At 69.5% G+C, this 109,912-nt stretch carries 115 protein-coding genes, 3 pseudogenes and 5 riboswitches (1 of these 123 cut by a window edge); of the genes and pseudogenes, 71 read left to right on the top strand and 47 right to left on the bottom strand.

What is annotated here, in order from left to right; genetic code table 11:
- From ABD086_RS03855 to ABD086_RS03830, 6 genes are all read left to right on the top strand, one after another.
- Positions 1-422, top strand: the 3' portion of a protein-coding gene (locus ABD086_RS03855; protein WP_343905804.1) for a hypothetical protein. The gene continues 34 nt to the left of window position 1, outside the view; the window shows 422 of its 456 coding nt (coding positions 35-456); its start codon lies beyond the left edge, outside the window; its stop codon occupies positions 420-422.
- 232 nt (positions 423-654) lie between these two features.
- Positions 655-1,044 (top strand): single-stranded DNA-binding protein, encoded by a 390-nt coding sequence (locus ABD086_RS03850; protein WP_343905803.1) that lies wholly within the window; start codon positions 655-657, stop codon positions 1,042-1,044.
- A gap of 16 nt (positions 1,045-1,060) precedes the next feature.
- On the top strand, positions 1,061-2,086 hold the full coding sequence (locus ABD086_RS03845; protein ID WP_343905801.1) for a DUF4192 domain-containing protein: 1,026 nt from the start codon (positions 1,061-1,063) through the stop codon (positions 2,084-2,086).
- Between the two features lie 13 nt (positions 2,087-2,099).
- Positions 2,100-2,261: a hypothetical protein gene (locus ABD086_RS03840; RefSeq protein ID WP_343905799.1), complete on the top strand. Its 162-nt coding sequence runs from the start codon at positions 2,100-2,102 to the stop codon at positions 2,259-2,261.
- On the top strand, positions 2,258-2,707 hold the full coding sequence (locus ABD086_RS03835) for a hypothetical protein (RefSeq protein ID WP_343905796.1): 450 nt from the start codon (positions 2,258-2,260) through the stop codon (positions 2,705-2,707). Before ABD086_RS03840 ends, ABD086_RS03835 begins: the two co-directional genes overlap by 4 nt.
- On the top strand, positions 2,647-3,297 hold the full coding sequence (locus ABD086_RS03830) for a DNA-processing protein DprA (RefSeq protein ID WP_343905795.1): 651 nt from the start codon (positions 2,647-2,649) through the stop codon (positions 3,295-3,297). The genes ABD086_RS03835 and ABD086_RS03830 overlap by 61 nt, the downstream gene beginning before the upstream one ends.
- Positions 3,298-3,538: 241 nt before the next feature.
- On the opposite strand, the gene ABD086_RS03825 is transcribed toward ABD086_RS03830, so the two are convergent.
- From ABD086_RS03825 to ABD086_RS03815, 3 genes are all read right to left on the bottom strand, one after another.
- Positions 3,539-3,811, bottom strand: a complete 273-nt coding sequence (locus ABD086_RS03825) for a hypothetical protein (protein ID WP_343905793.1) — start codon at positions 3,809-3,811, stop codon at positions 3,539-3,541.
- Between the two features lie 69 nt (positions 3,812-3,880).
- Positions 3,881-4,495 carry a hypothetical protein gene (locus ABD086_RS03820; protein WP_343905791.1) on the bottom strand — a complete coding sequence of 205 codons (615 nt, stop codon included), beginning with the start codon at positions 4,493-4,495 and terminating at the stop codon, positions 3,881-3,883.
- 339 nt (positions 4,496-4,834) lie between these two features.
- On the bottom strand, positions 4,835-5,296 hold the full coding sequence (locus tag ABD086_RS03815) for a DUF2752 domain-containing protein (RefSeq protein WP_343905790.1): 462 nt from the start codon (positions 5,294-5,296) through the stop codon (positions 4,835-4,837).
- 181 nt (positions 5,297-5,477) lie between these two features.
- On the opposite strand from ABD086_RS03815, the gene ABD086_RS03810 reads away from it, so the two are divergent.
- The 3 genes from ABD086_RS03810 to ABD086_RS03800 all read left to right on the top strand — a co-directional run bounded on the left by ABD086_RS03810 (position 5,478) and on the right by ABD086_RS03800 (position 7,479).
- Positions 5,478-6,308, top strand: a complete 831-nt coding sequence (locus tag ABD086_RS03810) for a M23 family metallopeptidase (protein WP_343905788.1) — start codon at positions 5,478-5,480, stop codon at positions 6,306-6,308.
- A gap of 28 nt (positions 6,309-6,336) precedes the next feature.
- Positions 6,337-6,508: riboswitch (cobalamin riboswitch) on the top strand.
- Positions 6,509-6,533: 25 nt separating this feature from the next.
- A complete protein-coding gene (locus ABD086_RS03805) occupies positions 6,534-6,719 on the top strand; it encodes a CbtB domain-containing protein (RefSeq protein ID WP_343905787.1) in 186 nt (61 codons plus the stop codon).
- A gap of 1 nt (position 6,720) precedes the next feature.
- Positions 6,721-7,479 carry a CbtA family protein gene (locus tag ABD086_RS03800; protein WP_343905785.1) on the top strand — a complete coding sequence of 253 codons (759 nt, stop codon included), beginning with the start codon at positions 6,721-6,723 and terminating at the stop codon, positions 7,477-7,479.
- A gap of 399 nt (positions 7,480-7,878) precedes the next feature.
- Here ABD086_RS03800 and ccsB read toward each other — a convergent pair whose 3' ends face one another.
- The 4 genes from ccsB to ABD086_RS03780 are packed head-to-tail and all read right to left on the bottom strand — an operon-like array spanning position 7,879 to position 11,509.
- Positions 7,879-8,823: a c-type cytochrome biogenesis protein CcsB gene (ccsB, locus tag ABD086_RS03795; RefSeq protein WP_343905783.1), complete on the bottom strand. Its 945-nt coding sequence runs from the start codon at positions 8,821-8,823 to the stop codon at positions 7,879-7,881.
- A complete protein-coding gene (gene resB, locus ABD086_RS03790) occupies positions 8,820-10,409 on the bottom strand; it encodes a cytochrome c biogenesis protein ResB (protein WP_343905781.1) in 1,590 nt (529 codons plus the stop codon). Before resB ends, ccsB begins: the two co-directional genes overlap by 4 nt.
- Positions 10,402-11,247, bottom strand: a complete 846-nt coding sequence (gene lgt / locus ABD086_RS03785; RefSeq protein WP_343905780.1) for a prolipoprotein diacylglyceryl transferase — start codon at positions 11,245-11,247, stop codon at positions 10,402-10,404. Before lgt ends, resB begins: the two co-directional genes overlap by 8 nt.
- A gap of 7 nt (positions 11,248-11,254) precedes the next feature.
- On the bottom strand, positions 11,255-11,509 hold the full coding sequence (locus ABD086_RS03780) for a hypothetical protein (RefSeq protein WP_343905778.1): 255 nt from the start codon (positions 11,507-11,509) through the stop codon (positions 11,255-11,257).
- Between the two features lie 303 nt (positions 11,510-11,812).
- Here ABD086_RS03780 and ABD086_RS03775 point away from each other — a divergent pair, with 303 nt between their 5' ends.
- The gene (locus ABD086_RS03775; protein ID WP_343905776.1) at positions 11,813-13,393 is read left to right on the top strand and encodes an N-acetylmuramoyl-L-alanine amidase; all 1,581 of its coding nucleotides are present in this window, start codon (positions 11,813-11,815) and stop codon (positions 13,391-13,393) included.
- 50 nt (positions 13,394-13,443) lie between these two features.
- On the opposite strand, the gene ABD086_RS03770 is transcribed toward ABD086_RS03775, so the two are convergent.
- The 3 genes from ABD086_RS03770 to ABD086_RS03760 are packed head-to-tail and all read right to left on the bottom strand — an operon-like array spanning position 13,444 to position 15,659.
- Positions 13,444-14,394, bottom strand: coding sequence for a M56 family metallopeptidase (locus ABD086_RS03770; RefSeq protein WP_343905774.1), 951 nt, complete (start codon positions 14,392-14,394; stop codon positions 13,444-13,446).
- Entirely contained in the window at positions 14,387-14,734 is a 348-nt protein-coding gene (locus ABD086_RS03765; protein WP_343905772.1) for a BlaI/MecI/CopY family transcriptional regulator, read from the bottom strand. Before ABD086_RS03765 ends, ABD086_RS03770 begins: the two co-directional genes overlap by 8 nt.
- A 49-nt stretch (positions 14,735-14,783) precedes the next feature.
- The gene (locus tag ABD086_RS03760) at positions 14,784-15,659 is read right to left on the bottom strand and encodes a WD40/YVTN/BNR-like repeat-containing protein (protein ID WP_343905770.1); all 876 of its coding nucleotides are present in this window, start codon (positions 15,657-15,659) and stop codon (positions 14,784-14,786) included.
- Between the two features lie 95 nt (positions 15,660-15,754).
- Between ABD086_RS03760 and ABD086_RS03755 the strand changes: the two genes are divergently transcribed.
- From ABD086_RS03755 to ABD086_RS03745, 3 genes are read left to right on the top strand one after another with little or no spacing between them, the layout of a single operon-like run.
- Positions 15,755-16,330, top strand: coding sequence for a TlpA family protein disulfide reductase (locus tag ABD086_RS03755; protein ID WP_343905768.1), 576 nt, complete (start codon positions 15,755-15,757; stop codon positions 16,328-16,330).
- A complete protein-coding gene (locus ABD086_RS03750) occupies positions 16,327-17,100 on the top strand; it encodes a cytochrome c biogenesis CcdA family protein (RefSeq protein WP_343905766.1) in 774 nt (257 codons plus the stop codon). Before ABD086_RS03755 ends, ABD086_RS03750 begins: the two co-directional genes overlap by 4 nt.
- Positions 17,100-17,570 (top strand): hypothetical protein, encoded by a 471-nt coding sequence (locus ABD086_RS03745; protein ID WP_343905764.1) that lies wholly within the window; start codon positions 17,100-17,102, stop codon positions 17,568-17,570. Before ABD086_RS03750 ends, ABD086_RS03745 begins: the two co-directional genes overlap by 1 nt.
- 80 nt (positions 17,571-17,650) lie before the next feature.
- Here ABD086_RS03745 and ABD086_RS03740 read toward each other — a convergent pair whose 3' ends face one another.
- Positions 17,651-18,058 (bottom strand): four-helix bundle copper-binding protein, encoded by a 408-nt coding sequence (locus ABD086_RS03740; RefSeq protein ID WP_343905762.1) that lies wholly within the window; start codon positions 18,056-18,058, stop codon positions 17,651-17,653.
- A gap of 544 nt (positions 18,059-18,602) precedes the next feature.
- Here ABD086_RS03740 and lnt point away from each other — a divergent pair.
- Positions 18,603-20,153, top strand: coding sequence for an apolipoprotein N-acyltransferase (gene lnt, locus ABD086_RS03735; RefSeq protein ID WP_343905760.1), 1,551 nt, complete (start codon positions 18,603-18,605; stop codon positions 20,151-20,153).
- Between the two features lie 268 nt (positions 20,154-20,421).
- Here lnt and ABD086_RS03730 read toward each other — a convergent pair whose 3' ends face one another.
- Entirely contained in the window at positions 20,422-21,111 is a 690-nt protein-coding gene (locus ABD086_RS03730) for a C40 family peptidase (protein WP_343905758.1), read from the bottom strand.
- An 88-nt stretch (positions 21,112-21,199) separates the two neighbouring features.
- Positions 21,200-21,354, bottom strand: a riboswitch (cyclic di-AMP (ydaO/yuaA leader).
- Positions 21,355-21,778: 424 nt separating this feature from the next.
- On the opposite strand from ABD086_RS03730, the gene ABD086_RS03725 reads away from it, so the two are divergent.
- The 7 genes from ABD086_RS03725 to ABD086_RS03695 all read left to right on the top strand — a co-directional run bounded on the left by ABD086_RS03725 (position 21,779) and on the right by ABD086_RS03695 (position 26,019).
- On the top strand, positions 21,779-22,081 hold the full coding sequence (locus tag ABD086_RS03725) for a hypothetical protein (protein WP_343905756.1): 303 nt from the start codon (positions 21,779-21,781) through the stop codon (positions 22,079-22,081).
- A gap of 3 nt (positions 22,082-22,084) precedes the next feature.
- On the top strand, positions 22,085-22,780 hold the full coding sequence (locus tag ABD086_RS03720; protein ID WP_343905754.1) for a DUF305 domain-containing protein: 696 nt from the start codon (positions 22,085-22,087) through the stop codon (positions 22,778-22,780).
- A gap of 84 nt (positions 22,781-22,864) precedes the next feature.
- A complete protein-coding gene (locus ABD086_RS03715; protein ID WP_343905752.1) occupies positions 22,865-23,065 on the top strand; it encodes a hypothetical protein in 201 nt (66 codons plus the stop codon).
- 219 nt (positions 23,066-23,284) lie between these two features.
- Entirely contained in the window at positions 23,285-23,872 is a 588-nt protein-coding gene (locus ABD086_RS03710) for a class I SAM-dependent methyltransferase (protein WP_343906447.1), read from the top strand.
- A gap of 325 nt (positions 23,873-24,197) precedes the next feature.
- Positions 24,198-24,728 (top strand): DUF3152 domain-containing protein, encoded by a 531-nt coding sequence (locus tag ABD086_RS03705; protein WP_343905750.1) that lies wholly within the window; start codon positions 24,198-24,200, stop codon positions 24,726-24,728.
- 546 nt (positions 24,729-25,274) lie between these two features.
- Positions 25,275-25,502, top strand: a complete 228-nt coding sequence (locus ABD086_RS03700; protein WP_343905748.1) for a hypothetical protein — start codon at positions 25,275-25,277, stop codon at positions 25,500-25,502.
- A 52-nt stretch (positions 25,503-25,554) separates the two neighbouring features.
- A complete protein-coding gene (locus ABD086_RS03695; protein ID WP_343905746.1) occupies positions 25,555-26,019 on the top strand; it encodes a hypothetical protein in 465 nt (154 codons plus the stop codon).
- Between the two features lie 357 nt (positions 26,020-26,376).
- Here the strand turns inward: ABD086_RS03695 and murJ are convergent, their stop codons facing one another.
- Genes murJ through ABD086_RS03680 form a run of 3 tightly spaced genes read right to left on the bottom strand, consistent with a single transcriptional unit; the run spans position 26,377 to position 29,494 of the window.
- On the bottom strand, positions 26,377-28,098 hold the full coding sequence (gene murJ, locus ABD086_RS03690; RefSeq protein ID WP_343905745.1) for a murein biosynthesis integral membrane protein MurJ: 1,722 nt from the start codon (positions 28,096-28,098) through the stop codon (positions 26,377-26,379).
- Positions 28,076-29,071, bottom strand: coding sequence for a M56 family metallopeptidase (locus ABD086_RS03685; protein WP_343905743.1), 996 nt, complete (start codon positions 29,069-29,071; stop codon positions 28,076-28,078). Before ABD086_RS03685 ends, murJ begins: the two co-directional genes overlap by 23 nt.
- A gap of 42 nt (positions 29,072-29,113) precedes the next feature.
- Complete coding sequence (locus ABD086_RS03680; protein ID WP_343905741.1) at positions 29,114-29,494, bottom strand: BlaI/MecI/CopY family transcriptional regulator; 381 nt, start codon at positions 29,492-29,494, stop codon at positions 29,114-29,116.
- Positions 29,495-29,589: 95 nt separating this feature from the next.
- Here ABD086_RS03680 and ABD086_RS03675 point away from each other — a divergent pair, with 95 nt between their 5' ends.
- Both ABD086_RS03675 and ABD086_RS03670 read left to right on the top strand, forming a co-directional pair.
- On the top strand, positions 29,590-30,324 hold the full coding sequence (locus ABD086_RS03675; protein WP_343905739.1) for a GNAT family N-acetyltransferase: 735 nt from the start codon (positions 29,590-29,592) through the stop codon (positions 30,322-30,324).
- Complete coding sequence (locus tag ABD086_RS03670) at positions 30,321-31,115, top strand: M15 family metallopeptidase (protein WP_343905737.1); 795 nt, start codon at positions 30,321-30,323, stop codon at positions 31,113-31,115. Before ABD086_RS03675 ends, ABD086_RS03670 begins: the two co-directional genes overlap by 4 nt.
- 263 nt (positions 31,116-31,378) lie before the next feature.
- On the opposite strand, the gene ABD086_RS03665 is transcribed toward ABD086_RS03670, so the two are convergent.
- Positions 31,379-31,963, bottom strand: coding sequence for a TetR/AcrR family transcriptional regulator (locus ABD086_RS03665; protein WP_343905735.1), 585 nt, complete (start codon positions 31,961-31,963; stop codon positions 31,379-31,381).
- Between the two features lie 86 nt (positions 31,964-32,049).
- On the opposite strand from ABD086_RS03665, the gene ABD086_RS03660 reads away from it, so the two are divergent.
- Positions 32,050-33,486: a hypothetical protein gene (locus tag ABD086_RS03660; RefSeq protein WP_343905733.1), complete on the top strand. Its 1,437-nt coding sequence runs from the start codon at positions 32,050-32,052 to the stop codon at positions 33,484-33,486.
- Positions 33,483-33,674: a hypothetical protein gene (locus tag ABD086_RS03655; RefSeq protein WP_343905731.1), complete on the top strand. Its 192-nt coding sequence runs from the start codon at positions 33,483-33,485 to the stop codon at positions 33,672-33,674. Before ABD086_RS03660 ends, ABD086_RS03655 begins: the two co-directional genes overlap by 4 nt.
- A gap of 77 nt (positions 33,675-33,751) precedes the next feature.
- On the opposite strand, the gene ABD086_RS25290 is transcribed toward ABD086_RS03655, so the two are convergent.
- Entirely contained in the window at positions 33,752-34,144 is a 393-nt protein-coding gene (locus ABD086_RS25290; protein ID WP_425571522.1) for a helix-turn-helix domain-containing protein, read from the bottom strand.
- A gap of 371 nt (positions 34,145-34,515) precedes the next feature.
- Here ABD086_RS25290 and ABD086_RS03650 point away from each other — a divergent pair, with 371 nt between their 5' ends.
- Entirely contained in the window at positions 34,516-34,875 is a 360-nt protein-coding gene (locus tag ABD086_RS03650) for a class I SAM-dependent methyltransferase (RefSeq protein WP_343905730.1), read from the top strand.
- Between the two features lie 30 nt (positions 34,876-34,905).
- Here ABD086_RS03650 and ABD086_RS03645 read toward each other — a convergent pair whose 3' ends face one another.
- The 10 genes from ABD086_RS03645 to ABD086_RS03600 form a co-directional block, all read right to left on the bottom strand.
- Complete coding sequence (locus ABD086_RS03645; protein WP_343905729.1) at positions 34,906-35,685, bottom strand: ATP-binding cassette domain-containing protein; 780 nt, start codon at positions 35,683-35,685, stop codon at positions 34,906-34,908.
- A gap of 161 nt (positions 35,686-35,846) precedes the next feature.
- Complete coding sequence (locus ABD086_RS03640) at positions 35,847-36,944, bottom strand: ABC transporter permease (RefSeq protein WP_343905728.1); 1,098 nt, start codon at positions 36,942-36,944, stop codon at positions 35,847-35,849.
- A gap of 71 nt (positions 36,945-37,015) precedes the next feature.
- The gene (locus ABD086_RS03635; RefSeq protein ID WP_343905727.1) at positions 37,016-38,137 is read right to left on the bottom strand and encodes an ABC transporter permease; all 1,122 of its coding nucleotides are present in this window, start codon (positions 38,135-38,137) and stop codon (positions 37,016-37,018) included.
- 42 nt (positions 38,138-38,179) lie between these two features.
- Positions 38,180-38,494, bottom strand: a complete 315-nt coding sequence (locus ABD086_RS03630; RefSeq protein WP_343905725.1) for a hypothetical protein — start codon at positions 38,492-38,494, stop codon at positions 38,180-38,182.
- On the bottom strand, positions 38,491-38,736 hold the full coding sequence (locus ABD086_RS03625; protein ID WP_030485949.1) for a YgaP-like transmembrane domain: 246 nt from the start codon (positions 38,734-38,736) through the stop codon (positions 38,491-38,493). The genes ABD086_RS03630 and ABD086_RS03625 overlap by 4 nt, the downstream gene beginning before the upstream one ends.
- 167 nt (positions 38,737-38,903) lie before the next feature.
- The gene (locus ABD086_RS03620; protein WP_343905724.1) at positions 38,904-39,548 is read right to left on the bottom strand and encodes an ATP/GTP-binding protein; all 645 of its coding nucleotides are present in this window, start codon (positions 39,546-39,548) and stop codon (positions 38,904-38,906) included.
- Positions 39,549-39,559: 11 nt separating this feature from the next.
- On the bottom strand, positions 39,560-40,204 hold the full coding sequence (locus ABD086_RS03615) for a hypothetical protein (protein WP_343905723.1): 645 nt from the start codon (positions 40,202-40,204) through the stop codon (positions 39,560-39,562).
- 43 nt (positions 40,205-40,247) lie between these two features.
- The gene (locus ABD086_RS03610; RefSeq protein WP_343905722.1) at positions 40,248-40,706 is read right to left on the bottom strand and encodes a hypothetical protein; all 459 of its coding nucleotides are present in this window, start codon (positions 40,704-40,706) and stop codon (positions 40,248-40,250) included.
- A 2-nt stretch (positions 40,707-40,708) separates the two neighbouring features.
- On the bottom strand, positions 40,709-42,247 hold the full coding sequence (locus tag ABD086_RS03605; RefSeq protein WP_343905721.1) for a multicopper oxidase family protein: 1,539 nt from the start codon (positions 42,245-42,247) through the stop codon (positions 40,709-40,711).
- Between the two features lie 63 nt (positions 42,248-42,310).
- Positions 42,311-42,556: an SHOCT domain-containing protein gene (locus ABD086_RS03600; RefSeq protein ID WP_343905720.1), complete on the bottom strand. Its 246-nt coding sequence runs from the start codon at positions 42,554-42,556 to the stop codon at positions 42,311-42,313.
- Positions 42,557-42,709: 153 nt separating this feature from the next.
- On the opposite strand from ABD086_RS03600, the gene ABD086_RS03595 reads away from it, so the two are divergent.
- From ABD086_RS03595 to ABD086_RS03555, 9 genes are all read left to right on the top strand, one after another.
- Entirely contained in the window at positions 42,710-43,477 is a 768-nt protein-coding gene (locus tag ABD086_RS03595; RefSeq protein WP_425571521.1) for a response regulator, read from the top strand.
- Positions 43,474-44,598, top strand: coding sequence for a sensor histidine kinase (locus ABD086_RS03590; RefSeq protein WP_343905719.1), 1,125 nt, complete (start codon positions 43,474-43,476; stop codon positions 44,596-44,598). Before ABD086_RS03595 ends, ABD086_RS03590 begins: the two co-directional genes overlap by 4 nt.
- 131 nt (positions 44,599-44,729) lie before the next feature.
- Entirely contained in the window at positions 44,730-45,056 is a 327-nt protein-coding gene (locus ABD086_RS03585) for a glutaredoxin (protein ID WP_343905717.1), read from the top strand.
- On the top strand, positions 45,049-45,993 hold the full coding sequence (locus ABD086_RS03580; RefSeq protein ID WP_343905716.1) for a cytochrome c biogenesis CcdA family protein: 945 nt from the start codon (positions 45,049-45,051) through the stop codon (positions 45,991-45,993). Before ABD086_RS03585 ends, ABD086_RS03580 begins: the two co-directional genes overlap by 8 nt.
- 22 nt (positions 45,994-46,015) lie before the next feature.
- On the top strand, positions 46,016-46,639 hold the full coding sequence (locus ABD086_RS03575) for a peroxiredoxin family protein (RefSeq protein WP_343905714.1): 624 nt from the start codon (positions 46,016-46,018) through the stop codon (positions 46,637-46,639).
- 135 nt (positions 46,640-46,774) lie between these two features.
- Complete coding sequence (locus ABD086_RS03570) at positions 46,775-47,059, top strand: metal-sensitive transcriptional regulator (RefSeq protein WP_135268761.1); 285 nt, start codon at positions 46,775-46,777, stop codon at positions 47,057-47,059.
- 191 nt (positions 47,060-47,250) lie between these two features.
- Positions 47,251-47,466, top strand: a complete 216-nt coding sequence (locus tag ABD086_RS03565) for a heavy-metal-associated domain-containing protein (protein ID WP_030485937.1) — start codon at positions 47,251-47,253, stop codon at positions 47,464-47,466.
- A gap of 53 nt (positions 47,467-47,519) precedes the next feature.
- Positions 47,520-49,865, top strand: coding sequence for a heavy metal translocating P-type ATPase (locus tag ABD086_RS03560; protein ID WP_343905711.1), 2,346 nt, complete (start codon positions 47,520-47,522; stop codon positions 49,863-49,865).
- Positions 49,862-52,339, top strand: coding sequence for a heavy metal translocating P-type ATPase (locus ABD086_RS03555; protein ID WP_343905710.1), 2,478 nt, complete (start codon positions 49,862-49,864; stop codon positions 52,337-52,339). The genes ABD086_RS03560 and ABD086_RS03555 overlap by 4 nt, the downstream gene beginning before the upstream one ends.
- A gap of 56 nt (positions 52,340-52,395) precedes the next feature.
- Here ABD086_RS03555 and ABD086_RS03550 read toward each other — a convergent pair whose 3' ends face one another.
- The 6 genes from ABD086_RS03550 to ABD086_RS03525 all read right to left on the bottom strand — a co-directional run bounded on the left by ABD086_RS03550 (position 52,396) and on the right by ABD086_RS03525 (position 57,115).
- Positions 52,396-53,118 carry a DUF305 domain-containing protein gene (locus ABD086_RS03550; protein WP_343905709.1) on the bottom strand — a complete coding sequence of 241 codons (723 nt, stop codon included), beginning with the start codon at positions 53,116-53,118 and terminating at the stop codon, positions 52,396-52,398.
- Between the two features lie 87 nt (positions 53,119-53,205).
- Complete coding sequence (locus tag ABD086_RS03545; RefSeq protein WP_343905707.1) at positions 53,206-53,613, bottom strand: four-helix bundle copper-binding protein; 408 nt, start codon at positions 53,611-53,613, stop codon at positions 53,206-53,208.
- Positions 53,614-54,238: 625 nt separating this feature from the next.
- On the bottom strand, positions 54,239-54,997 hold the full coding sequence (locus ABD086_RS03540) for a DUF3152 domain-containing protein (protein ID WP_343905705.1): 759 nt from the start codon (positions 54,995-54,997) through the stop codon (positions 54,239-54,241).
- Positions 54,998-55,082: 85 nt separating this feature from the next.
- Positions 55,083-55,922, bottom strand: a complete 840-nt coding sequence (locus ABD086_RS03535) for a F510_1955 family glycosylhydrolase (RefSeq protein ID WP_343905703.1) — start codon at positions 55,920-55,922, stop codon at positions 55,083-55,085.
- A 73-nt stretch (positions 55,923-55,995) separates the two neighbouring features.
- Positions 55,996-56,562 (bottom strand): DUF305 domain-containing protein, encoded by a 567-nt coding sequence (locus ABD086_RS03530; protein ID WP_343905701.1) that lies wholly within the window; start codon positions 56,560-56,562, stop codon positions 55,996-55,998.
- Positions 56,563-56,647: 85 nt separating this feature from the next.
- Complete coding sequence (locus ABD086_RS03525) at positions 56,648-57,115, bottom strand: hypothetical protein (protein WP_343905699.1); 468 nt, start codon at positions 57,113-57,115, stop codon at positions 56,648-56,650.
- Between the two features lie 263 nt (positions 57,116-57,378).
- Between ABD086_RS03525 and ABD086_RS03520 the strand changes: the two genes are divergently transcribed.
- A complete protein-coding gene (locus tag ABD086_RS03520; RefSeq protein WP_343905697.1) occupies positions 57,379-58,404 on the top strand; it encodes a tyrosine-type recombinase/integrase in 1,026 nt (341 codons plus the stop codon).
- Between the two features lie 111 nt (positions 58,405-58,515).
- Here the strand turns inward: ABD086_RS03520 and ABD086_RS03515 are convergent, their stop codons facing one another.
- Together ABD086_RS03515 and ABD086_RS03510 are read right to left on the bottom strand one after the other, a co-directional pair.
- On the bottom strand, positions 58,516-59,136 hold the full coding sequence (locus tag ABD086_RS03515; RefSeq protein WP_343905695.1) for an Nmad2 family putative nucleotide modification protein: 621 nt from the start codon (positions 59,134-59,136) through the stop codon (positions 58,516-58,518).
- 2 nt (positions 59,137-59,138) lie between these two features.
- The gene (locus tag ABD086_RS03510; protein ID WP_343905693.1) at positions 59,139-59,606 is read right to left on the bottom strand and encodes a TIR domain-containing protein; all 468 of its coding nucleotides are present in this window, start codon (positions 59,604-59,606) and stop codon (positions 59,139-59,141) included.
- A 97-nt stretch (positions 59,607-59,703) separates the two neighbouring features.
- Here ABD086_RS03510 and ABD086_RS03505 point away from each other — a divergent pair, with 97 nt between their 5' ends.
- The 10 genes and pseudogenes from ABD086_RS03505 to ABD086_RS03460 all read left to right on the top strand — a co-directional run bounded on the left by ABD086_RS03505 (position 59,704) and on the right by ABD086_RS03460 (position 69,553).
- The gene (locus ABD086_RS03505; protein WP_343905691.1) at positions 59,704-60,915 is read left to right on the top strand and encodes a toll/interleukin-1 receptor domain-containing protein; all 1,212 of its coding nucleotides are present in this window, start codon (positions 59,704-59,706) and stop codon (positions 60,913-60,915) included.
- The gene (locus tag ABD086_RS03500) at positions 60,905-61,750 is read left to right on the top strand and encodes a hypothetical protein (RefSeq protein WP_343905689.1); all 846 of its coding nucleotides are present in this window, start codon (positions 60,905-60,907) and stop codon (positions 61,748-61,750) included. Before ABD086_RS03505 ends, ABD086_RS03500 begins: the two co-directional genes overlap by 11 nt.
- 43 nt (positions 61,751-61,793) lie before the next feature.
- The gene (locus tag ABD086_RS03495; protein WP_343905688.1) at positions 61,794-62,795 is read left to right on the top strand and encodes a nucleotide kinase domain-containing protein; all 1,002 of its coding nucleotides are present in this window, start codon (positions 61,794-61,796) and stop codon (positions 62,793-62,795) included.
- A 52-nt stretch (positions 62,796-62,847) separates the two neighbouring features.
- On the top strand, positions 62,848-64,149 hold the full coding sequence (locus ABD086_RS03490) for a hypothetical protein (protein WP_343905687.1): 1,302 nt from the start codon (positions 62,848-62,850) through the stop codon (positions 64,147-64,149).
- A 213-nt stretch (positions 64,150-64,362) separates the two neighbouring features.
- Positions 64,363-64,938 (top strand): toll/interleukin-1 receptor domain-containing protein, encoded by a 576-nt coding sequence (locus ABD086_RS03485; RefSeq protein WP_343905685.1) that lies wholly within the window; start codon positions 64,363-64,365, stop codon positions 64,936-64,938.
- A gap of 668 nt (positions 64,939-65,606) precedes the next feature.
- Positions 65,607-66,563: pseudogene (locus ABD086_RS03480) on the top strand (AAA family ATPase); the annotation flags it as partial.
- Positions 66,560-67,009 carry a thioredoxin gene (trxA, locus tag ABD086_RS03475; RefSeq protein ID WP_343905682.1) on the top strand — a complete coding sequence of 150 codons (450 nt, stop codon included), beginning with the start codon at positions 66,560-66,562 and terminating at the stop codon, positions 67,007-67,009. The pseudogene ABD086_RS03480 and the gene trxA (ABD086_RS03475), both read left to right, overlap by 4 nt.
- Positions 67,009-67,287, top strand: a complete 279-nt coding sequence (locus ABD086_RS03470) for a UBP-type zinc finger domain-containing protein (protein ID WP_343905680.1) — start codon at positions 67,009-67,011, stop codon at positions 67,285-67,287. Before trxA (ABD086_RS03475) ends, ABD086_RS03470 begins: the two co-directional genes overlap by 1 nt.
- On the top strand, positions 67,265-68,938 hold the full coding sequence (locus ABD086_RS03465) for an FAD-dependent oxidoreductase (protein ID WP_343905677.1): 1,674 nt from the start codon (positions 67,265-67,267) through the stop codon (positions 68,936-68,938). Before ABD086_RS03470 ends, ABD086_RS03465 begins: the two co-directional genes overlap by 23 nt.
- Positions 68,939-69,172: 234 nt before the next feature.
- Positions 69,173-69,553: an NADPH-dependent FMN reductase gene (locus tag ABD086_RS03460; protein ID WP_343906444.1), complete on the top strand. Its 381-nt coding sequence runs from the start codon at positions 69,173-69,175 to the stop codon at positions 69,551-69,553.
- Between the two features lie 25 nt (positions 69,554-69,578).
- Here ABD086_RS03460 and ABD086_RS03455 read toward each other — a convergent pair whose 3' ends face one another.
- Positions 69,579-70,346, bottom strand: coding sequence for a hypothetical protein (locus ABD086_RS03455; protein ID WP_343905675.1), 768 nt, complete (start codon positions 70,344-70,346; stop codon positions 69,579-69,581).
- Between the two features lie 531 nt (positions 70,347-70,877).
- Here ABD086_RS03455 and ABD086_RS03450 point away from each other — a divergent pair.
- From ABD086_RS03450 to ABD086_RS25285, 3 genes and pseudogenes are all read left to right on the top strand, one after another.
- Entirely contained in the window at positions 70,878-71,153 is a 276-nt protein-coding gene (locus ABD086_RS03450) for a hypothetical protein (RefSeq protein WP_343905673.1), read from the top strand.
- A gap of 336 nt (positions 71,154-71,489) precedes the next feature.
- Positions 71,490-71,651 (top strand): hypothetical protein, encoded by a 162-nt coding sequence (locus ABD086_RS03445; RefSeq protein ID WP_343905671.1) that lies wholly within the window; start codon positions 71,490-71,492, stop codon positions 71,649-71,651.
- 101 nt (positions 71,652-71,752) lie between these two features.
- Positions 71,753-71,848, top strand: a pseudogene (locus tag ABD086_RS25285) (hypothetical protein); the annotation flags it as partial.
- Between the two features lie 89 nt (positions 71,849-71,937).
- Here ABD086_RS25285 and ABD086_RS03440 read toward each other — a convergent pair.
- Entirely contained in the window at positions 71,938-72,822 is an 885-nt protein-coding gene (locus ABD086_RS03440; protein WP_343905669.1) for a hypothetical protein, read from the bottom strand.
- Between the two features lie 257 nt (positions 72,823-73,079).
- Between ABD086_RS03440 and dnaK the strand changes: the two genes are divergently transcribed.
- The 7 genes from dnaK to trxA (ABD086_RS03405) all read left to right on the top strand — a co-directional run bounded on the left by dnaK (position 73,080) and on the right by trxA (ABD086_RS03405) (position 81,910).
- Positions 73,080-74,966 carry a molecular chaperone DnaK gene (gene dnaK, locus ABD086_RS03435; RefSeq protein WP_343905667.1) on the top strand — a complete coding sequence of 629 codons (1,887 nt, stop codon included), beginning with the start codon at positions 73,080-73,082 and terminating at the stop codon, positions 74,964-74,966.
- A 5-nt stretch (positions 74,967-74,971) separates the two neighbouring features.
- Positions 74,972-75,598: a nucleotide exchange factor GrpE gene (locus tag ABD086_RS03430; RefSeq protein WP_343905665.1), complete on the top strand. Its 627-nt coding sequence runs from the start codon at positions 74,972-74,974 to the stop codon at positions 75,596-75,598.
- On the top strand, positions 75,585-76,613 hold the full coding sequence (locus ABD086_RS03425; protein ID WP_343905663.1) for a DnaJ C-terminal domain-containing protein: 1,029 nt from the start codon (positions 75,585-75,587) through the stop codon (positions 76,611-76,613). The genes ABD086_RS03430 and ABD086_RS03425 overlap by 14 nt, the downstream gene beginning before the upstream one ends.
- 188 nt (positions 76,614-76,801) lie before the next feature.
- On the top strand, positions 76,802-77,101 hold the full coding sequence (locus ABD086_RS03420) for a chaperone modulator CbpM (RefSeq protein ID WP_343905661.1): 300 nt from the start codon (positions 76,802-76,804) through the stop codon (positions 77,099-77,101).
- 34 nt (positions 77,102-77,135) lie between these two features.
- Complete coding sequence (gene clpB / locus ABD086_RS03415; protein WP_343905659.1) at positions 77,136-79,784, top strand: ATP-dependent chaperone ClpB; 2,649 nt, start codon at positions 77,136-77,138, stop codon at positions 79,782-79,784.
- A 109-nt stretch (positions 79,785-79,893) separates the two neighbouring features.
- Entirely contained in the window at positions 79,894-81,288 is a 1,395-nt protein-coding gene (locus ABD086_RS03410) for a DEAD/DEAH box helicase (RefSeq protein ID WP_343905657.1), read from the top strand.
- 286 nt (positions 81,289-81,574) lie between these two features.
- Positions 81,575-81,910 carry a thioredoxin gene (trxA, locus tag ABD086_RS03405; protein WP_343905655.1) on the top strand — a complete coding sequence of 112 codons (336 nt, stop codon included), beginning with the start codon at positions 81,575-81,577 and terminating at the stop codon, positions 81,908-81,910.
- A 762-nt stretch (positions 81,911-82,672) separates the two neighbouring features.
- On the opposite strand, the pseudogene ABD086_RS03400 reads toward trxA (ABD086_RS03405), so the two are convergent.
- Positions 82,673-83,843: pseudogene (locus ABD086_RS03400) on the bottom strand (IS30 family transposase).
- Positions 83,844-84,563: 720 nt separating this feature from the next.
- Between ABD086_RS03400 and ABD086_RS03390 the strand changes: the two are divergent.
- The gene (locus tag ABD086_RS03390; protein ID WP_343905654.1) at positions 84,564-85,433 is read left to right on the top strand and encodes a hypothetical protein; all 870 of its coding nucleotides are present in this window, start codon (positions 84,564-84,566) and stop codon (positions 85,431-85,433) included.
- Positions 85,430-87,244, top strand: a complete 1,815-nt coding sequence (locus ABD086_RS03385; protein ID WP_343905653.1) for a protein NO VEIN domain-containing protein — start codon at positions 85,430-85,432, stop codon at positions 87,242-87,244. The genes ABD086_RS03390 and ABD086_RS03385 overlap by 4 nt, the downstream gene beginning before the upstream one ends.
- 416 nt (positions 87,245-87,660) lie before the next feature.
- On the opposite strand, the gene ABD086_RS03380 is transcribed toward ABD086_RS03385, so the two are convergent.
- Positions 87,661-88,626, bottom strand: a complete 966-nt coding sequence (locus tag ABD086_RS03380) for a LysR family transcriptional regulator (protein WP_343905651.1) — start codon at positions 88,624-88,626, stop codon at positions 87,661-87,663.
- Between the two features lie 178 nt (positions 88,627-88,804).
- Between ABD086_RS03380 and ABD086_RS03375 the strand changes: the two genes are divergently transcribed.
- Genes ABD086_RS03375 through ABD086_RS03365 form a run of 3 tightly spaced genes read left to right on the top strand, consistent with a single transcriptional unit; the run spans position 88,805 to position 91,644 of the window.
- Positions 88,805-89,215 carry a hypothetical protein gene (locus tag ABD086_RS03375; protein WP_343905649.1) on the top strand — a complete coding sequence of 137 codons (411 nt, stop codon included), beginning with the start codon at positions 88,805-88,807 and terminating at the stop codon, positions 89,213-89,215.
- An 18-nt stretch (positions 89,216-89,233) separates the two neighbouring features.
- A complete protein-coding gene (locus tag ABD086_RS03370; RefSeq protein WP_343905647.1) occupies positions 89,234-90,091 on the top strand; it encodes an alpha/beta fold hydrolase in 858 nt (285 codons plus the stop codon).
- A gap of 20 nt (positions 90,092-90,111) precedes the next feature.
- Positions 90,112-91,644, top strand: coding sequence for an aldehyde dehydrogenase family protein (locus ABD086_RS03365; RefSeq protein ID WP_343905645.1), 1,533 nt, complete (start codon positions 90,112-90,114; stop codon positions 91,642-91,644).
- Here ABD086_RS03365 and thiC read toward each other — a convergent pair.
- The 7 genes from thiC to thiE all read right to left on the bottom strand — a co-directional run bounded on the left by thiC (position 91,605) and on the right by thiE (position 97,252).
- Positions 91,605-93,344, bottom strand: a complete 1,740-nt coding sequence (gene thiC, locus ABD086_RS03360) for a phosphomethylpyrimidine synthase ThiC (protein WP_343905643.1) — start codon at positions 93,342-93,344, stop codon at positions 91,605-91,607. The genes ABD086_RS03365 and thiC overlap by 40 nt on opposite strands.
- Complete coding sequence (gene thiD, locus ABD086_RS03355) at positions 93,341-94,072, bottom strand: bifunctional hydroxymethylpyrimidine kinase/phosphomethylpyrimidine kinase (protein ID WP_343905641.1); 732 nt, start codon at positions 94,070-94,072, stop codon at positions 93,341-93,343. Before thiD ends, thiC begins: the two co-directional genes overlap by 4 nt.
- A complete protein-coding gene (locus ABD086_RS03350) occupies positions 94,069-94,635 on the bottom strand; it encodes a thiamine phosphate synthase (RefSeq protein WP_343905640.1) in 567 nt (188 codons plus the stop codon). The genes thiD and ABD086_RS03350 overlap by 4 nt, the downstream gene beginning before the upstream one ends.
- On the bottom strand, positions 94,632-95,411 hold the full coding sequence (locus ABD086_RS03345) for a thiazole synthase (RefSeq protein ID WP_343905639.1): 780 nt from the start codon (positions 95,409-95,411) through the stop codon (positions 94,632-94,634). The genes ABD086_RS03350 and ABD086_RS03345 overlap by 4 nt, the downstream gene beginning before the upstream one ends.
- Positions 95,412-95,427: 16 nt before the next feature.
- Complete coding sequence (thiS, locus tag ABD086_RS03340) at positions 95,428-95,634, bottom strand: sulfur carrier protein ThiS (RefSeq protein WP_343905637.1); 207 nt, start codon at positions 95,632-95,634, stop codon at positions 95,428-95,430.
- Positions 95,631-96,662, bottom strand: a complete 1,032-nt coding sequence (locus tag ABD086_RS03335) for an FAD-dependent oxidoreductase (protein WP_343905635.1) — start codon at positions 96,660-96,662, stop codon at positions 95,631-95,633. The genes thiS and ABD086_RS03335 overlap by 4 nt, the downstream gene beginning before the upstream one ends.
- Entirely contained in the window at positions 96,662-97,252 is a 591-nt protein-coding gene (gene thiE / locus ABD086_RS03330) for a thiamine phosphate synthase (RefSeq protein WP_343905633.1), read from the bottom strand. The genes ABD086_RS03335 and thiE overlap by 1 nt, the downstream gene beginning before the upstream one ends.
- A riboswitch (TPP riboswitch) is annotated at positions 97,251-97,360 on the bottom strand. It overlaps the preceding gene by 2 nt.
- Positions 97,361-97,424: 64 nt before the next feature.
- A riboswitch (cobalamin riboswitch) is annotated at positions 97,425-97,605 on the top strand.
- Between the two features lie 56 nt (positions 97,606-97,661).
- Between thiE and ABD086_RS03325 the strand changes: the two genes are divergently transcribed.
- Genes ABD086_RS03325 through bluB form a run of 5 tightly spaced genes read left to right on the top strand, consistent with a single transcriptional unit; the run spans position 97,662 to position 102,115 of the window.
- Positions 97,662-98,507, top strand: coding sequence for a nitrite reductase (locus tag ABD086_RS03325; RefSeq protein ID WP_343905631.1), 846 nt, complete (start codon positions 97,662-97,664; stop codon positions 98,505-98,507).
- On the top strand, positions 98,504-99,178 hold the full coding sequence (locus ABD086_RS03320; RefSeq protein WP_343905629.1) for a precorrin-8X methylmutase: 675 nt from the start codon (positions 98,504-98,506) through the stop codon (positions 99,176-99,178). The genes ABD086_RS03325 and ABD086_RS03320 overlap by 4 nt, the downstream gene beginning before the upstream one ends.
- Complete coding sequence (gene cobJ, locus ABD086_RS03315; RefSeq protein ID WP_343905627.1) at positions 99,175-100,704, top strand: precorrin-3B C(17)-methyltransferase; 1,530 nt, start codon at positions 99,175-99,177, stop codon at positions 100,702-100,704. The genes ABD086_RS03320 and cobJ overlap by 4 nt, the downstream gene beginning before the upstream one ends.
- Complete coding sequence (locus ABD086_RS03310) at positions 100,701-101,453, top strand: cobalt-precorrin-4/precorrin-4 C(11)-methyltransferase (protein WP_343905625.1); 753 nt, start codon at positions 100,701-100,703, stop codon at positions 101,451-101,453. The genes cobJ and ABD086_RS03310 overlap by 4 nt, the downstream gene beginning before the upstream one ends.
- Positions 101,450-102,115: a 5,6-dimethylbenzimidazole synthase gene (gene bluB, locus ABD086_RS03305; protein ID WP_343905623.1), complete on the top strand. Its 666-nt coding sequence runs from the start codon at positions 101,450-101,452 to the stop codon at positions 102,113-102,115. The genes ABD086_RS03310 and bluB overlap by 4 nt, the downstream gene beginning before the upstream one ends.
- On the opposite strand, the gene cbiE is transcribed toward bluB, so the two are convergent.
- The gene (cbiE, locus tag ABD086_RS03300) at positions 102,090-103,328 is read right to left on the bottom strand and encodes a precorrin-6y C5,15-methyltransferase (decarboxylating) subunit CbiE (protein WP_343905621.1); all 1,239 of its coding nucleotides are present in this window, start codon (positions 103,326-103,328) and stop codon (positions 102,090-102,092) included. The two genes, bluB and cbiE, sit on opposite strands and share 26 nt — an antisense overlap.
- 53 nt (positions 103,329-103,381) lie before the next feature.
- Positions 103,382-103,525, top strand: a riboswitch (cobalamin riboswitch).
- 30 nt (positions 103,526-103,555) lie between these two features.
- On the opposite strand from cbiE, the gene ABD086_RS03295 reads away from it, so the two are divergent.
- The 5 genes from ABD086_RS03295 to ABD086_RS03275 form a co-directional block, all read left to right on the top strand.
- Positions 103,556-105,589 (top strand): VWA domain-containing protein, encoded by a 2,034-nt coding sequence (locus tag ABD086_RS03295; protein ID WP_343905619.1) that lies wholly within the window; start codon positions 103,556-103,558, stop codon positions 105,587-105,589.
- A complete protein-coding gene (gene cobO / locus ABD086_RS03290; RefSeq protein WP_343905617.1) occupies positions 105,589-106,203 on the top strand; it encodes a cob(I)yrinic acid a,c-diamide adenosyltransferase in 615 nt (204 codons plus the stop codon). The genes ABD086_RS03295 and cobO overlap by 1 nt, the downstream gene beginning before the upstream one ends.
- Positions 106,200-108,662 carry a bifunctional hydrogenobyrinic acid a,c-diamide synthase/histidinol phosphate aminotransferase CobBC gene (cobBC, locus tag ABD086_RS03285; protein ID WP_343905615.1) on the top strand — a complete coding sequence of 821 codons (2,463 nt, stop codon included), beginning with the start codon at positions 106,200-106,202 and terminating at the stop codon, positions 108,660-108,662. The genes cobO and cobBC overlap by 4 nt, the downstream gene beginning before the upstream one ends.
- Positions 108,663-108,675: 13 nt before the next feature.
- Positions 108,676-109,716, top strand: a complete 1,041-nt coding sequence (gene cobT / locus ABD086_RS03280; protein WP_343905613.1) for a nicotinate-nucleotide--dimethylbenzimidazole phosphoribosyltransferase — start codon at positions 108,676-108,678, stop codon at positions 109,714-109,716.
- Positions 109,716-109,912 (top strand): cobalamin biosynthesis protein (locus tag ABD086_RS03275; protein WP_343905611.1); only part of this gene is annotated, 197 nt, incomplete at its 3' end. The genes cobT and ABD086_RS03275, both read left to right, overlap by 1 nt.

Below are 109,912 nucleotides of genomic sequence, written 5' to 3'. Positions count from 1 at the left end.
ACTGGAAGCCCGGCGTGTGGGACCTCGCCCGATCGGCCTACATCGCCGACCTGGACACCGACGCCGACTCGCCCGGCTCGTTCGTCGGATGGCTCGCCCAGGCGCTCGAGGTGCACGCCAAGCGCTCACCGCAGAAGCGGGCCGAGCTCGCGGCCGCCGGCGAGAACCATCCCGCCCTGGTCAGCGTGACCCGCAAGAGCTTCAACAAGAAGCACGACCTGCCCGCCTCGACCATCGAGGCGGTCGAAGACGCACTCGTGGCCGATCGCCAGGAGCTCGGCCGGATGGTGGCCCGCTCGGCGTTCGCCCAGGAGGCGGTGATCGCCGCGGTCGAGGACGCCCGCCGGCGGCTGGGACGCGAGCTCCCGCCTCCGCCGCAGAAGCTCAGCAACCGCCCGCCGCGTCGCCGGCCAGCACGGTAGGCCAGCGGGCCGCCGGCACCGTGTTGGTGTCGGTGGCTGCGTCTAGCGTCCTTCCCAGCGCCCCGACCCGGTACCCCGAGAGCCGGTCGGGGCGCTTCTGTGCGCTGTGGGGATGACCGGCTGCACGCGAGCTCGAGCAACTAGTTCGGCGGATGTGATCGCTGCCGGACCCCGACGGGACCTAGGTGACTGCGGGACCGATCAACGTCTCGCAGTCACCTAGGAGGAAGTCATGTCGACCACCGTCACCTTCGCCGGCAACCTGGCCGAGGCACCCGAGCTGCTCTACGCCCACGACAACAAGCCGTTCGTCAGCTGCCGGGTCCTGGTCAACCGGCGCGTGCAGAACGACCAGGGGGAGTGGGTCAACGACGAGCCCACCGCCCATAACGTCAAGATCTTCGGCTCCGCCGCCACCCACGTACAGGACAGCTGCGGATCCGGCGCCCCGATCTTCGTCCACGGCCTCGAGCGAACCGAGAGCTGGACCGACAAGGAGACCGGCGCGAAGCGCACCAAGGACGTCGTAGTCGTCGACAACCGGTTCGGCGAGGTCGGCGTCTCGCTCAAGTACGTCTCCGCGCGCATCGAGCGCGCCGTCCGCCCGGCCCAGGCCAGCTGACCGCGCGGAGGTTCCGATGGATCTCGTCGTACAGTCCCCGGACGAGCTGCTGGCCGCCGTACCTCATGTACTTGGCTTCAAGCCCGAGGAGTCGATCGTCTTGGTGCCGTTCCGGCCCGGGCTCCCGATCACCCGCGTCGACCTGCCCAGGACCGCCGCCGATCGCCAGGAGGTATGGGACGCCCTGAGCGGCCCGTACGGCCGCCACGCACGCCCCGGTGCCCGGCTGGCCATCCTCTGCTTCACCGAGGATCGGCGCAGCGCCGAGCTGGCCAGCCAGCACCTGTCCAACCGCCTGGAGACCGTCGGCATCACCACCCACATCCGGCTGTGGGCCGACGGCGAGCGATGGCGCGAGTTCAACACCGGGCAGACCGGGCTGCAGACCCAGGCGACCGCCGAGCGGATCGCGGCCGCGACCGTGCTCACCGGCGCCGCACAGCCCGCCGCCAGCCGGGCCTCGCTGGCAGCCTCCATGGTCGGCGATCGCGAGCCGATCGCCCAGCTGCTGCCTGCGGCCCGGACCGCGGCCGCGGCCAGCACTCCCGCCCTCGAGCGTGACTGGGCGCTGGACCGTCTCGAGCAGTTCCACGCCGACGGCAACCGGCTCTCCGACGTCGACGGCGCACGGATGCTCGTCGCCCTGGAGACGATCGGGACCCGCGACGCGCTGTGGGAGGACATGAGCCGCGAGAACCACACCTCCCACATGGCGCTGTGGAACGACCTCACCCGCCGCGCCCCTGACGAGGTCCGCGCGGCGCCGGCCTCGATGCTCGGCTTCGCCAGCTGGCTGCACGGTGACGGCGCCAAGGCCTGGTGCGCACTGGACCAGGTGCCCGTCGACCGGCCCTACTCCATGGCCGCCATCGTCGCCTCGGCGCTGCAGAACGGCATCCACCCGCGCGAGTGGGACCGGTACCAGACACAGATGCGCGATCTCGCCGCCGAGCTGGACGAGTCCTTCTTGCCCAAGCCGCCTGCCCAGCAGCGCGACCTCCCGCACACGCCCGCCCCCGCCCGCCCAGCCCCGGGCCGCTGAGGAGAACACCGCGATGAACCACGACAACGACGACACCCCGGCGGCCCAGCCCAGCGCCACCGAGCGGCAGCTACGCCGCCTGATGGTGCCCGAGCCCGCGGCCTACGCCCCCGAGAAGCGCCTGGACGTCATCCACGAACCCGACCTCGATCTGCTGTGGGGAGGTCAGGAATGACCACGCACGACGACGTCGACGCCGCGGCGGCCGACCGGGCCGCGCGCGTCAAGCTCAGCAGCGTCATCGAACCCGGAGACCTCCGTGTCACCGGCCTCGTCAGCGAGCTCGGCGCCACCAAGGTGCTGGACTACCTCGAGGCCGCCGGCGACGTCGAGCGCCACTGGGCCTTCCCCCTCGGGCAGGAGCTCGGCCGCGTCGATCCCGACCAGGTGCGCGAGCAGGCCGCCGCCCGCGGCATCCGCTTCATCCTCCCCGGCGACGCCGAATGGCCTACCCAGCTCGGCGCACTCCAGAACGCCGGCGCCCTCCACGAGCGCGGCGGCGAACCAGTCGGCCTGTGGTCCGCGGATCACACGACCTGTGCCAGCTCGCCGGCAACGCCGTGGCTGTCGTCGGATCCCGTGCCGCCACCAGCTACGGCACCCAACAGGCAACCGAGCTGAGCCGCGACCTCGCCGCCATGGGCCACACCGTCATTAGCGGTCTCGCCTACGGCGTCGACCAGGCCGCACACCGCGGCGCCCTCCTCGCCGGCGGCCCGACCATCGCGGTCATGCCGGGCGGCGCGGACCGCCCCTACCCGACCGCACACGCTCCGCTGCTCGAGGCGATCGCCGAACGCGGCCTCGTCGTCTCCGAAGCACCCCCAGGCGCCGCGCCGACCCGGACCCGCTTCCTGGCACGGAACAGGATCACAGCCGCCCTCGCCGAGGGAACCGTGGTCGTCGAGGGAGCCGTACGCAGCGGAGCGCTCAACACCGCCCACTGGACCGCCACCCTGCACCGGCCCGTCATGGGCGTCCCCGGCCCCGTCACCAGCGCGGCATCCGCCGGGGTCAACCAGCCGATCCGTCGCGGCTCGGCCACCGCGGTAGCCAACGCCCAGGACGTCATCACCGACGTCATGATCCACGCGGCCCGGGTAGCCGGCGGAGCCGAGCGGCTCGACGAGTCCTTCGTGCCAGAGCCCCGTGGGCTCCCGCAGGACCACGTGCAGGGCGTGGTGGCTCCGGCCGTCGCGGCTCGGCGCTGAAGACGCCCTTGTGGATAACTCACTCACGGCCATGGCGCTTGCCTACGCTGCTGGATGCCCCCTGGCCCAGCGGCATCGCCCCGGCCGCTCTCGGAGGAAGGAGCAAGGACGATGGATGTTGTGATCGGGCCGCCCGATGCTCGGGTTCGCGTCGACTGGATCTGGAACGTTGGCGTCGAGCGAGTCCTGGTCGGCCCGCCGGACCTACTCGGATGGGCGGCCAGCTGACGCGCGGGCAGCGTCAGCGGGGCCGCCCCTGGTTGCTTGGCCCGGTCCAGTTCGGATCGACCGGGACAGGGATCAGATCCTCGATCCGCAGCCAGTCCATCTTGACGACCGGCTTGAGGGCGGCGTCGTCGTGCCAGACGACCAGGGCCTCCCAGCGACGGCCCTCGCGCTTCCAGTCGAGGATGAGTCCTCGGGACGGCTTGAGGCGGCCGGTGTTCCGGATCAGGACGAACCGCACGTCGCCGTACGGCCGCCACGCGTCGTTCTTCGGCGGGTTGGCAGACACGACCGTACTCACTCGGTAGTCAGGGCGAGCCAGGCCAGTCCGGGCTGTCCGCGGGGGCAACACCACCCGCTACGACGGTGGCCCCCCGACGGTCGTCGCGGGCAGAACGCTCAGCAGCCGCCGCCGCAGGGGGAGCGCCTCGGCGTCGACCGGTACGTCCTCGGACGGATGCCGCCCGATGTCGTCAAGCACGGGCGCCATCGACCGCTCGAAGAGGAGGAATACGAGGCCGTTGCCGTAGGCGATGAGTAGGAGTGCCACCGCGTAGAGAACCGGCGCGCCCCACCACGGCTGGCCCAGGTAACAAATCGCGGCGAGTGCCCAAGCCAGGCTGATGAGGAACGGGTAGCCGCCCTTCCAGGAGAGGCTGAGAAGTTGGTAGGGCGCGGAGGCAGCGTCCCGCCACGCCACCATCGAGAGCTCGTGGTCGCGGCTGCCGCCGATCCATGCGTCGACCGACTCCAGTCCGCTCCGCAGTCGACGCAGGGTCAGCAGGGCATAGACCTCCTGGTAGACCGCAGTCGCTGCAATCGCGACCAGGAGCTGCGCGATGGACATCGGCACGAAGAGAAGCAGGGCGGGCACGAAACCCGCGAACACCAGATGCTCCAGGTGCAACACGGTCGCGAGAGCAGCGAGGGGGTTACGGCGTCCCGTGCGTCGGTAGAGCCGTTCGAACAGCATGGTGTGTTCTTCTTCAGGTTCGCGGCCCCGATGAAACTCTAGGCGGGACGGTCGGTGGCCGGGGTGCAGAACGCGTATTCGGTGAAGTTGCTCATGACGTCCTCGAGGTCTCCTCGCGCCTCTGCAGATTTCGACTGCCCAAGCCGTTGGCGAGGGCGTTGATCACGACAGAGATCTGTGTGGGAGGCATCGCCGAACCGGTGCGCGAGGCAGTCGGCGTGCTCGTGAGCGACTTCGGTGAGGGCGTCTCGCGAGACCTGCCGGCGTTGTGCAAGCTCCGTCAGGAGGTAGGGCGTTTGTGGGAGGCGTGCGCGCGGGCTCGGGCAGGGGCCGCGGAACTCAGTAGGGCTTGAGCAGCAGGTCGGCCCGTCCTTGCTGACGGATCTCGAGGAGGATGGTTGCGACCGCCACCACTGCGAGCGCGATCCGGATGCGGCGCGGGGTCCAGGCGATGTGGACGTTGAGCCAACGGCGGCCGAGTACGCCGATGAGGAGCCGGGCCAGCGCCGCCGCGGCCGCGAGTGTTGCGAGGATCCCGAGGGGGTTGTACCTCCAGGCTTCGGTCAGGTTCCCTTGGGCGGTCAATCGGGCGGCTCGGGTCCCTCCGCAGAGCGGGTCCATGATCCCCATCCGGTGGAGGGGTCCATGCAGGTCGACCGGCGGCAACCCGAACACGGCCATCGTGGCCGCGGCCGCGAGACCAAGTAGGCCGATGACTGTCACGATGCGCAGTTCGTCGACCCCGGACCATGCGATGCTGATCGCCGCACGCTCCTGCACGGGCGCCTTCTGTGCCTCCACGCCTCTGCTCCCTCGGGTCGACACGCCGGATTTGGTCGATATTCCGGATCTTACTATGGTGAATAGTAGAGCCCGGTGGTCCTCCACCTGATGGTGGGTGCCCGGCTCTTCCCCGTTACGGGCACCCACCATTCCACTCGCCTGGGCAGGGTCATGCGTTCGGCGACTGGAAGGGGAAAGCGTGGGCCGACATCGCGCGGGCGGTTCCGGCAAGGACACCGCCCCCTATGTCGGCGCGGGCAAACGCAAACGGGTTGCTGACCCGCCCCCGCGCCGGACCTCCGGCCGGCACAAGCACCCTGGTCGACGCGTCGCCGCGCCGAGAACGGCTCCGGCGATACGGCTCGCCGGGGTGGCCACCGTCGCGGGCGCCGTCGGGCTGACAATCGCTGCCAGTGGCGTGGGTTCGGAAACTCCGGTTCACGAGACCGCAATGACGGCCGGCGTTCGCCCGGAGTCGCCTCCGCGGCGTGACCCAGCAGTGAGCCGGTCCGCCCAGCGTGCCGATCTGCCCGACACCGATGCTGAGATCTCTCGGCTCGTTGCGCAGCGGGCGCAAGCATTGCGAGGCGTCGAGCGGCAGGCGCGGCAGTATGCGCGAGAACTGGCGTCCAACCGCTGGGTGCTGCCGATGGCGTCGTACCGGTTGACCGGCACCTTCGGCGAGACGAGCTACCTGTGGAGCACGGTCCACACGGGCCTCGACTTCGCAGCCCCTGATGGAACCGACATCCGCGCCGTGGCGGCTGGCGAGGTGACGGATGCGGGCTGGGCCGGCTCGTACGGCTACCGCACCATCGTCGAGCTCGACGACGGCACCGAAATCTGGTACTGCCACCAGTCGAGCATCGGGGTGGCCGTCGGTGACCAGGTGGCGCGCGGCCAGGTGATCGGCGATGTAGGCAGCACCGGCAACGTCACCGGACCCCACCTGCACCTGGAGGTGCGGCCCGGTGGCGGTGACCCGGTGGATCCGGCCGTTGCTCTTGCCGAGCACGACGCTGCTCCGTGAACCGTTGCGCCCCTACCTTCGACTATGTGCGATGTAGGCGCGCCGCAGTGCACGGGAAGTCGGTGAAAGTCCGACGTGGTCCTCGCCACTGTGACCGGGAAGTCCCTCCTCACCCAAGCCACTGGCCCTGTCGGGCTGGGAAGGCGAGGAGCCGGCGTTGATCCGGAAGCCAGGAGACCGGCTGCGGCATTTGTCCACGAGGTTCATGGAAGAGAAGGGGTCACGATGACCAACCTCACCACTGCCGCCACGACCGTGCCGGCCTGGGCTTGGCTGCTTGCCGCAGCCGCCCTGTTCACCCTGTTCATGCTCACGCAGGAGAACGGCGCCCTTCTCGGCGCCGCTCAGGGCCAGTACCTGCACGAGCTCACCCACGACGCGCGCCACGCTCTTGGCGTCCCCTGCCACTGACATGGGGTTCCTGGATCTGCTCCGCCGCGGCGCCGCGGCCGGAGCCGCAGCCGGCTGCGCCGCTGCTCTGATGATGTGGCTCGTCGTCGAGCCTCTGCTCCGCAAGGCCCTGGTCATCGAGGATGCCCGCAACGCACGCACGATGTCGGGCCATCGGATGAGCGAGATGGAGGAGCCGTTGGTCTCCCGCACCGGTCAGGTGCTCGGCGGCATGACCACCGGACTCATCGTCCGCCTGATCTTCGGCGTTGTGTTCGCGATCGTGTTCGGCAAGGTCCGGCACCGGCTCCCCGCGACGACCGACTACGGCCGCTCACTGATGCTGGCCCTGCTCGGCTTCGGTGTCTTCACGCTCGCGCCCGCGCTGAAGATCCCAGGCAATCCGCCCGCAGTGGGCGACCCGGCGACCGTGGGGCGACGGACGCTGATCTACGTCCTGACGATCCTGATCGCCCTGGCGTTGGTCCTGGCGGCGTTCGAGCTGGACAGGTTCCTCGCCTCGCGTCACCTGAGCTCGCCGGTGCGCACCACGCTCGTGGTGATCGCGTTCGTCGCGGTGGCCGGGACCGTCTTCGCGCTCACGCCGGGCACGCCGGACAAGATCGCGAGTGACATGCCTGCGAAGCTGATCTGGGACTTCCGGATCGCCTACCTCGCGCAGCTGGGCCTGATGTGGGCCACGCTGGGCATGGTGTTCGGCCTGCTCGTCACGCCACGCCGGCAAGGGGCGGCGGCGGCCGGTGAGGTCTCCATCGCGTGAGCCCACGGTCACGGTCTGCCGTGACTGTTGCTGCGGGAGCACCCGCAAGCATCCGGGCGTCGACCACGACGCCCATCTGGAGGCGCTGCGAGGCGGCATCGCCGGCTACGGCCGGATCGTCGTCTCGCAGTGCCTCCTGGCGTGCGATCGCTCCAATGTCATGGTGGTCACTCCTGCGCCCGCGCTGCGTCGCGCCGGCGCAGGGTCGGTCTGGTTAGCGGAAGTTCTCACCACAGCACACATTCACGCGGTCGTCGCCTGGATCCGTGCCGGCGGACCGGGTGCGGCCCCCATCCCTGCAGAGCTCGCCGCGCTCCGGTCGGACCGACCGGCGCTGCTGCCCGCAGGCAGCTGCGGGATCGACTGAGCCCGGGGGCCTCGAGGGCCGCCTGGTTCCTTCTACTTGCCGGCGTAGGAGTGCAGGCCTCCGCCCCAGAGGTTGATGCCGACGAAGTTGAACAGCAGGGCTGCGAACCCGATGAGGGCGAGGAGCGCGGCCTTGCGGCCGCGCCAGCCGGCCGTGGCCCGGGCGTGGAGGTACGCGGCGTAGGCGACCCAGGTGATGAACGCCCAGACCTCCTTCGGGTCCCAGCCCCAGTATCGGCCCCACGCGTACCTAGCCCAGATCGGTCCCGCGATCAGCGCGGCGAAGGTCCACACTGGGAACCCGAATGCGTGCACCCGATAGGAGAGCCGGTCGATGGTTTCCGGCTCCGGGAGCCGGGCGGCGAGGCCGCTGCGGCTTCTTCCGCGGGCCTCGGCGCGGGACTGGAAGAGGTACAGGCAGGAGGCCAGCGCGCCTACGGTGAACGCTCCCGTCGCCAGCAGCGCTGCGGTGACGTGGATGTAGAGCCAGTAGGAGTGGAGTGCGGGCACGAGCGGACCGGCAGGGATGTCCAGCAGCAGAACCGCGATCATCAGCAGTACGACCACGAGGCCGGTGACCGGAAGGCCCAGCCAGCGGATCGGCTGGAACCGGAGTAGCACCAGGTAGGTGGCGACGGTGGCGACGCAGCCGGTGATCGTGAACTCGTACATGTTGCCCCACGGCACCCGGTCCGCGGCCAGGCCGCGGGCGACCATGCCGGCGGCGTTGAGCGCGAAGCCGATCACCGTGAGTGCCACTCCGAAGCGGCCCGCGAAGTCCTCGCGGTAGGAGATCCCTGTCGACGCCGCGGCGTCCTGACCAGCGTCTGCGCCTCCGACGGCGATGAGGTCGCGGTCAGGTGCCGGCGCTCGGTGCAGTGCCCATTCGGCGATGTGGGCCAGCAGGGCGAGGCTGTAGACGAGCGCCGCGAACATGATGGCGGTGTTGCTGAACTGGGCGTACTGGATGCTGCTCATGTGGTTGCCTTCTGAATGTCGGCGAAGAGATCGGTGAGTGCCTGGTCGAGGCCGTGGCCCTCGAGGCGGTCGAGCCCGCCGAGCTCGATCTCGGAGCCGTTCTCGCTGCGGCGAGCCCGGAGCCAGATGCGTCGTGGTCGGATGAAGAGGGATCCGAGCAGGCCCAGGAGTCCGAGTACCACGCCGCCGAGAGCGAACTTCTCGGCGGGGGTGGAGCTGATCTGGAGTCGCGACCAGCGGCGTAGGCCGTCGAAGGAGACCGTTCCCAGGCCGTTGGGAAGCTTGCGGGTCTGCCCCAGGGGGATGGTGAGGCTGAGCGGCTTTCCCGCATTGTCTGTGACGGCGGTCAGCTTGGACTTGTCGAGGACGAACACGTTCTGGGGGACACCAGATCCCAGCCCGAGATCGCCCTGGTAGACGGTCATGGACAACGTGGGGTTTAGCGCGTCCGGGAACTGTGAGACCGGCCCGGTCTGCTTGCTGTATGCGTAGGTCGGGAAGAACTGGGCGTCGAACCCGAGCTGCGCCGGCTTGGCATCGGGAACCTTCAGTACCCCCCACGACTCATAGGACGCGTCCTGCGGCATGAAGACCGTCGGCCCCGAGTACACCTTCTCGCCGTCGCCGTCGCGAACGGTGATGACGGGCGCGTACCCGTTGCCGATGAGGAACACGCTGGTGTCGCCGATCGTGAGCGGACGATTGACCTCAAGGGTCTGCTTCGCGGTGTCGGCGCCCGGCGACGACCGGTAGGACACGTCTGCTCGGAACGACGAGGGCTGCCCGAGCATCGGGCCGGAGGTCGTGAAATCGACCTTGAAGTCGTCGAGCGTGAAGCTGAACGGTTCCAGCGAATCCTCCCGGAAGAGCGGTCCGGGGGCGAAGTCGTCGTAGGACTGGCGGGCATTGGTGAACGTCTGTCCCGCCACCACGTTGACCGAGCCGCGGAATCCGAAGAAGTTGCCGACCGCGAAGGCGACCAGGATGACGACCAGGGAGAGGTGGAAGACCAGGTTGCCGGCCTCGCGGAGGTAGCCGCGCTGGGCAGCGACAGTGACGGTGCCGTCCTCGCCCGCTTGGGTGAGGACGCGGTAGCGCCGCCGGCGGAGCAGGGTGCGAGAGGCCTCGGCAACGTTGTCGGGAGAGGCGGTAGACGCCCCCGTGGTCGAGTGGGGCAGCCGGGTCAGGTTGCGCGGCGCGCGCGGCGGCGGGGCGGTCGCGGCTCGCCAGTAGACCTTGAGCCGCGGCAGGATGCAGCCGACCAGGGACACCATGAGCAGCAGGTAGATCGCGCTGAACCACGGCGAGCTGTAGACGTGGAACAGGTCCAGCCGCTCGTAGACCGGCGTCAGCTTGGGGTGCATCTGCTGCCATTGGCGCACCGCGTTCGGATCGACTCGGTCCTGCGGGACGAGGGACCCCGGGATCGAGGCCAGGGCGAGCAGCATGAGGAGGATCAGGGCGGTCCGCATCGAGGTCAGCTGGCGCCATGCCCATCGGGCCAGCTCGACGGCGGTCAGCGTCCCAGGGGCAGGGGGAGGCTCGGTCGGCTGCGTCGTCAGCGGCGTGTCGAGGGTGTCAGTCATGGACCGGATCCGTGACCTCAGCCTCGAGTTCCGCACCCGACGCCTTGGCGCGGCGGGTCGCCAGCACGAAGTACGCCGCAGCGGCGGTGAACACGATGATGCTGGTCCACACGTTCAGGCGCAGTCCGAGGACATGATTCACGGTGTCGATCCGCAGGTACTCGATCCATCCGCGACCAGCGGTGTAGCCCATGACATAGACGGCGAACAACCGGCCGCCGGTGATCTTGAACCGGGCCTCGATCCAGAGCACGAGCCCCACGACGCCGACGTCCCACAGCGACTCGTAGAGGAAGGTGGGGTGGAACGTCGCGACGTTCTCGTAGCCGTCCGGACGCTCATCGGGGCTGATCTGCAGTCCCCACGGCAGCTGCGTGGGCCTTCCGAAGAGCTCCTGGTTCCACCAGTTCCCCCAGCGGCCGATCGCCTGCGCCAGCGGAATGGCGGGTGCGAGCACTGCGGCGATCTCGCCGAACGGCGCGCCAACTCGGCGGGCGCCGATCCAGGCCCCCAAGGCGCCCAGGGCGATCGCGCCCCAGATGCCTAGCCCGCCATTCCAGATGTAGAGCGCCTCGATGGGTCGGCGTCCCGCGCCGAAGTAGAGCTCGGGGTCCGTGATCACGTGGTAGAGCCGACCTCCGACGATGCCGAACGGCACCGCCCACAAGGCGATGTCCTGGATCGCTCCCGGCTTACCGCCTCGTCGTACCCACCGCCTCTCCGCCAGCCAGACCGCCGCGACGATGCCGGCGATGATGCACAGCGCATAGGCGCGCACCGGGAAGGGCCCGAGATGCCAGACGCCCTCGCTCGGGCTCGGGATGGACAGCGCAGTCATGTCGTCGTCAGACCCGCGGGTTGGGGTCCATGACGATGCCCCCGATGATCGCGATCACGATGGCCGCCGGGTAGCCGATCAGCAGGTCCTGCCAGCCCATCGAGATCGGGATCGGCCGCCAGCCCGCGTGCGCGACCAGGTGCTGGACGGCGACAAGGGCCGCCAGGGCGAACAACGACCAGGACGCGATGCGGCGCTTGCTCCAGTTCGACAACTGTTTGTCGACGTCGCTCTTCCTGGCACGGCGACGGATGCTCGCCATGACGCACTTCCTCTCCTCAGGCACAAACTCCTAAGCAGAATAGTAGGCGCGCGCGAGCGTTCGTCCACGGGCGTGTGTTGCGGTCGACTCCACTCAACTATCAGGCATAGTAGCCTGGTGACTGGTGATACGCATGGGACCGATGTGACTGGCACTGCGCTGGGCCGACGACCGGTGGTGAAGGGTTTGGCTGGGATCGCCTTGGCCGGAGCAGGCGCTGCGGCGGTCAGGCTGACCTCCGCTGGCAGCGGTCGGGTTCGTCCTGATGGCGCGCTTGAGCTCTCGACCCACGTCCAGCAGGGAATGGACACTCTCGAGGTGCCGGTGTCGACGGCGGGCGTGCGGAGCGTCGGCCCGTCCACGTGGCGCTCGGGGCAGCTGCCGGCGACGCCCTTCACCATGGTCGGCTTCGTCTGGTCCGCCGCGGCCACGCGGACGCCCAAGGTGCAGGTGCGCACCCGCAAGGACGGCCAGTGGAGCCGGTGGTGGCCACTGCCGACCGCTCACGCACTGCCCGGTGCCGCGACGAGCGACCACACCGGAACCGAGCTGGTGTGGGTGGGCCGCTCCGACGGCATCCAGTTCGAGATCGCCGGGGTCCTCGCCCCGGCGATGAAGCTGGTCCTGCTCTATCCGAAGCCGCTGGCCAGCGACGGGTCGATCCCGGAGGTGGGTCCCGCCGGAGCCGAGCTCCCCTCCACGCTGATGTCCGGGCCGGCCACCCCAACAGCACGGCTGCGGCCGCAGATCTTGTCGCGTGCCGAGTGGGGCGCAGACGAGAGCTGGCGCGACGGGGAGCCGAGGTACAACCACGCCTTCCAACAGGTTCATGTCCATCACACGGCCAGCAGCAACAACTACGAGCGAGCGGACGTCCCGGCGATGATCCGCGGCATGTACCGCTACCACACCTACAACCTGGGCTGGTCGGACCTGGCGTACAACTTCCTGGTCGACCGCTTCGGCCGGGTGTGGGAGGGGCGAGCCGGGGGAGTCAGGCGTCGCGTGCGGGGTGCTCACACCCTCGGCTTCAACGCCACCTCCGCCGGCGTGGCGGTGATCGGCAACTTCGAGATCGGTCAGGCCGGGCAGAGAATCACCGACGCCGTCGCCAGCGTCGCCGCCTGGAAGCTGAGCCGCTGGGACGGCGATCCGCTCGGCACGGTCCGAGTGACCTCGAAGGGAAGCGATCGCTTCGCGCCGGGGAGAACCGTCTCGCTGCCCGTGATCGACGGCCACCGCGACACCAACCAGACCGCCTGCCCCGGCAGCCACCTGTACGCGCAGCTCCCCACCATCAGGCGCCGAGCGCGAGTGCTCATGGACGATGCAGCCAATACGATGCTCAAGGTCCTCGAGCCCGGCACCGTCAGCGGCACGCCCGAGGTCGGCCAGACCCTCACGGCGTCGCCCGGCCGGTTCGACGCATCGGGTGCGACGGTCACCTACACGTGGCTGCGAGACGGCCAGGTCATTCCGGACGCCGCGGGTCGCACCTATGTCGTCTCCGGCTCGGACTTCCGAGCACAACTGGCGGTTCAGATCACCGCTGTTGCTGACGGCCGCTTTCCGGTCAACCAGGTCATCCCTGTCAGCGGCGCGATCGTTGCGCAGCCGCGTCTCCGGGTCACTGCCACGACGATCGAGCGCCGGGCACGCGTTGTCGTCACGGTCCTCCCACCGGCGGGCGTTACTGCCATCCCTGCCGGAGACGTGGTGGTTCGGCTCGGGAAGCGAGAGAAGATTCGGACTCTGGTCGACGGCGCCGCGAGCGTGCGCTTCCTGCGGCTCCGGCCCGGCCTCAAGGCCATCACCGCTTCCTACGGCGGTGGGGGCGGGTTCAAGCCCGCATCGGGGAGCACGAGCGTCACCGTGGGGAGTTAGGACGGCCACGCGTTCTTGTACCTTCCGCGCCGACCCCTGGGGGAGTCGGCTCACGCCATTCGGCAGATGCCTTCCCACGCGATGGCCACGGCGGGAGCGGCAGCCAGCGCCAGCGGGACGATCACCGCTGCGGCGATGCCGAAGCCAGCGACCGCCGCCGCGCCCAGGGGCAAGCGCCGCGGCCGGCCGCTCAGTCGGGACAGCCGGGCTTCGACGTCCTGGGCACTGGCAGCCAATGTGCCCGCCGGCGCGGGGAGGCACGCGAGCCGTGCCAGCGCATCGTGAAGCGGGCCAGGGCCGACACGGCGACGGGCGCCATCGTCGGCGCACAGCTCCGCGTAGAGCCGTACGAGCGGCATGGCCGCGCGGAAGGCGGGGAAGAGCGGCGCGAGCGTCCCGAACAGCGCACGACAGGCGACCAGCGCCGTGTGGTGCCGCTGACGAAGATGGGCGTGCTCGTGCGCCAGGACGGCGTCGAGCTCGCCTGGCCCGAGCGTGGCGAGCAGGCCGCTGGTGAGCACGATCCGGTGCCGTCGCCCGCCGATGCAGAAGGCGTAGGGCGTCTCGTGCTCGACAACCAACGCCCCCGCTACGACGTCGCGTCGGCCGACCAGGTCGAAGGCGGCGATGCGTGCGGTGCGCTCCCGGCGATCCGACACCGACGCCTGGACTGCGCACCACGCGGTCCGTGAGATCAGCATCAGGAACAGCGTCAGGCCGAACAGCGCGGTGAGTGTGCCGCCGGGGGAGGCGTAGCTGTGACGCAGATTCTCGGCGCACAGGCTGAAGAGCTTGGCCAGGTCGGCGCTGACGTGGGGGAAGGAGATGGCGAGCGCGAGGCCGGCCGCTGCGAGGGACAGCAGTACCGACACGGCTAAGGCCTGCCACGCGGCGATCGCCAGGCGGGGGGCCAGGGACGGCCAACGGGCGTCGCGCAGCCACCCGGCGCCGAGCGTTCCGGCGACTGCGGCGTACGTCGCCAGCAGGAGCGCGCTAATCACCGAGTGCCCGCTTCAACTTCTTGACCTCGGCCGCGGACATGGTGTCGAGGAATCGCAGCAGCGTGACCGAGGTGTCGCCACTCCCGCTGAGCAGCTCGTGCATCAGCTCGGCGGTGTGCGCGGCGCGGTCCTTGGTCGGCCAGTACCGGAACGCCCGTCCCTCACGCTGTCGGCTCACGACTCCCTTGCGGTGCAGGTTGTCCATGACCGTCATCACCGTGGTGTAGGCCAGCGGCGGGTCCCGGTCGATCCGCTCGAGGACGTCGCGAACTGTCAGCGGCTCGTCTGCCGTCCACAGGTGGTCCATGACCACGGCCTCGAGGTCCCCGAATGGGCGCATTTTCGTCTGACTCCTCTTCCTCATTCCCGCCGACGGGCAGGCGACCCTGCTAGGGCAACGGGTTCCACTTGGATCCGACCTGCTCGTACACGGTGGCACGATCGCCGTCGAGTGCTGCGACGACGAGCTTGCCGTCAGCAGTGTAGAAGGCCGCGCTGGTGTCGTCGGGAATCGTGGCTTGGGTCCAGGTCGCGCCTGCGTCGGTGCTGGCCTGTGCGTCGCCCATGCCGACAACGAACAGACTCTGTCCGCCCTCGTCGACGGCCACGGACATCGACCCCATGCCGCTGCCCATCGCGGCCCAGGTGCGCCCGCCATCGGTGGTCTTGACGGCGCCGTCCTGCATCGACGGTGCGATCGCGACGTCCGGGTTGGACGGATCGACCCACATCGTGCCCATGAAGTCAATGCCCTGCGAGCTGCCCTGCTCGAAGGTCGTCCCGCCGTTGGTGGACACTAGGACGCCCGCCTGGGGCGAGGCCACGTAGACCACGCTGTCCGAAGCGCCGAGGCCGTGAACGTCGGAGACAGGCAGGCCGGGGACCGTGTCGAATGTCAAGCCGTCGTCGGTAGAGGCGTACAGGCCCTCGTGCCCGCCAGCCAGCACCTTGTCGCCGGACTGTGCCCAGCCCATGACGTCCTTGTCGTCGAGCGACTTGATCTGCGTCCAGCCTCCGGCGGGGTCGCGGTACCCGGCTCCGCCGTGGCCACCGACAAACAGGCGGCCGCCAGCCTCCCCGACCGCATGCAGGTCGCCGCCGACCACGGGCCCCGAGTTGCTGGCACCGCTGGAGCCGCTGCTGGAGCGCTGGTTCAGGTACGTGCCCACCGCGATCACGAGAATGGCGACGATGAGAAGCGGCACCACGACCTTTCGGGCGCGAGGCGAAAGGCCGAAGATGCGATCGCTGCTGGGGCGGGTCATGCGAGTCCTGTCCTGTAGGTGCCCCGGTTTCTCGGCGCCGGGCTTCCGCCGTACTATCCACTACGCAAGATAGTAGATTCTCGAAGGGTGAGGGAATGCGGCGCAAGGCGCGCACGATCGTGGTGGTCCTCGTCATCGCGGCGACCGTTGGCGTCGGCTTGTGGCAGCTCCGCGAGCTCCGGTCGGAGGCTCGCAACACGGACGCCGGGGGAGGCGGGCTGACGCTCTACTCGGGAGACGACGGCATTCCCCTCCCGGACATCGAGGGCAAGACCATCACCGGCGAGACCCTGTCGCTCGAAGATCTCAGAGGTCATGTGCTCGTCCTCAACGTGTGGGGCTCCTGGTGCGCGCCCTGCCGTGCCGAGGCGCCGGACCTTGCCAAGATCTCGAAGGAATCCGCTCCGCGGGGCGTCCGGTTCGTCGGCATCGACGTGCGCGACAACCCTGCGGCCGGTCGGGCCTTCGAGCGCGAGTTCGGGATCACCTATCCCAGCTTCGACGACCAGAACGGACTCGTGCTGGCGTCGTTCACCGGCATCGTGCCGGTCAGCGCTGTCCCCTCGACCCTGGTCATCGACCGCGACGGCATCATTCGCGCCCGCAACATCGGCCGCATCGACGCCAGCACGCTGCGCGGCCTGATCGAGGACACGGAGAAGCTCGGATGACCCACGCGCTGTCCATCGGGACGACGGTCGCCTACGGGCCGCTCCTGATCGCCCTCCTCGTCGCGATGGTCGCAGGCACGGTCTCCTTCCTCAGCCCGTGCTGCCTTCCCTTGGTCCCTGGCTACCTCGCCTACGTCACCGGCGCCGCGGGCGCCGACGCCGCGGGCGATGTCCGCGTCCAGACCCGGTCGACCGCAGTGGTGGGGACAGCGCTCTTCGTCCTCGGGTTCGCCGCGGTGTTCACCAGCTATGGCGCCCTCTTCGGCACGCTCGGCGGCACCCTGATCCGACATCAGGATCTGCTCATCCGAATCCTCGGGGTCCTGACGATCTTCCTGGGCCTGATGTTCGCGGGCGCGCTGGGAGCCGTGCCCGGCTTGTCACGCACCTTCCGGCTCGGCTACCAACCCAAGGTCGGTCTCGCCGGTGCTCCGGTACTCGGAGTGATGTTCGGCATCGGCTGGACCCCCTGCATCGGACCGACGCTGGCAGCGGTGCTCTCCCTGGCGACCACAAGTGGCACGGCCGGCCGCGGGGCCCTTCTGTCGTTCGCCTACAGCCTCGGGCTCGGGATCCCGTTCCTCCTTGCGGCCTTGGGCATCAGCCGCGCCTTCCGTGCCTTCGCCTTCGCCCGGAAGCACGCGCGCGCCGTGATGCGGATCGGTGGGGCCATGCTGGTGACCCTTGGCGTCCTGGAAGTTACCGGCATCTGGAGTGCCTGGCTGGCGAGTCTGCGGACGTTGATCGGCACCTGGCAAGTGCCCCTGTGATGCGCGCCCGAGCCGCTCTGTTCCTGCTGCGGCACCCCATGGTTGCCGTCACGGTGGTGCTCGCCTTGTTCGCTGCGGCCGCGTTCGGTGCGTCGATGGCCTTCTCGCGGAATTCACCGCCCGCGGCTCCTCCTCCAGGCGGTAGCGATGCGCTGGTAGCGCCCTACACGCTGCCGCCGCCCACGGAGTCCCTCAGCAGCACCGAGGTCGAGCCCGCGCATCGGGCACTGCATGCTCTCGGCCGCGCGTGCAAACGCACGCCTGCGCGACGGGACCGCGGCCGCGTGCTGCAGCCGCTTAGGGTCATCGAGAACTTCGCGTCAAAACACCCCCACGCTGGCTTCACCATCGATGACGAGTCCGGCACGACACTGGCGCTGCTCATCGTTGTCCGGAGCGAACTGGAGGCCTGCGACCCCGCCCTGCTTCCGCGGATTGACGCACTAATCCCGTCGAAGTACCGGTCGTGATAGCTGCATTTGCAGTTGCCGCGGCGGCGGGTGATGTGCCGCGCGACAGTAGAGGGTTCCTTGCTGAGCCCCGGCTCGATTCAGTCGAGGTCGGCCAGCAGGTCTCGGCAGGCTTGCTCACATGCGCGGCACGCTTCGGCGCAGACACGGCAGTGCTCGTGCATCTCGGCGTGGCGGGTGCACTCGTCGCCGCAGCTCTTGCAGGCGGTGGCGCACGCCTCCAGGAAGGTCCGGGTGATGTTGGCGTCGTAGCCGGTGTGCCGCGACAAGATGTTGGCGGTCGCGGAGCATGCGTCGGCGCAGTCGAGGTTGCTGCGCACACACTTGGTCAGGTCGGCGACGTTGTCCTCGCTCAAGCAGGCGTCCGCGCAGGCCGTGCAGGCCTGAGCGCATTCGATCAGACTCTGGATCGTCTGGGTGAGCTTGGCGGTGTCGATGCCGCCGAGGTCCTTGGGATAGGTCTTCAGCATCTGCTCGACGGTGTGCACGGAACTTCCCCTCGTCGAATGGCGCTGGCGAACACGGACCGGGTGGCCCGCTCCCGCAGCGGTACCCGTAAGGGTGCGGCGTATTACGGCAGCACGCCTGTCGGTCCCGGCTCCGGGGATCAGTGGCCGGCCAGATCGACCCGGACCCCCGGGCCTGCTGGACATCATCGGCGCGGACATCACCGGCGCGGGGGACGCTCGGAGCTGTCCCGGGTCGGTCGCACACGTTCCGCCTCGGCGAGGGCAGCCTCGCTCGCGACCCCGATTGGCACGGTCGACTGCGGGGAGCTGCTGTGGTTCGCCTGTAGCGTCGGTCTCGGGACCGCTATCGAGGCGGCGCCACCATCGACGACGGGCCTGACAACAGGCTCGTCGTCGCTCATCGTGCTGCGGTCTGAGCGTCAAGAGCGCGAGGCTTTCCCTTCAGCCCAGTGTCAGAGCACTGATCGTGGGGAGTAGGGGTGCTGCTAAGAACGCTGTCACCAGCCGCAGACGAGGGGCGTTCGGGGAGCGGTCCGTTGTCCCGGCTGTCGTACGAACCCGGATGACTGCCGAGGTCGTCGCTGACAGCGGCGTAAACGTCTCCGAACTTCCAGCCCGCGGCTGGCGTGCTGCCCGCGCCCTGGCTCCCGTCGGTCTGGGGGCGCTGCTCGGGGCGGCGTTCGAGCCCTTGGCCGTGCCCTACGTGATTCCGGTCTGCATCGCGGGACTCGCGCTCACCCTGAGGGACATCACCGCGTGGCGCGCTGCCCGCCGCGCGACCGTCTTCGGCATCGCCTTCATGCTCACCACGCTCGCGTGGTTGTGGCCCTCGATCGGCATGGGCGCATGGCTCGCGCTGAGCCTCGTCCAGGGGCTGTGGTTCCTTCCCCTCGGCTGCGGGCTGGTTCTCGTCCGCCGGCTGCGTGCGTGGCCCGTGTGGAGTGCCGCGCTCTGGTCGGCCGTCGAGGTGCTCCGTGGGGAGTGGCCGTTCGGCGGCTTCCCGTGGAGTCGTCTCGGGATGGCCGTGGTGGACACGCCTTGGGCGCAGCTGCTGCCACTCGTTGGCATCGGCGGCACCAGTCTGCTGCTCGCTCTCCTCGGGTTTCTCCTCGCCGCGGTGCTCGAGTCTGCGACTTTGCGCGTCCCGTCGCGCAGGTGGGCGGTCGTCCTCGCCGCGGTGTTCGCGCTGACGGTCTTGCCGGCCGTACTGGCCGAGCTGGTCGACAGGTCTCGAACCGTGACCGTCGCGATCATCCAGGGCGGTGTCCCGGGCGACGGGAAGGATCTGGTCGCCCATCACCGTCAGGTCACCCGCAGCCAGCAGGTGGCCACCCAGCTGCTGGCATCCCGCGTGCGGGCGGGGGAGGAACCGGCGCCGGACCTGGTGATCTGGCCCGAGAACTCGACCGCCGTGGACCCGTTCGGCGACCCAGAAGCACGAAACGCGATCGAAGCCTCCGTCGAGGCGATCGGGCGACCGATCCTCGTCGGGGCGATGGTGGATGATGCGGACCCACGGCGCGTCCTCAACCAGGGGATCGTCTGGGATCCCGCTACGGGGCCGGGGGAGCGGTATACCAAACGTCACCCGGTCCCGTTCGGGGAATACATCCCCTTCCGGAGTGTCCTCGGGCGCATCAGTCCGCGGCTCGCCGAGATCCCGCGCGACATGATCGCAGGCGGGCCGCAACCGCCTGTTGAGGTTGCCGGGACATCGGTGGCGATGGCGATCTGCTTCGACGTGGCCTTCGATGACGTGCTGCCCGAGCAGGTTCGTGAAGGCGCCGACCTGGTCGTCGTTCAGACCAGCAACGCGATGTTCACCGGCACGGCTCAGCGCGCCCAGCAGTTCGGCATCTCGCGGGCCCGGGCCCTCGAGACCGGACGCAGCGTGGTCGTCGCCTCCACGAATGGGATCAGTGGCGCGATCGGTCCCGACGGCTCGGTGGTGACCCAGAGCCGCACGCGGGGCACCGAGGTGCTGGTGGCCGACGTCCCCCTCGCCTCCGGTGAGACCGTCGCGGTGCGGATGGGACCGATGGTCAGCGGCGGGTCGCTCCTGGTTGCGCTGGGTGCCGTTCTCGTCGGTGTGCGCCGGTGTCGGGCCCGCTGACTCTGGGGTGCGCGCTCTTACTTGTTCAGCGTGCGCTTGAGCTGTACGGCGCGGCCACAGGCGACGCGATCGTACGGGTCTGGTGGGGCACCGACGTTGTGGGTCCGTCTTCCCTTCGGTGACTGGCTGCAACGGAGAGGCGCGTCGCTGCCCGTGCCTCCCAGCCCTCTCTCGGACTGGGAGGCAGCGACAGCAGCGTCGGGTGGCCTGCGATGACCAGGCCGGTTCAGACCTGCGTTTCTGCGCCGCCCAAGTGCCGGGCGCGGCCTCAGAAGCGACCGTAGGAGCGGGCGACGTCCCAGATGGGCGCGTAGCGCACCTGGCCGCCCGAGGCAGGCGCCTCCCAGACCATGCCGTCGCCGGCGTAGATCGCCACGTGCGATACCGACCCGCCGGGCGAGTAGAAGATCAGGTCACCCGGGCGCAGGTCGTCGCCCGAGACCGGCGTCGCCGCTGCGGCCTGCTCCGACGAGGTTCGCGGGATCGACTTTCCTGCCTGCGCGAAGACGTATTGGGTGAAGCCCGAGCAGTCGAAGCCCGACGGGGTCGAGCCGCCGTAGACGTACGGGACACCTTCGAGTTGGCTCGCCTCGGCCAGGAGCTTCTGTGTGAAGCCAGTCGCATGAGCGGCCGATCCTCCGCCATCGCTCGAGGTGGGAGCTGCCTGGCGGGCGGATCCACCGCTGGTCCGCAGGGTTTGGCCGGGGTAGATCAGGGCGGGGCTGGAGATGACGTCGCGGTTGGCCGTGTAGAGGTCTCGCCATGTGCTGCCGACGTTCTGCGCGATCGAGCTGAGGGTGTCGCCGGACTGCACCGTGTAGGTGGAGTGCGCACTGGCGGGGCTCGTCAGGGCGGGGGCGGCAACCAGGCCGGCGGCGATGGTGCCGGTCGCCAGGGCACGTAGCCCGCCGCTGCGCTGGCACTCGGCACGGTGCCTGCCGGTAATGGCGCGGGGCACCAGGGTGGTGTCGCTACCCGCTCCGCGGGGGGCACGGTGCCGTCCCGGCCGGGGCTGTTCGGTACGAATGGGCGTGGGTACGAAAGACATGGATCCTCCGGACGCCTACGAAGTTAGCTGTCGGGTTCGGGCCTGGAGGTGCCCGGCCGCTCTGGGCGGCTTCACCCCGGAGGCGCCCGTCCTGCAGGCGCCAAAGTTGGGTTCTCCGCACCCGCCGTCGTCAACTGAAGGCAACGCACATCCAGCGCGGCGGGTCTCGGCGACGCCAGAGGTGCACCCGCCGGTTGGCGAGTCCTACGCACGGTAGTAGATGCGTCCTTGCCGCACAAATGTCACACCGCGAGGCAGCCAGGCATGGGCCAGATCGTGGAGTTGCTCGCAGCCGTCGCTCGCAGCCGTCCAAGGTCCGGCTCTCGACCGGGTACCGGCCCGCCGCACCCACCGCTCTCTGTCTCAGTTTGAGCTTCAGGGATGGTGGGTGAAGCATCGCTACCTGTGTGGACGGCCGGGGAATCGTCTTCAGGCCAGTGGGTCGACCCGACCAGTGCACGCGAGGTGACGGCCTTGCTCGGCCAATGACGCCGGCCTCACCGGCGGCCGCCTGCTATTGGGTGTAGCCCTCGGGAGCGGCGGCGAACTGCTGCGCGCAGGTCAGTGAGCAGAACCAGTGCTCGCGGTCATCGTGTCGGAGGAAGTCAGCGGCTGTGGCGTGGGCGACCCACATGCGGCACACGGGATCGACGCTGCCGGCCTGCCGGGCGGGGGAGAGCGAGATCGCGAAGAGCTCTTGGGGTTCGGCAACGTTGCGGAGTTCGAAGGTTCCGAGGGATGCGACGCCACGGCCGGCGGTGCGTGCCGCGTCCGCGACCACACGAGTCGCGAGGGTCTGTCCACCTCCTGCCTGACCCGCGACTCGCGCGGCAAGGTTGATCGCGGCTCCGAACATGTCTCCTGCGCGCTCGACCGCTGATCCATGGTGAAGGCCGGCACGCGCCAGCGGGCAGCCGTCGAGTTCGGCTGTGGCCTCCAGTACGCGTTCCACCAGGTCCAGGCCGGCGGTGGGATCGGGAGAATCAAGCGGAAGCTCGCCGCCGCAACACTGGTCGTCGCCGGAACGCTGACTCTCGCCGCGTGCGGAGGCGGGATGGACGGCATGAACATGGGCGACGACTCGTCGTCGAGTCCGTCCGCCACCGCGGACGCGTCGGCTGAGTTCAACGACGCCGACGTCACCTTCGCCAGCCACATGATCCCGCACCACCAGCAGGCCGTTGAGATGGCTGAGTTGGCCGATACCCGCGCGCAGAGTCAGGAGGTCAAGGACCTGGCCGCCCAGATCAAGCGCGCCCAGGGCCCCGAGATCGAGCAGATGACCGCGTGGCTCGATGCCTGGGGCCAGCCTGCGCCGTCGGACATGGGCGGGATGGACATGGGCGGATCGATGCCAGGGATGATGAGTGAGGACGAGATGGGCCAGCTCGAGGGAGCCTCGGGCGCGGAGTTCGACCAGATGTTCCTCACGATGATGATCAGCCACCACCAAGGTGCCATCGAGATGGCGAAGACCGAGCAGGCCGACGGGAAGAACGAAGACGCCATCGACCTCGCCGCCCAGATCGAGCGTGCGCAGACCGAGGAGATCGCGACGATGCGTGAACTCCTCAAGTAGTCGACCGCCGGCCCAGAAGATGGAATCTCATCGCTCGACTACTATGCGAAGTAGTAATCTCTTCTGAATGGTGGAGGACCCCCGATGCCGGACCTGATCTACCTGCTGGCCGTGCTCGTCTGCCCGATCACGATGGGCGCCATGATGCTGATGATGATGCGCGGCAGCCAGCGTCGCCCCTCCCAGGCGAGCCCGGATGAGGTCGCGCGCCTGCGGGCCGAGGTCGATGAACTGCGCGCTCACGCCGGCGCGGAGCAACCCCAGGCAGGACCCGTGCAGCGGTGAGCGAGCTCATCGTCCCGCTTGCCGTCCTCGCCGCGTCGGGAACGATGACCTGGTTCTGCTGCGTGCGTCCGGTGTTCAGGGCGCGCTCCGCTGCCGCCAGCGGCGAGCGGTTCGAACTCTCCAACTGCTGTGCACCCGGTTCCCACGTTCCGGGTCCGCCCCAAGCGCCCGGCGACATCGCCGGGAGAGGCTGAGGCAGGGGCCTGGGTCGTGCCGGTGATGTCGGGGCTGGAGAGCGCCTTCTGCCGCAGCGCGCCGTGGCGGTGGTTCGCCCGGCGCGCGGTGTTGCCATGGGCTCTGTGTGGCCGGTCGCTGAGCGGTGAGGTTCTCGAGATCGGTGGGGGGAGTGGCGCGATGGCCGCCGGCGTCGCCAGCTCGTTCCCGCACATCCAGTTGACGACGATCGATCTCGACGCGGACATGGTCAGGGCAGCGCGGTCCGCCCTCGGCGGCCATTCCAACGTGACCGTCGGTGCCGCGGACGTGACCGCGCTGCCGTTCGACGACGGCTCCTTCGACACCGTCACGTCCTACCTGATGCTGCACCATGTCATCGCCTGGAAGGACGCCCTGCGCGAGGTTGCACGCGTACTGCGACCGGGTGGCGCCTTCGTCGGATATGACCTGACCAAGAGGCGCCTCGCTCGCGCACTCCACACCGCAGACCGCTCGCCGCACCACATCATTGCGCCGGAAGAGCTCACCCTGGGCCTCCGGAATGCGGGTTTCCTCGAGGTCGACGTCCGTCCGACCCTCGCCGGGCATGTGATGCGGTTCCGGGCGGTCACGACCGACGACCCCGCATGAACAGGCAACACCGCGTGGGTGATCCAACGAGCGGCAGGCACCGTGCGGCAGCAGCCGGGAAGCGGCGAGCGAAGCGATCGGCACTCAGGCGCTGGACCCCTCCCATCGTCGCCGGGCTGGCGGCCGGGGTGCTGACCGGCACGGTGGTCGTCGCCGGGATGAGGGGCACTTCCGGGACCGAGGTCGCGCTGGACAGTGCCGACCAGCCTCCTCCGACGACGACAACTACGACCGCAGCCCGACAAGGCAGGCATCCGTTCCGCCGCCGAGGGTAGAGGTCCAAGGAGATGCCGGGAACTCCGTCCGAACCAACGTTCCGGTGCGGGTGCCCGAGGTGGGCAGCGGAAACTTCGACATCGCAAAGGGGGCCTCGAACCCGACGGGATCCGGCGCAACCGTCACCTACAGCGTTGGAGTTGAGGGCGGTCTTCCCATGCCCACGGCCGTCGTAGCGCGCATCGTCGACCGCGTCCTTGCCGACCCACGCGGATGGACGGCGGTCGACGGGCGAGCGGTGCAGAGAGTCGACAGCGGTGCGACGATCCAGGTCCGGCTCGCCACCCCGGAGACGGTGGACTCGCTGTGCGCACCGCTGGACACCGGCGGGCGACTCTCCTGCCGGGTGGGGGAGTCCGTCGTTCTCAACGCGTGGCGATGGGTCCACGGCGCCGACTCCTACGGCGACGACCTGAAGGCCTATCGGAGCTACATGGTGAACCACGAGTTCGGCCACGCGCTCGGCTACGCCCATGAGGACTGCGGCTCGCCAGGCGAGCTGGCGCCCGTCGTGGTGCAGCAGACCAAAGGCCTCGACGGCTGCCGGGCCAACCCCTGGCCTGCGGTCACGCATGCGTGATCAGGCCTGTACCAGCGGGAGAAACGGAAAGCGGTCAACCAGTGCTACTCGTACGTCGCCTCCTCGCAGTGCTCTTGGGTGTTCTTACCCCTTCCGTGGGCCGCCCTCGTCAAGGCGAGTCAGCGGGGAAGGATTTGGAATGAAGAGCCGCCCCAACGTCTCAACCGAGGCCCTTCGGCCCACCGACTGAAGCTGTTCGTGTTGATCGCGGCGGGAGTCCTGGTCGTGAGCCTGGTCGTCGCTGGGCTGATGAGTTCCGGGACTGCGGTTCTCGGCCTCGTTTCCATCGGCGTGATGGTGGGTGTGATGTACGTCCTCACCAAAATTGAAAGCCACTGACCGGCGGAAATGAGGTGGCCAGGACGGAGGAGTCTAACGGCTCCAACGACGCCGCGATCCAACTCGCTCGGCAGATCGATACCGCCCAGGTGGCGGAGATCGCCATCATGGAGGACCTGCTCGGCCGAGCGGCCGGCAGCGCGGCGAGGTGTGCACCTGGCGCGCGGGCTACTATCAGGCTTAGTTGAGTGGATGGGAGGCTGGGGCGTGACGTGGTGGCAGATTGTGCTGGTCTTCGTCGGCATTCCCGCTGCGATGTTCGTCACCGTCGCCGCGTTGGTGTTCCGCTTCGCAACCGCGCGCGTGCCGGACGGGCTTGCGCGCGCGGCCCAGGACACCGGGCCGGGGGCCGACCACCGTGAAGTCAGTGAGGAAGCCGCTTCCGCGGCCGAGCCGGCCTCGGGAGAGCCCGAGCAACAGCCGGCCGCCGAGTGAATCCGCGGGACCCATATCCCGTGCTTGTGATCGATGAGATGAGGAGAGAAACGTGCTCCGACGTACCCTGATCGGGACCCTCGCCGCGATCGCGGTAGCGCTTGTGATCGGTATCCCCACTGGCATTATCGAAACGCCCTGGTACACCCGGATGACCCCGGTCCTGTGGTGGAACTACCCGGTCTGGGCATTGTCTTCGATCATGACCGGGGCCCTCGCCGCGACGTACGTCCGCGACCCCGCAGTGCGTGTCCCGCCGACCCAGGGTGGCAAGACCTTCGTAGGCAGTATGCTCTCGCTGTTCGCGGTCGGCTGCCCGATCTGCAACAAGCTGGTCGTGATGGCGCTGGGCGTCACCGGCGCCCTGACCTGGTTCGCCCCGGTGCAGCCGCTCCTCGCCATCGGCTCTCTGGGACTTCTCGGCTATGCGCTGTGGGCCCGACGCCGCGCGACCATCGCCTGCCGCATGCCCGCATCGGCGATTACCCCAGAAGGAAGCCCAACCCGCCGCTCCTGATCGAAAGAAGAGTTCGAGCCAGACCGGGGGACCGAGGTGCTCGTGGCCGAAGTGTCGCTGCCAGCCAGGTCACTTTGGCGATGAGGTCCGGACCGGCCCTGAGCTTCCTCCTGGTCACGAATCGCCGCCGGTGCGACCGCCGTTGGCATCTCACGTGGCTGACCGCGTGAACCTGCGCGCCACCGTGCAGGCGAGGGAGCGGCCCAGGCCCACTGGGTCAGGTCAGGACCGGTGCACTGAGTTCGCGTTCGAGGATCGTGACGCCCATCCCTGGTGGCCCGACACATTCGATCCAGGGGCCGGCACTGTCCGTGCGGGTGAGGAGCCCATCGGCACCGTCTGCGCCACGGCGAGCGTTCACCGCCGTCCCACGAGGCGATGCAATCGGGTGCCCGCCGACGCGGCTCCGGTGATCTCACCAATACCGAGCAGGCGGCCGGCCATGACCGCGACCGTTGAACCAATCAGGAGTACCAACAGAAGCTCAACCCCGGCGCTGATCTTGTCGGCGACGAGCCCCGACTCAAGCGGTCCAGCCACGTTGACGAGTGCCCGGACACCGAACGCGGCCAACGCAACCGCGGCGCTCAACGGCAGGATCCGCATCACAAAGGCGCCGAGCTCCCGGTATTCCGGCCCTCCGACGAGGAGGTCGAGGACGCGCACGGAGGCCGCGGCGCCGATCAGGTAGGCGCCGCTGTACGCGGCGGCTAGGAGCGGCGCAACCGCGGCGTTGCTGATGGCGGTGGTGAGGGTGGCAGCCAGGGCGACATTCGATGCGGCGATGAGGCACTGGACCAAGAAGACGGTCTTGTGTCGTTCGAGGGCGAATAGTCCACGCAGCACCAGATAGTGGACCGTGAACAGCGCGAGTCCGGGCGAGAAGAGGGCCACGGTGTGCGCGAGCGGCCGCAGGCTATCCCGTGCGCCTGCGTAACCCCACAGAATGTCGGCGAGCACCGGCGCGATCACGGGGAGCACAGCACAGATCGGGATGATCACCGACAGCACGCGTTTGATCGCCTGGGTCAGGTGGCTGGCGAGACTGCGCACATCTCCATCCACGCCGAACGCGGCGAGGGTCGGGTTGATCGTCGTAGCCAGGGACACCGTCACGATGGCGTGCGGCACCATGATCAGCAAGAACGCGTTGGAGTAGACGGTGTACCCCGCTCCTCCGCCGGCGCCTTGTGCGGCCTGCATGGCGGCGCCGGCGGAAGCCAGCCGGACGATCAGCACGTAGGCAAGCTGGTTGACGAGCACGAACAGGACCGTCCAGCCGGCCAGTCGGAGGGTGGCGCCAAGACCGCTCCCACGCAGGTCGAAGCGCGGCCGATATCGGATGTCCGTCCTCCGCAGATAGATGAGGAGGATGAGGAATTGCGCCGCGATTCCCAGCGTCGAACCAATGCCGAGCAGAAGCTCCTGCCCGGTCGTGTATGCCCCCCACAACTGCCTGCCTCGGGCGGGGCCATACACGAACAGGTAGGCGCCCAGGACTCCGATCGCGATGGCGTTGTTGGCTATCGGCGCCCACATCATGGGACCGAAGACCCCTCGTGCGTTCAGGATCTGTCCCACCACGACGAACATGCCGTAGAAGAACACCTGGGGGAGGCAGTATCGGGCAAGATCGACGATCGACTCGCGCTGCTCGGTCAGGGCCGAACCGAAGTAGCTGTCATCGACGACGACCCGCAGCAGCACCGGGACGGCCAGGGTCAGCATGAGGGTCACGCAGGCAAGGAACACCGCGGCCAGGGTCAGCACCCGGCTGGCGTAGGCCTGGCCACCATCGTGGTCGTTCTTCATCGACCGCACTAGGTGCGGAACCAAGACGGTGTTGAACACGCCACCCGCTACCAAGATGTAGAGCATGTTCGGGAGCGTGTTGGCGATGGTGAACAGGTCGGCGTGCAGCTGCGCCCCCAGCGCCGCCACGAGCAGGGACGTGCGAGCGAAACCCGTGAGGCGCGACAGCGTGGTTCCCAGCGCGAGCCCAGCCACCTTCCCCAGAACTCCGCCGCTCCCGACCGCCGCTGCGGCGGGCGGAGACTCAGGGATGGTGGGTGAAGTCATCGCTACCCGTGTGGACTACGGGTGATTCGTCATCAGGCCAATGGGCCGACCCGACCAGGCTGATGACGGGCATGGCCGCAGCGATGGCGGGCGCTGCGGCGAAGACGATCGCCGCCGGTAGAAGCATCGCCGCGACTGCCCGGCGCGGCGCCCGGTGTCGGTGATCCAAGAGACGGCGGATGCGGAGTGTTGTGCCTGTCCCGGCCATCGCGAGCCCGACCCGCAAATCGGAGGAGGCCGCGGAGCTGATGTCGAGCAGTGCGGATGCGACCGTGTGCGCGCCGTGCAGGCGCGCGGCCCTGTCGTCCGCGTCGAGTTCGACCAGGAGGCGAACGGCTTGCGGATAGTGTTGGAGCATCCGGGGCAAGCGCAGAGCTGCTGCTACGACCTCGGCGATGAGCACCGTGCGGTGATGGCTTCGGGTCAAGTGTGCGCGCTCATGTTCCAGAGCGGCCTCAAGCTGGTCGTCCGAGAGCAGATCGCGCGCCCCGGTGGTAACCACGATCCGCCTGGCTGAGCCCTTGCCGGGCACGCAGTAAATCATGGGCGTCGGTTCGGGAACGACCGCGACAGGGGCTGCGTCCGGGGCAGCGGTCATATCGGTGCGGTTCGGCACCTTGAATGTGTCGACGGACAGCAGGCGATGTGCCGCGCGGGCCCGCCTCATCCGCCGCAGGTTGGTGAACGCCGAACCCGCCCCGGTGGCGCCGAGTACAAGGAGAACGATCAGGGCCAGGTTCCAAGCCGTGTGCACCTCCTGGGGCCCGGCGTAGGCGGCATGCACCCGGGACTTGTCCGCATGCAGAAGCCAGGAAAGGCTGTGCTCCCATACGTCGTGGGCCGTCAAAGCCAGCCCGACTCCGATCGCCGTCAGCACGGTGAGCGCAAGGCCGTGCCAAACCCACAAAGCAACCGTCGGCGAGCCGATTCGCGACGTGACACGGGCGAGTAGCCGGTCACCGAGCCAGCCCATGCATGCCGCGTACGCCAGGAGCGCTCCCGCCATCAGCACCGGCTACTCCAGTTCCTCAGCCGTGTCGTTCCGCTGCGACTCGGCCAGTGCGGCGCGCAAGGAGTCGGCCTCCGCGATACTGAGCTGCCCGGCGAACCTGAGCAGGGTCGCCGACCGGCTCTCCGCGGAGTTGAGCGCCTGTCGCATCAGTTCGGCGGAATAGTCATCCGCCGAGAGGCAGGCTTGATAGAGGAACGCCCGCCCGCGGCGCACCCGGGTCAGCAGGCCCTTCTCTCGGAGCCTCTCGGCCACCGTGATCACCGTGGTGTAGGCGACTTCCCGCTCCTCGTTCAGGCGATCGACGATGACACGGACCGAGATCGGCTCGCCGTGTTCCCAGACCACACGCATAATCGCGGCTTCCAGATCGCCGAAAGGGCGCATGCCTGCCCTCATGTCACCTCCCGATAGCCCCAACGATTCTACGACACGTAGAACCTGGGCCACCGGCGAACTTCTACACGTCGTAGAATCAACGCATGAACGCCACTCGCCGGCTGTCGCACTCGGAGTCTCGACCACAGTCTGACGATCCCCAGACCCCAGACGACGCACCACCCCACGGGACCACGGCGTTCGAGTTGCGGCGGATGGGCCTGCAGGACCTAACGGTCGTCACGGACATGCACCGGGCCGAGTTCCGCGAGGGCTTCTTCGTCCGGCTGGGTGCTCGGTTTCTCCGCCGGTACTATCGAACCTTCCTGGACGGCCCCCTGGCCACAGCCTTGGTCTGCGAGAAGGACGGAGCGGTCTGCGGATACCTCGTCGGAGTGCTCGACCCAGCACAACACCGGCGGCTCCTGATCCGCCACCACGGCGCCTCCTTAGCCATCAGCGCCTTCGCCAGTTTGATCTGGCGACCAAGACTGGCACTGCACTTCCTTGGCACCCGCGCCGGCCGCTATCTCCGAGCGCTCATCAAGCAAACGCGCGGCGCCGCGGTTACCGCGGAGCCTGCAAAACTCGCTGTGCTCACCTACGTCGCCGTCGATCCATCCGTGCGGGGCCAGGGCGTCGGCTCAGCCCTCGTCGAGCGGTTCCTCGGCGAAGCTGCCGCGGCCGGCCGCACCGCGGTATGCCTAGTGACCGTCGCAGGAGCTGGCGGAGCAGGTGACTTCTACGCATCCCGGGGATGGCTGAATGTCGGCGACGGTCGGCGATCCGACGGTCAGTCGCTAGCGCACTACCAGTTCCTGCTGAAGCGAGAGGCGTGAACGTCATCGCCCGCAACGTCTGGAATCGCTCCGGCTCTCCCTCGTTGCACCCCATTCGCGGGGCGCGACTGTTCGCCATGGTGCTGGCCGTGGCGCTGGTCCTCGCCGCCTGCGCCCGCGCAAGCTCTCCGGAGGAATCGCAGAAGGACAACGGAACCCGCAGCGCCGCGTCGGCAGACGTGGGCGCCGACGCCCAGATTCGGAAGGTGACCCGTCGTCAGTGGGATGCCATGGTCGACGCAGGGATGGTGCGGCCCGAGTGCCCTATCCAGCGGCCAGCGGCTCTGCGGGTCGTCGAGGTCAACCACCTCGACTTCAATGGCGACATCAAGCGCGGCCGTCTCGTCGTCAACGCCGACGTCGCCGAGAGCGTCGCCAGGATATTCAGCGAGCTCTACGATGAGCAGTTCCCCATCCGACGCATGGAGCCGGTCGAGGCGTTCAACGGCGACACGAACCTCAGCCTCGCCGCAGACAACACCTCCGCGTTCAACTGCAGACGAGCCGACCAGATCAACGCTCCATTCGCGGCTTCGCCGCATGCCAACGGCAGGGCGGTCGACATCAACCCTCGCGAGAATCCGTGGCGTGACCTGCGCTGCAAGTGCTGGTTCCCGAGTCCGAAGAACAGGCTGCGGGACGCCGAGCCGGGGAAGATCACGAAGGGAGGAGTCGTGTGGCGAGCATTCCGGGCCGAGGGGTGGATCTGGCAGAACATCGACGTTCCCGACTACATGCACTTCGACACCGGCTATCCCTCGCGGCCATTTCGTGGGGACCAGGGTCGCTGACCAGCGAGGCACGATCTGGCGTTCCGGAGCGAAGCATGCCCCGCGCATTCGGTTCCGCAGTCGAGAGCTGAGTCGATGACGCTCGCAACCAATCCAGCGCGCCCCAACCCGTGTGGCGCCGCCGGGCGTCGACTTCCTGGCGGGCCGAACCGCACATCGCGAGCCCCGGACTCGGAGAGCAAGGAATCAAGGTGGCTTGGCGCAGTCCTCGAATGCCGACGACCAAGTGCGACGCCGGATTCCGGCGTGGAATTGGCGCCTAGCTACCGCGTCTGGTCCTCGCCCTCCGCCGGGTGCTGAAGGCCCGCCATCACCAGGTCGATGATGGCGTCCCGGGTGGGTCCGGGCTTCCACTCGTGTGCCGCTCGCAGATGGATGTAGCCCCAACCAACCAGGTTGAAGAGCACCGTTGCGGTGATCTCAGGCGAGACGGACCGCAGGCTGCCATCGGCCGCTCCGTCACGCAGCAGGCGCTCGAAGGGCTCGGCAAAGACGTCGACGACGAGCGCATCGGCCCCGGGCTGGTGAAAGACCTCCCCGTGCGCGAGGAACAGGCCGGCCAGCAAATGAAGATGGTCGTCGGCCGTGTCGCACAGTGCCTCGAGCGCGGCACGGAGTCGCTCTCGGGCGGTGCCGGCGCCAGCGATCGCGGGCAGGATCGCGCGCCGGTAGGTGTCGGCCGCGTCAAGGGTGAGGGCACCGACCAGTTCGTCGCGCGTAACGCCGCGGCGGTAGATGGTGGCACGCGACATCCCGGCTTCGGCCGCGATCCTGTCGAGGGTCACCTCGTTGAGGCCCCAGCGGCCGATCGCGGCGGCCGTCGCCTCGATCAACGTCCGGTCGATCACACCTTCTTGACTGCGTGACATGCCCTCAGCATAGTTGAGACATGTCCGTCTCATCTATGAGTCTCGATAGTCGCACCGCCGTCCCCGTGAAGCTGGGGTGGATTGTCGCACCGGCTGGCCTCCTGGCCGTGTTCGCAACCTGCTGGGACGAGGCATGGCACACCGACGTCGGTCGCGACACCGCGTGGGCGGCACCCCACCTCCTGCTCTACGGGTCGGTGGGTCTGGTCGGAATCGGCGTCGCGGTCTGGGGACTGCGCGTCCTGGTCGCGTTGCGATCGATCCGCAGCACGCTCACCGAGGTCCCGCTGCTGGCAGCCAGTCTGGGTGCCCTGGGCGCGCTGATTGCCTCGCCCATCGACGCCACGTGGCACGAGGCGTACGGGCGGGACTCGGTGCTGTTCAGTCCGCCGCACATGCTCGTCGTACTGGCCTCGACCGCGCTCGTCCTCGGCGTGCTCGCGGGCCTGCCCACCCAGGCTCGGGCTCTCCGGGCGACCGCTGGCGTGTTGCTGTTCGCGAACGCGGTCGCGGTCGTCTTCGAGTACGAAGCCGACGTCCCGCAGTTCACCGAGATCCTGTACCTGCCGCTGCTGTTGCTCACCGGCCTCGCCGCCGCGTGGGTCGTTGCCAGGGCGGTGCCCCTGCGATTCCCGGTCACCACCGTTGTGATCGGGTACGCCGCGCTCCGGCTGGTGATCGCGGCCGGACTCACGGCGCTGGGCCGAAGCACGCCCGACCTCCCCATCGCGGTGCTCGGCTTTGCCGCCTTCGATCTGCCGTTCCGACACACCGCCCAGCGCGTCACCGCCGCCGCCACGGCAACCTCGACTCTCGCACTCGGGGCCTCCGCCAGCGGCGCAGCCAGCCCGGTCACTGCCGATGTCGCCGTAGCTGCCGTGCCGCTGATCGCGGTGGGCGTCCTGACACTCCTGGCACTTGAACGCCGCAGCCGCACGGCCGTCCTGCCGCTGCTGTTCCTCGCCGGCACCGCCATCTCGGTCCTGCCAGTCGATCGAGCCAGCGCCCACGATCCGGGGCAGGGCGAGCCCGTGGCCAGCAGTCGCATGACGGCAGAGACGGACGCCGCCGGACGGGTCACCGTCACCGTCAACCTCCGCGAGCACTGCAACGACCTCGATCCGCATTCGGTCACGGGTCGCCGCGCGGGCCAGACCATCACGGCCCCACTCGACCCCGCGGGCCAATGCACGTTCCGCGGAGCCTTGACGCTTCCCGAAGACGGCAGGTGGTTCGTCTACTCCGAGTTCACGCACGACGGGAAGGCCGTCGAAGGATGGCTCCCCGTCGAGGTCGGCGAGCCAAGCCGAGTTCAGGCCACCCGCGGGCTCTACCTCCCGGCGGGGGAGGGGGCGGGGACCAACGCCACCCAGATCATCCTCGGAGGCCTCATCTACGCGCTGGGGATCGGGCTCGTCACCGTCGGCCTGCGCGCCACGAGCTCCGGCCGAAGGCTCCCCGCGCGGCAGGCACGAGATGCCACGCTAGGGTTCAGGACGTGAGTGCGAAGCGCATCGTGGGCGGTCTGATCGCGCTGGCAATGCTTCTCGGCGGCGGCTTCCTCGCTCTGGCCGGGATGGGATACGTCGGGAAGTCGAGCGGCGCCAGCACTTCCTGGTCCGTGATCGGCGGGCTACTGGCCGGTCTCGGTGTCGCGCTCGCGATCACGGTGTTCCAACGCCGCCACTGAGGCGACACTCCGTCCCACGACGCGTTCACGATCGACGCAGAGCGGCCTCACCTGGTGCGTGCTGCACGGCCGAAGCGTTATTGGATCAGGGGTGCCCCACGGCCGCAGGTCCAGAGACCACTCCGCGTGGCAACCTGTCGTGGGCCTGTGACAATGACTGTGGCGGGGGCCCGTCGCGGTCCCCTCGTCGGCAAGGTTCGGGTCAACGCCCGTAGCCGCGGCTCGGTGGGCCGGGTTCCTTCGCTCCTTACCAGCAGCTCATCGGGCGTGCAGTTGACGGCTGCGGACTGAGCGGCGACGACGCGGAGGCTCAGCCGATTGGGCGTGTCCGCCATCAGCAGATAGACCTTCGGGATGGGAAGCTTCATGCCGTAGTCGTTGAGTGCGCGCCAAAGGTCCGTGGTCTTGATGATGCCCCGCTCGAGTGCGACCTCCCGGAGCGCCCATCGCAGGTCACAAAAAGTCCGCACGAGTCTGCCCCGAGCCCGGTTGACACCTCTCTCCGAGGTCTCGGCCTCAGATGGAAGGATTCTCCCTTAGCAAAGCCCTATCCCAACGAGTTCCGCGACGACGTCGTGGCCGTGGGCCGCCAGGGCCAGTCCTCGTTGATGCAGATCTCGAAGGACTTCGGCATTTCTGAAGGTTCGTTGGCGAACTGAATGAAGCAGGCCCGACATCGAGGACGGTCGCCGTCCCGGCCTGCCTGATTCCGATCGTGAAGAGCTTCGGGAGCTGAAGAAGAAGCCCAACCGGCTGCTGGAGCAGGAGAACGAGGTCCTGCGCCGCTCGATCGGGGCACACGGTCCTCGCTCGGACGGTCCCAGCGCGGTCGGGAAGCGCGGTGCTGTGGATGCCGCAGTCGCGGTTGGCGCTGCCGCGGTTGGCGCTGTGCGCGACCTGCATCGCAACAGCGCTCGGGGGTCAACGCCCTGGGGTCTGCTTCACGATGTTGCATCATCTGCCCTCGGCCGCGGCGCAGGATCGCCTGTACGCCGAGGCCGGCCGGGTCTTGCGCCCGAACGGCAGGTTGGCGGGCTCGGACAGCCGGTGGGGTCCGCTGTTCGCGCTGGCGCATATCGGCGACACCTGCACCTTGGTCGACCCGGAGGCACTGCCGGCACGGCTGGAAGTTGCCGGGTTCGATCACGTTGAGATCGACACTCGAAGGGACGCGTTCCGGTTCCGGGCGCATGTCGACTGATGACGACTGCCGACCCTGCGGCAGCACGGCCTAGTTGGAGGCCGGCCGTGGGGTGAATCGCTCGGGCTGGGTGAGAACTTCCCGTCGGCAGGCGTCAGAGCAGAACCACCACTGCTCGCCGCGCCAGCTGGCGTGGGGTCCGTTCGGCTCGACCTGCATGCGGCAGACGGGATCGACGGCAAGCGCGGCGACGTGGCGGAATTGCCCGTCTTCCATCCAGAGCACGCGGTCGGCGATCTCTCGGAGTCGATCGTCGTGGCTCACGATGACGATCGAGCGGCCGTCCTCGTCGGCGAGCTGGCGCAGGAGCCGGGCGAGGTCTCGGCCGCGGGAGGCGTCGAGATTGGCGGTGGGTTCGTCCGCGAGCAGAACGGGTGGGTCGTTGGCGAGCGCGCGTGCGACTGCGACGCGCTGTTGTTCGCCGCCGGACATCTGGGAGGGCCGCGCCGCTGCCCGGTGGGCAAGGCCGACGCGCTCGAGTAGCTCGCGGGCGCGCTCGTGTGCAGCTGGACCAGTGGTGCCGGCGAGATTGGCGGCAACTGCGATGTTCTCGGTGGCGGTGAGTGCGTCGAGCAGGGCGTAGTCCTGGAAGATGAACCCGAAGGTGCGCGACCGCAGCACAGGGAGCTCCTTCTCACGCGCCGCGGCGATGTCCACGTCGACGCCGTCACGGCCGGTGATGGTGATGGAGCCTGCGCTCGGACGCAGCAGTGCGCCGAGCATGAGCAGCAAGGTGGTCTTGCCCGATCCGGACGGTCCCATCACGAGGAGCAGTTCGCCGGCGGCGAGGTCGAGGTCGACTGCTCGCACGGCATCCACGGTTGTGTCGCCTGCCCCGTACGTCTTCGTGAGCCCTCGAACGGTCAGCACCCCGGGCCTGGTCGATTCACCGTGGGGCGTGTTGTCGCCCGGTGACCGGGGCACTGGGTCGGGGACCGGGGCGGTACCGGCGGTGGTGGGGGCGTTGGTATTCATCGTGTCTCCCGGAAGGCGGTGGCCGCGTCGAGCGCGGCAATGCGGCGCAGCGGCCACAGGGCGGCGATGAGGCCGACAAGGAGCGCTGTGGTGGTGGTCTGTGCGACGGCGGCGGTGGTGATGGAGATCTGGACCGCTGGGGCGGCGAGTGGCAGCAACCACGCCACTGTCAGCGCGGCTGTGGTGGCGACGGTGGAGGCGAGTACGACGCTGAGCAGCACCTGCATCGCCACCGCTGCCGCGAGCCGAGGTGTGCGGGCGCCGAGGGCCTTGAGGACGGCGAAGTCTCGCAGCCTGTTCAAGGTGGCGGTCATCAGTCCCAGGGCGATGACGGCGAGCGCGATGACGAGGCCGATGGAGGACATCAGCCGGAGCAGGTCGGCGCTCATGTCGGTGACGATGCGGGCTTCGGAGTCGGCGAACTGCTCGCGGGTCTGGGCCGTGACGCCACCGATTTCGGCCTCGATCCGGTCCGTGACCGCTTCTGGGTCGGCGCCTGGGTCCAGCCCGGTGAGCACGTACGAAACGCGGTCGTCGTGGATCCGGCCGAACTCGCTGAGCTCGACGAAGACGGTGGTGTTGGTGATGCTGCTGCCGCCGGTGGAGAAGCCGACAGCGCGCAGGGACGTGCCCATGACCGTGAACTGGTCGCCGACCTGGACTCCAAGCTGTTTGGCTGCCTGCTCGTCCAGGACGGCTTCGCCGGCGGCCGGTGTGCGGCCGGCCACGAGGCGTGTGGGGCCTCCCCGGCCGGTGCGGGTGTCGTAGCCGATGAGGTAGGACAGCTGCCGACCCTGTGGTCCGGCCACCGAGCCGGAGGCGAACGCGATCGGAGAGGCCCAGGCAACTCCCGGTATGTCGGCTATGCGCTCGGGGGTGTCCCCTGGTAGCGACGAGGCAGACATGTGCATGGTGCGCACCCCGTCCTGGGAAACGAACACGTCGGCCGGGGAGGTGCGGATGTAGTAGGTGACGCGGTCGACGGCTCCGGCGAAGATGCCGCCGAGGACGAGGACCAGTAGCAGGGAGGCGGCCACGCCGAGGACGGTCAGCGTGGCGCGGCGGCGGTCGGCGAACAGGAAGCGGCGCCCCACGGGCACGGCTCCTGTCGCGAGGGCGCGTCGTGGGTGATCGGATCGCGGCGGAGTTGGTTGCGTGGTGGTGGTCATCGTCCGCTCCGGAATGCGGAAGCTGCGTCGAGCCGGTTGAGTCGGCGTGCCGGTAGCCATGCGGCGAGTAGTGCCATCGTGGCCGCTGCGGCGGCGGTCTGGGCGATGGTGCCGGGGGTGAGCAGCACCGGGAATGCGGGTCGCCACCAGGCGAGGACTTCCCGGGTGATGATCAGCAGGACGATCGCGGCCAGTGTGCCGAGCACCGTCAGGGCCACGGTCTCGGTCACCGCGATTCGGCGAAGCCGGCCGGGCGTGGCGCCGAGGGCCTTGAGGACGCCCAGGTCCCGCTGTTGTTCGGTGACCCGGGTGTAGGCCACGAGCGCGACGATCAGGGTGCCGGCTGCGAAGGCCACGCCCACCATGAGCCGTACCGGCGAGCCGTAGATGTCGGTCGCCAGTCGCAGGGACGCCTCCCGCAGTTCGGCAGGAGTGCGCACGGTGTACCCCTCGTCACGCAGCTGCGCTGCTACGGCATCGGGGTCCGCGGTCGTGACCAGCACCGCTCCGGTGGTGCCGGTAGCCCGCAGCATCTGGTCCATCCCGGCCGTGGTGGTGAACAGCAGCGGGGTCATGAACAGTGCGGTGTCGTCGGTGAGGCCGACCACCCGCATCGGGTGTCCGAGAATGGGCAGCCGATCGCCGATGGCGAAGTCGTGTTGTTCGGCCCACAAGGCATCGATGGCCACCTCGTCGGGGGCTTCGGGGGCACGGCCATCGGTGAAGGCCCAGGGGCCACCGAGCCCGGTGCCGGGTTCGTAGGCGACCGCGGCCACGGCAGCCTTGCCGTGCGGCAGCTCGAGGATCTGATACCTGGTGCGCAGCGGTGCGGCTCGTGTCACGCCCGGGGCCTGGGCGATGGCGTCCACGGCCGGCGCCGGCAGAGCGCCGGGGTCGGCGAAGAGGTTGCGCGTTCCGGTGGGCACTACGACGAGGTCGGCACCGAGGTGGTCGTCGTAGGTGGTGACGCGGTCCTGGACGCCGACCCAGAGTCCGGCCAGCAGCAGCATGAGCATCAGGGCGAGCCCGATCCCGGCGGCTCCGGCGGCGGTGCGGACCGGACGCGTCGTGAGAAACCGGCGGGTGACCGGGACCGCGGCTTCAACCCGGGCCTTCATGTCGGCTCACTTCCGTTTGCCGAGCGTGGCTCGACGTTCGTGCTACTTGTGGCCGTGACCGCCGTGCCCGCCGGGCATGGCGAACATCATGGCCGCCATCATCGCGGTGCACAGCAGGGCGGTGACGATGATGCCGGAACCTGCTACGCCAGTGAGGAAGAGCAGGCCGGCGATGGCGAGCATGGGGATGCAGCAGACGATCATCATCAGCCCGTGACCACCGTGCGCTCCGTGGGCGCCGCCGTCTGGCTCCTGTCCGGCGTGGTGGATCTCGGTGGGTGTCGAGGACTCTGGCTGGTAGGGCCATTGCTGAGAGTCGCGGAGGGATTCGCGGTCCCTGCCGTTCGGGGTGCTCATGACGTCCTACCCTTCAGGGATGCGGGCACGTGTCCGAGCTTGGCGTAGAGCGGGCAGTGTCCGAGCGCTCCGGTGACGACCAGGTCGAGGCCTGCCAGTACGAGTAGCAGCTCGAGGACGACCGCCAAGGTGGAGGCGGCGCCGCCCAGCAGGAACGCGCCGGCGATCGCGGCGAGGCCGCCGATGGCGACGCGAGCGACGCGTTCGGCGGGGGTGATGTTGATGCTCCAACGGTTACTCATGACTTCCTCCAACTTCGGTGGACCGCTGGTCTCCTCGGTCCACTTCGAGGGTCTCGCCGCGTGGTGAAGGTGACCGGCGCCGTCTTGTGAAGGTTCGCTGAAGAACCACGTGGCATCGAAGTGCTGGGAGGGGCTGAAGGGCGGCGAGTCACCGCTGCGGCCACAGGTCAGATGGGAGGGAGGGTGGGTGCCGCGTTGAGGTCCAGGTGGCTGGCGCAGCAGGCAGGGAGCTCTTCTCGCAGCAGATCCAGGGTTCGGGTCGCCTTCTCGAGGAAGTCGCCGGTGGATTCGATGACGTGGCGATGGGGGTGCCGCTGCCAGGCCTCAAGGATGCGGGCGTCGACATCGGCCGCACGGAGCGCCGTCTCGATCCGCAGCGGGTTCTGGTGGTTGTAGCCGTGGTCCGCCGTGGGCGTTCGCAGATGCAGCACCGCGTCGTACCGATGCAGCTCGGTGTCCATCGTGGTGGCCGTCGAGGCCCAGAAGTCATCCGGTGGCCCCGGCCAGTACGCGATCCCGTCGACTGTGCCGCGGTCGCACAGCACGATTGCCGGATTGTGGGCGTCCCCGGTCGCCTCGAGTTCCTTCTGAACGTGGAAGATCGCCCGTTGCGCCGAGCGGCGACATTCCGCGTCGTCGTCGCGCGGGAACCCGCCACCGAAGACGATCCCTGCCGACTCCGGCAGGATCCTGACGTGTCGGCACAGGGAGCGGCGCACGAGCTCCAGAACGGCCGTCTTGCCCGCACCCGGCCCGCCGGTGAGCACAACCCGGCGGGATACATGTGGCTGGTCGCACTCGCATTCGGCCATGACGCGCCTCCTCACGGGACAGGGAGGCGATCCGCAGCGTCGTGGCCGAGCCCCCACTTCTCCATCAGCGCGAGGACAGCGAGTCCCTCGTCGTGGATCTGCGCGTGGCGCAGCACGTGCCAGTGTGCGTGGAGATAGGCCTGGAGGTACCTCACGACGTGGTTCATGGGCACGGTCGTCCACGGATTGTGAGGTTCCACCTGGCCAGGTGTGCCGCCGAAGGCCACCACCCGGATCTCATGCCCGCCCCTCGTGGCTGCGTGGCCGTGGTCGAGCAACCGACGCGAGACGTCTCGGGCCTCCTCGGCGGGGCAGCACCCGAAGCGCGCGAGCGCGACCTCTAGTGTCGCCGGGTCGCGCAGAGCTGGGTTCAGTCGCGCACGACCTTCCTTGACCTCGCACACGATCATGTCGGCTCGACCAGTCGGCGCGCCGAGGGCCGGGTCGACATCGGAGCTCAGGCGCTGGGGACCAGCTCCTGAGCGCCGGTGGATCAGGTCGTGGCCGGTGCCGGGTAGGCGATAGGCCAGGACGTCGAGATCGGTGACGGTGCGCACCTGGCCGGCACGCAGACTCTCCAGGACCGGGTGCTCGACGACGGTGAAATAGCCATTGACGTGCAGATAGGCCTGCACCAGGGAGACTGCGGTGTCCATGGGGACCTCCTCGGTCACCTCGTGCCGTTGTCGTGCGGGCTCGTCAGTCGTGGTGGCCCACGTGCTCGTCAGGGTCTGGGGTCTGCACGGGGGTGCGGTCCCGGTCCGGACTCGGATCGTCGTTGCTGATGGCCGGGCCGATGACGAACGCCGAGAGCGAGAACATCAGCGCGAACACGCCCAGAGCGAGGGCGGGCGCCTTCCAGGAGCCGAAGCGCCGGTAGAGGCGCCGAAGCAGGGGCAGGGAGAACACCAATCCCAGTACGGCGAACAGGACGTTGCCGGTGGCGCCGGTCACCAGTACCGCTCCGCCGAGGATCCCGACGTGGTGCAGCAGGTGGGGAAGCAGGCCCATGATGCCGCCCACCACAGCGGTCACCGCACTCCAGGCGGTGGCCAGGACGCCCCGCCTCTGCGAAGTCTGGTTGGGGGTGCCTTCGGCGCGGGACTCGTCGAGGCGGTCGTCCGCTACCTCCCCGGCGGCAGCGTGGTGGTCGGACATCGTCACTCCTGTGCCTGGTAGGAAAGCGTGGTCATCATGCCGGTCTCGGCGTGGTAGATGTTGTGGCAGTGGGTCGCCCACTGTCCTGGGTTGTCGGCTTCGAGGTCGACGTCGAGGGTCGCCATGGGGCGCACGATGACCGTGTCCTTGCGGGCTCCGCCGCCCCTCAGCGCGAAGGTGTGGCCGTGCACGTGCATGGGGTGGAACATCATCGACTGGTTGACGAAGCGCAGCCGGACCCGCTCACCCTGGATCAACCGCAACGGGTCGGTGTCGGGGAAGGTCTTGCCGTTGATGGTCCAGCGGTAGGGCGCCATGGTGCCGCCCAGGACCAGGTCGTGGGTTCGGTCGGCCGACCGTCGGTCCAGGCGGGCCGACTCGACCGCCGACAGCGCCGTGCCGAGCAGTACCTTGCCCGACAGCTCGCGGACCTTGACGTCAGCCGTGGGCGGGCGACCGGCGCCGGTGCGGATCACGGCCAGCGCCTGGCCCTGTTTGCCCTCGGCCGAGGCAACCAACGCGAACACGCCGTCGCCGAAGGTGACGGTGGCGTCGAAGCGCTCGCCCATCCCGATCAGTAGCGCGTCGGTGGGCACCGGCACGACGGGGAAGCCGTCGCTGTGCGTGACGGTCATGCGGTGCCCACCGACGGCGACCCGGAACGCCGTGTCCGAGCCGGCGTTGACGAAGCGGATCCGAACGCGTTGACCCGGCTTCGCCGACAGCGTGGCAGGATCGGCGGCTGTCCGGCCGTTGAGCAGGTAGTACGGGTAGGTGATATCCCCGGCACCACCGAGCAGGGGCGACCGCATGGCCTCCATCCCACCCATAGAGCCCATCGAGCCGTGGTCCATCCCCTCCATGCCCATGCCGCCCATGTCATGCATGCCCCCCATGGAGTCGTCGCCGCCGGCTCGCTGCAGGTCGGAAAGGACCTGGTCCGGGGTGCGGCCCGTCCCGTCGACCCAGTCGTCCAGGACGACGATCCACTCGGCGTCGTACTCACCGGGCTCCTGAGGGTCGTCGACGACCAAGACGCCGTACAGGCCGCGGTCCAGCTGAACTCCGGAGTGCGGGTGGTAGAAGTACGTGCCCGGGTGAGGTGCGGTGAACTCGTATTGGAACGTCTCTCCCGCGGCGATCGGATCTTGGGTGAGTCCGGGCACGCCGTCCATGTCGTTGCGCAGTGCGAGGCCGTGCCAGTGCACGCTCGTGGCGTCCGGGAGCTGGTTGGCGACGTCGACGCGCAGCACGTCTCCGGCGTCGACGCGCAGCAGCGGTCCCGGCGCGGTGTCGCCGTACGCCCACGTCTTCACGGTCTGGCCACCCAGGTCGAGGGTCACCGGCTGGGCCGCGAGGCGCGCGGTGACCACCCCAGCTCCGGGCTTCCGGCGCGCCGCCTCCGCCGTAGCGACCGCGTCGGCGGCGGGCCCGACCGCTGTGCCAGTGGACCGACTGCAAGCGGCGAGGCCGCCCAGGGCGGCCACGCCTGCGAGCCCGGCGGCCCCGCGAAGGACGGCGCGACGAGTGATCTCGGACAAGTGGGGGCTCCTGACTCAGGTTCGGCGATCGGCGAGATGCGCGAGGCGGGAAGGGGCGAGCGGCTAGTGCACCGAGGCACGCAGCACACTGCTGCGGGCGTGGTACTCGTCCTCGTCGATCTCGCCTCGGGCGAACCGCTCGTCGAGGATCTGCATCGGGTCGCGGCGGTCCGGGGTGGACCCACCGGGGCGCTGCGTGCGGAACAGGGCGAGAACGGCAAAGACCACCAGCGCCCAGAACGCGACCATGGCCACGGTCATGACGATCCAACCGCCCCAACCCATGCCGTCGTGGTACCAGCCCATCATCGTCCTCAGCTCCTTCGCTTGGCTTGGTGACTCCCACGATTGCCCGGGCACCACAGTGTCCCGGTCGCGTTCATGTGAAGGTTCGCTGAAGAACCTGCCCTCACCGCGACTGACCTACGGCTGGCCGGGCAGCGGACTGCCACCATGGCGGGTATGGGCGAGGACGTCATGGACGAGAAGGCCGGCTCACCGGCAGGGGGTGCCGCGGGTGGCCGCCCCCGAACCGGTCTCCGGGCGATGGTGGTCGAAGACGAGACGCAGCTGGCCGGACTCATCGGAAGCTACCTCGAGCGCGACGGCTTCGAGGTGGCGGTGGTCCATGACGGGCTCGAGGCGGTGGAGGCCGCCCGCGCCGTCGACCCGGACGTCGTGGTGCTGGACCTGGGTCTGCCCAGCCTGGACGGGGTGGAGGTCTGTCGGCAGCTGCGCACCTTCTCCGATGCCTACGTGGTGATGCTGACCGCACGCAGCGAAGAGGTCGACACGCTCATCGGGCTCTCGGTGGGGGCTGATGACTACCTGACCAAACCCTTCAGCCCCCGGATCCTGATGGCCCGGATCCAGGCCATGCTTCGCAGGCCCCGTCCATTGGGAGCCTCGTCCGATGCCTTGGAAGGTGCTCGCACTTTCGGTGCCCTGGTCATCGATCCGTTGGGACGCGACGTATGGCTCGAGGACGAACCAGTGGCGCTGACGCGCACCGAGTTCGACCTCCTCGCCGCCCTGTCCGAGCGGCCCAGGATGGCGTTCAGTCGGCGCCAGCTCATCGACGCCGTCTGGGGACCCTCGTGGGTTGGTGACGAGCACCTGGTCGACGTGCACGTCGGCCACCTGCGCCGCAAGCTGGACGACGACGCCACTCAGGCGCGGTTCATCCGGACCGTCCGTGGCGTCGGCTACCGGATGGGCACAGGGCAGTGACCAGCCCCGCACTCCTGGCGGACACCGTCCGTGCCCGGCCGCGGTTCGCCGCTCGGCTCCTGGTCGCCCAGGCCCTGGTGCTGGTGGCCGGCGCCCTGACCACCTGGTTGGTCGCCTCCGTCGTCGGACCCAGCATCTTCAGCGACCACCTCCAGCAGGCCGGCGACACCCACACCGCCGAGGAGACTCGTCACGTGGAGGAGGCCTTCGCCTCGGCGCTGGTCCTGTCGGTCTCTCTGGCGCTGCTTGCCTCGGTCCTCGCGGCGCTGGCGGTCTCGTGGTACTTCAGCCGCCGGGTGCAGCGCTCGATCGGCGACGTGGCCGCCGCCGCAGCGGGCATCGCCGCCGGACGGTACGACACCCGGGTGCCCGACCCGGGCCTGGGCGGCGAGTTCGCCTCCCTCGCACGGACCTACAACCGCCTCGCGGAGAGGCTCGAAGCGACCGAGTCGACTCGACGCAGCATGCTGGCCGACCTGGCCCACGAGATGCGCACGCCCCTGGCCACGATCGACGCGCACCTCGAGGCCGTCGAGGACGGCGTCCGAGCCATGGACGACGACACGCTCGGGGTGATCCGCGGCTCGACGGGCCGCCTGCGGCGCCTCGCCGAGGACATGTCCGCCGTCTCCCAGGCAGAGGAGGGGATCGACGTGACGCTGCGACCGGTGGCCGCCGCTGACGTGGCTGCTGCGGCCGCCGACGTCGCCCGCGACCGGTACGCCGCCAAGGGGGTCGACCTGCGCACCGAGCTCGACGATGCCGGCCAGGTCCGCGTCGACGCCGACCGGTTCGGACAGGTGCTCGGCAACCTGCTCGACAACGCCCTGCGCCACACTCCGGCGGGCGGGAGCGTGACCCTGGGCTGCCGCCGGATCGACCAGTGGGTGGAGTATCGCGTCGCCGACAACGGCCAGGGGGTGGCGGCCGAGCACCTGCCGCACCTGTTCGACCGGTTCTACCGTGCCGACTCCGCCCGCGACCGTGGCCATGGCGGCTCGGGCATCGGGCTGGCCATCGCCCGCGCCCTCGTCGAGGCACATGGCGGGGGGATCTCGGTGACCAGCGCCGGGCCCGGACTCGGGGCCACGTTCACGGTGCGGCTGCCCGGCCTCCGGTAGGGCCTTCGGGCCCGGACGTCCGGGACCAACCGCCGGGCATCTTCAGCGAACCTTCACACAACCTCGCCGCTTTTCCCCGAGCACCCCGTCGACGCTGGACCGTGTCGAACCAGCGCGCATGAGGGGAAGCCATGTCATCATCCACGCCGGCATTCGAGCCGGTCCGGATCACCGTCGTGGACAGCGAGGCCTGCCACTTCTGCGAGGACGCGCACCGGGCGCTTGCGACGCTGGCAGCCAGCTACCCGCTCGCGGTCGACACGGTAGCTGTGCGCAGCGAGGCCGGGCAGGCGCTGATGGCACGCCACCGCGCGCCGATGAGCCCCCTGGTTCTCCTCGACGGCACCTTCTTCAGCAGCGGACGACTGCCACGACGCAAGCTGGAGAAGCTCCTCAAGAGCAGGTACGGCGACGCACCGAGCACCGCCTCCGCGGCGAGGGGGGCCAACCATGGGTGACCTGCTGACAACCGGCTCGGTCCTCGCCGCGTTCTTCGCCGGAGGCGTCGCCCTGTTCGCACCGTGCTGCATCGTCTTCCTCGCCCCGTCCTATCTGGCGGTGGCGGTGAAGAACCGGCGGTGGCGACTGCTGCCGCTGACCTTCGTGTTCGCCGCCGGCCTCGCGCTCGTGCTCGTGCCGATCACGCTGGGCATGAGCCTGGTGGCCTCGACCATCGCGAACTACCACGCACCGCTGTACTACGCCGGCGGAGCATTGATGCTCGCGTTGGCGGGGCTCAGCCTGTCCGGTCGGATGGTCAGCCTGCCGTCCTCCCTGCGAGCCCCCGACACCACTCGCGGGGACTCGGCCAGCTTCTTCGCCCTCGGCGTCTTCTCCGGAATCGCCAGCTCCTGCTGCGCCCCGGTGCTCGCCGGTGTGATGACCCTGTCCGCCCTGTCCGGTTCCGCTGTCGGCGGAGTGACGCTGGGACTGGCCTACACCTTCGGCATGGTGTTCCCGCTGTTCGTGATGGCCCTGCTCTGGGACCGCTTCCGGCTCGGCGAGCGGCGCTTCCTGCAGGCCAGGCCGGTCCGGCTTCGGCTGGCCGGCAAGGTGCTGGCCACCAACACCATCAACCTCGCGGTCGCCGTCGCGTTCGCTGCGATGGGTGGCTTCGTCATCTACCTGGCCAACACCGGCCAGATGACCGGCGGCCCCGGATTCCAGGTCTCCATCGGCAAGGGGCTGTCCGAGGTCTTCGCCCGCATCGAGACCTGGACCGACCCGGTACCCGAGCCCCTGCTCGGACTCGCCGTGCTGGCCCTCGCCGCAGTCTTCGTCATCGCCACCCTGCGTGACCGGCACCGGCCGGACGCATCGACCGACGCGGATCCCGACGAGCATCCCGCCTGCCACGGCCCGGGCGTCGGCGCCCACCCCGACAACCACAGCTGACCCGGACCCTGGAGGAAACATCATGTCGCACAAGGCCGCCGAGCAATCCCGTCACCAACGCCGTCAGCGCGCGGAACAGGCCGCGCGGGCATCCGGTCGTCGCCGCCGCCTGCGCATCATGATCGGCACGGCCAGTGCACTGGCTCTGGTCGCCGCGGTGACAGCCATGATGCTCACCTCGCGCCCCGAGTCCTCCGACGCGATCCGCACCGCCCCCGAATTCACCCTCACCGACACCGGCGGCTCCAAACACACCCTGGCCCAACACCGCGGCGAGAACGTGCTCCTGTACTTCTCCGAGGGCGCCGGGTGCCAGTCCTGCATCGTCCAGATGGGCGAGATCGAGAAGCAAGCGGCAGCCTTCGAGAAGATCGACGTCACCGTGCTGCCGATCGTGATGAACACCCGCGAGCAGATCACCGCCGACATGACCGCCAACGGAGTCACCACACCGTTCCTGCTCGACGACGGCACGGTCTCCGAGGCCTACGGAACCCTCGGCAAAGGCATGCATGCCGGACTGCCCGGGCACAGCTTCGTGCTCATCGACAGGCAGGGCCGACAGCGCTGGTACGGCGAATACCCCTCCATGTGGCTGGCACCCCAGGACCTGCTCGACGAGATCCGCAGCAACCTCAGCGCCTGACCACCGAGGCAGAGCACCGACCTCGATGAAGGTTCGATGAAGGTCTCTCCGACCACCTTGTGGTGGTACCCCATGGGGGTATAGTCAAGTGCGAAGGCAGACACCCCGTCCGGGTACAGGCAGAGGAGGGTCGCGATGGCAGTCGAACCGGGATACATCACCGAGAAGCAGGCAGTGCTGACCCGGCTGCGCCGCATCGAGGGTCAGATTCGCGGTCTGCAGCGCCTGGTGGACGAAGAGCAGTACTGCATCGACATCCTCACCCAGGTCTCGGCGGCGACGAAGGCCCTCGAAGGCGTGGCGCTGGTTCTCCTCGACCAGCACCTCGAGCACTGCCTGACGCACGCCACCGACCCCGCCGAGGCCCAACAGAAGCTCAACGAGGCCTCCGCAGCGATCCGACGACTCGTCCGCTCATGACCGACCCGACCAACGAAGGAGCACCCATGCCCGCCCCACACACCAGCCACGAACTCCAGTTGGCCGACACCTTCCCGAAGGGCGGTGGCTGCGGCTGCGGAGGCTGCGGCTGCGGCTCCAACACCGAGACCGGTAGTTCCACCGGCAGCACCATCGAATCGACCGCCACCGCCGCAACGAAGGGAAACGAAATGACCACGACCAGCTACGACGTGACGGGGATGACCTGCGGCCACTGCGCCAGCGCCGTCACCAGCGAGCTCAAGAGCCTGGACGGCGTCAGCGACGTCTCCGTCGACCTCGTCGCCGGCGGGACCTCGTCGGTCACCGTGACCAGCGCCCAGCCCCTCGATCGGGCGCAGGTCGCCGCAGCCCTCGACGAGGCCGGCGACTACCACCTCGCCTGACGGGCCAGGTCCCTCACGTCCGAAGCGCGATCCATCCCCCAGGAGGCACAGTCATGACCCAGCAGACCACCGCGTCCGACACCGTCAACGACGTCGAGCTCGCCATCGGTGGGATGACGTGCGCCTCCTGTGCCGCGCGGATCGAGAAGAAGCTGAACAAGCTCGACGGCGTCACCGCCACGGTCAACTACGCCACCGAGAAGGCCAAGGTCAGCTACCCGACAAACCTCAGCCCCGACGACCTCGTCACGGTGGTGGAGGCCACCGGCTACACCGCGACTGTGCCGGCCCGGGCGCCCAGCGGTGACGAGGGCGTGGCCACCACCGAGCCGGACGATCGGGACCGCGAGGCCGCGGGGTGGTGGCAGCGCCTGGTGGTATCGGCCGTGCTGACGGTGCCGGTGCTGGCCATGTCGATGATCCCGGCGCTGCAGTTCGACAACTGGCAGTGGATCTCGCTGACCCTGGCCTCACCCGTCGTTGTCTGGGGTGCCTGGCCGTTCCACCGAGCCGCGGTGACCAACGCCCGCCACGGCGCCGCCACCATGGACACCCTGATCTCCGTCGGGGTCACCGCCGCGTGGTTGTGGTCGCTGTGGGCACTGCTGTTCACCCACGCCGGGATGACCGGGATGCGGATGCCGTTCGACCTCTTCCCCGACGGCGAGGCGGACGTCCACATCTACCTCGAAGTGGCGGCCGCGGTCACCACCTTCATCATCGCGGGCCGCTACTTCGAGGCCCGCGCCAAGCGCCAGTCCGGTGCGGCGTTGCGCGCCCTGCTCGACATGGGCGCCAAGGACGTCGCCGTCCTCCGTGACGGCGCAGAGGTGCGCGTGCCCGTGAGCCAGCTGGCGGTCGGGGACCGGTTCATCGTGCGTCCGGGGGAGAAAGTCGCCACCGACGGTGTCGTCGAGGACGGCACGTCGGCCGTCGACGCCTCCATGCTCACCGGAGAGCCGGTGCCCGTCGAGGTCGGGCCCGGCGACGCCGTCGTCGGTGCCACCGTCAACGCCGGCGGTCGCCTGGTCGTCCGGGCCACTCGCGTCGGAGCCGACACCCAGCTGGCCCAGATGGCCCGCCTGGTCGAGGACGCCCAGAACGGGAAGGCTCAGGTCCAGCGCCTCGCCGACCGAGTCTCGGCAGTCTTCGTCCCCATCGTCATCGCCCTCTCCCTGGCCACGCTCGCCGGTTGGCTGCTGAGCGGCCACAGTGTCACCGCGGCGTTCACCGCCGCAGTGGCGGTCCTGATCATCGCCTGCCCCTGCGCCCTCGGGCTGGCCACGCCCACCGCCCTGCTCGTCGGCACCGGCCGCGGCGCCCAGCTCGGCGTGCTCATCAAGGGCCCCGAGGTGCTCGAGTCCACCCGGGTGGTCGACACCATCGTCCTGGACAAGACCGGCACCGTGACCACCGGACGGATGGAGCTCGTCGAGGTCGTCCCCGCCGACGGCGTCGACCCTGCTGACCTGCTCCGACTGGTCGGGGCCCTCGAGAACGCCTCGGAACATCCGATCGGGCAGGCCATCGCCACCGGTGCCACCCAACGACTCGACAGGCAGCTGCCCGACGTCGAGGGGTTCACCTCGACGCAAGGCCTCGGGGTCGCCGGCGTGGTCGACGGCCACGCGGTCGTGGCGGGTCGACCCTCCTGGCTCGCCGGAGAGTGGAGCCAACTCCTCAGTAGCCGCCTGGCGCAGGTGGTCGATACCGCCGAGCAGCAAGGCCGGACCGTGATCGCCGCCGGCTGGGACGGAGCGGCGCGCGGTGTGGTCGTGGTCTCGGATGCGATCAAGCCCACCAGTGCCCAGGCTGTGGCCGAGCTGAAGGAGCTGGGGCTGGAGCCGGTGCTGCTCACCGGAGACAACGAACGCGCCGCCCGGGCCGTCGCCGCAGAGGTCGGCATCGCGGAAGTCATCGCCGAGGTCCTCCCAGCCGACAAGGTGGCCGTCGTCGAGCGCCTGCAACGCGAGGGCCGCACCGTCGCCATGGTGGGAGACGGCGTGAACGACGCCGCCGCCCTGGCCACCTCGCACCTGGGGATCGCTATGGGCACCGGCACCGACGTGGCCATCGAGGCGTCCGACCTCACCTTGGTCCGCGGCGATCTCCGCGCGGCCGTCGACGCGATCCGGCTGTCTCGCCGCACCTTGCGCACCATCAAGGGCAACCTGTTCTGGGCCTTCGCCTACAACGTCGCGGCACTGCCCCTGGCCGCGCTCGGGTTGCTCAACCCGCTGATCGCCGGTGCCGCGATGGCGTTCTCCTCGGTGTTCGTGGTGTCCAACAGCCTGCGGCTGCGCCGGTTCCAGGCGGTCTCCACGCAATCAACCGAGACACCGCACCTTGATCACGACTCGACCAGGACCAACCCTTCCAAGGTGGAGGCACGACGATGACCACGCACCAGCACCCCGCCGGCCGCCACGACGCCGACGCGCACCGTGACGGCGCCGCCACCGCTGTCCTCGAGGTCTCCGGCGTTCAATGGGCGACCAGCAAGAACGTCGCCGAGGCCGTGCTGTCCCGTCAGCCGGGCGTGCTCTCCGTGGACGCCAACCCGGTCGCGCAGACCGCCACTGTCACCTACGACCCGAAGCGCACCAGCATCAGTGAGCTGCGGGACTGGGTTCGGGAGTGCGGCTTCCGCTGCGCGGGCCAGTCCGTTCCCAGTCACGTGTGCGACCCGATGCTCGAACCAGGTCATGACCACCCCGTCGACCACGCTCGGCAGGTCACGCACGACGCACACGACTCGCACGCCGGACATCACGATCACGCCGGAGCTACCGGTCCGGCGTCGCCCGTCTCGTCACCGCACGACGCGATGGGTCACGGCGGTCACGGCTCGATGTCGATGGCCGACATGGTCCGCGACATGCGCAACCGGTTCCTGGTCGCCGTGCTGCTCGCCGTACCCGTCTCTCTGTACTCGCCGATGGGGCGCGACATGCTCGGCTTCGACGCGGCCGCCCCGTTCGGGATGCGCGATGACATTTTCGCCCTGATCCTGTCGCTGCCGGTCATCTTCTACTCCGCGTGGATCTTCTTCGACGGTGCTTGGCGGGCACTGCGGGCCCGGACCCTGGACATGATGGTGCTGGTGGCCGTGGCCGTCGGCGCCGGTTGGCTCTACTCCCTCGGGGTCACTATCACCGGTGGCGGCGAGGTCTTCTACGAGGCCGCGGTCATGCTCACCGCATTCGTGCTGCTCGGCCACTGGTTCGAGATGCGGGCCCGAGGCGGCGCCAACGACGCCATCCGCACCTTGTTGGACCTGGCCCCTCCGATGGCGACCGTGCTCCGCGCGGGTGAACCCGTCGAGGTCCCGACCTCCGAGGTCCAGGTCGACGACCTGCTCCTGGTTCGCCCCGGCGCGAAGATCGCCACCGACGGCACCGTGGAAGAAGGCGAGTCCGAAGTCGACGAGTCCATGGTCACCGGCGAGAGCCTCCCGGTGCACAAGGCGCCGGGCGACCAGGTCATCGGCGCCACAGTAAACGCCAGCGGCACGCTTCGAGTGCGCGCCACCAAGGTGGGTGCCGACACCGCACTGGCCCAGATCGTCGCCCTCGTGCAGCAGGCCCAGAACTCCAAGGCCCCCGGACAGCGGCTCGCCGACAAGGCCGCGTTCTGGCTGGTCCTGGTCGCCCTGGTCGGAGGAGTCGGCACCTTCCTGGTCTGGCTCGCGGCCGGCGCGAGCGTGCAGACCGCGCTGCTGTTCGCCATCACCGTCGTCGTCATCACCTGCCCCGACGCCCTCGGCCTGGCCACGCCGACAGCGATCATGGTCGGCTCCGGTCTCGGGGCGAAGCGCGGAATCCTGTTCAAGAACGCGACGGCGATCGAGTCCTCCGCCCGCATCGACACCGTCGTGTTCGACAAGACCGGCACCCTGACCAAGGGAGAGCCCGAGGTCACCGAGGTTGTGGTCGACGACTTCGATCACGACCGGGTGCTGGCCCTCGCTGGCGCACTCGAGCGGGAGTCCGAGCACCCGCTCGCAGACGCCGTCGTGCGGTACGTCGACGCCACCGATGTCCCGCGGCTGCGGGCCACCGGGTTCCGCAACGTCACCGGCATAGGCGCCCTCGCCGAGGTCGACGGCCACAAGGTCGCCATCGGCAACCGACGCCTGATGGACTCGGAGGGCATCACGACCGGCGACCTCGGCGCCCGGCGCGACGAGATCGCCTCCGGAGGCCGCACAGCAGTGTTCGTCGCCGTCGACGGTCGAGCCGTCGCCGTGATCGGCATCGCCGACGCGGTCCGCGAAACCTCCGCCGCCGCCATCGCGGCGCTACACAAGGCCGGGATCCGCGTCGCCATGCTGACCGGCGACAACCGAGCGACGGCCGAGCGGATCGCAGAGGAGCTGGGGATCGACGACGTCATCGCCGAGGTGCTTCCCGAGGACAAGGCGCACCAGGTCCAGCAGCTGCAGTCTCAGGGACGCACCGTCGCGATGGTGGGCGACGGCGTCAATGACTCTCCCTCGCTGGTACAGGCCGATGTCGGCATCGCAGTCGGCGCGGGCACCGACGTCGCGATCGAGGCCGCTGACGTCGTCCTGATGCGGTCGGACCCCCTGGACGTGCCTGTGGCGCTGACGATCGGCCGGGGCACGCTGCGAAAGATGCGCCAGAACCTCGGCTGGGCGGTGGGCTACAACGCGATCGCCCTACCGATCGCGGCGGGCGTGTTCGAGCCCGCCTTCGGGCTGGTGCTCCGACCGGAGGTTGCCGCCTTGTCGATGTCCGGGTCCAGCTTCCTGGTCGCGGTCAACGCGCTCCTGCTCAAGCGCCTGCGGTTGCCTGCACAGCCCGCGGATGCTGAGCCGGTAAGAGACGAACGCCTTCAGCCCGTGGGCTGACACTCATCCCCTGCGAGGGCTTGTCGAACTGTGTGCCGGCAAGCCCTCGCATGTAGTCACTGCTGACCCAGCTCCGTTGGCAGTGGCAGCGCCAAGAGCGCCCGCAGGAACTCTCGGGCACTCCATCGAGCATCCGGAAGGCCCGAGGCCGAGCCCTGGAAGTCGGGGACGGGCCGTGCATCGGCTTCTTCCTTCGTCGTGGCCGGACCGTTCTCCTCGATGTCCTGGACCAGCCAGTCCATCTCCTTGATCTCCTTGCGCTGCGTCGCCGTGATCGCGTCGGCGAGTTCACGGACCCGCACGTCCTCGATACCGGATCTCTCACTGGTCAAGATCGCGATCGAGTGGTGAGGGATCATCGCCTTCATGTAGCTCTCGTCATCGACCAGGGCCTGCGAACGCGACAGGTAAAGGGCAGTGCCGCCGAGGACGAATGCGCCCAGGATGATGCCGATGTTCACCACGCGATTGCGGTACATCACCCCCCACATGAAGGCCAGCATGATCAGTGCCATCGCCGCGCCCATGAGGAGCGCCATGTACACGCGCTCCTCGCTGAAGCGGACATGATCGGCGCTGAACGCATTGGTGTAGGTGAGCGCGAACATCACGGCAGTCGAGGTCGCGATCATCAGTCCGAAACGCAGATACATCTTCGCCTCGTGGTGTCCCCCGGAGTCGCCGGCGCGGGCTCGGTTGTCACTCTTCTCGCGATCGGAATGTTCGCCCGGCTCGCGGTGGGTGGCATGCTGCTGTTCGTTCTGCTGACGCTGGTTCATCTCATCGTCCCTCAAGATCGAAGTGGGTGCGTGCAGGCGGCATGGGATGACCGAACCGTTCGGATCCGGCCATCCCGAGCGGCCGCGTTAACCGATGGCGCTCAGGACGCGGTTGCAGGCGTCCTCGCACCGCCGGCACGCCTCGGCACAGATGCGGCAGTGCTCATGCATCTCGGCGTGCTTCTCGCACTCCTCCGCGCAGGACCTGCAGGCTTGAGCGCACGCCTGCAGCACTGCGCGGGTGATGTTGGCGTCGTAACCGGTGTGGCGTGACAGCACCCGGCCAGTGGCCTCGCAGATGTCGGCGCAGTCTGTGTTCGTGCGGATGCACTTGGTCAGTTCGGCGACCATCTCCTCGCTCAGGCATGCGTCGGCGCACGCCGCGCACGCCTGAGCGCACTCCACGCATGCTTCGACGCATTGCGCCAAGAGCTCGCGGTCGGTGTTGATCTCCGCCGGGTAGGTCTCCATCATGTCGCTGATCGTGCTGGTCATGAGTTTCTCCGTCTCGTCGTGACGTGGTCCTGTGGGCTGTCGAACGAGCAGCAGCGCGGCACCATGGTGATGACGCCGGCTGCACAGAGCCGTCAGGTCCGGATCGCCGGAGACGCACGTGGTGGCGAGAGGGGCGGGGGACTTCCGCGGGCACTTGCCCTCCAGTGAGCGGCGAGGAGCCGCCGCGACGGCGGTGCCCTCAGCATGCGGTTCGCATCACGCCAGAACCCGCCCGGGCGCAACAGCAGGACGCTGACGGCAAGGATGGACAGACAGGCGCCCAGCATGTGCAGCAGATGGGCGGGTTCATCCTCGCTACCAGGACCGTGACTGGATCCGGGTAGAAGGCCGCCGCTGCCCTCACGGACTCGCGCAAGAGCCGGCGCCTGGTCGGCGTGAGCAACCGCTTCGGCGACAGCCGCAGGAGTGGCAACTGTCATCCCAACGTGTCGTGCGAACAGGTCATCGCCGGAGATGCCGGCAAGAACGAAGAGAGCGGCCAGGACACAACCAGCGAGCGTTCGAACTCGGCTGGAGGGCGGTCGCTGGCGGCGGTCCATCACCCCGCCCGTACCCCGAGGTGCTCTGGTCCATACGTCGGGTGCCCGACCGATCGATGGTGCCGTCAGTGGGCGACGAGATCTACCCGCGACGGCCACGGGTTCGGCCGACAACCGGCCAAGCCCTTCGTCTGCTGCAACATCACCGGCGCGAGCCTTCCGGAACCGGGGCACCCGACGTGGGGATAGCCCAGGGCGTGACCAGTCTCGTGGTTGACGACGTAGCGCCGATATGCGCGCAGGGCACCGGCGTATCCGTCCGCACCGAACTGCCAGCGCCAGGCGTTGAGCACGACGTCCCCGCCATTGCGGCAGGACAACCGACCGCCCGTGTCGAGCGGTGCACAGAGTCGATCGGCCGTCTGCGGAGTGGCCAGGACGATACGGAGGTCCGCATGCCCATCGACGCGGAACAGCGTATGGCGCGTCGCCCAGCCACGCTGATCAGCCAGGGTCGCTTCGACCAGCCGCGCCACATCCACCGTGCTGAAGGGCAGGCCCCGCTCGACCTCGACCCGGTACGTCACCCCGTCCTGCGAGCCGAGTGGCGCAGCGGCGGCGACTTCGAAGGTGCCGGGGCCGCGCTCAGGAATGCGAGTGGCGGGGGAAGGAAGCCGACTCGGATCTGACGTACGGTCTCGACCGTCCGCCACCTCACCGTCTGGCCGCTCGCGCTTGACAGCCCGTTCAGCGGAGGGCGCGGAAGGGGTGACGGCAATTGCAGTGCGGCCGCCCGCGTCTTCGCTGTCCGTTGCGCCGGGCATGAGAAACACGACGGGTCCAGCCACGGCCGCAGTCGTCGCCAGCACCGCCAGGCTGGTCAACCCTGCCTTGGCACGCCGACGGGGCGCGCGATGGGAACCCGCTCGTCGATGTGTGGTTCTGTGCTTACTCATCGTGCCTGCATCGTCACAGCACGCGGGACCAGGTGTCGCCGCCGTCGGTGGACTGGTAGACGGTCGTCTCGGTCGCGGCGAACCAGCGCTGGGCGCTGATGGTGAACGCGGCCGGCTGGCCATGGATTGAGCCGACCTCGCGCCAGGTTCTACCGGTGTCGGTGCTGACCCGAACGACCCCGTCGGGGTCGATGCCGGCCAGGCTCCCGTCGGGAGTGGTGTCGAGGTACATCATGTTCGGACCGCCAAGCTCACGGGTCTCCCCGGACCCGGGGTCGATGCCGAGGAGCTGTCCGTTGCCGTCGGTCGCGATCAGCGGGCCGTTGTCGTCGACCGCCGCGACGCTGATCAGTGGACCTTGGAACACTTCGTCGAAGCTCTTCCGGTCCTCGGTGCGCAGCAGGCGGCCAGAGGTCGCGTCGTATGCGTAGAGGGCGTCGCCGGCGGGTTCGAGGATGTGGAAGTCCGCCTCACCCTGGAGGGCGAGGGGGGTCCAGGTCTCTCCGGCGTCAGTGGATTCGATCAGGCCCAGGTGGGCCGGCAGGTCCTCGCGCAAGTCCGGGTGCCCGCTGCCGAGGAAGTGGCCCGGGCCGACGACGGTGAACGCCATCGTGTCCTGATACCGGTCTGCGACCCGCCTCGGCCCGCCGCTCTCGTCGACGTGGAAGAGGCCGAAGTGGGTGGCGACGTAGAGGCTGTCGTCGGCCGGATCGACGCCGAGACCATGGATGTGGCCGACGCTCGTGTCCTCATCGGCGGGCGGCGCTGTCGCTGGGGTGTCCTTGGCGCAGCCGCCCGAGATGAGGACGGCACCGAGGAGGACGGCTGTGAGGGCGACATGGGGTCGGTACATAACAGTGGCTCCGAGGCGAGGATGGCGCCGGGCTGGCGGAGTAGCTCCGGCCTGCCCGGCACCAGGAACGAGATCAGGACTTCAGCAGGTCCTGCATCTTCTGGATCTCCTCCGCCTGCGTCGTCTCGATCTCCTCGGCCATGTCGACGGCCTCGGGGAACTCGCCCTCGGCCTGCTCCGTCTTGGCCATCTCGATGGCACCCTCGTGGTGCTCGATCATCATGGTGAGGAACATCTGGTCGAACGCCGCGCCGGAGGCCGCCTCGAGCTCGGCCATCTCGTCCTCGGTCATCATCCCGCCCATCTCATCGGACGACATGTCGCCGTGATCCATACTCGACATGCCCTCATCCGGGACGTCCTCGCCCCAAGACTCCAGCCAGCCGGTCAGGGTCTCGATCTCGGGGCCCTGGGCTGCCTCGATGTCGGCGGCGACGTCCTTGACCTCTTGGCTCTCGGCGCGTGATTCGGCGAGGTCGGCCATCTCGATGGCCTGCTGGTGGTGGGGGATCATCTCCTGGGCGAACGTGACGTCGGCCTCGTTATGGCTGGCCGCGGTGTCAGTGTCGTCGTCGTTGCCGCAGGCGGCGAGGGTGAACAGCGAGGCCGCCACAACGGCGGCGATTAGCGACTTGCGCATGAGTGTTGCTCCATCTGTGTGATCGGGTGTCTGGGCAGGGGAAACTCGAGCCGCCCCAGGGTGGGCGCCTCGTGACGGATACCTGTCAGCAGCGGATCACACAGAGCATGTCGAGGCTGGGCGGGTCGCGGTCACGCCCGATGAACAGTCGGGGCTGCCATGCCGGCAGCAGGGTCCGGGGGATGCGGACACCCCGACGCACCAGCAGGAGTGCGATCCCGAGCACCAGGCCGGCCAGCACGGCTAGGCAGAGGCCAAGAAGCCCCGCACCGTTCTCGCCGATGGGCTCTTCAGAGCTCATTCCCACTGGATGACCCGCGACGATCGGTTCGGAGGTATCCGGCTCACTGGCCGCTGGCCCGGAGTGGTCATGACTGAGGGGGCCGCTTGCGGCGATCATGACATTCGCACTCGGGGATGTTGCCCCCATGGTGTGGGCGCCGGTGTGAGATCCCCAACCATGCATCGACAGAAGACCGAACAGCGCGACGGCCACGGCGGCCAGCGCGTAGCGCGCGCCGCGTGTCCCGGCCGGTGCTCGGAGCTCCTGCATGAGCTCAATCCTAGGCAGCCGACCGCGACGAGCCGACGGCGCTTCTAGTGCTGGTCCTGCCTGACCGGTGCAGACTGCCAGGGACATGGCCCGGCCCTGCGTCTGGTCGGCGTCTCGTCGGAATTGAGCAGTGTCCATCAATGGCCGGGATACCCGGACTCTGCATATTCGGACCCTGGCCCGACCGGCACGACCACGTTCCGCCGGTAGACCGACCCGGCGAACCGCCGGACGCGGCAGGTCAGCGCTGGTCGCCTGCAGCCATGACGACACCTCCATCACCAGCTCGCATCCAGCCCGCACGCATCCAGTTCACCGGCTCCGCCGCCGTCCCTCCGGCACCGTCGCCAGACCTCGACCAGTCGGATCCGCCCGCCGAAGTCACGGCCGCCGCACTGCTCGCGCTGAACCCCGAGTGGCAGCTCGCCCTGCGCGCCGAGAACAAGGCGCCCGGCACGGTCGCGGTCTACACCGACGGGGCGCAGCGCTACCTGGCCTGGTGCCAGCGCACCCAGGTCGCCCCGGTGGTCAGGACGACGCTGCAGACCTGGATGGCGCACCTCCTCGACACCGGCAATGCCCCCGGGACCGTGCGGATCCGGCACCAGGCGGTGCGGCGCTTCACCGTCTGGGTCATCGCCACCGGGCGCCTGCGGGCCGACCCGTTCGCCGGCGTCAAAGGGCCGGTGCACAAGCAGGCCGTGGTCACACCGCTGAGCGACGACGAGTTGCGTGCCCTGATCGGCACCTGCACCCACCCCACGTTCCGCGTCGACGAGCCGTTTCACCACCGCCGCGACGAGGCCATCATCCGGCTAATGATGGAGACGGCCATCCGCGCCGGCGAGCTCGTCGCGCTGACCACCGAGGACCTCGACCTCCCGGCCGGCCGGATTACCGTCAGGTTCGGCAAAGGTGGCCGAGGCCGGACCATCCCCGTCGGCTCCGCCACCACCCGGGCGATCCGCGACTACCTCGACCTCCGACGTCACCACCCAGCTGCCGACGAACCGACCGTCTGGCTCGGGACCCGCGGCACCGGCTTCGGGTACGACGGCCTCGGCAAGGCGCTGCGCCGCCGCGCCGCGCTCGCCGGCATCCACGGCTTCCACCCGCACAAGCTTCGCCACACCGCTGCTCACCGCTGGCTCGCCGCGGGCGGATCCGAGTCCGGACTCATGGCCATGGCCGGCTGGACCCGCACCGACATGCTCGTCCGCTACACCCGAGCCACCGCCGCCGAACGCGCCGCCAACGAAGCGCTTCGGCTCAACCTCGGTGACCTCTGATCGGCTTCCAGGTCGGCCGGCCGATAGACCGACTGGTGGACAGCGTCGACGGCTGCGGGCTTCGGACCACGTCCCGCAGGAGGGAAGACGGTGGCTACACACTCGCGCAAGTCAGTCACTGCGGAGCTTCGTCCAGTCGGCTGGTCGACCGAGCACACCCGTGTCGAGGGTTTCGAACCATGCAATGGCCGCATCGACCAACTCCTGAGGGAAGCGGCATCGATGCCCCTGGCTCGGATGCACCAGATCAATCCCGAAGTCGCTCCGCAGCGAAGTCGGGATGGTTGGACCTCCGCCGCCGAAGTAGGAGAAGCGGCGTGCAACGAGTACTGCGTCGACGGAGGTATCGACTTTGATGTGCCCCGGGTTGGGCTTGCCATCGGCAAGACTGTGCCGTGAGTCAGCCTGCAGCCACGTGCCGTCATCGCCGTGGCGGTAGATGTTGTCGCCATACGCGCGCTTGACCGCTCCCTGGTCGGTGGGCACCTTCCGCGCGAAGCGCGGGTCCTTCCAGTAATCGTCGAACGTCAGGATCTCGTCGACCTGCATGACGTACACCAGCCGGCCGGCGAGCCCCTTGTCAGTGGATCCAGTACCGAGCACCCAGTCTCCTACTGAAGCAGTCCGTCGGATCTGCGGCTTGCAGGTCGCGATCGTGCAAAAGCCCTCGAACGGGTTCGGTGCGAACCCGTAGTCGTACCGCACGACGTAGCTGAAGACCCGCGCGGCCATGACTAGCAGCTCAGGCGCTTGATGCTCCGGGGCGGAACCTTCTCGCCATCCGGCCCCTGCCAGTTGTCGGCGCCGTTGAGCGCGTCAATGATCGCCTTGCTGTTCCACCCCACGACCGCATCGGCATACTCGTCCAGCTCGGCGGGCATGTCGACACCCGCCGCACCAGGGGCCCAGACTCCGATGATCCGCTTGTCGGGGAACCGGTTGGCGTACTCGATCTCCCAGCTGACCCAGTCGTGGTTCCTCGTGTCGGGCGAGATGATCACGATCATTTTCCCGGCCCAGGTGATCCGCTCGGCCAGGATCTGTCTGATGTAGGCCTCGGACGTCGCCTGGTTCGGGTTCTCGCTGGTGACCGACGAGTCCCGAACTTCGGCGCCGTTCTTGGCCAGCAAGTCCTTGAGCTGGCCCACGAGAGCGTCGTCCTCGTGCCGGTGACTGATGAAGACGTTGTGGTTGTCTGCCATCATTCACCCCCTTCCGCGGTAGAGGGTACGGCTGACCGCCGACAATCCGGGCGTGCCAAGCCGCCGAGCCGGCGCGATGCCGCTTAGGCTCAAGGTCGTGCCCGCCCCGCCCATTCTGGACGTCTACGTCGTCTGGCACCCGGACGACGAGGCCGGCGCGCGTGCGTTCGAGCGCATCCATACGCATTTCCACTCCGACGCCTACTCAGGCCTCGCCGGCGGCGCCGTCGAGGTCTACGCCCGGAGCCTCGGCTGGTCAGCCCCTGGAGCGCCACCGCGCCCGTTGTTGCTGCCCGGGTCTGGAGCGGGAACGCCGAGGCCCGCACACCTCAGCGCGATCGTGCCGGTACTCGGTGCCGGCCTAAGGGACGCGGCCCAGCACGATCCACCCTGGGCCGACTACCTGCGCGTGATCGCTGGCAGCGACAGCGACACGATCGTGGTGCTGCCGGTCGCGGTGCCAGGGGTCAACCTGACCGACTCGGTCCTCCAGTCGGTCGTTGGCGCCATCCAACGACTTCCGTCGGATGCGCTGGCCAACGTCGGGCTGCTCGAGCGGAGCGTCGCCCAGGCTGTCGCACAGAAGGCTGCCGGGTCGACTGCCCCGGTACGTGTGTTCATTAGCCATGCCAAGCACTTCTCGGGCAACGAGACCGACCTCCCGGGAGGTCCGTTGTACGAGCACGTGCGTTCTGTGATCGCGGGCACTCACCTTGCTGAGTTCTTCGACGCGCACGACCTGCTTCCCGGCACCGATTGGGCGGCTGAACTCGAGGCGAGCGCCGGCAACTCCGCGTTGCTGATGGTGCGGACCGACCGGTACGCATCGCGGGAATGGACCCAGCGCGAGGTGCTGGTGGCCAAGCAAAACGACGTACCGATCGTCGGCCTCATCGCCCTCACGGAGGGCGAGTCACGAGGGTCCTTCCTGATGGACCACGTCCCGACAGTGCCGCTGAGTCACGATGCCGTCACCGCGTCGGTTGCCGCGAGCCTGAATCGCCTCGTTGACGAGGTATTGAAACGGGCCCTGTGGGAGGCGCAGTCCATCTACATTCAAGAAGAAGGATTCGATTGGACGCCCGTGCATGCGCCGGAGCCAACCACTGCGGTCGACTGGCTCTCCAGGCACCAGTCAGACCATCCCGATGACGACCACCTGTGGATCATCCATCCCGACCCGCCGCTGGGCCCGGCCGAGCGAGCAGTGATCGACGACCTGTGCCAGTTGGCAGGATTCGACACGCGTGTCGACATCTTGACGCCGCGCACCTTCGCCGCTCGGGGAGGTGTGCTTGATGAACGGTGATCCACAACTGGTCCCGCGCGACGCTCTGTCCGGCCACCGGGTCGCCATCTCGGTCTCCGAGAGCGCTGACCTGCTACGTCTCGGTCTCAGCGACCTGCACCTCCAGTTGACCATCGCCGAACTCAGCCGAGCGATCGTGATTGCTGGCGGCGTCGTCGTCTACGGCGGCGCGATCCAGGAGGGCTTCACCAAGATCGTTCTCGAGGAAACTGAGAGATACGGCAACGCCACCGGGGCGTTCGAGCACATCGTGCCGTACACCGAGTACGCCACCCGCAGCCCCGAGGACCTACGCACGTATGCCGCTTCTCTCGGCGTGAAGTCAACGGTGCAGTTGCTGGACGCCGAGGGCGTCCCGAGATCCGTGCGCGAGGTCAGCGCGCGCGACGACTTTGACCCGGGCGATCTCGATCCGACGACCGCCTTGAGTGCGATGCGCACCCACACGACCGACATCGCATCGGCCCGCGTCGTCGTCGGCGGGAAGGTCTCTGGCTTCGCCGGCTCCATGCCCGGCGTCGCCGAAGAAGCAGCCGCCACGCTGCGAGCCGACAAACCCCTGTACGTCGCCGGCGGATTCGGCGGAGCAGCAACCCTCGTGGGCTCCATCGTGACTCCAGACCTGTACGAATGGCTCCCACCCGGCCTGCCCGAAGGCCTCGCACCGGAGGTTCGTCGGTTCGTTGAATCGGCCTTGGACCTCCCGTTGGGCGCAGATGGGCTCTCCGACGAAGACCGCGCCCTCCTGGCCGCCACGCACCGGCCATCCGACATCGCCACCCTGGTCGTGCTTGGCCTGTCCAGGCATCTAGGCGACCCGGAGGGGCAGGCATGAGCCAACCCCGTGGCCGCTGGACAATGGGACGGGACCCGAGGTCATGAACCAAGCATGGTCAGGGATCATCGGCGGCCGGAGGATCGTCGGTTCCGAGGTGCTCTCCAGCTACTGGAAACTCGCGGCCGAGCGGCAGCGGGTCTACCACGCACGCCTTGCTGGCGAGCCCGCACCGTGGACAGATGACGGAATCGTCTCCCAATATCGCTTCACGAACGCCTACCGAGCCGCCGATCGAGTATCCCAAGACCTGATCCGTGTCATCTACACGGGCTCCGAGGACCCAGACGATGTTCTTCTACGGATCTTGCTGTACCGCTTCTTCAATAAGCCCGAAACCTGGCAAATCATCGAGGGCACCCTGGGCGAGGTCACGGTCGCTACCTTTGACTCTGAAGCGTGCGGCGCGATTCTCGACAAGGCCCTCGCGCATGGGGACAGGATCTACTCCGCCGCATACATCGTCCCGCCGCCGCCCTTCGGTCACCAGCGCAAGCACCGCAATCATTTGGCGCTCATCGAGACCATGATCACCGGCGGCCTCGGTCAGTCGCTGCAGCAGGCGGCAAGTCTGCAGGATGTCTTCCGCCTGCTCCTCGCCTACCCCTCGCTCGGGCCGTTCCTTGCCTTCCAGCTGACCATCGACCTGAACTACTCCACGCTGATCGACTTCGATGAGGATGACTTCGTCGTGGCAGGCCCTGGTGCCCTCAGCGGACTAGCCAAGTGCTTCCCCGATGCGCGTGGAATCCCGGCTTCAGATCTCATTCGATGGATGGTCGACACTCAGGAGCAACAGCTGGCGCACTACGACATCGACTTCCAGGACCTCTTCGGCCGGCGCCTGAAGCTCATCGACTGCCAGAATCTCTTCTGCGAGACCGACAAGTATGCGCGTGTTGCTCACCCCGACGCCGCCGGTGTCGGCAACCGCAACAGGATCAAGCAACAGTTCACACCCAGGGGACCCCTGGAGCCGCCGCGCTTTCCCCCCAAGTGGGGCCTCGATCCGACGCCATTGCCGGTGGCCGTGAACGCAGATTGACCCATCGGGGTGGTGCACATGACACCACGCCGGCGCTCACCTAGGAGGAGTCGTGGACTTCGATCACTACCAGAGCGAGACGGTCCGGCTCGCCGACAGCAACGACACCGCCCACGAACTCGTTCCCATGCTCGGCCTCGGGGCGCACGTGGGTGAACTGCTACTGGCGCAGCAGCGCTACCTGAGCGAGTCACTAGTGGCCGAGACCAGCAGGGGCATGGTTGCTCGCGAGTTGGGCATGGTTCTGAGGTGGTCGGCGCTCCTCGCGCATGTCAACGGCCTCACGCTCAATACCATCGCCAACCGCAACCTGATCAAGGTTGATGAACGTGCGCGATCACTCGACTTTCCGGGCATCGCAGCCCTGCCGGGCCAGGACGCGATCCTCGGCCTGGCTGAGTACGCCGAGCTCGCCGCGGAGACGGACCAAGAGATCAGCGCAGGCGTCGATCCACTCAGCCTGAGCGTGCCCATGCTTGGACTCGCGGGCGAAGTCGGCACTCTCCTCGTCGAGGAAAAGAAGCGGTATCGCCGCGACAGCAAGATCGATGACTGGCCGAGCTTCATCGGCATCGAGCTGGGGGATCTGCTCTGGTACACAGCGACCGTCGCGCGTCACGCCGGACTGGGACTCGAGGAGGTAGCCGGACGCGACCTGGCACGAGCGGCCCGCTCTTCGTCGCTGAGTTCAGATGCCACGGAGCAGAAGTCCTCGTTCGACGAAGATTTTCCGGCAACCGAACGGGTGCCCCGCCAGCTTCACCTGCGGTTTCAAGAGCGGACGGTGAACGGGCAAGCGGTGGTGACGATGACGCTGCTCGCAGCGACACCCAATGCCTTTCCGGACGGCCCGATCTCGCGAGGATCAGGCAAGTTCCAAGGCTTCAAGGTCGGAGAAGCGCTCGGCGATGAAGTCACCGACAACTCTCGGCGGGTCGATGCCTATCGCTACCACGACGCGATCCACCTCGGCTTCCTTGCGGTTCTAGGGTGGTCGCCAAACCTGCGCGGTCTGCTTCAGGTGAAGCGGAAGAGCAACTCTGTCACCGACGAAACCGAGGACGGTGCTCGCGCGATCTTCGCCGAAGAAGGCATCGCCGCCATCCTGGCGAAACAAGCAACGCTCAGCCGGCAGTTCGAGGCGCCGAATCTCGTTCCCGAAGATCTTCTCGACCTCATCGCCCTCGTGGTTGAGGACCTCGAAGTGAGCAGCTTGCCCTATCGAATGTGGCGGGAGGCCATCAGCCAAGGATTCACTGTGATGCGGCAACTCAGTGAGGGCGGAGGTGGATACGTTCTCGCTGACCTCGATGCTCGCAGTCTCCAGTATTCGAAGTTTCCCTTCTTGACCTGAGTCGAGACTTTGACCGGACGCCGCGCTCGTGGATGTCGGTGGTGCCTGCTGTCATAGCGGGCACGACCAAGTAGGTCCCCGGCATGGCCACGACGTCTGTCAACACCGTCCCGGCCGTCGTTGCCGCGCCACTTAGCAGATCGAGGGCCGGCCAAGTCGTCGGTCCCCGTGTTCAAAGAGCCAAAGCCGGAATACATCTTCAAGGAACTTCACATGACCTACTACACCGCCTCCGACCTACGTCAGCGTGCTGGCGGCATCACTGCGTCGGCAGCACGTTCAGAGCTCTCCCACATGGCCAAGTCAGCCGCCGGCGCATACGACGTGTTCCTGAGCCATAGCGTCCGTGACGCCGTCTTGGTACTCGGACTCAAGAAGGAACTGGAGGCGGAGAAGTTGACGGTCTACGTGGACTGGCTGGAGGACCCGGACCTCGACCGCTCGAACGTCACGCCTCTCACCGCTCAAAGGCTGCGCGAGCGGATGAGGACATGCCGGACCCTGGTTTACGCGACGTCGAAGAGCGCCTCAGCTTCGAGATGGATGCCGTGGGAGCTCGGCTATTTCGACGGACATCACAGTCAGTCCCGGGTTGCGATCTGCCCGATCCAGGAGGGGACCGGTAGCTACGCCGGCGAGGAGTACTTGGGTGTCTACAAGCGGGTGGAGAAGATCCGCCACCTGGGATCGCTACGTCCGTTTGCCGTTAAGCCTTCACGCACGGAGGGCGAACTGATGGAGTCGTTTGTGCACGGCCGGGGGGTTTTTCACAAGATCACAAGAACCTGACCCCGCGATCGTTGCGTCAGTCCGCTGCGCGGTCGGGGATCGTCTGTCCCTGCTCGGCACAGGCCCGGATCAGGATTCCGGCTGTGTCCATCAACTGTCCAGATTGGGTCGGCCCGGCTCCGTACTAGACGGGTATCCTGAGACTGGAAGAGAGGGCGAATCCCTCACCACACCGAGCGAATCGGTAGCTTCCAGCCCGAAGCAGTAGTAGTCGCAGCGCCTCCGATGGCGCCCAGAGGTCGCAGGTTCAAATCCTGCCCCCGCTACTGCCCCCGCTACTGAAACTGGCCCGTGACCTGCGGAAACGCAGGTCACGGGCCACTGGTCATTTGAACCATTACGGCTTGTGTCGCGCTTTCGTGACCCAGAAACCCCGTTGGTCGCGAAGCGAGGCGCGGCCCGACGGGGCCCGAGTGACGACGCGGTCCATAGCCAGAGGGGTTGCGTCAGGGCGACAAGTGTCTGGTCCTGATCGACGACGTCGAGCCGGCGCTGGTCTGGGACCGGGCTGTCGGACAGCCGGGCCCGGACTACTCGCGCCGATCGGCGCTGCTCGACGTCGAGCGGACCTCGGACGCCTACCTCCGCACGGGTGAGTTCACCATCGAAGACATGACGTCGTTCCTCGCCGAGAGCGTGGACTCGGCGGTCGAGGACCAATTCGGCAGGAAGGGGAGCGCGACAAGCTGCTCCGCCTTGACGAGGTGCTCCACGAACGCGTCATCGGCCAGGACGAGGCGGTCCAGCTGGTGGACGACGCCGTCGTCCGCGCCCGCTCGGGCATCAAGAACCCCCAGCGGCCGATCGGGTCGTTCATCTTCCTGGGCCCTACTGGGGTTGGCAAGACGGAGCTGGCCAAGACGCTGGCCGTCGCCCTGTTCGACACCGCGGAGAACATGGTCCGGATCGACATGAGCGAGTACCAGGAGCGGCACGCCGTCAGCCGGCTGGTCGGAGCACCGCCCGGGTACGTCGGCTTCGAGGAGGGCGGTCAGCTCACCGAGGCCGTGCGTCGCAAGCCCTACTCGGTGGTCCTGCTCGACGAGATCGAGAAGGCCCACGTCGACGTCTTCAACACGCTGCTCCAGGTGCTCGACGACGGCCGCCTGACCGACTCCCACGGCCGGACCGTGGACTTCCGCAACACCGTGCTGATCATGACCTCCAACATCGGCTCGGAGTACCTGCTCGAGGGTGTCACCGCTGACGGCGAGGTCAAGGACGACGCGCGTTCGATGGTGATGCGCGCCTTGCAGGCTCACTTCCGCCCGGAGTTCCTCAACCGCGTCGACGAGATCGTGATGTTCAAGCCGGTCACGCTCGCCGAGATCGAGCGGATCGTCGACCTCCAGCTCGAGGAGCTGCGCGAGCGGCTGGCCGGCATGCGGATCACCCTCGAGGTCACGGCTGCGGCGCGTCGCTTCATCGCCGACCAGGGCTTCGACCCGGCGTACGGCGCCCTCCCGCTGCGACGGTTCATCTCCCGCGAGGTGGAGACAGAGGTCGGCCGCGCGCTGCTACGCGGCGACGCTGTCGACGGTGGCGCGATCTCGGTCGACGTCGCCGACGGCAAGATCACGGTGACTGCGGCCGGCAACCCGTCAGAAGGGCGGGCCGTAGCATGACCGCAACCACCCAGAAGTCGACGAAGGTCGAGTGCGGCAACTGCGGGGCCAAGAACCGGGTTCCGGCGGTTGCCGAGGGCACGCCACGCTGCGGGAAGTGCGGCACTCCGCTGCGCTGGGTTGTGGACGCCGACGACGACGAGTTCCACGCCGTCGCGGACGAGTCGAGCTTGCCCGTGCTGGTCGACGTATGGGCTCCATGGTGCGGCCCCTGCCGGATGGTGAGCCCGGCCCTGGAGAGGCTGGCCGGGGAGCTGGCCGGCAACCTCAAGCTGGTCAAGGTCAACGCCGACGACAACCCGGAGGTGAGCCGGAGGTTCGAGGTGCGGTCGATCCCGACCCTGGTCCTCCTCCACCACGGCGCGGTGGTCGACAAGCAGATCGGCGCCCTTCCGGCGCACCAACTGCGCTCGTGGCTCGAGTCCAAGCTCCCGACGGGGGCGTGATGACTGCCAACCCGACGCGCGTCGGCGCCGACCCGCGCCTGAAGATCATCCGGCCCGCGCCGCCACCCGCCCGGCGCGCGTGTGCGGAGTGCGTGCAGCTCGGCACACCATGGGTGCACCTGCGCCAGTGCCTGACCTGTGGCCTGGTCGGCTGCTGCGACTCGTCACCGCTGCGACACGCGCGCGCTCACGCCGCCACCACGGGACACGTCATCGCGCGGTCGATCGAGCCCGGGGAGAACTGGAGATGGTGCTATGTCGACGAACAGTTCGTCTGAGCTCGAGCTCGCGGACCTGCCCGAGACCCCCGACACCACCGGTGCCTACCCCCGGCTCAGCGACGAGCAGATCATGCTGCTCTCGCAGTACGGCGACCGGAAGACGCTGCCCCAGGGCACCACGCTGTTCTGCGCGGGGGACCGCGACTGCGGGCTGTTCGTCGTGCTGGACGGCAGGGTCCGGGTCGTCCAGGAGGAAGGCCCCGAGGAGGAGCGGGTGATCGCCGTCCACGGGCCAGGTCGCTTCGTGGGGGACCTCTCCATGCTGACCGGTCAGGCCGTCTACGTAACCGCCCTCGCCCAGACCGATGTGGACGTCCTCGAGGTGCCCTACGACCGGCTCAAGGCGGCGGTCACCCAGGACCAGGCGCTCGGAGACCTGATCCTGCGAGCCTTCATCATGCGGCGCACCATCCACGCCATCCTCGGCGCCGGGCTCCGGATCATCGGCTCCCGCTACTCGGCCGACACCCGCAGGTTGAGGGACTTCGCGAGCCGCAACCGCATCCCGTGCCGCTGGGATGACGTGGAGGAGGACCCCGATGCCGAGGCCACCCTGCGGGCCTTCGACATCCCTCCCGCCCAGACACCCGTCGTGATCTGGAAAGGGCAGACGGTTCTGCGGAACCCCAGCAACACGGAGCTGGCCGACCTCATCGGCCTGCGAGCAGCGCCGAAGCGGGCGGCGTACGACGTCGTCGTGGTGGGCGCCGGCCCGGGTGGCCTGGCCGCGGCGGTGTACGCCGCCTCCGAGGGGCTCTCGACGGTCGTCCTGGACGCGCTCGCCACCGGCGGGCAGGCGGCCACGTCGTCCCAGATCGAGAACTACCTGGGGTTCCCGGCCGGTATCACCGGGGCGGAGCTCGCCGACCGGGCCGTGGTGCAGGCCCGCAAGTTCGGCGCCGCCTTCAGCATCCCAGGCGAGGCGACCTCCCTCACCCAGGCCGACGGGTACCACGTGGTGGGGCTGGCCGACGGAGGCGACCTCGTCGCCCACGCCGTGCTCGTCGCCACGGGGGTGCGCTACCGACGTCTCGACGTCCCGGGGCTGGATCGTCTCGAGGGCAGCAGCGTCTACTACGCCGCCACGGAGTCCGAGGCCCGGTTGTGCCAGCAGGACCCCGTCACCGTCGTGGGAGGCGGCAACTCCGCGGGCCAGGCGGCCTGCTTTCTGGCTCGTCGGTCGCCGGTGGTCAACCTGGTCATCCGGCACGACGACTTGGGGAGGGACATGTCCCGCTACCTGGCCGACCGTGTCGAGCAGTCGCCGCGCATCAAGGTCTGGCGCCACACCGAGGTGAGCGAGCTCATCGGCGACGAGGCGCTCGACGAGGTGGTGCTGCATGACCTCCGCACCGATGCGAAGCATCGCGTCCCGACGACGGCTCTGTTCGTGCTGATCGGAGCGGCTCCCTACACGAGCTGGCTCCAGGGAGAGATCCCGCTGGACGCCAAGGGGTTCATCCTCACCGGGCCCGCGGCCGACGGCTCCGACGGCTCCGACGGCCTGTTCGAGACCCGCCGCCCAGGCGTGTTCGCCGTGGGCGACGTGCGCAGTGGTTCGGTCAAGCGCGTCGCCTCTGCCGTCGGCGAGGGCGCGGTCGTGATCCGCCAGGTCCACGAGTTCCTGGAAGCCGAGGGACGCCGCTGAGGATCCGCTCGCCAGGAAGCACGAACCCAGGAGGAACACATGACCATCTACAACGTCGGTTACTTCGTCGGAAGCCTTTCGTCGACGTCGATCAACCGCATCCTGTCCCGGTCCCCTCATCCGGGTGGCTCCGGACGACTTGGAGTTCAGCGAGATTCCCATCGGCAACCTGCCGCTGTACAGCCCGGACTTCGACAGCGACTACCCGCCTGATGCCCGGGTGCTCAAGCGTCGATCGCTGCCGTCGACGCGGTGCTCTTCGGCTCACCCGAGTACAACCGTTCCATCCCCGGCGCGTTTAAGAACGCGATCGACTGGGCGTCTCGACCATGGGGGCAGAACTCCTTCGACCACATCCCGGCCGCGGTGATCGGAGCCTCCATCGGCCAGATCGGCACCGCGATGGGTCAACAGAGCCTGCGCGGCGTGCTCAGCTTCTGCAACGCCCGCCAGATGACCTCACCCGAGGCCTACATCCAGTTCTCGCCCGCGGTCTTCCTGGACGACGGTGAGATCACCGACGACTCCACCAGGGAATTCCTCCGCGCCGTCATGACCGAGTTCCGTACCTACGTCGAGATGGTCCTGACCGTCCTGCCACGCCGACGGGAGTGAGGAACGGCGATCAGCGCCTGCCGGTTCACTCCTCCTGCGCGCCCGGCCGGGATTCCTGCCGGTAGGTGTAGGCGGCGGCCCGGACCGCCTCGTCGCTCTCCAGGCCGGCACCGAGGGCGCCACCCACGGTCGCCAGGGAGCTAGTGAGCCAGGCCAGCTTCAGGTAGTCGCCCACGTGCACGGCATGGCCGACGCCCTCCTCGAGCAGGTGGGTGGGCACCAGAACCGGTGAGGTCACGAGGGCGAGCAGGAGCAGCGCGGCGTAGAGGGAGAGCACACCCAGGACGACCGTTGCCGCGGTGGCCAGGTTGAAGAGGGTCACCTGCTTGCGGCCGCCCGGGTGTGACGTGTGCTCCCACAGGCCGGCGCCGGCGATGAGCGCGATCGTGATCCCCGCGACCGACCCCAGTGCGATCGCCGCGAGCCGGATCCAGTCGAGCGCGGCGCTCAGCTGCCAGATGTCGGGGGTGACGAGGGCGAACACCCCGGCTGCGAGTGCGGCGGTCAGCGCTCTCGAGAGCCCGATCGCCAGCCTCCACGGCTGGTTGGCCTGGATCATACCGAGCAGCAGTCGCAGGTTCCCGCTGAGGACTCTCGCGGTGAACACGACGCTGCCGTCGCCGTCTGGCCGCTGGTTCCTTCCGAGCTGGGTGGCGCGGCGCCCGAGACCGCCGCCACGGCCCGAGAGGGCGTCGTCCGCCGTGTCCCCGAGCAGGGTGCGGACGAGTCCGACGACCGTGTCGCGGGTGCGTCGGCGCAGTCGGACGGGGCCGAGCGCCGGGAGGCACACCACAGCGACGCCGTGCAGAGGGCTCGCATGAGCCACCACCGGCCGCCGGCGAACCTTCAGCGGCAGATCGGTGAGACAGACGACCAGGTCCCATCCTTCCCTCAAGAGCCGGTCCCTTGCCGCGGCGACGAGGGTCGCGTCGTCGGAAGGTGGAGACACGAGGGCGTCGACCACGGTGGACACTCGCCACTGAACGGTGGGCACGTGAGAACTCAGCTCAGCGTCTAGGTCGTCGGCGAGCATCGATGCAATCTCAGTCGCCGGCCCCGGAGCCGAGATGATTCCGATCGCCACCTCATTCGCGCTCATGGGGAAGCGGCCGGGCTGCGCCGATGGTTTCGACCTTCGCGCGTCATGGTGCCAGTGTCGGATCAACGCGCTGCGTGAAGCAAGCGACAGGTCCCGGGACTGGCGCAACTGCGCTGGTCGGTCCTGGGCCGACTGAGGTCATGCGAGCAGCCTCGTGCCTCTGTCCCGGCGTTCTCAGGCTGGCCCCCGGAGGATGTACACGAGGCCCGCGTAGTGTGCCGCCATATGAAGGAGCGAGAGCTCGAGGCCAAAGTCATGCGGTTCGTTCGCGAGATCGGCATCGCCCCCGCAGGCAAGGTGCGCACGGTGGCCTTTGACTTCATGAGAGGCGTGGTCGTCATCGGCACCGACGAGGCCACCTATGCAGCACCTGCCGCAGGCTTGTGGTCTGACTATGCGGACAACGTGGCGAGGATCAGGCCCCGGCATGCCCCGCTGACCGAGTACCCGGACGGGCGAACCGAGTCGGATGTCCACGCCTGCGTGCCTCCTCCTGACTAGTGCTTCCGGTGACGGTCGCAGGCACCGCTCTCGACATTCTCGAAGACCACCTGCCCGCTCGGAAGAGCCCGGGCGACCAGCTGGACTGCGTCGCGATCGCTACGCTCACCGACGTTCTGACAGACCCCGGTCCGAGGTTCGTTGCCGCGCGAGACGGTTGCGACGATCCTCCTCGCGCTTTGAGTACGCGGCCGCGCGGATCGCCTCGTCCGACTCCAGGCCGCTGCCCAGACCCCCGCCAACGGTCGCCGCCGACGCCACGAACCAGGCGAGCACGAAGAGGTCGCGCCTCTGCAGGGCTTGTCTCGCCGGTTCTGGTTCACCCACGTCACTGACGTGGACACCGAGATCAAGGCGGGTCCGAACCTCCATGTGGCCATCCTGAGAGCCATCCTCGGGCGCGACGCGGACGCCGCCGAGGCTGCCGCGTGGGATCTGAACGACTACCTGATCGACTTCTCCTACGCCACGCTCAGTCCCCGGGGCGGGCGCCGGTGAGCGGGTCCGCCGTACTCGGCTCAGGCCGGTCGGCTCGATAGGGGAGCCATGGCGCAAGTTCCTGCGGGGGCTCACACGTTGCGGCTCCTGACCTACTTGGCACAGCAGGCCACGCCGGTGGCGCTGCGTCCATGTCCCGCGACCTGGCGTTGCCTCGCTCGACCACCTATCACCTGCTCGACACCATGATCGATGCCGGTTATGTAACGCACTACCCCGACGTGCGCAGTGCCCGGTCTGGCCCGGTGGACAGCATCTTCTTGGGCATGGGCGCATCCTTCCTGACTCAGGATGGTGCTGCCACGATTTCGCGACTGCGCTGGCCGAATCCATGGTCGCTGCAGCAATCGAGGAACTCGCGGGCGGCGTCGAGCTGGTGCTTGCGTCTCAACCATCGGCCGCCGTTGGCGCTCAGCCAGGCGTTGCACGGCACTTCGCGTTCAAGTGCCGCGAACTTGTCTCGAAGGGCGGGGGCTCTCGGTGCGTCAGTGAGCAGATCTGCGGGCTCGGCGGCGACGAGTGCTGCGACCATGTCGTTCAGAGCCGCGAGCGCTTCGGGCCCGGACAAGGGAGCGGCGTCACCTGTGATGAGGACGGGGGTGGGTTGTTGGTTGAGCTCTGCCCAGGATTGGCGCCACTGCCGGCGAAGCTCCCAGGCCTGTGTGCTGAGGGGCTCGGCGTTGAACGCGGGCACCATTCCCCACTCGCTGACTGTGGCGCTCGGTGAGTTCGCGCCCATCATGACGACCGGCGTGAGGTGTCGCAGCGCGTCGATGTGGGTCAGGTCGGTGTCGTGAACCCATCGCGCGCAGTAGAGCAGGTGGCGCATGGCGGTACTTCGGTGGGCCACGGACGCTTCGGCGTAGGCAGAGACCGCTGCGGGGCTCGCGGTGGTAGCGAGGTTGGGGCGGGCGGGGAGAACTAGCGGCCGTCGGGCGTCGGGGATGCGCAGATCGACGGCAAGCCGATCGAGCTGGCGAGCATCGGCGCGGCTGCCGACTGCGGTGACCGCGCGCCAGTCGATGGTGACGCCGTGTGACTCCAACTCTCTTGCGAGTTGACTGGCAAGGTAGCTCAGCGGGCAGTCGAAGTCGCCAAAGATCATCGTCGAGAACGAGGGTGGCGTTGACGTGGTGGGTTCCGTGCGTGCGGGTAGTCGTGGCGTGGTCACGTGGTCGTCTCCTAAGGGTCCCCGGGTTGGTTCGGGCAGGGACTCGTCCAGCAGCCCGTGGTCCTGACGCCGAGGTGCCGTGGACGCATTCTCAGGGTGGGATGGACGGGGCTGTGAGGCAATCCCTGGGTTGACAGTGTTTGTCGGATTCGTGTGTAGCGCTCGCGGCGGGTTCAGTTCTAGGCTCGGCGATGTTGCTCCCCTCGAGACGACCAGGGCGGCGACTTGAAGCGGCATCGACGGGAGGGATTTGAACGATGGCGAAGGCAGTGGGAATTGACCTCGGCACCACCAACTCGGTGGTGGCTGCGATGGAGGGCGGGCAGCCGGTTGTCGTGCCCAACGCGGAAGGAGCGCGGACGACGCCGAGTGTCGTGGCCTTCACCGAGTCCGGCGAACGGCTGGTGGGCCAGCTGGCTCGTCGGCAGGCGGTGCTCAACCCCAAGGGGACGGTCGCGTCGGCCAAGCGGTTCATCGGTCGGCGGTATGACGAGGTCGAGTCAGAGAAATCCACAGTGGCCTATGACGTGGTGAATGGACCTGACGGTGCGGTCCGCTTCGATATCCGCGGCAAGAAGTATGCCCCGGAGGAGATTTCTGCTCAGGTCCTGCGCAAGCTGGTCGACGACGCTGCCAAGTTCTTGGGCGAGCGGGTCACCGAGGCGGTCATCACGGTCCCGGCGTACTTCAACGACGCGCAGCGGCAGGCGACCAAGGATGCCGGCAAGATCGCGGGGATCGAGGTGCTGCGCATCATCAACGAGCCCACGGCTGCCGCGTTGGCCTACGGAATGGACAAGCGCGAGAACGAGACCGTGCTGGTGTTCGACCTGGGCGGCGGTACCTTCGACGTGAGCATCTTGACCGTCGGCGATGGGGTGGTGGAGGTGCGCTCGACCGCGGGGGACACCCACCTCGGTGGCGATGACTTCGACCGCAAGGTCGTCGACTACATCGCCGAGCAGTTCCAGAGCGATCACGGGATCGACCTCCGCAAGGATGCCCAGGCGCTCCAACGCCTGTTCGAGGCCGCGGAGAAAGCCAAGGTGGAGCTGTCGACGGTGTCGCAGACAACGATCAGCCTCCCGTTCGTCACCGCCGACGCGTCAGGCCCGAAGCACCTCGAGATGACTTTGATGCGCTCGAAGTTCGACCAGCTCACCGCCGACCTGGTCGAGCGCTGTCTGGGACCGGTCGAGCGGGCCATTGCCGATGCCAAGCTGACCGCCAATGAGATCGACGAGGTGATCCTCGTGGGGGGCTCGACACGGATTCCGGCAGTCCAGCAGCTGGTGAAGAGGCTGACCAAGGGCAAAGAGCCGAACATGACGGTGAACCCCGATGAGGTGGTCGCCGTCGGCGCAGCCGTGCAGGCCGCCATCATCAAGGGTGAGGTCAAGGACGTCCTGCTGCTCGACGTCACTCCTTTGTCGTTGGGGCTGGAGACGTTGGGTGGGGTGATGACGACGGTGATCGAGCGGAACACCACGATCCCGGCGCGGCGCTCGGAGACCTTCTCCACCGCGGAGGACAACCAGACCGCGGTGGACATCGTGGTCCTCCAGGGCGAGCGTGAGAAGGCTGCCGACAACCGGGTCTTGGCAAGGTTCCGTCTGGAGAACATCCGGCCCGCACCTCGCGGAGTGCCGCAGGTCGAGGTCACCTTCGACATCGACGCCAACGGGATCTTGCATGTCAGCGCCCGCGACAAGGACACCGGTGCCGAGCAGGCCATCACGATCAGTGAGTCCTCGAACCTCGACCAGTCCGAGGTGGAACGAATGATCGCAGATGCGGAGGCCCACCGCGGCGAGGACGAGGCCCTCCGTACCCGTGTGGAGGCGCGAAACGAGCTAGATGCGGTTGCCTATGGTGTCCAGCGGCAACTGGGCGATCTGGGTGACCGTGTCGCCGAGCACGACCGCGCTCGGGCCGAACTCCTGGTCGCCCAGGCCCGGGAGCTCGTCGACGACCCGGACGCCTCTCCAAGCGCCATGCGTGAGCTCGCCAGCGAGCTGGCACAGGTCGCTGCCGGGCTCTCGGCCAGCGGGGCCGCCCAACCTGACGGCAGCAGCGACGGTGTTCCCGGCCGCGCCGCAGCTGAGGATGACGACGTCATCGACGCGGACTTCACCACCAGCTGACCACGATGGACACCAACCCCGCGTCCCGGGCCGGGCAGTACGGCCCTGGAGACCCCTCCACGCACTCGACGACACACTCACCGGGACGTCCGGCACCGAACGGCGAGGAAGCAACGCCTGAGCAGGCAGATGAGTCCGCTGCCACCGCCAGCACCACGCAACCGGACGCGGACGAGGTAGCGCGTCTGCGCCAGCAGGTCGCGGAGTTGGAGGACCGGTGGCGGCGGGCCGTGGCGGAGGCAGACAATGCACGCAAGCGGTATGCGCGCGATCTTGAGCGAGCTCTCGCCGAAGCGCGGGGTGAGGTTGCCCGGGCATGGTTACCGGTCCTAGACGGCCTCGACCTGGCCCTGCAGCACGCCGACGCCGACCGGGACAGCATTCTCGCGGGGGTACAACGTGTGAGATCGCAGGCCCACGAGGTGGTCGCGTCGATGGGTTACCCCCGCATGGAGGTCCAAGGAGCCGCCTTCGATCCATCGCAGCACGAGGCGGTCTCGACGTTGCCCGCTGCCGAGTACCCGGCCGGAGCCGTCGTCCACGAGGTGCGCGCGGGCTATGGCACTCCAGGCCAGGTGCTGCGGCCTGCAGCGGTCGTGGTAGCGACCGGGGACGTCGATGCCGGACGCTGAGGACTTCTACGCCGAGCTCGGCGTGCCACGATCTGCGTCGCAGGACGAGATCCAACGCGCTTACCGCAAGCTCGCACGCAAGTACCATCCCGACGTCAACAAGGATCCCGACGCCGAGGCGAGGTTCAAGCGCATCTCGCAGGCATACGACGTGCTCTCCGACCCCGACACCCGCGGCAAGTACGACCGTTACGGTCCGGACTTTCGTCGGGTCGTCGAGACGGGCGGCGCCGCAGGTGGCGCCCCGGGTAGCGGTGCTGGTGGGTGGCCTGGCGGCGGCAGGTCCGGTCCCGGGTGGGGGGGAGGTGCTGCCGGCGGAGATGCGGGGGGCTGGCAGGTCTACGGCGACGACCTCGGTGGCGTCGACATCGAGGACCTCTTCGGGGGGATGTTCTCCGGACGCCGCGGCGGCTTCGGGGGTCGGGTGCCGGGCGCGGATCAGGAGGTGGAGATCACCGTCAGTGTCGAGGACGCCTACCACGGCACCAAACGGCAGCTGCAGCTGAGTTCTGCGGAGGGGGTCAAGACGATCGATGTCACGGTGCCCGCGGGTGTCACCGACGGTCAGCGGATCAGGTTGGGTGGCCAGGGCGGCGCCGGCAGCGGCGGGGCGCCCGCGGGCGACCTGTACCTCGTGGTTAGGTTGGCCCCCCACCATCGGTACCGTGTGTCGGGTCGGGATCTGACCGTTGACCTCCCTCTGACGCCGCCCGAGGCGGCGCTGGGCGCCGAGGTCGAGGTGCTCACCCCAGGCGGGGCCGTCACGGTCAAGGTGCCACATGGCACCTCGAGCGGCGGGAAGCTCCGGCTCAAGGGTAGAGGGCTGCCCGGTCGCGGCAAGAACCCAGCCGGTGACCTCTTCGCCCAAGCCAGCATCAAGGTGCCACGGCACCTGTCCGACGAAGAGCGTGACCTGTATGAGCGCCTGAACCAGATCTCGACTTTCGACCCTCGCGGGGATCGGCCCGCGCGCGCATCAGGCTCGCGTTCCTCGACGCGCAAGGAGCGGTCATGAGCACTCAGCCGTCACCAGGGGCTGCCCTTCGGGCGCAAGCGCCGCACCAGGCGAGTAGCCGTGCGCGTAGGCACCCGGCCGTGGCAGGCCGATCCGGCGACACCTGGACAGGATCGCGTGATGGGCACGAGTGAGTGATGGGCAGGAGTGAGTGATGGGCAGGAGTGAGTGATGGGCAGGAGTGAGTGATGGGCTACCAGCTGGTGCCGGTCCCACGGCTGAGCCTGGACGCGTTCGCCGCCATGACCGGGCTCCACCCCGAGTTGGTGCGCCGTCTGATCGTGTTGGGGATAGTCGAACCGACCCGCGATGCCAACGGCCAATGGTGTTTTGACCGATCGCAGGTCCGGGCGGTCGCACGCATGCAACGACTGCGCTCGTCGTTCGCGCTCAACTACTCCGCGCTGGGTCTGGTGATGGACCTGCTGGACCGAATCGATGCGCTGGAATCCGAGCGTCGGACCGAGCGCACCTCGCAACCGTCCTGACCCCGAACACATGCCTGAGTGAGGAGACACCATCATGGACATGAACCGCTTGACTCAGAAGTCGCAAGAGGCCCTCCACGATGCACAGACCAAGGCGCTGCGCTACTCGCACACCGAGGTCGACGGGGAGCATCTGCTCCTGGCGCTTCTCGATCAGCCCGAGGGTCTGGTGCCGCGGCTCGTGGAGCGAGCGGGAGGCAACCTCGAAGCGCTGCGGCGCGACCTGGAAGCCGAGCTCGAACGCCGCCCACGCGTCACCGGCCCCGGGAGCATGCCAGGTCAGATCCATGTCACGCAGCGACTGTCGACGCTGCTGGAACGCGCCGACGCGCAGGCTCGCGCGCTCAAGGACGAGTACGTCTCGGTCGAGCACCTCATGATGGCGCTCATCGAGGAGGGCTCCAGTTCGGGTGCAGGGCGGGTGCTGAACCGGCACCACGTGAACGCGGATGGCTTCCTGGCTGCGTTGAGCGAGGTCCGTGGCAACCAGCGGGTGACCTCGGCCATGCCCGAGGTGGCGTACGAGGCACTGGAGAAGTACGGCCGCGATCTGGTAGCCGAGGCCGCCACCGGCAAGTTGGACCCGGTGATCGGGCGGGACACCGAGATTCGTCGTGTCGTGCAGATCCTCTCACGCAAGACGAAGAACAACCCGGTGCTGATCGGGGAACCCGGGGTCGGCAAGACCGCGATTGTCGAAGGCTTGGCGCAGCGCATCACCAACGGGGACGTCCCGGAGGGGTTGCGGGACAAGATCGTCTTCGCGTTGGACATGGGGTCACTGATCGCAGGCGCGAAGTACCGCGGGGAGTTCGAGGAGCGGCTCAAGGCAGTGTTGAACGAGGTCAAGGCAGCCGAGGGGCAGATCTTGTTGTTCGTCGACGAGATGCACACCATCGTCGGCGCAGGTGCATCCGAGGGCGCCATGGATGCAGGCAACATGCTCAAGCCCATGCTTGCACGCGGTGAGCTGCACATGATCGGCGCGACGACCCTCGATGAGTATCGGCAGCACATCGAGAAGGACGCTGCCCTCGAACGCCGCTTCCAGCCGGTGCTGGTCGACGAACCAGACGTCGAGGACGCCTTGTCGATCCTGCGGGGCATTCGGGAGCGGCTGGAGGTCTTCCACGGAGTGAAGATCCAAGACACGGCGCTGGTGGCCGCAGTGACCTTGAGCCATCGCTACATCTCAGATCGTTTCTTGCCCGATAAGGCGATCGACCTGGTCGACGAGGCCTGCGCGATGCTGCGCACCGAGATCGACTCGCTCCCTGCCGAGCTTGACGAGCTGACCCGTCGAGTTACGCGCCTGGAGATCGAGGAGGCAGCGCTGTCCCACGAGGAGGACCCGGCAAGCCAGGCCCGGCTGGAGGACCTGCGCAAGGAGCTGGCTGACGTACGTGCCGAGGCCGACGCGATGCGCGCTCAGTGGGAGGCCGAGCGACAGGCACTTCGCAAAGCGCAGGCTCTGCGCGCCGAGATCGAGCACGTGAAGGTCGCAGCAGAGCAGGCAGAGCGCGAGTACGACCTCAACGGAGCAGCCGAGCTGCGACATGGCCGCCTCCCCGAACTCCAGGAGCGCCTGGCGGCCGCCGAGGAGCAGCTCGCCGTCAAGCAGCGTGACCGTCGGCTTCTGCGTGAAGTCGTCACCGAGGACGAGATCGCCGCAATCGTGTCGCGGTGGACCGGAATCCCGGTTCACCGACTGCAGGAGGGGGAGCGAGACAAGCTGCTTCGCCTCGACGAGGTGTTGCACGAGCGTGTGGTGGGCCAAGACGAGGCGGTCCAGGTCGTCGCGGACGCCATCATCCGGGCGCGGTCGGGGATCAAGGACCCCCGCCGACCGATCGGATCGTTTATGTTCCTCGGCCCCACGGGCGTCGGCAAGACCGAGCTGGCCAAGGCGCTGGCCGCCTCCTTGTTCGACACGGACGAGAACATCGTGCGCGTCGACATGAGCGAGTACCAGGAGCGGCACACGGTCTCGCGGTTGGTCGGCGCACCCCCGGGCTACGTCGGATACGACGAGGGTGGTCAGCTGACAGAAGCCGTGCGACGCAAGCCGTACTCGGTCGTGCTGTTCGACGAGGTCGAGAAGGCACACCCTGACGTGTTCAACATCTTGTTGCAGGTCCTCGACGACGGGCGCCTCACGGACAGCCAGGGCCGAACCGTGGACTTCCGCAACACGGTGCTCATCATGACGTCGAACATCGGCTCGCCCTATCTGCTCGATGGCGTGACCAGCGACGGAGAGATCAGCGACGCCGCGCGAGACAGCGTGATGGCCGAATTGCGGGGCCACTTCCGTCCAGAGTTCTTGAACCGGATCGACGAGATCGTGTTGTTCAAGCCATTGGCAATGAGCGAGATCGAACGCATTGCCGACCTGATGCTCGACGAACTCCGTAATCGGCTCACCGATCGTCGGATCAGCCTCGAAGTGACCGAGAAGGCACTCGCCTACATCGCCGAGCAAGGCTTCGACCCCGTCTACGGTGCGCGACCGCTGAGGCGCTTCATCGCGCGGGAGGTCGAGACGCGCATCGGCCGACAGCTGCTGGCACAGGCCATCCCCGACGGCGCCACCTTACTGGTCGACGTCGAGGCCGGGCAGATCCTGGTCCAGCACCAGCCAGCAGACGATGCGGAGTCCTCGACGCCCAGCCCAAGATCATGAGATCCGCCTCGGCAAAGACCCGGGCATGCGAACACCTCGCATTCGGTGCCCTGCTCTCCGGGGGCACCCACTCAGACGGGCCTACCGGCCGGCCCGGCGGGCGACTCACGTGCGCAAGCTGACCTCTCCGCCTCTCAGCGCCGAGCAGCACGGGGTAGTCGGCGACCCGACGCCGGGCGTAGTTGGCCTGCACGGGCCAGCTGGCTCGGGCAAGACAGCGGTCGCGATCCGCCGGGCCGCAGAACTTGCCCGCGTCCGGCTGCGCGAGCGGGAGGAAGCCTCCTCGTCCGAGCCTGTGCGTGTCACGCTACTGGTCTACGACACTCCACTCGTCGGCTACGTGGGTGACGTCGTCGCTCACCACCTCCCACGACATCCGTTACTGAGGGTCAGGGTCGAGACCCCGCAGACCTTCAACCGCAGCGTCGCCAAGTACCACGGTCTCACCTGGCCGAAGAATGCACGGGAAAAGCGGATCTGGGAGCTCGGCGAGGGCCTAGGACTCAGCCATGGTCGGTTGCGCTACGAGGTCGATCAGGTACTGGGGACCTACCACCCTGATCGGCTTAACGAATACATCACCGGCCACCCGACGGCCCCAGCATTCAACGCACACGAGGAGCTGACCCCCGAGCTGCGCCGAGCGGTCGTCGACCGTGTGGTCGTGCCCTTGCACCAGTTCAAGGCCGAGCACGGTCTAGTAGATGACCACGACCTGGCCGCCATGGCCGCGGCGGCCCCTAGCTCGACTGAGACCCAGAGCGACATCCTCGTCGTGGACGATGCGCAGCACGCCTCAGCGACCCAGGTCCGGGCCATCGCCAGGCACACAGCACCGGAGCATGCGTCGACATTCGTGTTCGACGACCTGTCGGGTGTGCCTTCACGCGCCACGGCGCTTGTCGAGCACACCCACCACCTCAGCCGTGGCTGGCGCTGCCCCGGATCGGTGGTCGCGCTCGCCACAGGCATCCTCGGGTCACGACCACAAGACGGCATCGCACTCCACAAGCACGCGGCCGCTGAGGCCCCCCGCGGGACACGACCCACCCTGTGGGGCGATCCCCGTCGCCTGATCGACCACCTGGTGCGCCAGCTGGAGGACCTCGACCCGGTCGAGCAAAGCGCCCTCGTAGTTTCGTTCGGCGGACCGGAACACCTGAGCCAGCTGCGACTCACCTTGGAGGCCGCCGGCATCGATTTCGCCGAGCTCGACGAGGCTCGCCCATGGCCCGCGGACGAGCCGGGGGTCGCGATCGCGGAACCTCACGCAGTTACGGGTCTCGAGTTCGACCACGTCGCAGTACTTGACATCAACGCCGAGCAAGCGGCCGCGTCCGAGACTGCTCGGCACGGTGTCCCGCTGGAGGTTCTGCGCCGTGCGCTCGCAACGACGGTCCTGCGCGCCCGCAAGAGCGTCACGCTCGGGTACGACGCGAGGAAGCCGCCGGGCCTGGCTCGTTGCATCGAACCAGCGACCGTAGTCGACGTCCCGTACCGATAACACCCCAACCGCGACAAGCCCGATCGTTGCTTCGGTCGTGCTCGACCAGCTCTCTGATCGTGCTCATCCAGGAGGACTCACCAGGACCTAGACTCGGAAGAGAGCATCCAGCCGGCCGCCGAGCTCGACCAGGGCTCAAGGGTCCCCGAAGGCGAGGAAGGCAGACCACATGTCAACAGCAGTGACTTCGGTGGTTCCGTGCCCGGCATGCGGCACGAAGAACCGGGTACCCGCAGCCGGCAGCGGACGGCCGTCGTGCGGGAAGTGTCATGAGCCTCTGCCCTGGATGGTGGATGCCAGCGACGCCACCTTCGACTCTGTCATCCGCGACGCGGCTCTACCCGTTCTGGTGGACCTGTGGGCGCCCTGGTGCGGCCCCTGCCGGCAGATCAGCCCAGCGCTGGAGAAGATCGCTACCCAGATGGCCGGCTCGCTCAAGCTGGTCAAGGTCAACGTCGACCACAACCCCGCGACAGCGTCGCGTTACGACGCCCGGGCGATCCCCACTCTCGTGATCCTGCGGCGGGGCGAGGTCCTCGCTCGACGCGCCGGCGCCGCACCCGCTCACGACCTCCGACGATGGATCGAACGAACGCTCGAGGGTGGAGCCGCGGCTGGATGACCCCTTGCCGGACGGTCACAGCCGGACGGTCACAAGACCTCGGTCCGGAAGCTAGGCCTTGCTCGGGGTCGAAGAAGTGATCGCGATCTTGCGCGGCTGGGATGCTGGCGAGATCGGGATCGATAGGCGAGCACCCCGTCTGTCCGTGGCCATGAAAAAGTCCCCGCTGGTGGCCAGGTAGCGGTCCCCGCTGGTGGCCATGGGTTGTCCCCGGTGGTGGCCGTGTAGAAGTCCCCGCTCCTCGTTCTTCGCGTGTCGTGACAGCTCGTGAGGGCCCTGCGTGGCGACGGTGACGATGCCTAGTCAGCCGTCGTCACCACGCAGGGTCTTCATTGAAGAACGAGAGAGAACGGATGGACATCACGGGGACGAACACGGGCAGGAGGCCCGGTCGATCGTGCACGTCGCCGCGACGGCCACGGGCCGTCGGCCTCTGCGCCCTGGGAGTCTCGGCTCTCCCCTCGCCCGCTGAGGGTGCTGGGGTGACGCTTTCGCTGGGCGGCTCATTCTGGCCTGGTCGCCCGTGGCGCGCACGTGGGCGATCCGGGGGACTCGTCGCTTGAGCACTGACGCTGGATGCGGGCCTTCTCTACCTCGTGTGGGGGCTGGCTTGAACCGTGGGTGAGGAGCTCGCGCCTTTGGGCGTTGCGAAACATCTGCTCGACCTTGGGCAGCTGGTTGCCCAGCATCGTGGCGATGGATAGACGCGGGTGTCGGCAACGCTCGAAAATGAGGCCGATCCGACGCCTTGGTTCCCAGCGGTCATTGCAACGTCTGGATGGACGCGGAGGTTAGCAGTGCGTTGAACAACTCGGTTGGCGTGCGGTCGCCGAGCGTGAGTCGCGGACGGCCGTTGAGCTCGCTCTCGACCCGCGCGAGGTCGCGCGGAGCATGGACCGAAAGGTCTGTCGACTTGGGGAAGTACTGGCGCAGCAGTCCGTTGGCGTTCTCGTTCGAGCCCCGCTGCCACGGACTGGCGGCATCACAGAAGTAGACCTTCGTGCCGATCGCCGCTGTGATCTCAAGGTGTCGGGCCATCTCGGTGCCCCTGGTCCCACGTCAGGCTCTGGCGCAGTCCCACCGGTAGTTCCTCCAGCGTCGTCACCAAGCCGGTTCGCAGCGTTGCGGAGTCCTGGGCGGGCAGATGCACCAGCTTGACGTAGCGGGTCTGGCGCTCGATCAAGGTCGCGATGGCCGAGCGGTGGTGCGGACCCACGATGAGATCTCCTTCCCAGTGCCCGGCCGCCGACCTGTCGGAAGGTTCGAAGCCGCGGTCGTGGATAGAGAGCATCGGCTGAGCGAACCGCCGGCCGGCGCGAACGATGCGCGTGTGTCCGCGCCGATGGTCGCGAGCAGTTCGTAGCGGCGACACCTCGTCCGGGGCCTTCGCTCGTCGCAGGAGCCCTGTCTGGTGGCGGTACAGCGCCTGGTAGATGCTCTCGGTCGCCAGCCACATGCTCGGCTCCTGGGGAAACTCACGGCGCAGCGCTCGGCTGATCTGCTGAGGACTCCACCGCACCTTGAGCTTGGCGACGACGAACTCGAAGAGAATCGTGTTCTCCATGATCTTCATCGGCCGCTCCCGGCGTCGTCGGACCGCGGCCTCGCTGTGGGCGTGGAAGGGGCGGTACTGCCCGGAGGTGTGCAGGTTGCGTCGCAGCTCGCGGCTGATCGTCGATGCTGCCCGTCCGAGCTCTCGTCCGATCGCGGTCGGCCCGAGCCCGCGGCTGGCCAGGTCGGCGATCTTGACCCGCTCGTCCTCGGACAGGAAACGGGGCGAGATCTGACGGACGGCGAGCGGATCCAGAGGTGGCACAACGATCACCGTGCCATCCGGACGACGCACCCGCGCGCCGTTCTTCCACCGCTGTCCGGCGGAGCGTGAGACACCCACCTCCACACACGCCGCCCGCAGCGACCAGCCCTGCGCCATCAACTCGACGAACCTGCGCCGAGCCTCCGACTTCGGCCGCCTACCCGGCCCCTTCCGAACACGACGCGTTGACAACAAGGCCTCCTAGGAATGGCACTCGTTGCGATGGTCGCTGGAAACCACCGCCGTCGCTATGGCCTCGTTTTCAAGCGTCGTCGACAGCGGGTAGTGAGCCTGGCTCTCCGAACCCACTTGCGATTCGAGTCATGCCGCGCTTATGTACCGAAAACGCCAGCGCAAGCCCTCTATTACGAGCAGACAGCATCAAGACGGTGCAGGGTCGCGCCGCTGGCTTGTGCGCGTCTGCGCAGGCCAGAGCACACGCCGGCAAGTGTGGTCAAACAAGCCCGTTGCGAGACGAGCACGCGCTAGAGGTCCAGAGGTCGCAGGTTCAAATCCTGCCCCCGCTACCAAGTGCGAGAGGCCCTCACAGTCTGACTGTGAGGGCCTCTTGCATGTGCGCAACCATCTACGCGTTACCGCGCTGATCGCGGTAGATCCGCTCGCTCAGTCACGAGTCCTGGTTCGGAGGGAGCACACAAGGGCTAAGTCGCTGTCGTTGGCCGAGTTGCGAACGGTGGCGACCAGAGCCTCGAACCGTAGGGGGCTTCGGCGCCCGACCTGCTTTCGACGTCACGGGACGACATGGCGCCCGCCTCGGTGCTCGTCGGGGGCTCGTGCTTAGGTTCTGCCCGCACGTCAACGCAAGAGGGAGCGCTCATGTCCAAGAAGAAGGTCGATCCGATCAAGGTCGAGGTCGACGAGGTCGGGTTATCGGTCCTCGGCTGGGAGATCAACAATTTCCAGGCGCGCCTCCTGACTAACGACTACGGCGACGTCGCATTCCATGAGGTCGCGACGTCCATGGAGCTCCGCTTTCATCCTGATGACTGGGAGGTACGGCACAGCGGACGCTCCGACTACGTCCCCGACCTCATCTGGCAGATCCGGTCGCGCAGCCTCGGTGCGCTCTCGCCGTACAGCTGGGCGTCGACGATCTACAAGCCCAAGGAACTCCGCGCGCCCAAGCTCGCATCCGAGACGAGCAGGACGTGGGAGGAGCGCCGTCCACACGACCCGAACGATCTTTACGTGTGGGTTGGTGCATACGACTGGACTGAGTGTGACTCTCGCGCAGAGCCGTCCGCACGGTGGCAGGACGTCGAGCATGAATTCGTGGACCACCGCACCCTGAAGGGGGTCGGATCCGAGGTCACCGAGATCAGCACGCGCATCGAGGACGAGCGATTGACTGTCACGCTGCGGATGATCCACCCGATCGGATCCATCGAAGACCTGATGACCGCTGGCCACGACTACGAAGAATGGGCAGTCGACCTCGACCGCGGACCGGAGGAGCAGGACGAGTTCGAAGTTCCAGGGCCTGACGTCATCATTCAGCTCTTTGACGAGACCGGCTTCCTCCTCGACAGCCGTGAGAACGAGCGAATCGGCCATATCTCGGTCGGGAAGGGTGGCCAGCGACCTACTCGTCCGCCGTCATCAGTGACGGTCACCAACTTCGACCTCGATGACCTCGCTGGCAAGGTAGCGCGGATCGTCGTGCGGCTCCAGGACCCGACGTCGTGACCCGCCTCATCGACGATGTTTCGTCTCTCCGTGCCCAACTGATCCGCGAGCACGCCCAGGCGCCGGGGTTGTTCCGCGAGATGGCGCAGGTCGAAAACCTGCTCGCAGAGACCTACCGCTCGCGAGTTTTGTACGAGCTGCTTCAGAACTCGGACGACGCGGGATCGACGGTGGTCAAGGTCGACGTCGCTGGCCAGTCACTGAGTTGGACGAACGACGGGCGCCCTTTCGATGCGGCCGATATCGAGGCGCTCTGCCGCTCTGCCAGTTCGACAAAGCGCCGCGGCGGCGCATCCATCGGATATCGGGGAATCGGTTTCAAGGCCGTTGCAGCAGTCGCGAGTCGCGTCAAGGTGCGATCCGCCGGGGTGGCCCTCCACTTCGACCGAATAGCGGCTGCCAATGAGCTCGGGAGTAGCCCCGACGAGACTCCGCTCCTGCGTGTTCCAGCGATCGTTGAAACGTCGCCCGACGGACTTGGCTCTGAGTTCACGCTTCATCTCAATGAAGGTGCCGTGGATCAGCTGATCCTCGATCCCATCGCCTTGTTGTTCCTGCGGAATGTAGTGTCCGTCCAACTGACGCGGAACGGCCGAACTGAGACGATTGACTGCACACGACACCCTGGGCGAGTCGAACTGAGAGTTGACGGCCGCATGGCGTCCTTCCACAGAATCGCCGATGGTGACATCGAAGTGTTGATCCCTGCCGATCCTCAAGCAGAGAGCATGGCGGGTCGGCGAGGCCGCTTCTGCTGTTTTCTTCCCCTGGACGACGAGCTCAGCTTGCCAGTCATTGCCTCCGGCCCGGTCCTCACTGACCCGTCACGGACGCATGCCACGCTCGCGGATCTGGACACCCAGCGCGTGCTATCGAGCATCGGAGCCTTGGTCGGCCAGTTGCTGGTCGATGTGAAGGAGGACGCAAGCCAGCAGCTTTGGGAGCTCCTCGTTCAGGGCGAGGATCTCCGTGGCGTGGTCCTCGAAGGGAGCGGCTCTATTGGCGCCCGCGTGCTCACGGGAGCGAAGGCATGGCTCAATACCGCGGAGTGGCCGTTCTCGTTCAGCGAGGTGCCGCTTGAGGAGAGCGATGTTCAGAACGTGTTCCCGAACGGTGCGCCCATCGCTCTGTATCGCGAGTCTGTGGCCAGTGCGGCACGCAGCCTACGAACCGTCTTCGGTGCTCCCACCCTGCGGGCAGGAGACCTCGCCGCGACCGCCGACCCATCCCGACTCTCGGACGCAACCCGCACGCGGCTTGCCCGCCGACTGGTTGAGTCCGCCCGCGTAGAGGGTCGGAGTCTGACAGCGGCCGAGCAGGCCATCGTCGGAAAGTCCCCCGGCCCAGTCCCAGTGACGGCGCTTGGGCAGCCTGCAGATTCGAGCACAGCACCAGGTGCGGGAGCGACCGGCCACGTCGCCGAGTCGTTCTCTGGAGCGATTGCCCGCTGGCGGGCGGCGGAGATTGCGGTCATGGAGCACCTCAATCAACGCGGCTGGAAGCTTACTGACGTCTCACGCCAGAATGTCGGATATGACTTGGATGGACTCGCAGTCGACGGTCATCCAGTGCATGTCGAGGTCAAGAAGGTAGAGTCGAAGGACTCACGATTCGCTTTGACCAACAATGAGATGTCGGTCATGGTCGGCGCTTCGAGTCGCTACCTCCTCGCCATTGTTATCGGTGACGGTCCATCTGCACAGCTTGCGATCCTCGATCCTCTGTTGGACCAGGTTCCTCGCGAGCGCGTTTGCCGTCGGTGGGAGTGGGAGTACACAGACTGGAGTCGATTCGTCGAGTTGGTTTCCTAGGCCGGCCGGCGCGAGTCCCAGTCGTGTGCCTCGATCCGGACATGGACGACGGGTGGCAATTGCCAGGGCAGACGGCTACCACCACGGGGTAGTGGCAGCGATCAACGGGACGAGCGCAGAATTCCGCGTTCCCCCCGCTACAAAGTGCGAGAGGCCCTCACAGTCTGACTGTGAGGGCCTCTCGCATGTGTGCCCACCTGTCACCGGCGTCGCCGCTCCGGTCTCGCGTTCTTGGTCGCCCTGGAGCCGCTCAGGAGCCGGCGGCGGCTCGCGTCTCGAGCCCGGTCGACCCGGCCCCCGATGGCAGCACGCTGCCGCTTTCGGCTAGCCGCTGGTGCCATGGGAGCGCCTCGCTCAGGAGGTGGGCAGGAGGTGGGGCCCGGCGCGAGAGCAACGGCAAGCACCCCTCGGGTGCATCAATGGGCGACGTTGGCGAGGGTCATCCGTGGACTCGTCCTGCCGGGCGAGACCGTCGTCGGCACGTAGTCCATCGTGGCGAGGTTCCGAGCCGTGTCGACGAACTGCCGCACTGGGGGAGCGTCGACGTCGTGGCGCCAGGCGATCGCCAGCGGGGAGGGTGGGATGTCCTTGACCGGAACGAACGCGAGACCTGGGCGCTGGTAGTACCGCTGCGTGGACGCTTGGGTGAACGCGACGCCCCGGCCGGCCAGGATCGCCTCGAAGCACTCGTCCACCGACCCCACCTCAGCGCCCAGACGCACGTCGTACGATCCGCGGCTGTCGACAGCCAGCCAGAAGTTGCGCCAGTACTCTGGTGCCCGTCGTCCGACGAAGGGCTCGTCGATGACGTCCTCGACGGACACGAGCTCGCGGTCCGCGAGATCGGAGTCGGACGACACCACCAGGACGCGCGGCTCGACGAAGAGGGTCTCGATCGACAGCCAGTCCTGGACGAGGATGGGCGGCCGCACGAACGCGACGTCGCTCGTGCCCGACGCCAGGCCGACATACGGGTCGGCGAAGTCGTAGGCGCGCAACTCGACCTGGATGCGCGGGAAGCGGCGTTGGAAGGCCGCCAGGATCCGGGGCGTCAACTCGGCTGCGGCGTTCGCCTGGAAGCCGACGACGAGACTGCCGTCGACATTGCTGCGAGCCGCTTCGCGCGTCACCTGCTGAAGGCGTTCAGCGCTGGCGAGCAGCCGTGTGGCCTCCTCCAGGAGCACGACTCCGGCCGGCGTCAGCTCCACGTGCCGGCTGTCGCGCTCCAGCAGCTGCGCCCCGATCTGGTGCTCGAGCTTGCGGATCTGCACGCTCAGCGACGGCTGGCTCACGTGCAGCCGGGCCGCGGCGCGCCCGAAGTGCAGCTCCTCCGCTGTCGCGACGAAGTAGCGGAGGACGCGTAGGTCCGGCGGGTCGGCCATTCGTCGATGCTACGGGGGCGAGTCGGCGCAGGACCAATAGTTCTGGCCTATGGACGGTTCACCCACAGGTATTGGACGCACGTCACTCACCCGGGCTTCTCTGGTGACGCCCACCACAACGGTCGGCGATGCAGGAGCGCACCACGGCTCCCAGCGCTCAGAGAGAGGAACAGTCCCCATGACAACGGCGCCCACTGCCACTCGCGCCCCGGCCGAGTGGGCCGAGGCCTTCACCGAGGCCAACAACACCGATCCCGAGATCCAGGCCCACGGCAAGTACCTCACCACCACCTGGCTGCTCGACGCAGACGAGCACAGCTACGCGATCAAGCTGGAGTCCGGCACGGTCACCGACGTCACGGTCGACCCCGGCCCGCTGGACGTCCCGTACCAGTTCGCGATCCGGGCCGGTGTCGACACCTGGCGCGAGTTCGGGCAGCCGGTCCCCAAGCCGATGTTCCACGGCATCTGGGCCGCCTCCTTCCAGCGCGACATGCGCCTGGAGGGCGACGTCCTCGTCCTCATGCAGAACCTACGTTGCATCACGCGGCAGATCGAGCTGCTGCGCGTCATCGGCTCACCGGTCTGAGAAGGAGCACCACCACACATGAGCAAGATCTCCCCGGTCACCGGGCACTACGTCACGATCGAGGTCGACGGCCTCGAGTACAAGGTCTTCTACCTCGAGAACGGCTCCGGCCAGCCGCTGGTCTGCCAGCACACCGCCGGCGCCCACAACCACCAGTGGCGCGGGCTCCTCGAGGACGAGGAGATCACCGCCAACTATCGCGTGATCGCCTACGACCTCCCGCGCCACGGCAAGTCGGACCCGCCGGAGAACACCGAGTGGTGGAAGGAGGAGTACAAGCTCACCGCCGACCACTTCGTGAACTTCATCGTCGCCCTGTGCGACGCGCTCGAGCTCGAGGACCCGCTGTTCATGGGCTCGTCCTTCGGCGGCAACGTCGCCCTCCAGCTGGCCCTGCGTCACCCTGACCGCTTCGGCGGCGTGCTCTCGGTCGAGGGTGCCGACTACTCGCCGGGCTTCTACCTCGACTGGTGGCAGCACCCCCACGCCAACGCCGCACAGATCTGTGCCAGCGGCACGTGGGACTTGATGGCTCCTCAGTCCCCGGAGGCCGACCGATGGAAGACCTGGTTCTACTACTCCCAGGGTTCGGAAGCCTTCAAGGGCGACCTGCACTTCTACTCGGTCGACCACGATCTGCGTGGCCGCCTGCACGAGATCGAAGGTGACAAGTGCCCCGTGGTGATGATGACCGGCGAGTACGACTACCTCACCACGCCCGAGGACAGCGCGCGGACCGCCGGTGAGATCAAGAACGGGTCCTTCATCAACATGCCCGAGATCGGCCACTTCCCGATGAGCGAGAACCACGAGCGATTCCGCGTCCATCTGCTCGAGGCCCTCAACGCGCTGCAGAGCGTGAAGGCGAACGCCTGAGGCGTGCAGGCCTGACTTGCGTGTGGAACGGCCGGCGGGATCTCCCGCCGGCCGTTCACCGACGCGAACCAGCACGCGTCACCCCACCATCATGGAAGGACACAGCGTTGGAGCGGCATGCCAAGCCGATGTGGATCGCCGGAGCCCGAGCGACGGGTAGCCGGACCGACAGCATCTGCAGCCCCTACGACGGAGCCCATGTCGGCGATGTCATCCTCGCTGACCCCGATCACGTCGAACAGGCGGTCGCGGCCGCCCACCGGGCGCAGCGACCCCTCGCCCAGCTGCCTGCCTACCGGCGCGCCGACGCCCTCGAGCACGTGGCCCTCAGGTTGCGCGAGCGGCAGGAAGAGATGGCAGCCGTCATCGTCGCTGAGGGTGGTAAGCCGGTGAGGTGGGCGATGGCGGAGGTCGACCGGGCGGCCATCACCTTCCGCCTTGCGGCCGAGGAGGCCCGGCGGTGGTCAGGGGACCTGCAGCGTCTCGACACCGACCAAGCGGGGGAGGGGCGTCTGGCGCTGAACCGCAAGGTCCCTCGCGGCCCCGTGCTGGGGATCACCCCGTTCAACTTCCCGCTCAACCTGGTCGCCCACAAGGTCGCACCGGCGCTCGGGGTCGGAGCGCCGATCATCATCAAGCCAGCGCCGGCGACGCCGCTCACCGCGCTCGTCCTCGGCGAGCTGCTCGCCGAGACGGACCTGCCCGAAGGGTCGTGGTCGGTCATGCCGGTCCCCAACTCCGAGATGGATCCACTCGTGGCGGATCCGCGACTGCCCGTCATCTCCTTCACCGGGTCGGGCCCGGTCGGCTGGAGCATCCTCGATCGGGTGCCGCGCAAGCACGTCACCCTCGAGCTCGGCGGGAACGCGGCCGTCGTGGTGTGCGCCGACTGGAACACCGAGGCCGACCTGGAGCTGGCAGCGAGGCGGATCGCAGCGCTCGGCATGGGCAACGCCGGGCAGTCATGCATCTCCGTACAGCGCGTCATCGCCGACCGCTCGGTGTACGACCGCCTCCTCGACAAGATCACCGTGCACGTGCGCGGCGAGGTGCTGGGCGACCCACGCAACGCAACAACAACGGTCGGACCCATGATCACCGAGGCCGCCGCCGAACGTGCGCAGGCCTGGGTGCGGGAGGCGGCGACAGCAGGGGCCACCATCGTCACCGGTGGCGACCGAGATCGTGCGCTGCTGACCCCCACCGTGCTGACCAATGTCCCGGGTGACGCGAAGGTCAACCGCGACGAGGTGTTCGCACCGGTGCTCACCGTCACGGCGGTCGACAGCGAGCAGGAGGCGTTCGGCGTCGTCAATGACTCCGCCTTCGGGCTGCACGCCGGCGTCTTCACCCACGACCTCGCCACAGCCTTCCGCGCACACCGCGAGCTGCAGGTCGGAGGCGTCATCGTCGGTGACGTCCCTACGTACCGGGCCGAACAGATGCCGTACGGAGGGATCAAGCAGTCCGGTGTGGGCCGCGAAGGCGTCCGGTTCGCCATGGACGACCTGACCTATGACCGCTCTCTCGTCCTGACCGCCATCGAGCTCTGAACGGCTGGATCCAGCAGGCCAGGCGGTACGTAGACGCTCGCGCCGAGCTCGAGGAACTCGCGCGACTTCGCGGCCATGCCGTCGGCGGCCCGGTCGCCGAACCGGTCGCGGACGTCCTGGCTGATCCGCATCGAGCAGAACTTCGGACCGCACATCGAGCAGAAGTGCGCGGTCTTGGCGTTCTCGGCGGGCAGCGTCTGGTCGTGGAAGGCCTCGGCGGTCACGGGGTCCAGCGCGAGCGCGAACTGGTCGTGCCAGCGGAACTCGAAGCGGGCCTGGGAGAGGGCGTCGTCCCAGGCGCGCGCTCCCGGGTGTCCCTTGGCGACGTCGGCGGCGTGGGCCGCGAGCTTGTAGGTGATGACGCCCGTCTTGACGTCGTCCCGGTCGGGGAGGCCGAGGTGCTCCTTGGGGGTGACGTAGCAGAGCATGGCCGTGCCGTGCATCGCGATGGTGGCGGCGCCGATCGCGGAGGTGATGTGGTCGTAGCCGGGCGCGACGTCGGTGGCCAGCGGCCCGAGGGTGTAGAACGGCGCGCCGTGGCACCACTCCTGCTGCAGCCGCACGTTCTCCTCGACCAGGTGGAGCGGCACGTGGCCGGGCCCCTCGACCATGACCTGGACGTCGTGGGCCCACGCCCGTTCGGTGAGCTCGGCCAGGGTCCGCAGCTCGCCGAGCTGGGCCTCGTCGTTGGCGTCGGCGACCGAGCCGGGGCGCAGCCCGTCGCCGAGGGAGAAGCTGACGTCGTACCTGGCGAAGATCTCGCAGAGCTCGTCGAAGTGGGTGTAGAGGAAGTTCTCCTGGTGGTGGGCCAGGCACCAGGAGGCCATGATCGAGCCGCCGCGGGACACGATGCCGGTGACCCGGTCGGCGGTCAGGGGGACGTAGCGCAGCAGCACGCCGGCGTGGATCGTCATGTAGTCGACGCCCTGCTCGGCCTGCTCGATGACGGTGTCGCGGAACACCTCCCAGGTCAGCTTGTCGGCTTCGCCGTCGACCTTCTCCAGCGCCTGGTAGATGGGGACGGTGCCGATCGGGACGGGGGAGTTGCGCAGGATCCACTCCCGGGTGGTGTGGATGTCGTCGCCCGTGGAGAGGTCCATGACGGTGTCGGCGCCCCAGGTGACCGCGTGGGTGAGCTTGTCGACCTCCTCGGCGATGCTGCTGGTGACCGCGCTGTTGCCGATGTTGGCGTTGATCTTCACCAGGAAGCGACGCCCGATGATCATCGGCTCGGACTCCGGGTGGTTGACGTTGGCGGGGATGATCGCCCGGCCGGCGGCGAGCTCGCTGCGCACGAGCTCGACGTCGCAGCCCTCGCGCTCGGCGACGAAGCGCATCTCCTCGGTGACCAGGCCGCGGCGGGCGTAGTGCATCTGGGTCACGGTCCGGCCCGCCGCCGCACGCCGCGGCGCGCGGCGGGTGCCGGTCCACGCCTGCCGGGCGGCACCGCGCCGCAGCGCGGCCCTGCCGTTGTCGCGCAGGTCGGTCTCGCGGCCGTCGTAGCCGACGGTGTCGGCGCGTCCGGCGATCCAGGCGCCGCGCCGGTCCGGCAGGCCGACCTCGGGGTCGGAGCCGGGGCCGGCGGTCGTGTACCGGTCGAACGTCTCGCCGTTGGTCAGCTGGACGCGGGCGACCGGCACCCGCAGGTCTCCGGTCTCGACCCGGCTGTGGGAGGGGTGGATCTGCTGGTCCTGGGTCATGCGGGGGCTCCTTCGTTGGTGGTGTGGGCGATCGGGCCGCGGCCGCGGCCGAGGTTCCAGTGCCGGCCGCGCCGCAGCTGGCCGGCGGTGAACGCGCCGGCGAGCCGGGTGGCGTCGGGGAGCTCGCGTCCGTGCGCGAGGTGGGCGGCGAGGGCGGCGCTGAAGGTGCAGCCCGTGCCGTGGTCGTTGGCGGTGTCGACCGGGTCGTGGGCGATGGTCGCGGTCGACCCGTCCGGGTGGACCAGCACGTCGACGGCGGTCTCGCTGCCGGTGCGGACACAGGGGACCGGCAGCGGTCCGAGGACGGTGGCTTCGTGGGTGTTGGGTGTCACGACGGTCGCCCCGGGGAGCAGGGCGTCGAGATACGCCGCCACGACGGAGTCGTCGGCGAGCCGTGCTCCCGTCGTGGCGCGCAGGACCGGGTCCACCACCAGCGGCAGGCCGTGGCACCGGTCCGCGACGAGCCGCACCACGGCCGGGTCGCCCAGCATGCCGGTCTTGACCGCCGCGACGGGGAGGTCGCCGAGGACGGCGTTGAGCTGCGCCGCCACCACCTCGGGCGGCACCCGGTGGATCGCGTGCATCCCGAGGGTGTCCTGAGCGGTCACCGCGGTGACGACGCAGGCGCCGTGGACGCCGAGCGCGGCGAAGGTGGCCAGGTCCGCGGCGACGCCGGCGCCGCCCCCGGAGTCCGTCGCGGCGATCGTCAGCACGACCGGCGGCGTCACCGGACCGCCTCCAGCAGGCGTCGTACGACGGTCTCCGGGGCGCCGGACCGCATCACCGCGCCCATCACCGCGACGCCGTACGCCCCGGCGCCGACCAGCTCGGCGGCGTTGGACTCGCTGACCCCGCCGAGGGCGTAGACCGGGATCTCGTGGCCCCGCAGCTCGGTCGGGGGCAGGGCCGGTCCGTACCCGGGCTTGGACGCACTCGGTGCGAACGGGCCGAGGGTCGCGTACGCGCTGCCCTCGGCGGCGGCCTCCTCGACGTCGCGGCGGGAGTGGCACGAGCGGCCCAGGCCGGTCCCGGCCGCGCCCGCGGGCAGGTGGGTGCCGATCGCGGCGGGCACCGGCCGGTGCGCGGCGATCACGGCCGCACCGACCCTCGTCAGGGCCGCGGCGAGCGCGGCCCGCTGCCCGTCGGGCAGGTCGAGCTCACGCAGGACGACATGGGTCAGCCCCGCCCGCAGACAGCTGTCGACCGTGCTGAGCAGGCTGCGGCCGAGCGGCAGCTGGGCACGGTCGGTCACCACCAGGAGGCGCGGGAGCCGGGACTGCTGCGCGGTCATGCGGTGCGTCCCTCCATCGGGCTGGACGCCCGGGCGACCGCCAGCCGGGGCACGCGTCCGGCGCGGCGGGCGGCGAGCCCGGCCTCGACGCCGAGGCGCAGTGCGCGGGCCATCGTGGGCGGGTCGTCGGCGCGGGTGATGGCGGTGGCGGCGAGCACCGCGGCGCAGCCGAGCTCCATGGCCAGGGCCGCGTCGGAGGCGGTGCCGAGGCCCGCGTCGAGCACGACCGGCACCTCCACCGCGGCCACGACGGCCTCGATCGCGTGCGGATTGAGGATCCCGAGACCGGAACCGATGGGGGAGCCCAGCGGCATCACGGCGGCACAGCCGACGTCGGCCAGGCGGCGGGCGAGGACGGGATCGTCCGTGGTGTACGGCAGCACGATGAACCCGCGGCGCACCAGCTGCTCCGCGGCCTCGAGCAGCTCGACCGCGTCGGGCAGCAGGGACGTCTCGTCACCGATGACCTCGAGCTTCACCCAGTCGGTCCCCAGGGCCTCTCGGGCGAGCTCGGCGGTGAGCACCGCCTCGCGCGCCGAGAGGCAGCCGGCGGTGTTCGGCAGCAGGCGGGTGCCGGCCTCGCGGAGCAGGGCCAGCAGGCTGCCGTCGGACGTGGCGGAGGTGCGGCGCATCGACACCGTGACCAAGCCCGGGCGCGCCGCGGCGAGGACCGCCGGCAGCAGCGCGGTCGCCGGGAGCCCGCCGGTGCCCAGCCAGAGCCGGGAGGTGAGCCGGTGGCCGGCGACCTGGAGGCCCCCGTCGTCGTGCTCGTGCACGTGGTTCCTCGCCCGCTCAGCCACCCTGCACCGCCGTGACGATCTCGACCCGGTCACCGGGACGGACCCGGTGCTCCTCCCAGGCGCTGCGCCGGACGACCGTCTCGTTCACGGCGACCGCGACACCCGGCGGGCGTCGGTGACCGAGAGCGGTCTCGACGAGGTCGGCGAGGGTCGGCGCGTCGCCGACCTCGCACGGTGATCCGTTGACGGTCACGGTCATGAGGACCCTCCTGGGTGCTGGGTGGCGAACCTGCGGGGGTCGAGGCCGGGCTCGACGTGCCCGGTCTCGAGGTGGTCGGCGACCAGCCGCGCCGTCAGCGGTGCGAGCAGCACGCCGTGCCGGAAGTGCCCCGTCGCGAGCACGACCCCCGGCTCGCCGGACGGGCCGACGAGGGGGAGGTTGTCGGCCGTCCCCGGACGGTCTCGCGCCGTGGCCTCGACGAGCACCGCCCGGTCGATCGCGGGCAGCACCCGGCGAGCGTCGTCGAGCAGTCGCCACACGCCGCCGGCGGTCACCACGGGGGGCGCGTCGTGCTCCTCCTGGGTCGCGCCGACGACCACCTCGCCGTGCGCGCGGGGCACGAGGTAGACCGGCCGGCCCTGGACCAGGGCGCGGACCGGGTGCCCGGGCAGGTCGACTGCGTCGACCCGCAGTCGCAGGATCTCGCCGCGGACGGCGCGCTCCCCGCGCACGGAGGGCAGCGACGAACCCGTCGCCAGGACCGTCACCTCGGGTCGGCCGGAGGGACCGCCGGAGGGACCGGCGGCCGGGGCGGGGGTCACCGGCACCCGGGCGAGCAGCGCCGCGACGACCGCGCGGGGATCGACGCTGTGGTCGTCGGGCAGCCACGCTCCGCCGGTCACCCGGCCCAGGCCGGGCTCGCGCCGCAGCAGCTCGCGCCGATTCAGCATCGTCGCGGCGTCGCCCTGCTGCACGGCCAGGCCGACCTGGCGCTCGACCTGCTGGAGGTCGCCCGCGTCGGCGGCGGTGAGGATCGTCCCGGACCGCAGCGGCACGCCCAGCCGCTCGGCGTACGCCGGCCACAACCGCGCCGATGCCCGGCCCAGGGCGTGCAACCGCTCCTCGCCGTGCCACAGCTCCCCGACCGGGCTGACCATCCCGGCCGCGGCGTACGACGCACCCGACCCCGGCGCCGGGTCGACGACCTCCACCCGGTGGCCCCGGCGCAGCAGCTCCTCGGCGACCGCGAGGCCGACGATGCCGGCGCCCCGCACCCGGACCCGCATCAGCGCACCGCCTCGGCGAGCTCCTTCGCCGCCCGCACCGGATCGGGACTTCGCCAGATCGAGCCGATCACCGCCACGCCGTGCGCGCCGGCCGCCCGCACCCGGGCCGCGCGGCCCGCGTTGATCCCACCGATCGCGACCAGCGGGAGCACGCCCGCCGCAGCCGCGACCGCGGCGACCCCCAGCGGCTCCGGCAGCCCGGCCTTGGACCCGGAGCCGAAGACCGGCCCGAAGCCGACGTAGTCCGCCCCGTCGGCGCACGCGGCGGTGACGGCGTCCGGCGTCCGGCAGGTGGTGCCGATCAGCAGGTGCGGCGCCATCCGGCGGGCCGCGCGCACCGGGAGGTCGTCGGCGCCCAGGTGCACACCGTCCGCGTCGGCGGCCAGCGCGACGTCGACCCGGTCGTCGACCGTCACCACCGCGCCGCCCACCGCTTCGCGAACCGCCCGGGCCAGCGCGATCAGCCCCCGCGTCGTCGTGTGCTTGTCCCGGACCTGGAAGCCGTCGACCCCCGCGGTGGCCAGGGCCGGCAGGAGGGCGAGGTCGTCATCGCCCGACACCAGGCAGAACATGCGCGGCAACGTGTGCACGGGGTGCTCCTTCGCTTCCTTCGCCGGTATGAGCCGGATCAGGTTCGACGGTCGGAGCGGCTACAGCTCCCTCTCAGCCCGCTGCCGCGGACTCCCGTGGGTGGATGCCGACGACCCTAGCGCAACCGCGGCTGCGTCGGAGATGGACACCCGACGGGGTCGCCGCCCGGTGTCGTAGGCTGCCCCTGCCAGTCGACCTCCACCCGTGGAGGCAGGGAACCCGGTGAGACGCCGGGACTGACGCGCAGCGGTATGGGTGACGGGCGAGGCACGACGCCACTGGGGAGACCTGGGAAGGCGCCTCGCTCCGAACGATCCCGAGTCCGAAGACCTGCTGGCCCCCGTGGCAACCGCCGCGAGGTCGGAGGAGGATCCCGCGACAGGGTCCCTGGCCAGACAGGTACCGCCAGTGACAGGCTCCCGCACCCGCACCGACCGGTGCCCCGGCGCCCTCCGCCCGTGGGAGGCGGCCGACGGCCTGCTGGTGCGACTCCGGCTCGTCGGCGGCCGGGTGTCCGCGCAGGCGTTGCGGTCCCTCGTCGAGGTGGCGGCCGACCACGGCGACGGCCGCGTCCACGTGACCTCCCGAGCGAACCTGCAGGTGCGGGCGCTGCCGGGTGCCGACGGTCGCCTGGACCCGAGCGTCCTCGCCGCCCTCGAGCGCACGGGACTGCTCCCCACGCGCACCCACGAGCGGGTCCGCAACGTCATGGTGTCGCCGCAGACCGGCCTGGCCGGGGGGCTCGCCGACCTGCGCCCCGTCGCCGCGCAGCTCGACGAGAGGCTGTGCGCGGACCCGGACCTGGCCACCTTGCCGGGCCGCTTCCTGTTCGTGCTCGACGACGGGCGCGGCGACCTCGTGTCGCACACCTGCGACCTCGGGGCCGTGGTGCTCGACCCTCGCGCCGCCCAGCTGCGGGTCGGCCGGCGGTGGGGACCGGTCGTGCCGCTGGGTGAGGCGGCCGCGCGGATCGCCGAGCTCGCGCACGAGTTCGTCGTACGACGGGGGCGCGGACCGACCGCGCCCTGGCACGTCGAGGAGCTTCGGGCGCCGCTGACCACGGTCACCGAGCCCGACCGCCGGCTCCCCGACGAGCAGGGTCCGCTGCCCTACGGCGCGGTGCCCGGTGGCCGCCACGTCGAGGTCCCCGCCGCGGGCCTCGACCGCCACGACGTCCGCCGGATCACCGCCGACGTCGACCACGTGATCGTGACGCCCTGGCGCGGCGTCCTCGTCCCGGAGGAGGCTCGATGAGCAGGCCGTCCAGACCGTCCAGACCGCCACGACGCTACGACTACGTCGACTCGGGGCCGGCGATCTACGTCGACTCGTTCGCCACGATCCGCCGCGAGGCGGACCTCAGTGCGGTGCCCGCCGACGCGGAGCGGCTGGCGGTCCGGATGATCCACGGCAGCGGGCAGGTCGACCTCGCCGAGGACCTGGTCGTCCACCCGCGGGTGGTCGCCGCCGCGCGGGAGGCGCTGGAGGCCGGGGCGCCGATCCTGTGCGACGCCACCATGGTCGCCACCGGGGTCACCCGCAGCCGGCTCCCGAGGGACAACGACGTGGTCTGCCTGCTCAACGACCCCCGGGTGGCGGACCTGGCGCGTGCGTGGGGGACCACCCGCACGGCCGCCGCGGTCTCGCTGTGGGAGCCGCGCCTGGCGGGCGCCGTCGTTGCGATCGGCAACGCGCCGACGGCGCTGTTCCACCTGCTCGAGATGGTCCTGGCGGGCGCGCCGCGGCCGGCGGCGATCGTCGGCTGCCCGGTCGGGTTCATCGGCGCCGCCGAGTCCAAGCTGGCGCTCGTCGACCTCGCCGCCGAGCACGGCGTCGACATCCCGTACGTCACGGTCCGGGGCCGCCGCGGCGGCTCGGCGATGACCTCGTCCGCGCTCAACGCCCTCGCCCAGGAGGCAGAATGACCGGCCGCTTCACCGTCGTCGGCGTCGGGCCGGGCGACCCCGAGCTGATCACGCTCAAGGCGGCCAGGCTCGTCGGCGCCGCCGCGGTCGTCGCCTACCACGCGGGGGTCGGCAAGCAGTCCCACGCCCGCCGGATCGCGGGCCCGCTGATCCCGCCCGGCGCGATCGAGGAGGAGCTGCGCTACCCGGTCACCACGGGCACCACCGACCATCCCGGCGGGTACGTCGGCGCGCTGGCCGAGTTCTACGAGGCCTGCGCGCTCCGGCTGGCCGCCCACCTCGACGCCGGGCGCGACGTGGTCCTCCTCGCCGAGGGCGACCCGCTCTTCTACGGCTCGTCGATGTACCTCCACGACCGGTTCAAGGGCGTCTACGACACCGAGGTGGTCCCGGGCGTGCCCGCCTTCGCCGCTGCGACCGCCGCGATCGCGGAGCCCCTGGTCCGCCAGACCGACGTCCTCACCGTCCTGCCCGGCACCCTGCCCGAGCCCGAGCTCGCGCGCCGGCTGGCCGACACGGACGCGGCGATCATCATGAAGCTCGGGCGCACGTTCCCGGCGGTGCGGTCCGCCCTCGCGCAGGCGGGGCGGCTCGAGGGCGCTTGGTACGTCGAGCGGGCCTCGCAGGCCGACGAGCGCTGGCTGCCGGTCGCCGACGTCGACCCGGGGTCCGTGCCGTACTTCTCGCTGATCGTCCTGCCCGGCGACACCGGCCACCGGCCGGGCGCGGCGCGGCTCCGCGAGCGGAGGTACGAGCCGGTCGAGCGTGCGTCGACGTCCCGCCCTCCGGCGGCCGAGCTGCTGGTCGTCGGCCTCGGGCCCGGGCCCGGGGCCTGGCTGACCCCGGAGGCGACGGCCGCGCTGGAGGAGGTCGACCACGTCGTCGGCTACGGCCCGTACGTCGCCCGGGTGCCCCAGCGCGAGGGCCTCACGCGGCACGCCTCGGGCAACACCGTCGAGGTGGAGCGGGCCCGCCTCGCGCTCGACCTGGCCCAGGCCGGGGAGCGGGTCGCCGTCGTGTCCGGCGGCGACGCGGGGGTCTTCGGCATGGCGGCCGCGGTGTTCGAGGCGGCCGAGGACCCGGCGTACGCCGACGTGCGGGTCCGGGTTCTGCCCGGCGTCAGCGCCGTCCAGGCGGTCGCCGCCCGGGCGGGGGCGCCGATCGGCGCCGACTTCGCGGTCGTGAGCCTCTCCGACCGGCTCAAGCCGTGGGCGGTCGTGGAGCGGCGGCTGCGCGCGATCGCCGAGGCCGACCTGGTGCTCGCGATCTACAACCCCGCGTCCCGCTCCCGCACCGGGCAGGTCGCGACGGCGCAGCGGGTCCTGCTCGAGCACCGCAAGCCCGACACCGTGGTGGTGGTCGGCCGCGACGTCGGCCGGGCCGAGGAGTCGCTGGCCGTCACGACGCTCGGCGAGCTGGACCCGTCGACGATCGACATGAAGTGCCTGTTGATCGTCGGGGCGGAGAGCACCCGGGTGAGCCCCGCGGGCGTCTGGACGCCCCGGTTCGTGGAGGGGGCCGGATGACGGTGCACTTCGTCGGCGCCGGGCCGGGCGCGGCCGACCTGCTGACGGTCCGGGCCACCCGCCTCCTCGCCGCGGCGGACCTGGTCCTCTACCCCGGGACCTACCTCGACCCCGGCGTCCTCACGCACGTGAGCCCCGCCGCGGAGCTGGTCGACACCCAGGACCTCGACCTGGACCGGATCACTGCGCGGCTGGTCGACGCCGACCGCGCCGGTCTCGACGTCGTGCGGCTGGCCTCCGGCGACCTGTCGGTCTACTCGGCCCTGGCCGAGCAGACCCGCCGCCTCGACACGGCCGGCGTGCTGTGGGACGTCACCCCGGGGGTCCCGGCGTACGCCGCCGCGGCCGCGGCCGTCGGGCGGGAGCTCACGGTCCCGCTGGTCGCGCAGTCGGTGGTCCTGACGCGGACGCAGGCGCGGTCGACGGCGATGCCCGCGACGGAGTCGCTCGCCGCGTTCGCCGCGACCCGCGCCACGCTGGTGCTCCACCTCGCGATCACGCGGACCCGGGCGCTGATGGCCGAGCTCGAGCCGGAGTACGGCGCCGACTGCCCGGTCGTGGTCGTCCACCGCGCCAGCCAGCCCGGCGAGCTGGTCCTGCGCGGCACCGTCGGCACGATCGCCGACGCCGTGGCGGCCGCCGGGCTGCGCCAGGCCGCGGTGATCCTGGTCGGCCGCGCGCTCGATCCCGGCTCGGGTGGGGAGTCCTACCTCTACGACGCCGCGCGCGAGCGGGGAGGGGATCGATGAGCGGCAGCGCGGCGCACGCCGCGTCGCTCTACGACGTCATCAACCGGCGGCGGGACACCCGCCGGGAGTTCACGGGGGCGGCCGTGGACCCCACGGTGCTGCAGCGCGTGCTCTCGGCCGCCCACTGCGCGCCGAGCGTCGGGATGAGCCAGCCGTGGGACTTCGTGCTCGTGCGCGAGCCCGAGACGCTCGCCGCCTTCGCCGCGCACGTGGCCGAGGAGCGGGACGCCTTCGCCGCCACGCTGTCCGGCGAGCGGGCCGAGACGTTCGGCCGCATCAAGATCGAGGGGATCCGCGAGTCGGGGCTCGGCGTCGTGGTCGGGTACGACGCGACCCGCGGGGGACCGCACGTGCTCGGCCGCCACGCCATCGCCGACGCGGGCCTCTACTCGGTCGTCTGCGCGATCCAGAACCTGTGGCTGGCCGCCACCGCCGAGGGGCTCGGCGTGGGCTGGGTCAGCTTCTACCGCGAGGAGGCCCTGCGCGAGCTCGTCGGCATGCCGGCGCACGTCCGCCCGGTCGCCTGGCTGTGCGTCGGTGCGGTCGACCGGCTGCCGGAGGTCCCGGACCTCGAGCGCTTCGGGTGGCGCCACCGCTCGCCCCTGGCCGACGTGCTCCACGAGGAGCGGTACGGCGTCAGCGGGTCAGCGCCCACTGGGTGACGGCCCGCGCCGGCGTCCAGCCGGTGAAGGAGCCGATCGGCGCCGCCGTCTCGATCGAGGTGCGGGTCAGCTCCCCACCGTGCTCGGCGTGGCACCGACCCAGCAGCTGCTCGGTCTCCAGGGTGACGCCGTGGACGACCAGGCGCCCGCCGGGGCGCAGGGCCGCCAGGCAGGCGTCGAGCACGCCGTCGACCGTCGCGCCGCCGCCGACGAAGACCGCGTCGGGCGCGCGCAGGCCGGCGAGCGCCTGCGGCGCACGTCCGACGACGACCTGCAGCCCCGGCACGCCCAGCCGGGACGCGTTGCGGCCGATCCGCTCGGCGCGCTGCGCGTCGCCCTCGATCGCGGTGGCGGTGCAGGTCGCGTGCGCGCGCATCCACTCGATCCCGACCGACCCGGCGCCGGCGCCGACGTCCCACAGGTGCTCGCCGGGCACCGGCGCGAGCCGCGCCAGCGCCGCGGCGCGCAGGTCGCGCTTGGTGAGCTGGCCGTCGTGCTCGAACGCGGTGTCGGGCAGGCCCGGCGTCCAGCCGCCGAGGTGCGGTCCCGCGCACTCCAGCGCGACGACGTTGAGACGCGACACCGCCAGCTCCTGCTCCCGCACGCTGGCCGCCGGGCCGAGCCGGTGCACCCGGGACCGGTCGGTGCCGAGGTCGCCGAGGACCGTGACCGTCGAGCTTCCGTAGCCAGCCTCCACCAGCACGTCGACCAGCCGGCCCGGGGTGTGCTCGTCGGAGGACAGCACCAGGATCCGGCGGCCGGGCGCGAGCTCGCGCCGCACCAGCGCGACGTCCCGCCCGACGACGCTGACCACCGCGTGGCTCTCGGCCGGCCAGCGCATCGCGGCGCGGGCCAGCGCCACCGACGAGACCGCCGGCAGCACGTCGACCCGCTCGGCCCCGAGCAGGTCGACCAGTGTCGTCGCGATCCCCGAGAGCAGCGGGTCGCCGGAGGCCAGGGCGACGACCGGGAGGCCGCCGTGCTGCGCCAGCAGGTCCGCGGTGCCGGCGCGCAACGGGGCCGGCCAGGCCCGTCGGAGCTGGCCCGGGACGTCCGGCAGCAGGTCGAGTTGCCGCCGGCCCCCGAGGACGAGCCCGGCGTGCTCGACGACCCGCCGCGCCTCGGCGGCCAGCGCACCGTCCGCGCCGATGCCGACCACGGTGACGTGCGGCCCGGGCGTCTCGTCAGGTGAGGAGGGGCTGGTGTCCGGCACGGGGCGTGACGCTATCGTGCGGTCCAGGCACGAGGTGCCCCAACGGCCCAGCCATCGGAAACGGTGAGGACGGTCGGCGGGGAGAATCTGGGAAGCCGGTGAGATTCCGGCACAGGCCCGCTGCGGTGAACCGAGCCTCTCTCCATCCCGGAGGGGGGACCCGGCAAGTCCGAAGACCGGCCCCGCGCCCGACCATTCCGAATGGCGAACTGAGCGGGAGCCTCACCGTGCCACTGTCGTACCCCTTTTCCGCGGTCCTCGGCTGCGAGCTCGACGCCCTCGACGACCTGGGGCTGGCCCTGGTCCTGACGGCCGTCTCCCCGGACATCGGCGGCGTGCTGGTCCGGGGCGAGAAGGGCACCGCGAAGTCGACGACGGTGCGGGCGCTGGCCGCCGTGCTGCCCCCGATCGAGGCGTACGCCGCCGACCGGTTCTCGATCGACCCGGCCGACCCGTCGGCGTCGTCGCCCGACGGACCGTTCCCCGACGACGCCGAGACGGTGACCCGGCCGGTGCGGCTCGTCGAGCTGCCCGTCGGCGCCACCGAGGACCGGGTGCTCGGGTCGCTGCACCTCGAGCGGGCCCTCGCGCACGGCAAGGTGGAGTACGAGCCCGGGCTGCTCGCCCGCGCCCACCGCGGCGTCCTCTACGTCGACGAGGTCAACCTCCTGCACGACCACCTGGTCGACCTGCTCCTGGACGCCGCGGCGATGGGCCGCGTCAGTGTCGAGCGGGACGGCGTCTCGGTGGAGCACGCGTCCCGGTTCGTGCTGATCGGCACCATGAACCCCGAGGAGGGGGAGCTGCGACCGCAGCTCCTCGACCGGTTCGGGCTGACGGTGGAGGTCGCCGCCCCGCGCGACCCGGCGCTGCGGGCCGAGGTGGTCCGCCGCCGGATGGCGTACGACCTCGATCCCGCGGGGTTCGTCGCCCGCTTCCGCAGCGCGGAGCGGGCGCTCACCGAGCGGATCGAGTCCGCGCGGGAGCGGGTCGCGAAGGTCCGCCTCGGGGACCCGGCGCTGCTGAAGGTCGCCGAGGTCTGCGCGGCGTTCGAGGTCGACGGCCTGCGCGCCGACATCGTCACCGCCCGTACCGCGGTCGCGCACGCCGCCTGGCAGGGCCGCGACGAGGTCACCCGCGCCGACATCCGCCGCGCCGCGCTGCTCGCCCTGCCGCACCGGCGCCGGCGCAACCCCTTCGACGCGCCCGGTCTCGACGAGGAGCTGCTCGACCGGGTCCTCGGCGACGACGAGCTGCCGCCCGAGCCGCCCGAGGGCCCGGCGCCGCCCGACGGCCCGGAGCCACCCGGCCGCGACGACGCCGAGCCACCGGCCCCGGGGTCGTCGGACGGGGAGGAGCCCGCGCCGACCCCCGCCGATCCCCTCGAGGGGGCGCCCGTGCCTCCGGGGCCCGGGCCGTCGTCCGGCCAGACCGTCGCCGCAGGAGCGCCCTACCGGCCCCGGTTGCTGAAGGTGCAGGGCCTCGGCGACGGCGTCGCCGGCCGCCGCAGCCGGGCGATCTCCACGACCGGGCGACGGGTCGGCGCCCGCCGGCCGGGCGGCGCGGCCGGCTCGCTCCACCTCGTCGAGACGCTGCTGGCCGCGGCCGGCAGGCAGCCGGGACGACCGCGCACCGGGACCCGGGTCGAGCTGCGTCCGGAGGACCTCAGGACCGCCGTCCGGGAGGGACGCGAGGCCAACCTGGTGCTCTTCTGCGTCGACGCGTCCGGCTCGATGGCGGCGCGCAGGCGGATGACCCAGGTCAAGACCGCGATCCTCTCGCTCCTCCTCGACGCCTATCGCCGCCGCGACAAGGTCGGCCTGATCACCTTCCGCGGCCAGGTCGCCGAGCTGGTGCTCCCGCCGACCCACTCGGTCGACATCGCCGCCGCCCGTCTCGAGGAGCTTCCCGCGGGCGGCCGCACGCCGCTCGCGGAGGGGCTGCTCGAGGCGGCGCGCGTGCTGGTCCGCGAGCGGCTCCGCGACCCCCGACTGCGACCGCTGCTCGTCGTCGTCACCGACGGGCGCGCCACCGGCGGCCGGGACGCCGTCGTCCGCGCCCAGCAGGCGGCCGAGCACGTCGCCGCCCTCGGCGTCACGGCCGTCGTCGTCGACGGCGAGACCGGCCCGCTGCGGCTCGGCCTCGCGGTCGAGCTGGCCGCCCGGCTGCGCGCCGAGCACCTGCCGGTCGCCGAGCTCAGCGCGGAGACGCTCGCGGCGACGGTGCACAGCCACACCCACCCCGTGAACGGAGCCGCCTGATGCCGCAGGGCCAGCCCGCCGCCGTACCCGACGACGGCCTCACCACCCGGCAGCGCCGCAACCGGCCGCTGCTGGTCGTCCACACCGGCGACGGCAAGGGCAAGTCCACCGCCGCGTTCGGCCTCGCGCTGCGCGGCTGGAACCAGGGCTGGCGGATCGGGGTCTTCCAGTTCGTGAAGTCCGCGAAGTGGCGGATCGGCGAGCAGACCGTGCTCGAGCGGCTCGGCCGGCTCCACGACGAGACCGGCGAGGGCGGCCCGGTCGAGTGGCACAAGATGGGCTCCGGGTGGTCCTGGACCCGCAAGCAGGGCGACGCCGAGGACCACCGGGCGGCGGCCCAGGAGGGCTGGCGCGAGGTCGAGCGCCGGCTGGCAGCGGAGTCGCACGACCTGCTGGTCCTCGACGAGTTCACCTACCCGATGACGTGGGGCTGGGTCGACGTCGACGAGGTCGTGGCGGCGCTGACGCGCCGGCCCGGGCACCAGCACGTGGTCATCACCGGCCGCGGCGCCGACCCGCGGCTCGTGGCGGCCGCCGACCTGGTCACCGAGATGACCAAGACCAAGCACCCCATGGACGTGGGCCAGAAGGGCCAGCGAGGCATCGAGTGGTGACGCTGCCGCGCCTCGTCGTCGCGGCGCCCTCGACCGGCCAGGGCAAGACCACCGTCGCCACCGGCCTGATGGCGGCGTTCCGGGCGGCCGGCCACCGGGTCAGCGGCCACAAGGTCGGCCCCGACTACATCGACCCCGGCTACCACGCCCTCGCGACGGGGCGGCCCGGTCGCAACCTCGACCCGCACCTGGTCGGCGAGGAGCGGATCGTCCCGCTCCTGCTGCACGCCGCCGCGACACCGACCCCGGCCGACGTCGCGGTGGTCGAGGGGGTCATGGGCCTGCACGACGGCCGGCTCGGCACCGACGGCTTCGCCTCCACGGCGCACGTCGCCACCCTCACGGCGACCCCCGTCGTGCTCGTCCTCGACGTCGCGCGGCTGTCCCGCTCCGCCGGCGCGATCGCCGCCGGCATGGCCGGCTACGACCCGGCCGTCACGGTCGCGGGCGTGGTGCTCAACCGGGCCGGGTCGGACCGGAACACCGCCGAGGTGGCCCGCTCCCTCGAGCGCACCGGCCTGCCGGTCCTCGGCGTCCTGCCGCGCGACGACCGCCTCGCCGCCCCGTCCCGCCACCTCGGCCTGGTGCCCGCCGCCGAGCGCCCCGCGTCGGCCCGGACGGTCGAGCTCCTGGGCGAGCAGGTCGCCCGCCACCTCGACCTCGGCGCGCTGCTGGACGTGGCGCGTACGGCGCCCGCCCTCGACGCGGAGCCCTGGGACCCGTCGGCGGAGGTCCGGCCCCCGTCGACCCGGCGCCCGGTCGTCGCCGTGGCCGGCGGGCGCGCCTTCACGTTCCGCTACGCGGAGACCGAGGAGCTGCTGCGCGCCGCCGGCTGCGACGTCGTCCCCTTCGACCCCCTCACCGAGACCCTGCCCGCCGACACCTGCGGCATCTACCTCGGCGGCGGGTTCCCGGAGGTGTACGCCGCCGAGCTGGCCGCCAACACCCGGCTGCTCGGCGAGCTCCGCGAGGCCGTGGCCGCGGGCGTGCCGACGGTGGCGGAGTGCGCCGGCCTGCTCTACCTGGCCCGGTCGCTGGACGCGCACCCGATGGCCGGGGCCGTGCCCGCCGACGCCGCCATGGCCGCTCGCCTCACGCTGCGCTACCCGGAGGCGGTGGCCCCGGCCGACACGCTGCTGACCCGCGTGGGGGAGCGGGTCACCGGCCACGAGTTCCACCGCACCCGCACGACGCCCGAGGCCGGCGGCGCGCCGGCGTGGGAGATCGACGGCGTCGCCACCGGGTTCGCGAGCGCGACCAGCCACGCGTCGTACCTCCACGTGCACTGGGCCGGCCACCCGCACCTCGCCCAGCGGTTCGCCGACGCGGTGCACGCGGCGCCGCGCCCGCCCGTGACACCGCACCGGCCCGCGCCGGTCGGCCGCCGCGTCGGCACCGCCGCCGCGCCGCCGGACGACCCGCTGCGCCACCACGGCGACGTGGAGACCGGCGACGGGCTCCTCGACTTCGCCGTGAACGTGTACGACGGGCCGCGGCCGGCCTGGCTCGACCGCGCGCTGCAGGACTCCCTGCAGGAGGCCGCCGCCTACCCGGACGCCGGCCCGGCCCGGGCCGCGCTGGCCCGGCACCACGGCCGGCGCCCGGAGGAGGTGCTGCCGACCGCCGGGGCCGCCGAGGCGTTCACCCTGGTCGCCCGACTCCGGCCGTGGCGGTGCCCCGTCGTCGTGCACCCCCAGTTCACCGAGCCGCACGCCGCGCTCGAGCAGGCCGGCCACGACGTCACCACCGTGCTGTGCCGTGCGGAGGACGGGTTCGCCCTCGACCCGGCCGCGGTCCCCGAGCACGCCGACCTCGTCGTGGTCGGCAACCCGACCAACCCCACCGGCGTCCTGCACCCCGCCGAGCGGGTGCGCGCTCTGCGGCGGCCCGGGCGCCTGGTGGTCGTCGACGAGGCGTTCATGGACACCGTGCCGGGCCAGACCGCCTCGCTGGCGGGGGAGGTGCTCGACGGACTGCTGGTGGTCCGCAGCCTGACCAAGCACTGGTCGATCCCCGGCATCCGGGCCGGCTACGTCGTCGGCGACCCGTCCGAGGTCGGGAGGCTGGCGGCCCTCCAGACGCCGTGGTCGGTGTCCACCCCGGCGATCGCCGCCATGGTGGCCTGCTCCGGCGCGGCCGCCACCGCCGCCGCAGGCGAGCGCGCCGCGACCCTCGCCGAGTGGCGGCACGTCCTCGAGGACGGCCTGCGCCGCAGAGGCATCCGGTTCGTGCCGTCGGCGGCCTCCTTCGTGGTCGCCAGGCTCGGCGACGGCGCGCACGCCGCCCTGCGCGAGCGCGGCGTCGCCGTCCGCCGTGCCGACACCTTCCCCGGGCTCGACGGGTCGTGGGTCCGGATCGCGGTGCGCCCACCCGCCCGCACCGCGGACCTCCTCGCCGCCCTCGACGCCGCCCTCGACGCCGCCCTCGACACCGCCCGCCCGCTCCAGTCCGACCACTGAAAGGCCAGCCCTCGTGCCCTACGTCTCCGCGCCCTCCGAGATCGCCCACGCCCACGCCGTCAAGCGGCTCGGCGCCCTCGCCACGCCACCGGGGGCGCTCGGCCGCCTCGGGGACCTCGCCGTCTGGGTGGCGACCTGCCAGGGCCAGGTGCCGCCCCGGGCCGTCGACCACGTCCGGCTGGTGATCTTCGCCGGCGATCACGGCGTGGCCGCCCACGCCGTGTCCGCCTTCCCGCCCGCGATCACCGGCGCGATGGTGCGCACGTTCCTGGCCGGCAAGGCGGGCGTCTCCGCGCTCGCCGCCGCGCACGGCGTGGCGGTGCGGGTGCTCGACCTGGGCGTCGACGAGGACTTCGGGGACCTCGACGAGGCCACCCGGGCGGCCCTGACCGCGCACAAGGTACGGCGGGGCAGCGGCGCGATCCACCTCGAGGACGCCCTCACCCCCGCGGAGACCCGGGCCGCGCTGGCCGCCGGTGCCGCCGTCGCGCGCGAGGAGATCGCGGCGGGCGCCCAGCTGCTCATCAGCGGCGACATGGGCATCGGCAACACCACGCCCGCCGCCGCGATGGTCGCCGCCGGGCTCGGCCTGCCCGCGGCCGAGGTCGTCGGCCGCGGGACCGGCGTCGACGACGCGGGGCTCGCGCGCAAGACGGCGGTCGTCGACGCCGCGCTACGCCGTGCCGGCGACCGCGCAGCCGACCCCGTCGAGACGCTGGCCGCGCTCGGCAGCGCCGACCTCGCGGCCGCCACCGGATACCTGCTCACCGCCGCCCAGGACGGCGTACCGGTCCTCCTCGACGGCCTGATGAGCGTCGCCTGCGCGCTGACCGCCGACCGCATCGAACCGGGCGCCGCCGCCTGGTACGCCGCCGGCCACCGCTCGACCGAGCCCGCCCAGGCGCTCGCCCTGGCCAAGATGGGCCTGGAGCCGGTCCTCGACCTCGGCCTGCGGCTCGGCGAGGGCTCCGGGGCCGTCGCGGCGGTGCCGGTCGTGCGGAGCGCCGCCGCGCTGCTGCGCGACGTCGCCCTCCTCTCCGAGCTCGTGCCCTGATGCCGCGGTCCCGCTCGCTCGGCCTGCTGCTCGGCTTCGCGGCCGACCGGCTGATGGGCGACCCCCGGCGCGGCCACCCCGTCGCGGGGTTCGGGCGGACCGCCGCCGCCCTCGAGCACCGCGTGTACGCCGACTCCCGCGCCCGTGGGCTCGTGCACGCCGGCGTCCTGGTGGGCGGGGCGGCCGCCGTCGGCGT

The organism is Nocardioides aquiterrae (genome assembly GCF_039526625.1).
GTDB classification, from domain to species: Bacteria; Actinomycetota; Actinomycetes; order Propionibacteriales; family Nocardioidaceae; genus Nocardioides; species Nocardioides aquiterrae.
The sequence above is the reverse complement of the archived record's forward strand: the minus strand, read 5'-3'. Positions and strand labels throughout refer to the sequence as shown.

Excerpts from the sequence above, each read along its gene's own strand:
- ABD086_RS03850 (WP_343905803.1), top strand. The coding sequence starts at position 655 with ATGTCGACCACCGTCACCTTCGCCGGCAACCTGGCCGAGGCACCCGAG.
- ABD086_RS03845 (WP_343905801.1), top strand. The coding sequence starts at position 1,061 with ATGGATCTCGTCGTACAGTCCCCGGACGAGCTGCTGGCCGCCGTACCT.
- ABD086_RS03840 (WP_343905799.1), top strand. The coding sequence starts at position 2,100 with ATGAACCACGACAACGACGACACCCCGGCGGCCCAGCCCAGCGCCACC.
- ABD086_RS03835 (WP_343905796.1), top strand. The coding sequence starts at position 2,258 with ATGACCACGCACGACGACGTCGACGCCGCGGCGGCCGACCGGGCCGCG.
- ABD086_RS03820 (WP_343905791.1), bottom strand. The coding sequence starts at position 4,495 with ATGCTGTTCGAACGGCTCTACCGACGCACGGGACGCCGTAACCCCCTC.
- ABD086_RS03805 (WP_343905787.1), top strand. The coding sequence starts at position 6,534 with ATGACCAACCTCACCACTGCCGCCACGACCGTGCCGGCCTGGGCTTGG.
- ABD086_RS03800 (WP_343905785.1), top strand. The coding sequence starts at position 6,721 with ATGGGGTTCCTGGATCTGCTCCGCCGCGGCGCCGCGGCCGGAGCCGCA.
- ccsB (WP_343905783.1), bottom strand. The coding sequence starts at position 8,823 with ATGAGCAGCATCCAGTACGCCCAGTTCAGCAACACCGCCATCATGTTC.
- resB (WP_343905781.1), bottom strand. The coding sequence starts at position 10,409 with ATGACTGACACCCTCGACACGCCGCTGACGACGCAGCCGACCGAGCCT.
- lgt (WP_343905780.1), bottom strand. The coding sequence starts at position 11,247 with ATGACTGCGCTGTCCATCCCGAGCCCGAGCGAGGGCGTCTGGCATCTC.
- ABD086_RS03780 (WP_343905778.1), bottom strand. The coding sequence starts at position 11,509 with ATGGCGAGCATCCGTCGCCGTGCCAGGAAGAGCGACGTCGACAAACAG.
- ABD086_RS03775 (WP_343905776.1), top strand. The coding sequence starts at position 11,813 with ATGGACACTCTCGAGGTGCCGGTGTCGACGGCGGGCGTGCGGAGCGTC.
- ABD086_RS03765 (WP_343905772.1), bottom strand. The coding sequence starts at position 14,734 with ATGCGCCCATTCGGGGACCTCGAGGCCGTGGTCATGGACCACCTGTGG.
- ABD086_RS03760 (WP_343905770.1), bottom strand. The coding sequence starts at position 15,659 with ATGACCCGCCCCAGCAGCGATCGCATCTTCGGCCTTTCGCCTCGCGCC.
- ABD086_RS03755 (WP_343905768.1), top strand. The coding sequence starts at position 15,755 with ATGCGGCGCAAGGCGCGCACGATCGTGGTGGTCCTCGTCATCGCGGCG.
- ABD086_RS03750 (WP_343905766.1), top strand. The coding sequence starts at position 16,327 with ATGACCCACGCGCTGTCCATCGGGACGACGGTCGCCTACGGGCCGCTC.
- ABD086_RS03745 (WP_343905764.1), top strand. The coding sequence starts at position 17,100 with ATGCGCGCCCGAGCCGCTCTGTTCCTGCTGCGGCACCCCATGGTTGCC.
- lnt (WP_343905760.1), top strand. The coding sequence starts at position 18,603 with ATGACTGCCGAGGTCGTCGCTGACAGCGGCGTAAACGTCTCCGAACTT.
- ABD086_RS03720 (WP_343905754.1), top strand. The coding sequence starts at position 22,085 with ATGGTGAAGGCCGGCACGCGCCAGCGGGCAGCCGTCGAGTTCGGCTGT.
- ABD086_RS03715 (WP_343905752.1), top strand. The coding sequence starts at position 22,865 with ATGCCGGACCTGATCTACCTGCTGGCCGTGCTCGTCTGCCCGATCACG.
- ABD086_RS03710 (WP_343906447.1), top strand. The coding sequence starts at position 23,285 with ATGTCGGGGCTGGAGAGCGCCTTCTGCCGCAGCGCGCCGTGGCGGTGG.
- murJ (WP_343905745.1), bottom strand. The coding sequence starts at position 28,098 with ATGACTTCACCCACCATCCCTGAGTCTCCGCCCGCCGCAGCGGCGGTC.
- ABD086_RS03685 (WP_343905743.1), bottom strand. The coding sequence starts at position 29,071 with ATGGGCTGGCTCGGTGACCGGCTACTCGCCCGTGTCACGTCGCGAATC.
- ABD086_RS03680 (WP_343905741.1), bottom strand. The coding sequence starts at position 29,494 with ATGCGCCCTTTCGGCGATCTGGAAGCCGCGATTATGCGTGTGGTCTGG.
- ABD086_RS03675 (WP_343905739.1), top strand. The coding sequence starts at position 29,590 with ATGAACGCCACTCGCCGGCTGTCGCACTCGGAGTCTCGACCACAGTCT.
- ABD086_RS03635 (WP_343905727.1), bottom strand. The coding sequence starts at position 38,137 with ATGAAGGCCCGGGTTGAAGCCGCGGTCCCGGTCACCCGCCGGTTTCTC.
- ABD086_RS03630 (WP_343905725.1), bottom strand. The coding sequence starts at position 38,494 with ATGAGCACCCCGAACGGCAGGGACCGCGAATCCCTCCGCGACTCTCAG.
- ABD086_RS03625 (WP_030485949.1), bottom strand. The coding sequence starts at position 38,736 with ATGAGTAACCGTTGGAGCATCAACATCACCCCCGCCGAACGCGTCGCT.
- ABD086_RS03620 (WP_343905724.1), bottom strand. The coding sequence starts at position 39,548 with ATGGCCGAATGCGAGTGCGACCAGCCACATGTATCCCGCCGGGTTGTG.
- ABD086_RS03615 (WP_343905723.1), bottom strand. The coding sequence starts at position 40,204 with ATGGACACCGCAGTCTCCCTGGTGCAGGCCTATCTGCACGTCAATGGC.
- ABD086_RS03610 (WP_343905722.1), bottom strand. The coding sequence starts at position 40,706 with ATGTCCGACCACCACGCTGCCGCCGGGGAGGTAGCGGACGACCGCCTC.
- ABD086_RS03600 (WP_343905720.1), bottom strand. The coding sequence starts at position 42,556 with ATGATGGGCTGGTACCACGACGGCATGGGTTGGGGCGGTTGGATCGTC.
- ABD086_RS03595 (WP_425571521.1), top strand. The coding sequence starts at position 42,710 with ATGGGCGAGGACGTCATGGACGAGAAGGCCGGCTCACCGGCAGGGGGT.
- ABD086_RS03585 (WP_343905717.1), top strand. The coding sequence starts at position 44,730 with ATGTCATCATCCACGCCGGCATTCGAGCCGGTCCGGATCACCGTCGTG.
- ABD086_RS03580 (WP_343905716.1), top strand. The coding sequence starts at position 45,049 with ATGGGTGACCTGCTGACAACCGGCTCGGTCCTCGCCGCGTTCTTCGCC.
- ABD086_RS03575 (WP_343905714.1), top strand. The coding sequence starts at position 46,016 with ATGTCGCACAAGGCCGCCGAGCAATCCCGTCACCAACGCCGTCAGCGC.
- ABD086_RS03570 (WP_135268761.1), top strand. The coding sequence starts at position 46,775 with ATGGCAGTCGAACCGGGATACATCACCGAGAAGCAGGCAGTGCTGACC.
- ABD086_RS03565 (WP_030485937.1), top strand. The coding sequence starts at position 47,251 with ATGACCACGACCAGCTACGACGTGACGGGGATGACCTGCGGCCACTGC.
- ABD086_RS03560 (WP_343905711.1), top strand. The coding sequence starts at position 47,520 with ATGACCCAGCAGACCACCGCGTCCGACACCGTCAACGACGTCGAGCTC.
- ABD086_RS03555 (WP_343905710.1), top strand. The coding sequence starts at position 49,862 with ATGACCACGCACCAGCACCCCGCCGGCCGCCACGACGCCGACGCGCAC.
- ABD086_RS03550 (WP_343905709.1), bottom strand. The coding sequence starts at position 53,118 with ATGAACCAGCGTCAGCAGAACGAACAGCAGCATGCCACCCACCGCGAG.
- ABD086_RS03545 (WP_343905707.1), bottom strand. The coding sequence starts at position 53,613 with ATGACCAGCACGATCAGCGACATGATGGAGACCTACCCGGCGGAGATC.
- ABD086_RS03535 (WP_343905703.1), bottom strand. The coding sequence starts at position 55,922 with ATGTACCGACCCCATGTCGCCCTCACAGCCGTCCTCCTCGGTGCCGTC.
- ABD086_RS03530 (WP_343905701.1), bottom strand. The coding sequence starts at position 56,562 with ATGCGCAAGTCGCTAATCGCCGCCGTTGTGGCGGCCTCGCTGTTCACC.
- ABD086_RS03525 (WP_343905699.1), bottom strand. The coding sequence starts at position 57,115 with ATGCAGGAGCTCCGAGCACCGGCCGGGACACGCGGCGCGCGCTACGCG.
- ABD086_RS03520 (WP_343905697.1), top strand. The coding sequence starts at position 57,379 with ATGACGACACCTCCATCACCAGCTCGCATCCAGCCCGCACGCATCCAG.
- ABD086_RS03515 (WP_343905695.1), bottom strand. The coding sequence starts at position 59,136 with ATGGCCGCGCGGGTCTTCAGCTACGTCGTGCGGTACGACTACGGGTTC.
- ABD086_RS03510 (WP_343905693.1), bottom strand. The coding sequence starts at position 59,606 with ATGGCAGACAACCACAACGTCTTCATCAGTCACCGGCACGAGGACGAC.
- ABD086_RS03500 (WP_343905689.1), top strand. The coding sequence starts at position 60,905 with ATGAACGGTGATCCACAACTGGTCCCGCGCGACGCTCTGTCCGGCCAC.
- ABD086_RS03495 (WP_343905688.1), top strand. The coding sequence starts at position 61,794 with ATGAACCAAGCATGGTCAGGGATCATCGGCGGCCGGAGGATCGTCGGT.
- ABD086_RS03485 (WP_343905685.1), top strand. The coding sequence starts at position 64,363 with ATGACCTACTACACCGCCTCCGACCTACGTCAGCGTGCTGGCGGCATC.
- trxA (WP_343905682.1), top strand. The coding sequence starts at position 66,560 with ATGACCGCAACCACCCAGAAGTCGACGAAGGTCGAGTGCGGCAACTGC.
- ABD086_RS03470 (WP_343905680.1), top strand. The coding sequence starts at position 67,009 with ATGACTGCCAACCCGACGCGCGTCGGCGCCGACCCGCGCCTGAAGATC.
- ABD086_RS03465 (WP_343905677.1), top strand. The coding sequence starts at position 67,265 with ATGTCGACGAACAGTTCGTCTGAGCTCGAGCTCGCGGACCTGCCCGAG.
- ABD086_RS03450 (WP_343905673.1), top strand. The coding sequence starts at position 70,878 with ATGAAGGAGCGAGAGCTCGAGGCCAAAGTCATGCGGTTCGTTCGCGAG.
- dnaK (WP_343905667.1), top strand. The coding sequence starts at position 73,080 with ATGGCGAAGGCAGTGGGAATTGACCTCGGCACCACCAACTCGGTGGTG.
- ABD086_RS03430 (WP_343905665.1), top strand. The coding sequence starts at position 74,972 with ATGGACACCAACCCCGCGTCCCGGGCCGGGCAGTACGGCCCTGGAGAC.
- ABD086_RS03425 (WP_343905663.1), top strand. The coding sequence starts at position 75,585 with ATGCCGGACGCTGAGGACTTCTACGCCGAGCTCGGCGTGCCACGATCT.
- ABD086_RS03420 (WP_343905661.1), top strand. The coding sequence starts at position 76,802 with ATGGGCTACCAGCTGGTGCCGGTCCCACGGCTGAGCCTGGACGCGTTC.
- clpB (WP_343905659.1), top strand. The coding sequence starts at position 77,136 with ATGGACATGAACCGCTTGACTCAGAAGTCGCAAGAGGCCCTCCACGAT.
- trxA (WP_343905655.1), top strand. The coding sequence starts at position 81,575 with ATGGTGGATGCCAGCGACGCCACCTTCGACTCTGTCATCCGCGACGCG.
- ABD086_RS03390 (WP_343905654.1), top strand. The coding sequence starts at position 84,564 with ATGTCCAAGAAGAAGGTCGATCCGATCAAGGTCGAGGTCGACGAGGTC.
- ABD086_RS03380 (WP_343905651.1), bottom strand. The coding sequence starts at position 88,626 with ATGGCCGACCCGCCGGACCTACGCGTCCTCCGCTACTTCGTCGCGACA.
- ABD086_RS03375 (WP_343905649.1), top strand. The coding sequence starts at position 88,805 with ATGACAACGGCGCCCACTGCCACTCGCGCCCCGGCCGAGTGGGCCGAG.
- ABD086_RS03370 (WP_343905647.1), top strand. The coding sequence starts at position 89,234 with ATGAGCAAGATCTCCCCGGTCACCGGGCACTACGTCACGATCGAGGTC.
- thiC (WP_343905643.1), bottom strand. The coding sequence starts at position 93,344 with ATGACCCAGGACCAGCAGATCCACCCCTCCCACAGCCGGGTCGAGACC.
- ABD086_RS03350 (WP_343905640.1), bottom strand. The coding sequence starts at position 94,635 with ATGACCGCGCAGCAGTCCCGGCTCCCGCGCCTCCTGGTGGTGACCGAC.
- thiS (WP_343905637.1), bottom strand. The coding sequence starts at position 95,634 with ATGACCGTGACCGTCAACGGATCACCGTGCGAGGTCGGCGACGCGCCG.
- ABD086_RS03335 (WP_343905635.1), bottom strand. The coding sequence starts at position 96,662 with ATGCGGGTCCGGGTGCGGGGCGCCGGCATCGTCGGCCTCGCGGTCGCC.
- ABD086_RS03320 (WP_343905629.1), top strand. The coding sequence starts at position 98,504 with ATGAGCAGGCCGTCCAGACCGTCCAGACCGCCACGACGCTACGACTAC.
- cobJ (WP_343905627.1), top strand. The coding sequence starts at position 99,175 with ATGACCGGCCGCTTCACCGTCGTCGGCGTCGGGCCGGGCGACCCCGAG.
- ABD086_RS03310 (WP_343905625.1), top strand. The coding sequence starts at position 100,701 with ATGACGGTGCACTTCGTCGGCGCCGGGCCGGGCGCGGCCGACCTGCTG.
- bluB (WP_343905623.1), top strand. The coding sequence starts at position 101,450 with ATGAGCGGCAGCGCGGCGCACGCCGCGTCGCTCTACGACGTCATCAAC.
- cobO (WP_343905617.1), top strand. The coding sequence starts at position 105,589 with ATGCCGCAGGGCCAGCCCGCCGCCGTACCCGACGACGGCCTCACCACC.